Source organism: Bacillus halotolerans (genome assembly GCF_001517105.1).
In the GTDB taxonomy this organism is placed as follows: domain Bacteria; phylum Bacillota; class Bacilli; order Bacillales; family Bacillaceae; genus Bacillus; species Bacillus halotolerans.
In genome coordinates this window covers 403,700-519,042 of the sequence record NZ_LPVF01000010.1, presented here as the reverse complement: position 1 = coordinate 519,042, position 115,343 = coordinate 403,700, and the positions used below count along the sequence as shown (strand labels likewise).

The window sequence follows — 115,343 nt, the reverse complement described above, 5'->3', positions numbered from 1 at the left end:
TGGTGGGTTTACAATCAGGGAAAAGACCAGTATGTGCAAATCGGGATGCTGCACAATAAAGTGGTCACATTATTTGCGGCGGGAAATGATATTAACGCAAAGCCCTTCAAAATCGGTGAGTCAACGGGAGAAGTATTTAAGACAACCCAGGTGGCTCCGTTTGTAAATGTAGAGTATAAAGGAAATTCCTATCGGTTTGAGTTTTCTGAAGAGGACATCAACACCAGACCGACTGTAAAAGTAGGGAAGATGTACGTCCAGCTGTATATGGACAAATTTGAAGGGAAGCTATCCAGCATCAGGGCGTTTGATGCGCAAACCTTTGTCAAGCAAAGACCTTATGAGGTAGTGTACCGCGGTGAGTTAGTAGAACCGCAAACCGTTACGGAAGATAAGTGGAAAGAGATCCAATCAACGAGTGAAAAGCAAATACTCGATTTGACCAATGTCATTCGTGTCAAACATGGGTTAGCTAAGCTTGAGTGGGATCAGCCGACGGCCGAAGTGGCTTTTGGCCACAGTGAGGACATGAAAGAAAACAACTATTTCTCCCATGTATCGAAGAAATACGGCACGCTGAAGGACCGCTTAGAAAAAGGGGATGTCGACTTTGAGCAAGCGGGAGAAAATATCGCGTACAATTATGTGGACGGTCCGGCTGCTGTAGAAGGCTGGCTGAATAGTGAAGGCCATCGAAAAGCGCTTCTGCATTCAGACTACACGCACCTTGGCGTTGGTGTAGACCGGAAGTATTACACTCAAAACTTTATTAAACGCTGAAATCAGCCGCGGACGACAGGTCCTGCGGCTTTTTATTGTTTCTGCAAAGGCTTTAGAACAAGGCGATTGCAGCAGACGAAGCTTTCTCAATGGGTACTGCGAGTGACATTACCAAAAAAAATGAACTTTAAGAAGCTGAAGCTTGATCAGTCCAGCTCTTTTTTGATGAGGAGACTTTAAGACCGGCAGGGGTCCATTAAGGATCTTGTACTGCCGGGCTTTGGAATGCGGCATCCCAAACATTTGCAAAGGGCAGGAATCTTGATTTCAGGAACAATTAAGGCCCCGGCTTTATCGGGGGAGGAAGCTTCTGTTAATCTGCGCTTCTTGTTGTACGAGAAAATGATTTTTCGATGAATATTAGGCGAACACAATGGCTCACAAACCGATACATTGTAGTAGGTATATTTTTCGGAGGGGGTGAGGATTGTGGCGAATCAACATGCCAATCATTCAATTAATGACTTTAAACAATTCGTTAAAAAACATCCCAAGCTGATCAAAGAAGTGCGCAAAGAACAAAGAAGCTGGCAGGACGTGTACGAAAATTGGGTCCTTTTCGGAGAGAAAGACCCCATTTGGGACTCGTACAGAGAACCGGAGGAAGCCGCAGAAGCGGTACCCGAAACATCAGAAAAAAATGATTTTGTTTCTAAAATGGTTACAGCTGTGAAAAAGATGGATGTCAATCAAATGAATGAACAGATCAATAAAATGAGCCAGTCGATCTCATCGTTGCAAAGCCTTCTCAACACATTTTCCGGAAGCGGACAGAAGCAATCTCAGCCAGGGCCCGGACAGCATCCTTTTTCTTTTCGGAAGGATTAATAAAGGAGAGCTTATATGCGCAAAGACGTTCAGGAATTTATTTTAGCAGATAAAGAACGAAAACGATTCTTAAGAGAACAGCCGATATGGTACCGGAGGCTGGCGAGAAAGCCGGATGATCTGGCTTCATTTCAGCTTGAGATGATGAATTTTTACGAAAAAACCATTCCGCATCGGGTGAATCAATTTACGAACGGGATTCAAATGGCGCAAATGATGATGCAAATGTTCCAGGCAATGCGGACAAAAGATTAAAAGACCCGAAAAAGGGTCTTTTTCATTGTGTAAACTAGGGAGGCTTTTATAAGTCTATTTTTAAGGGCGGCTAAGCATTTTCCAATTGGCTGGTTTCATGGTAAACTAACAACTGGAGGTGCGTGCTATGTATGCGACGATGGAATCCGTGCGGCTTCAAAGTGAAGCTCAGCAGCTTGCCGAGATGATTCTGCAGTCGGAGACGGCTGAGAACTACCGCAATTGTTACAAGCGTCTCCAGGAAGATGAAGAGGCAGGGCGGATTATTCGTTCTTTTATCAAAATAAAAGAGCAATATGAGGATGTGCAGCGTTTTGGCAAATATCATCCTGACTATAGAGAAATATCCCGGAAAATGAGGGAGATCAAACGGGAGCTCGACCTGAACGATAAGGTGGCCGACTTCAAAAAAGCGGAGACGGAACTGCAGTCTATTCTTGATGAAATCAGCGTTGAAATTGGGACAGCTGTATCAGAGCATATTAAAGTTCCGACTGGGAATCCTTATTTTGACGGTTTGTCTTCATGCGGAGGCGGCTGCGGATCAGGCGGCGGCTGCGGATGCAAAGTGTCATGACGAGACTGGCCGTCTCGTCTTTTACATATAAGAGAAATCAGGCAGGTGAATGTATTGGAGAATAGACGCCAAGGCATGATTGTGTATCTTCATTCTTTAAAGCAAAGCAAAATGCTGAGAAAGTTCGGAAATGTGCATTATGTGTCAAAACGCTTAAAATATGTCGTGCTGTATTGTGATATGGGCCAAATTGAAAAAACAATGGACAAGATCTCATCTTATTCTTTTGTTAAGAAAGTTGAGCCTTCATATAAACCGTTTTTAAAATTGGAGTTTGAATCAAAGCTTGATAAAGCAAAAGAATATGATTATAAAATCGGAATATAGCTGTATAAAAAAATCCCCGCAGGTTTCTGCGGGGTCCTTCTATTCCTTAACAAGTTAAGGAGAAGGCAAAGGGAGAGGAGAAACCGGAGGAAGAACTTATGGGGAAACGTAAGTCTTCTCCGCGGTTGGCAACAACATCCTCTGGATGCTGTTGCTTATAGTATGGACAATGATCATTCCGCTTATACACTTGTATATGAAGATTAGCGCTCATTGTTTGAAAGAATGCTTTATGATAAGATAGGATTGGTTTTTTTCTTATACATAACGGCGTCCGGCCGAACAAGGAAACAAAATAGCTTTTAGAAAAAGTGGTGTGGAACATGAGAGTAATTTCTGGATCAAAAAAAGGCCGTTCACTTAAGGCAGTGCCGGGAACATCAACGAGACCGACAACCGATAAAGTGAAGGAATCCATTTTCAATATGATTGGCCCTTATTTTGATGGGGGCAGGGGGCTTGACTTATTCGCAGGAAGCGGAGGTCTTGGTATTGAAGCGCTTTCACGAGGGTTTGACCATTGTGTATTTGTTGACCGTGATTTTAAAGCGATTCAAACGGTGAAATCGAACTTGAAAACATTAGAGCTTACAGCATATGCAGATGTGTACCGTAATGATGCGGAACGTGCTTTGCACGCAGCTGCGAAAAGAGAAGCGGGCTTTCACGGGATTTTTCTTGATCCTCCGTATAAGGAACAAAAACTGAAGGCGCTCTTAAGTGTGATAGACGAACAACAAATGCTGGAGGATGGCGGCTTTATCGTCGCAGAGCATGACAAAGACGTCGAGCTTCCCGAAGCAGTAGGTGATCTAGTGATAACAAGAAAAGAAACCTACGGCCTGACAGGGGTGGCGATCTATAAAAAGAGGGGGTTGTGATGTGACGAGTATAGCTGTCTGTCCCGGCAGTTTTGATCCGGTGACCTACGGGCATCTGGATATCATTAAACGGGGGGCTAATATATTTGATCAAGTGTATGTGTGTGTGTTGAACAATTCTTCAAAAAAGCCGTTATTCAGTGTAGAAGAACGCTGTGAGCTTTTGAGAGAAGTGACAAAAGACATTCCGAACATAACAGTTGAAACGTCACAAGGGCTGTTAATTGATTATGCAAAAAGAAAAAATGCAAAAGCCATTTTAAGAGGCTTGAGAGCGGTGTCTGATTTTGAGTACGAGATGCAGGGAACATCCGTAAACCGCGTGCTTGATGAATCAATTGAAACCTTTTTTATGATGACAAATAACCAATATTCTTTCTTAAGCTCAAGCATAGTAAAAGAAGTGGCAAAGTATAAAGGTGCGGTGTCAGAATTTGTACCGCCGGAAGTCGAGAAGGCGCTTCAGAAAAAATTCAGGCAAGGATGAGTGTTTTTAAGCTCATCCTTTTTTTGTACCGTTTGTCAGTCTGTAAGAAAAAATGAAAATGTACGTAAACAGTGCACATAACGTGACAGCAGGGCCAATCTCCACAAGCAGATTCCATCCGCTGATAAGAGCTGTCGGCAGCTCACCTGTATCTAGAGATTTAAAAACGTACTGATCATGGTCATTCCACGCGGTGTAAAGAGGTTTCCATAACAGAATGACAAAAACGGCGGCATAAATGCCTTGCAGCACACGCGCAATAAAGAATGGTTTAAATCTGATGTCCGTCTCTGATAAAATGCCTGCCACCTGAGCCTGAACGGAAAAGCCGCTGAATCCGAGGATAAAGCTGACAACAACAGCTTTTTGCAAAAGGGAGACATCTGTCTCGCTGACAAGCTTGCTTCCTAATGTGATTTCAAACATTCCTGATAATAGAGGAATGTCCAATTGAGCGGGAAGCTGAAACAAGGTCAGTGCGCCTTTTGTAACAATAGAGAGAATATCGGTCAGCTGTACGACGGATAACAAACGATTAAAGACAGAAAACAAAATAATAAAGCCGCCTACCATTAGAAGCGTTTGAACGGATGAGGTTACAGCGTCGCCCAAAATTTTTCCTAAAGGCCGTTTTTCCGCAAGCCTTGCGGTGTGAAGCGCATGTAAAGCATCTTTGATAGAAGGCAAAGATATGGTTTTATTTCTCATGAGCTGGCGCTCTTCTTTACGCCCGTAGGAGCGCATCGTTAAACCGACAGCCAAATTACCCAAATAGTGTGCAGATGCTAATAAAATACCTAATGACGCATTCTGAAAAAAGCCGACGGCGACAGCTCCAAAAATAAAGAGCGGGTTGGATGAATTGGTGAAGGAAGCAAGCCGTTCTGCTTCTACTCTTGAAATCTGTTTTTCCTGCCGCAGCCTTGCCGTCAGTTTTGCGCCCGCGGGGTTCCCTGATGCCATGCCCATGGCCAGAACGAAGCCGCCGACACCCGGCACGCGGAAAATAGGGCGCATAAAAGGCTCAAGCAGAACACCGACAAACCTTACAATACCAAAGCCGATTAATAGCTCAGACAGTATGAAAAACGGCAGCAAAGACGGAAATACGACCTCCCACCACATGGACAGCCCGGTTTTAGAGGCTTCGAATGAGGCCTGCGGATGTGAGATGACAGTCGCTGTTAAAAAAATAAAAAACGCAGCAATCAAAAGTGTATGAATTTTCGACAAGTTCATTCTTACCTCCCCGACGCTAAAAATGCACAATGACATGTATATCATGATAAAATATGGTATGACTCGAAACGGCCAAGCAGTACCTGTCCTCTTGACCCTTTGTACTAATATACGAGCATAGGGGTTCAGTTTAGACCATAGAATTCCGTATACAGGGAATTCGGGCAGGAGGTTAATATGTTGGCCAAACCTAAAATCGGGTTAGCGTTAGGATCGGGAGGCGCCAGAGGACTTGCTCATCTCGGCGTGCTTTCCAGTTTACATAAGCACCAAATTGATGTGGATATGATTGCGGGGAGCAGTATGGGCGCTTTGGTCGGCAGCTTCTATGCCGCGGGGCATGACGTGGAAACGATGAAAAAAGTCGCCAAGGCTTTCAAACGGCGGATCTATGCTGATTATACGGTACCGAAACTCGGTTTTTTGAGAGGTGACCGTGTCAGGCAGCTCGTGCATGCTTATACATTCGGCAAACCGATTGAGGAACTCAAAATCCCTCTTGGAATTGTCGCGTGTGATCTGCAGACAGGAGAAAAGATTGTTTTCCGCAAAGGATCAGTGTCAGATGCGGTTCGGGCAAGCATCAGCATACCAGGCATTTTTATTCCGCAGAAGCTGGACGGACGGCTTCTCGTAGACGGCGCGGTGGTCGACCGTATTCCGGTTTCTGTTGTAAAAGATATGGGGGCTGACATTATCATCGCTTCAGATGTCTCCAGGGTTCGGAAAACCGAAAAGGCGGCGCATATTTTTGATGTAATCATGCAAAGTATGGATATACTGCAAAATGAATTGGTGCGACATCAAACGATTGCCGCTGATATCATGATTCGCCCTTCTCTTGAAACATACAGCTCCAGCTCGTTTGCCAATATTGATGAAATGATATCGGCAGGCGAGGAGGCAACAAACCGAATGATCAGCCAGATAAAAAAAGAAATAGAGAATTGGGAGGGCTAATAATTTGCTACGTAAAAAACATTTCAGCTGGATGCTTGTCATCCTCATACTGATTGCCGTTGTATCATTTATAAAACTGCCATACTATATTACAAAACCGGGAGAAGCGACAGAGCTCGGCTCACTGATAAAAGTGGAGGGGGGCTACTCGGAAACAGGGAGTCTGTCCTTAATGACTGTCAAAGTGGGACCGGCTAATCCATTTACATACGCATGGGCTAAAATGCACCCCTATTATGAAATTGTTCCTGATGAAAGCATCAAGGAAGAAGGCGAATCAGATAAGGAATATATGAAACGGCAGCTGCAAATGATGAAAAGCTCACAGGAAAATGCCGTCATCGCCGCATATCAAAAGGCAGGAAAAAAAGTAAGCTATTCCTTTAACGGCATCTACGCAAGCTCAGTTGTCGAAAACATGCCGGCGAAAGGGAAAATAGAAGTCGGCGATAAAATCATCAACGCGGACGGAAAAAACTATCAGTCTGCTGAAAAGCTGATCGATTATATCAGCAGCAAAAAAGCCGGGGATAAAGTAAAGTTAAAAATCGAAAGAGAAGAAAAAGAAAAGACGGTCACCCTTGCGTTAAAACAATTTCCTGATGAGCCTGGCCGTGCCGGAATAGGAGTTTCGCTGTATACGGACAGAAACGTCAAGGTAAAGCCTGATATTGATTTCGAAATCGAAAATATCGGCGGCCCGTCAGCGGGATTAATGATGTCGCTTGAAATCTATAATCAGCTGACAAAACCAGACGAAACAAAAGGCTACGATATTGCGGGAACCGGTACCATTGATGTTGACGGAAAAGTAGGCCCGATCGGCGGCATTGATCAAAAAGTCGTCGCCGCAGACAAAGCCGGCAAAGACATTTTCTTTGCTCCGAATCAAAACGGCGCAAGTAATTCAGATTACAAAAATGCAGTAAAAACAGCGAAAGACATTGATTCGGACATGAAGATCGTGCCTGTTGATACGATGCAGGATGCGATTGATTATTTGAATAAGCTGAAAGCGAAAAGCACCTAATATCCAGGTGCTTTTTTTATATGCTCAAAAAACGGTGTTCATCCTCGTCATATCGTATTGGGGCATGTCCGTATTCTTGTAAATCAAACTCGGTTCTAAGGGGCTCTTCAATCGCAAGGCTGTAGATTCTGCTTGCTTTAATATCCAGATCGAGAGCGGGGTGGGAAAAGGAGGCCAGCTTGCTGACAAGCGGAACGGACAGCTCCTTTTTCTTTTCTGATAAAAAGGCCTGTCCTTTTTTCGTCATCCCAAGTAGTCTGATATAAGGCACCTCCTCGACATTGAGCAGCCGGTGAATCTCCTGTTTTTTCGTTCTCGTTAAAATGTGTGTACTCATCCGCTGAAGCCTCGTCCACGTATATCGCTTTGTTTTCAGAAACTCCATAAATTCCTGATAGGAGCTGGCTTTTCTGATTGAACGGAGGATTCTGTTCTCCAGCCCTTCCTCAACCTCGTATATGTGCTGTAATTCTAAGGCTGTGAGAGTCGAAAGACTATATTTCAAGTAAGAAAAATAGCTTTCTGGTGTATGCCACAGCCCGAAAGACTTGCGGTAATTCGCTAATTCCCGTGCAGCTGCTGCGGGAAGAAACGTAACGCAGTCTTCAAAAGACTTTTCAATCAGGGCTTTTCTGATGCTGGTTGCGCTGGCGATATGGCTGTCTTCATCAGGAAGGTCGGCATCATGATAATCCGAGGAGATTCTCGATGTCGTATAGGGTTTCATTTCATATCCGCCGGAAAGAATCGATTTCACATAATGGTACCCCAAAATATTGTTCGGCTTCGACATATCAAGTCCGTTTTCTCTATGTAAAATGGATTTGAAGGCGATAGCAGCAGCTGATGGATAACTGGCACCCTTTTTAAGCTCTTCTTTGATACATTGATCAAACGAATCTTTATGCTCATCCATTACCTTTGCGGTTTCTAAAAACGGCTCAATTTGTCCGTTCTCACTCCCGAAAAACAGTGCCTCGCATCCCAGTTTGTTCAAAGTGGAGACGCTGCCGTGTGCAAAAATCTCCGCTTTTTGCACCGCGTAAAGATATGGCAGTTCGATTACGAGGTCGACCCCGCTTTGAAGTGCCATTTTTGTGCGGGCCCATTTGGATACAACAGCAGGCTCCCCGCGCTGCAGAAAATGTCCGCTCATCACCGCAACAGCCGTGTCACATCCGGTTTGCCGCTTGGCTGTTTGGGCATGATAAAGATGTCCGTTATGAAAGGGATTATACTCAACCACCAATCCGACAGCTTTCATATTTTTTCCGCCTTTCTTGCTATGTTTAAAAACGTATGGTACATTTGCAATTGAAAACTCTTACGTCTTTTTTGATTTAAGTGTATGCATAGTATATTCAGCTGTCAACGATGCTTGGCTGGCAGCATTATGCTGTAAAGAAAAAATATTGACAAAAACATTCTTAAAAGCTATAATCATGTTTGTTGCTTTCCTGAGGTGATACAAATGAAATGGACGATTTATCAGTTGCATCAAATGAAAAAACCGAGTTTTGAGTTTGATGAGACAGTTGAGTTACATGAGCTGACAAAGCTGAATTCTGACATTCGCCGCATTTCTCCTGTAAGGGTGAAAGGCAGAGCGGATATCAAATCTAAGCAGGTTTCGTTTGATTTTACGATCTCAGGCGAAATGATTTTGCCATGCTCAAGAACACTCGTTGATGTTCCGTATCCATTTACAATTTCGACAAAAGAACTGTTTATATTTCATCAGACGGATGATATAGAAGATGATGACGTTCACACTGTTGAGGACGATACTATCGACTTAACTCCGATCGTGAAAGAAGAAATTCTTTTAGAAATCCCTATGCAAATCTTTTGTGAATCTGAACAAGAAAAAGGAGCTGCTCCTCAAGAAGGAAAGGACTGGCAAGTCATTTCAGAGGAAGACAAGAAGAACAAAGTCGATCCGAGACTTGCAGCCCTTGAAAAGCTCTTAAAACAAGATGATGAATCTTAACTCTTTAAGGAGGTGGGAATAATGGCTGTACCTTTTAGAAGAACTTCTAAAATGAAAAAAAGATTGCGCCGTACACATTTCAAACTTAATGTACCTGGTATGACAGAATGTCCGTCATGCGGAGAGATGAAATTGTCTCACCGTGTATGCAAAGCATGCGGATCATACAACGGCAAAGACATAAATGTAAAAAGTAACTAATAAGAAAAGCGCAGGGTGAAAACCCTGCGCTTTTTCTTTTTTTCTTCCTGTCAGCTTGCAGAAAATTTGTGAGTGCAAATAGTCTATCTAATCTATTACCGGCATATGTATGAGATAAATAAGCTGACATGGAGGGAGATTGATTTGACCATTACAAGACAAGATGCTTGGACACAGGATGAGGATTTGCTGCTGGCAGAAGTTGTGCTTCGTCATATTCGCGAGGGCGGAACACAGCTTTCTGCCTTTGAGGAGGTCGGAAGGGCACTGACCAGAACAGCCGCTGCCTGCGGATTCAGGTGGAACTCTTATGTGAGAAAGCAATACCAATCAGGCATAGAACTGGCAAAAAAACAGCGGAAAGAACTAAGAAAACAAATTGGGGTTCATTCCGTCAATATGCCGCATTCCGTCAAGCAGGCTTCCCCGGCAGCTTCAGAGGGGAAAAGAGATTTGTCTATTCAGGATGTGATTGAGTTTCTCGAGCAGTTTAAAGAAGCGCCGTCCGCGCAAGAATTCCACGTTGAAAAGGAAAAAATGAAGGAGCAAATTCAGTCGCTGCAAAAAGAACTTGAGGATTTACGGAGTGAAAATCAAACATTGAGAAACCAGCTGGAGATGACAGAAGAGGACTATAAGGCACTGATCGATATTATGGATCGAGCCAGAAAAATGGTTGTTTCGAAGGAAGACGGGAGACTGAAAAAAACAGCTCAAGAAACGTAATGACCCTCAAATGAACCGGCCCTAGAGTCATCAAAGGCCGGTTGTTTCATTTCTATGCTGATTCACCCGGTGTCATTTCGCCATCCATATCCGGATGCCAGATGAGCGGGTTTTCCCCTTTGTCCCGCGCCATGTCATATTTGACTGGTTCAAAGTTCATTTTACTAAAAAACTCTGCTGATTTAATCCGAGAATTTGTTCGAATCGGCATTCTGAATGATTTGGCGAATTCAACCAATGCTGTACCGTAGCCCCTGTTTTGATAACCTGGAAGGACCTCAAGCTTCCAAAGCTCTAAGTAATCCTGGTGTTGGTCGAAGTAAGGATTTGATTTGCCATTGACTTGATACAGACTCATTCGCGCTACCAGTTTATCCCCGAAATAAATCCCATAAAAAGGCGAAGTGCTGTTATTTTCAATGATATTTTCTTGAAGATCTTCAAGCATTGAGAGTTCTTGTATACCGTATTCTTTGAATTTCTTGAATTCTTCAAGCGTTTTATAGTTGACGAGCAGACGTTCTACTTTAATCAAATTAATCTCCCCCTTTGTTGTTCTCTACATATATTGTAAACGCTTTATTTAAAAAATCCAAATATTTAAACTTTAATTTAAGGTTTTGAAATCTCTGTGAAGTATTTTTTTCATACTTCTGCTATGATAATACGTAAATGTTAAATTGGGTGTGACATCATGAAAATTGGAATTATCGGCGGGGGCTCCGTCGGTCTTTTATGTGCCTATTATTTATCTTTGGATCATGAGGTGACTGTTTTGACAAGGCGGGATGAACAGGCCGCAGCGATTCAATCGGAAGGGATTCAGCTTTATAAAGCCGGAAAAGCGTTCAATGCTCATTGCAGCGCGGGCACAGCTATTGATTCATGTTTTGACCTTCTTGTCGTGACAGTGAAACAGCATCAGCTTCGGACTGTTTTCCCGATGCTTGAACGAATCAAAAAAACAAATATTTTATTTTTGCAAAACGGTATGGGCCATATTCACGGCCTTAAAGACTGGGGGGCTGACCATTCCGTTTATGTTGGGATTGTTGAGCACGGAGCTGTAAGGAAATCGGATACAGCAGTTGAACATACAGGTATTGGTGCGATAAAATGGAGCGCATTCAAGCATGCTGAACCAGATCGGCTGAACGCGGTGCTCCAGCATAACCATTCCGAATTCCCAATTCGCTATGAGATGGATTGGTATCGACTGCTGACGGGCAAGCTGATCGTAAACGCCTGCATCAATCCGTTAACTGCGCTGCTGCGTGTGAAAAATGGAGAGCTGTTGACTGTGCCTGCTTATTTTTCTTATATGAAGCTCGTTTTTCAAGAGGCGTGCAGCATTTTGCGGCTGGAAGATGAAGAGGCGGCCTGGGAGCGTGTGCGTGCAGTTTGTGAGCAAACGAAAGACAATCGCTCTTCCATGCTGGTCGATGTGACCGCCGCACGGCAGACGGAGGCTGACGCCATCCTCGGATATTTGCTGAAAGAAGCACAGCTTCAAGGCTGCGACGCTGTTCACCTTGCGTTTTTACATGGCAGCATCAAAGCTTTGGAGCGAAACCCAAACAAAGTCTTTTGAGCTTTTCTGGTAACATGCTATACTCATTTCGGATAACTAACTATTTATTGGAGAAAGGAAGTTCTAGAAGATGCAGCTAACTGAACTTTCCATCAAAAATCAGAATGTGTTTGTACAGCACTATATAGATGGTAAAGAAGAAATGTCTTCTTTTTTTGATTACAGCATTCATCATAAGGATATGTGGCAAGAAAGACTGAAAGATTTATCCTCGCGGGTTTTCGCAAGAGAGGAATTGACAGCCTATTTATCCTCTTATCACAACAAATTCGGCTCAAGCGCCATGCAGCATTCTATTGAGAAGCTGAAGGATCCGTCAAGTGTTGCTGTTGTCGGCGGACAGCAGGCAGGGCTTTTAACAGGACCGCTTTACACTATACATAAAATCATCTCAATTATTGTTTTAGCAAAGGAAAAGGAAGAACAGCTGCAAGTGCCTGTTGTACCGATCTTTTGGGTTGCCGGAGAAGACCATGATTTGGATGAAATTAATTTTGTCCACACGTTAGAAGAAAGCGGTCCGGTGAAAAAAAAGCTTCCGCAGTCTTACTGGAAAAAGTCATCTGCCGCCAACACACCGCTTGACCAAGACAAATGCGCCGCATGGATAGACGATGTGTTTGCGGCTTTTGAAGAAACAGACCATACGAACACACTTCTAGAACATGTGAAACGATGTTTAAGGGAATCTGTTACGTTTACTGATTTCTTTGAACAGCTGATTGCGGATCTGTTTCAAGAGGAAGGCTTAGTATTGTTAAATTCCGGAGACCCGGGAATTAAAAAGCTGGAAACCGCCATGTTCCAAAAGATCCTCCGTGACAATGATGAACTTGCACACGCTGTTTCTAAACAGCAGGACTTCATGCGCGAAGCGGGCTACAAGCCGATTATCGAGTCTGGAAAAGAGCAGGCACATCTGTTTTATGAATATGAAGAGGAACGCTTTTTAATTGAGAAGGACAACGGCCGCTTTGTGATTAAGGAGCTTGATCTGGCATGGTCGATGGATGAACTTTATACGCATATAGAAGAACAACCTGAACGCTTCAGCAATAATGTTGTAACCAGACCGTTAATGCAGGAATTTTTGATTCCTACCTTGGCATTTATCGCGGGCCCCGGTGAAATCAACTATTGGGGTGAGCTTAAACAGGCTTTTGCAGTGATGGGCTTTAAAATGCCTCCTGTTATGCCGAGGCTGAACATCACGATAGTCGAGCGCCATATTGAGAAAAAACTGGCTGAACGAAAGATATCATTACAAGAGGCGATAGAAGGCGGGACGGAAAACCAAAAAGAAAAATACTTTGAACACCAGATTCCGGAAGAGTTTACCGCGGTGATTGAGCAAGCGAAAAACCAGATTGAAGCGATTCATAAAACCGTCCGGCAGGAGGCGCTTAAGGTTGATCAGAGCATGGAGCCTTTGCTCTTGAAGAACGCGGCGTTTATTCAGGATCAGCTTCAGTTTTTAGAGCGTACAGTGACAAAACGAATTGAAGAAAAAGAAGGCTATGTCTTAAGGGATTATGAGAGAATCCAAAATAGCATTAAACCATTGCTCGCACCGCAAGAGCGAATTTGGAATATCATGTATTATTTAAACAGGTACGGTCCAAAATTCTTCACATCATTCAAGAATCTGCCATTTTCTTTTCAAAATCAACATCAAGTTGTCAAACTTTGAAATAAAGTTTTAAAGAACCCTGAATAGTTCAGGGTTTTTTTTTATGTATAAACAGTGTAAAATGAAGTTGTGGAGAGAAGTGGTGGATAGTGGTGAGTTAAGGAGAGAAAGTGGGGCAAAAGATCATGTTTATGGGTGAATACCAGCATACAATCGATGCGAAAGGCCGCATGATCGTACCCGCTAAATTCAGAGAAGGCCTCGGTGAGCAGTTTGTGCTGACAAGAGGACTTGATCAATGTCTCTTCGGTTACCCTATGCACGAGTGGAAACAGATTGAAGAAAAATTAAAAGCTCTTCCTCTCACAAAAAAAGATGCCCGCGCATTTACCCGTTTTTTCTTTTCAGGTGCGACAGAATGCGAACTGGACAAGCAGGGCAGGGTGAATATCGCATCATCTCTATTGAATTACGCTAAACTGGAAAAAGAATGTGTTGTTATCGGGGTTTCGAATCGAATTGAATTGTGGAGTAAAGTAATTTGGGAACAATACACAGAAGAGCAAGAAGATTCATTCGCTGAAATTGCTGAAAACATGATTGGGTTTGATATATAATGAATCTTCGTGTATAACACTCTAAAAACAATTTCAATTCATCCTGATAAAAGGTGGGACCAACACAAATGTTTCAACACAAGACAGTACTTCTTCGTGAAACCGTTGACGGCCTAAATATTAAACCGGACGGTACATATGTAGACTGCACACTCGGCGGAGCTGGGCACAGTACATATTTATTACAGCAGTTATCAGAGAAAGGGCGTTTAATCGCTTTTGACCAAGATGACACGGCATTACAGCATGCGGAAAAAGCGTTGTCCGATTATCAAGGACAGCTTATTCTGATTAAAAGCAACTTTAGGTATTTAAAAGAATGTTTACATGAACACGGCATTACTGAAGTAGACGGTATTTTATTTGATTTAGGGGTGTCTTCCCCGCAGCTGGATACACCGGAAAGAGGATTCAGTTACCATCATGACGCACCTTTGGACATGAGGATGGACCAGTCGGCCACGCTTACGGCGAAAGAGGTCGTAAATGAGTGGCGCTATGAGGATCTTGTCCGTATTTTCTTTAAATACGGTGAAGAGAAGTTCAGCAAACAGATCGCCAGAAAAATTGAGGAGGCAAGAAGCAAATCTCCTATTCAAACTACGGGCCAACTGGTCGATCTAATAAAAGACGCGATTCCCGCTCCGGCCAGAAGGAGCGGAGGACATCCCGCAAAACGCGTGTTTCAGGCAATCAGAATTGCTGTGAACGATGAACTGAAGGTTTTTGAAGAGGCTTTGGAGCAAGCGATTGACGTGTTAAAGCCGGGGGGCAGGGTATCAGTGATTACCTTCCACTCACTTGAGGACAGAATTTGTAAATCTACGTTTAAAGAGAAGTCGTCACTTCCGGAACTTCCTCCGGGTCTTCCTGTTATACCGGAAGAGTTTGAACCGGAGCTCAAGCTTATCACAAGAAAACCGATCACGGCATCTGAAGAAGAGTTGGCAGAAAACAATCGTGCTCGTTCTGCGAAGCTTCGAATTGCTGAAAAAAGAAAATAACAATACGCGAACGCAAACTTAAAAGGAGGTCATCAGCCTATGAGCAATTTAGCTTATCAACCAGAGAAACAGCAACGGCATGCGATCAGTCCTGAGAAAAAAGTGATTGTCAAGAAAAGGGCTTCCATTACACTCGGAGAAAAGGTGCTTCTCGTCCTCTTCGCTGCGGCAGTGCTGAGCGTATCGCTTTTGATCGTATCGAAGGCATATGCGGCTTACCAAACAAATATAGAGGTGCAAAAGCTTGAGGAGCAAATTTCGTCCGAAAACAAGCAGATTGGTGACCTCGAAAAAAGCGTTGCTGATTTAAGCAAGCCGCAGCGCATTATGGATATTGCGAAAAAGAACGGCTTGAATTTAAAAGATAAAAAAGTGAAAAACATACAGGAATGATTCAAATGCCAAAAAAGAATAAATTTATGAACAGAGGAGCGGCGATTCTAAGTATTTGTTTCGCTCTCTTTTTCTTTGTCATCCTTGGGAGAATGGCATATATTCAAATAACCGGAAAAGCCGACGGTGAAGTGCTTGCGACAAAAGCGACAGAGCAGCATGAAAAGAAACGGACAATCGAAGCGAGCCGGGGCTCCATTTTAGACAGAAATGGAAAAGTGATTGCTGAGGATACAGCTACGTATAAGCTGATCGCTGTTCTTGATGAAAAAATGACAACTGACAAAAAGCATCCGCAGCATGTCAAGAACAAGGAAAAAACAGCGGAAGAACTGTCTAAAGTGATAGATTTGGACAAGGCTGAAATCCTTGATATCTTAAATAAGAAGGGTGCAAAACAAGTTGAGTTCGGATCCGCAGGCCGGGATATTACCTATTCCCAAAAACAGAAAATCGAAAAGCTGAAACTTCCGGGAATTTCATTTTTGCGTGATACAAAGCGGTACTATCCGAACGGCATATTTGCGTCCAACTTAATCGGCTATGCCGAGGTTGACCAAAAAACAAATGAAATTACGGGCGCGATGGGCTTAGAAAAAGTGCTGGATCAGTATTTGAAGGAGCGGGACGGATACGTAACATATGAAAGTGACAAATCCGGCTGGGAGCTCCCGAACAGCAAAAATAAAATTACAGCGCCAAAAAATGGTGACAATGTATATTTAACCATTGACCAGAAAATTCAAACCTTTTTAGAAGACAGTATGACAAAAGTGGCGGAAAAGTATAAACCGAAAAAAATCATGGCCGCAGTTGTTGATCCGAAGACGGGAAAAGTGCTAGCCATGGGGCAGCGTCCAAGCTTTGACCCGAATACGCGCGATGTGACGAATTATTATAACGATTTGATTTCATATGCGTATGAGCCCGGGTCGACAATGAAAATCTTTACACTTGCAGCTGCGATACAGGAGAATGTGTATAACGGCAATGAAAAGTACAAGTCCGGAACATATATAGTTGGGGGAGAACCTGTAAGGGACCACAATGATGGTGTAGGGTGGGGGCCAACAACATATCATGACGGTGTTGTAAGGTCTTCAAATGTTGCTTTTGCCAAACTGACTAATGAAAAATTGGGCTATTCCCGGTTTAATGAGTATCTTCATAAGTTCAATTTCTATCAAAAAACAGGTATTGACTTGCCAGGTGAAGTATCAAGTAAAATGAATTTTAAATATGAATTTGACAAAGCATCGACTGCATATGGCCAAGCCTCTGCTGTTACACCAATTCAACAGCTGCAGGCTGCAACTGCAATAGCAAATGACGGTAAAATGATGAAACCCTATGTCATAGACCATATTGTTGATCCTGACAAGAAAAAAACCATTTATCAAAATAAACCTCAGTCCGCCGGTACCCCAATTTCTGCGGATACCGCTAAAAAGGTTCGTAATATTTTAGGTGATGTCGTTACATCTGATATCGGTACTGGACAGCCATATAAAATTGAAGGTTTTGATGTGGCTGTTAAAACCGGAACAGCGCAAATTGCCGGACAAAACGGTTATCTGTCTGGACGCGATAATTACGTATTTTCTGTCATGGGAATGGCGCCTAAAGATGATCCTGAGCTGCTGATCTATGTTGCAGTGCAGCAGCCGCAATTAGAAAATGATGAAACAGGTTCTAATCCAGTATCAGAAATCTTCAACCCAACAATGAAAAACAGCCTGCACTACCTGAACATTGAACCGACTGAAACGTCTGATTCAAATAAGGAAGAAACGAAAGCGCAGGCGATGCCTGAATTAACAGATCAAACTGTAACAGGTGCTCAAAAGAAAGCGAAAGCCGAAAACCTCACACCGATTGTGATCGGAAGTGATATTGCGGTAAAAGAGCAATATCCAAAAGCGGGTGAGGAAGTTTTGACCAATCAGAAGGTCTTCCTGAAAACGGGGGGCAAAATCAAGATGCCTGATATGACAGGCTGGTCGAGAAGAGAGGTTCTTCAATACGGCGATTTGGCAGGAATTCATATTGAAGTGAGCGGACAAGGTTACGCTGTGAGCCAAAGCGTTAAGAAGGACAAAGAAATAAAAGACGGTACTGTGATCAAGGTGAAGTTTAAGAATCCTGATTAAATAGAAAGAAAGCTTACCCCGTCGGGTAAGCTTTCTTTTTTTATATCTCCAAAGAGGAGCGCCGTTCTACCTGTCTATACGCAGGCATAAAATGAAACAAGCCTAAATAAGGAGTGAACGGTGCCTTGCGCGTCTCGAATGTAACGGTTAGAAAACGTTTATTATTTGTTTTGCTTTTTGGAGTGATCGTATTTCTGATCATTGATACAAGGCTGGGGTATGTTCAGTTTGTCATGGGGGAGAAACTGACTTCTCTGGCGAAGGATTCCTGGAGCCGGAACCTGCCGTTTGAGCCGGAACGGGGAGAGATCCTTGATCGGAACGGCGTTAAGCTTGCCACAAATAAAAGTGCACCGACCGTATTTGTCGTGCCGCGCCAAGTCCAGAATCCGCTGAAAACGAGCAAACAGCTGGCTGCGGTGTTAAATATGTCTGAAGAAAAAGTATATAAGCACGTCACGAAAAAAGCATCGATAGAAAAGATTACGCCAGAAGGGAGGAAAATTTCAAATGAGAAGGCAAAAGAAATCAAAGCGCTCGATTTAAAAGGGGTGTATGTAGCGGAGGATAGTATCCGCCATTATCCGTTCGGCAGCTTTTTATCTCATGTGCTTGGGTTTGCCGGTATTGATAACCAAGGACTTCTTGGGCTTGAAGCCTATTATGATAATGATTTAAAAGGAGAAAAAGGCTCTGTTAAGTTTTATACAGATGCCAAAGGGAAGAAAATGCCCGATGAAGCGGATGACTACACGCCTCCTAAGGATGGACTCGATATGAAGCTGACTGTGGATTCGAAGGTGCAAACCATAATGGAACGAGAGCTTGATAATGCTGAAGCTAAATATCATCCAGACGGTATGATTGCAGTCGCAATGAATCCGAAAAACGGAGAAATACTTGGAATGGCAAGCAGACCTGACTTTGATCCGGCTGATTACCAATCTGTTGACCCGTCTGTTTACAATCGGAATCTCCCTGTATGGAGCACATACGAGCCGGGTTCTACCTTTAAGATTATTACACTTGCGGCGGCTCTGGAGGAGCAAAAAGTCAACTTAAAACGCGACCAATTTTATGATAAAGGGCATGCAGAAGTAGACGGAGCAAGACTGCGCTGTTGGAAAAGGGGCGGCCACGGGCTGCAAACGTACCTTGAAGTTGTGCAAAACTCCTGTAACCCCGGCTTCGTTGAATTGGGCGAGAGATTGGGCAAAGAAAAGCTATTCAAATATATAAAAGGCTTTGGATTTGGCCAAAAAACCGGGATTGACCTGCAGGGGGAAGGAACAGGGATTTTATTTCCGCTTGACAGAGTAGGCCCGGTTGAGCAAGCGACAACCGCCTTCGGACAGGGAGTATCCGTCACGCCGATTCAGCAGGTTGCAGCCGTTTCTGCCGCTGTTAACGGCGGCACGCTCTACACACCTTATATAGCAAAAGAGTGGCTTGATCCGGTCACCAAAAAAACTGTCAAAAAACAATCGCCAATCGCCAAGAAACAAGTCATTTCTAAGGAAACATCAAAACAAATCCGCTATGCTTTAGAAAGCGTCGTTGCAGAAGGCACCGGACGCAATGCGTTTGTCGAAGGCTATCGTGTCGGCGGAAAAACAGGAACAGCACAAAAGGTTAAAGATGGAAAATACCTCGAAAACAACCACATTGTATCATTTATCGGTTTCGCTCCGGCTGACGATCCGAGTCTTGTCGTCTATGTCGCGGTGGATAACCCGAAAGGCACGATTCAGTTTGGCGGAACCGTTGCAGCGCCTATTGTGGGAAGTATTATGAGAGACAGCCTGCCGGAGCTTGGTGTTAAGCCTAGGAAAAATCAAATCGAAAAAAAATACCAATGGAACGACACAAAAACAATAGAAGTTCCGAATGTTGTAGGGATGTCTGTCTCAGATCTTGAGTCACTCTTGGTGAATCTGAATATAGATGCTTCCGGAAAAGGAAGCAAAATCGTCAAACAATCACCAGCTGCAGGAACAAAAGTAAAAGAGGGCTCTAAGATACGTGTTTATTTGACTGAAGAAGATGAAAAGGAGGCAGCCGATTAATTCGGGCTGCCTATTATTTTATTGCAGAAAAATGCTGATATCTTTCAAGATTAGCTGGATGTATCCTTTTTTTACGCTAAAATATGAACTGTATGCTTAAAAGTCATTATCACATCATTTGATGTGACTTCAATGATAAAAAGAACGAATAGAATGTTGAGAGGTTTGATACGATGAAACTTACAAAGCTGCTTACATACTTAACAACCGAACCTTCTGTAAATGACTCACAAGACCCTGAAATAACTTCAATTGAGATGGACTCCAGGGAAGTAAAGAAAGGGAGTCTTTTTGTATGTGTAAAAGGGTATACGGTAGATGGCCATGATTTTGCGCAAAAAGCAGTTGAAAACGGCGCAGCGGCTATTGTGGCTGAAAAGGAGCTTGATGTGGATGTGCCTGTCATCATTGTCCGGCAGTCACTGCGGGCGCTCAGCGTTTTGTCTGATGCGTTTTACGGACAGCCGACAAAGAAACTGCAGCTGATCGGAATAACGGGCACAAACGGAAAAACTTCTACGACCCATATGGTTGATGAGATTCTCAAAAAAGCGGGGAAACGAACAGGCTTAATCGGCACGATGTACATTAAAATCGATGACGAAACACTTCCCGTTAAAAACACGACACCGGAAAGCGTCACGTTGCAGCAAACATTTAAAAAAATGAATGACAAGCACGTCGACACGGCCATCATGGAGGTTTCTTCTCACGCTTTGTCACTGGGACGGGTTCACGGCTGTGATTATGACATTGCCGTGTTTACGAACTTAACACAGGATCACCTTGACTATCACAAAACGATGGATGAGTACCGACAGGCAAAAAGCCTGCTGTTTTCTCAGCTTGGCGGGGCATTCAACCATGAAAATCCAAAACGGGCTGTTTTAAACGCGGATGATGAGGCAAGCGCTTATTTTGAAAAGGTCACTGCGGCACATATTTCTACATATGGAATTAAAAACAATGCTGATGTAATGGCGAAAGATATCAAAACCACTGCACAGGGCACGAGTTTTCAACTGGTGACGAACAAAGGCACTAAGCACATCACGATGTCGCTCGTTGGACAGTTTAACGTGTATAACGTGCTCGCTGCTGTTGCGACTTGTATTGCGGCAGGCATTCCGTTTGAAACCATTACAGAAGCCGTGGAAGAATTGCATGGCGTAAGAGGCCGTTTTGAACTGGTTAATCAGCAGCAGGAATTTCCGGTTATAGTTGATTACGCGCATACGCCGGACAGCCTTGAAAACGTGCTGAAGACATGCAGAGACATGGCGGAAGGAAAGCTTTTTGTCGTTGTCGGCTGCGGCGGAGACAGAGATAAGACGAAACGCCCGAAAATGGCGAAAATCGCTGTTGAGCTGGCTGACGAACCGATTTTCACTTCAGATAATCCAAGAAGCGAAGATCCGCGTGCCATTTTAAGAGATATGGAAGCAGGGGTAGAGAACGAATACTACCACAGCATCGCAAATCGCGAGCAGGCGATCTTCTTTGCCATTGCCAACGCCAAAAAAGGCGACGTTGTCCTCATTGCCGGGAAAGGCCATGAAACCTATCAGCAGATTGGGAACGAAACTTTTGACTTTGACGATGCCGAAGTGGCGGCAAGAGCGATTGTCGAACTGAATAAAAATAAGACGAATTCATAGGAAAGAGATGTTATTGAATGATGGAGCTTGAAAAGATTTTTCATATGGAAAAAAATCATGAATATGATAACTACGTATGTCGTTTGAAAGAAACAGGAGGAGAAAAGGACAATGCTTGAGCAAGTCATTCTGTTTACAATTTTAATGGGTTTTTTAATCAGTGTTCTGCTCTCTCCGATTCTTATTCCGTTTTTAAGAAGATTAAAATTCGGCCAGAGTATTAGAGAAGAAGGACCGAAATCACATCAGAAAAAATCAGGGACACCGACAATGGGCGGAGTCATGATCATACTGTCTATCATTGTGACAACAATTGTGATGACACAGAAGTTTTCAGAAATAAGCCCGGAAATGTTCCTGCTGCTGTTTGTTACGATCGGTTACGGTTTACTCGGCTTTTTGGATGATTACATCAAAGTCGTCATGAAACGAAATCTCGGTCTGACGTCAAAGCAAAAACTGATCGGACAAATTATCATCGCAATTGTGTTTTATGCGGTGTATCATTACTACAATTTTGCGACGGATATCCGCATTCCTGGGACTGATCTGTCATTTGATCTTGGATGGGCTTACTTTATCCTTGTGCTATTTATGCTTGTCGGCGGATCAAACGCCGTCAACCTGACTGACGGTCTTGACGGTTTATTATCAGGTACGGCAGCTATTGCTTTTGGCGCCTTTGCCATCCTGGCTTGGAATCAATCCCAATATGATGTTGCTATTTTCTCAGTCGCGGTTGTCGGAGCGGTGCTGGGCTTCCTGGTATTCAATGCGCATCCAGCCAAAGTGTTTATGGGAGATACAGGATCACTTGCATTGGGAGGAGCAATCGTCACCATTGCCATTTTAACGAAATTAGAAATCCTGCTGGTCATTATCGGCGGTGTATTCGTCATTGAGACATTATCCGTTATTTTGCAGGTCATCAGCTTTAAAACGACAGGTAAACGAATCTTTAAAATGAGTCCGCTTCACCACCATTATGAGCTTGTCGGGTGGTCTGAATGGAGAGTTGTTGTAACATTTTGGGCTGCGGGACTTTTGCTTGCCGTATTAGGAATTTACATCGAGGTGTGGTTATAAGTGGAAAACGATCTATTTTTGCAAAATCAGCATTTTTTAGTCCTTGGGCTCGCGAAAAGCGGGTTTGCGGCGGCGTCTATTCTTCATGAAAAAGGTGTTTATGTTACAGTCAACGACCAAAAGCCTTTTGATGAGAACGAACCAGCCCAGAAACTTTCTGAAAAAGGGGTCGAAGTTGTCTGCGGAGAGCACCCTGTTTCTCTGTTCGATCAGCACCAGATTACTGTACTGATCAAAAACCCGGGAATTCCATATGAAAATATTATGGTTCAGGAAGCAGAAAAAAGAGGCATACCGATTTGGACAGAAATTGAGCTTGCCTACCATCTGACTAATGCCAAATTTATCGGGATTACCGGATCGAATGGAAAAACGACAACGACGACGCTGATTTATGAAATGCTGAAGGCAGACTCTCAAAAGACGCTGATCGCCGGAAACATCGGTACAGTCGCAAGTGAGGTTGCCTATCACGCTGATGGAGATGAATGGATCGTAACGGAACTTTCGTCATTTCAGCTGATGGGGACGCACGACTTCAGGCCTGAAATCAGCCTGATTTTAAACGTGTTTGATGCCCATCTGGATTATCATCATACGAGAGAAAACTATGAAAAAGCGAAACAGAAAGTGTATCTGCATCAGAACGCTTCAGATAAAGCAATTGTCAACCAGGATGATGAAACAGTCGTCCGCCTGGCTGAAGCCGGAGAAGCCGGAATTGTTCCTTTTTCAGTACGCAAACAGCTTGAACACGGCGCTTATGTAAAAGACGGCATGATTATGTACAGCGGCGAAGCTATTCTTCCTCTGGAAGAGGTTGTGCTGCCGGGTGCGCATAATCTGGAGAACATTTTAGCTGCGATTGCGGCAGTGAAAACGGCTGGAGCGTCCAACGAGGCCATCAAAAAAGTGCTGACAAGCTTTACCGGCGTCAAGCACCGTCTCCAGTATGTCACAACGGTGAAGAACCGTAAGTTTTATAATGACAGCAAAGCAACAAACGTTTTGGCGACAAGCAAGGCGCTTTCGGCTTTTGAAAAACCTGTCATCCTGCTTGCAGGCGGACTGGATCGCGGAAACGGGTTTGACGACTTAAAGCCTTACATGAAGCACGTCAAAGCGGTGCTTACATTCGGACAGACAGCACCGAAACTCGAACAGCTCGGAAATGAGCTGGGAATACAACATGTCAAACGTGTCGATAATGTTGAACAAGCAGTATCTGCGGCGTTTGCGCTCTCAAATGAAGGAGATGTCATTCTGCTTTCACCTGCGTGTGCGAGCTGGGATCAATTCAAAACATTTGAAGAACGCGGTGACATGTTTATAGACGCCGTGCATATGCTTAAGTAAGGGCTTGTCTTGGAGAATCGGCAGCCCTAATGACTTTAAGCTTGGGGTGTCGATTGATTTGACTACTAAAAAAACATCGCCTGATTTGTTATTGGTCATCATTACGTTATTATTATTAACAATTGGATTAATTATGGTGTACAGTGCGAGTGCGGTATGGGCGGATTATAAATTTGACGACTCATTCTTTTTCGCGAAACGGCAGCTGCTGTTTGCGGGCATCGGAGTTATTGCTATGTTCTTTATTATGAATGTTGATTATTGGACATGGCGGACATGGTCTAAATTGCTGATGGTTATCTGTTTTTTCTTGCTGGTGCTTGTTTTAATACCAGGCGTAGGCATGGTGCGGAACGGTTCAAGAAGCTGGATCGGAGTCGGCGCATTCAGCATACAGCCTTCAGAGTTTATGAAGCTTGCGATGATAGCATTCCTTGCTAAATTTCTCTCTGAAAAGCAAAAAAACATTACATCGTTCAGACGTGGATTTGTCCCGGCGCTTGGCATCGTGTTTTCCGCATTTTTGATTATTATGTGCCAGCCTGACCTCGGAACGGGAACGGTAATGGTCGGTACTTGTATTGTCATGATTTTTGTAGCCGGTGCGCGAATCGCCCATTTCGTCTTTCTCGGGCTGATCGGCCTGAGCGGATTTGTCGGGCTGGTACTGTCGGCTCCATACCGGATTAAACGGATTACCTCTTACTTAAATCCGTGGGAAGATCCGCTCGGCAGCGGTTTTCAAATCATTCAATCGCTATATGCGGTAGGGCCTGGCGGATTGTTCGGAATGGGGCTTGGCCAAAGCAGACAGAAATTCTTTTATCTGCCTGAGCCGCAAACGGACTTTATTTTCGCCATCTTGTCAGAGGAGCTTGGGTTTATCGGCGGGTCGCTTATTTTGCTTCTGTTCAGCGTGCTGCTGTGGAGAGGAATCAGGATCGCGCTCGGTGCACCAGATCTATATGGCAGCTTTGTCGCTGTGGGGATTATTTCAATGATCGCGATCCAAGTTATGATCAATATCGGCGTTGTGACGGGCCTTATTCCGGTAACTGGCATCACGCTGCCGTTTCTGAGCTACGGAGGTTCATCGTTGACCCTGATGCTGATGGCTGTCGGCGTGCTGCTGAACGTGAGCCGGTACTCGAGGTATTAATGAATTTTATTAGTGAAGCGATCCTATGAAACAGGAAGCTGGGAAACAATTGATGCGATAACCCTGTCCATAAAAACAGGGTTATCGTTATGTTATAGAGAAACTGAGACTGGGGGAAGAGTTATGCGAATTGCAATAAGCGGAGGCGGCACAGGGGGACACATTTATCCTGCCCTTGCCTTTATCAAAGAGGTGCAGCGCCGCCATCCTGATACGGAATTTTTATATATCGGGACAGAAAACGGATTAGAGAAAAAAATTGTAGAACGGGAAAATATACCGTTTCAATCCATTGAAATTACAGGTTTTAAAAGAAAGCTTTCATTTGAAAACGTAAAAACGGTGATGCGTTTTCTAAAGGGCGTTAAAAAAAGCAAATCGTATTTAGCGGAATTTAAGCCGGATGCCGTGATTGGAACGGGCGGTTATGTGTGCGGGCCGGTTGTATACGCGGCTGCAAAAATGGGGATTCCGAGTATCGTTCATGAACAAAACAGCCTGCCGGGCATCACCAATAAGTTTCTTTCAAAATATGTTAATAAAGTAGCAATATGTTTTGAGGAAGCAAAATCACATTTTCCAAGTGAGAAAGTTGTATTTACGGGAAACCCGAGAGCCTCTGAGGTCGTCTCAATAAAGACGGGCCGCTCAATGGCTGAATTCGGACTCTCTGAAGAGAAAAAAACCGTATTAATCTTCGGCGGAAGCAGAGGCGCCGCACCGATTAACCGAGCGGTCATTGATATGCAGGATGCGCTGAAATCAAGAGCGTATCAAGTTCTGTATATTACGGGCGAGGTTCACTATGAGAAAGTAATGACTGAGCTGAAAAACAAGGGTGCAGCTGACAATATGGTCACAAAACCGTTTCTCCATCAGATGCCAGAATATTTAAAGGCAATTGATGTGATTGTAGCAAGAGCGGGTGCGACGACCATTGCGGAAATTACGGCACTAGGAATCCCGAGTGTGCTGATTCCAAGTCCGTATGTAACGGCGAATCACCAGGAGGTCAATGCGCGATCTCTCGGTCAGCATGATGCGGCGATTGTGTTAAAAGAAACCGAACTCAGCGGGGAAAAGCTGATTGAAGCGCTTGACCGGATTGTGCTTGATGAACAAACATTAAAGGATATGAGCGAACGGACAAAGTCACTCGGTGTTCCTGATGCGGCTGCCCGTTTATACAGCGTACTTGAAGATTTGAAAAAATAATAGAAAAGCAAATGGAATGCGGAGGTTTACGATGGAGAAAGTGATACAAGAATTAAAAGAACGCGAAGTCGGCAAGGTGCTTGCAAATGAACCGCTCGCAAATCATACAACAATGAAAATCGGCGGTCCTGCGGATGTATTGGTCATTCCAAGCAGTGTAGATGCTGTCAAGGACATCATGGATGTTGTAAAAAAATATGAAGTAAAGTGGACAGTCATCGGCCGCGGGTCAAACCTTCTTGTATTAGATGAAGGAATCAGAGGCGTGGTCATCAAGCTGGGTGCGGGTCTTGACCACTTGGAGCTTGACGGGGAACAAGTCACTGTCGGTGGCGGTTATTCAGTCGTGCGTCTTGCTACATCGCTGAGCAAAAAAGGCTTGTCGGGATTAGAATTCGCTGCCGGAATTCCGGGATCTGTCGGAGGGGCTGTCTATATGAATGCAGGCGCTCACGGGTCTGATATGAGTAAGATCCTTGTCAAAGCGCATATTTTATTTGAAGATGGCACGATCGAGTGGCTGACAAATGAGGAGATGGAATTCACCTACAGAACGTCCGTATTGCAAAAGAAACGCCCTGGTGTTTGTCTTGAAGCCGTTCTGCAGCTTGAACAAAAAGATAAAGAATCAATCGTTCAGCAAATGCAAAGCAATAAAGACTACAGAAAGAATACACAGCCGTATTCAAGCCCTTGTGCAGGAAGCATATTCAGAAACCCGCTTCCGAACCATGCCGGCAATCTAGTGGAAAAAGCAGGCTTAAAAGGATATCAAATCGGCGGTGCGAAAATATCGGAAATGCACGGGAACTTTATCGTCAATGCGGGCGGAGCATCAGCAAAAGATGTGCTTGATCTGATCGACCATGTGAAAAAGACGATCCGTGAAAAATACGAGATTGAGATGCACACAGAGGTTGAAATCATCGGTGAAAATCGCTGATTCAAGTTCTGAACTGAAGCTGTTCATATGATATACTGTAAGCAAACACAAACGGCATCATAGTATGCCGTTTGTTTTGGAATAGGCAGACTTTTAAGGCTGTTTCATTTGAATGAGGTGAACAGGCAATGAATCCGGGGCATGACCGAGAAAAAATCGTAAATATTGAAGAGCGGATCCCTAAAATTAAAGAGCAGAGAAAACAGAAGGCAAACCGCCGGCTTATTTCATTTATTATGCTCTTTTTTATGATGGTGCTGATCATCGTGTATCTGCAGACACCGATCAGTAAAATTTCATCAATCTCTGTTAGCGGCAATGAGAATGTTTCCAAAAAGGAGATTATTGATCTTTCCGATATCAAAAGCGGGGATACTGAATTTTGGAGTCTGGATAAGAAAAAAACAGCAAAAAAGATTCAGCAAAATAAATTAGTAAAAAAAGCAGAAATCAGCAAATCCCTTCCTAATAAAATCAACATTGCGATCGAAGAATATAAAGCGATTGCTTATTTAGAAAAAGACAATGTGTATTATGAAGTCCTTGAAAACGGTTCAGTTTTGCCAGACGAAGTAACGCCGGATGATGCGGGACCGATTTTGGTGAATTGGACAGACGCTAAAAAACGTGTTCAGATGGCCAAGCAGCTCGATGCTTTGTCAAATTCTATAAAACAATCGATTTCAGAAGTGTATTATACTCCTGTCAAAATGGATCAAAACCGAATTAAATTATATATGAACGACGGGTATGTCGTCACTGCATCCATCAAAACCTTTGCAGACCGAATGAAAACGTATCCTTCTATTATTTCACAGCTCAGCGGCAGTAAAAAAGGGATTATTCATTTAGAAGTTGCAACCTATTTTGAGGAGTTTGGAAAAAGCGATTCGTCTGCCAAAAAGGAAGATGGAAATTGAGGGGCAAATCAGCCGTCCTTCTTTCTTTGATTATGCTTATCGCCGGCTTTTTAATTTCTTTTTCTTTTCAGACGACAAGAGAAAACCACAAAAGCATGACAGAGACGGAAGAATGGAAAAAAGAATATGCCCTGCGGGATGAACTGCTGAAACAAGAGAAAGAAAACAAGGACCTTGAAAAAGAACTGTATCAAAAGCAGAACAAAGTCCGTCAGACTGAAAATAAGCTGAAAAACGAAAAAACCGAATACTATAACGTCCTGGAAGATGTAGAAAAGTACAGAATGTATATTGGGGAAGTCGGTGTACAAGGAGAGGGCGTTCAAGTGACTTTGGAAGATGCTTCTTACATACCGGAAGGAGAGAACGTGAACAGCTACATCGTTCACGAAAGCCATCTCTTTCAAGTCATAAATGAACTGTATATATCTGGTGCGGCAGCCGTCTCCGTCAACGGCCAGCGGCTGACCCATGATTCCTACATCAAGTGCAACGGGCCGGTCGTAACGGTAGACGGGGTGCAGCACCCCGCCCCGTTTGTCGTTTCTGCCATCGGAGATCCTGATGTCCTGCTTCCTTCGTTAAATATAGCAGGAGGCCTGATCGATCAGCTTTCTATGGATCATATTTCTGTTACCGCAGAAAAAAAGAAAAATGTACAAATGGAACCCATTCTGAAAACGAAGGAATGACTGGAAAAGCGGGTGAAGTGATTGAAAATAAAGCGTTCCTTCATTAGCATCAGCGTGCTTATGGTCATATTCGGCCTTATGATATCTGTTCAATTTAATTCTTTAAAGCATCCACAAGTCCGAGATACAAGAGATATGTGGGATATAAGAGAAGAGCTTACATCAGAGCAGAAGAAGCAGGAAGAGCTGCTGGCTGAAATTAAAAAGTATGATAAATTGCTGAATACCTATACACAAAACAAAGAATTGACAAAAGAAACAGCGCTCAATAATACATTACAAACCTTAAAAAAAACAGCCGGCATGACCGATATAACAGGTAGCGGAATTGTCATAACCCTTTCTCCGCTTTTTTCTGAAAGCGTAACTGGAGAGGCGGTCAAAAATCCACCGCCGGATTTACTAAAGAAGCTGATCAATGAACTCAACTCCTATGGTGCTGAGCATATCTCAATAAATGAGCGAAGAGTTGTGATTTCTTCAGTGATACGGGACATAAACGGCACAACAAAAATAGACGGATACAGCCTTGATGATTATCCTTTAACAGTAAAAGTGCTTGCTGAAGATCCGGACAAGCTGTACAGCAGGGTAAAGGGGTCCGATTTGGAGGATATCTTTGCTTCTGAAAATGTAGCGTTAAAAGCAGGTAAGTCTGACAGCAGCCTGACTTTAAAAGCTTATGACAGAGCAGTGGACGTACAACAGCTAAAACCGCTGAAAGACTAAAAGGGAGGAGAATTGTCATGTGGCTGCCCGTGCTTGGACTCGTGCTCGGAATAACGATCGGATTGATGACAAACTTAACGATACCGAGTGAATACTCAAATTATTTATCACTTGCGGTGCTTGCTGCACTTGATACTTTAATCGGCGGAATCAGGGCGCATTTACAAGGTACATATGATGAAATGGTATTTGTTTCCGGTTTCTTTTTTAATATTATATTGGCAATAAGTTTAGCTTTTCTGGGAGTCCATCTTGGTGTAGACTTGTATTTAGCAGGTATATTCGCATTTGGAGTCAGGTTATTTCAGAATATAGCCGTTATAAGGAGAAATCTACTAACAAAGTGGACTCTTTCTAAAAAAAATAAAAAAAATGTGATATAAAAGAGGATATACATAGGATATAACGAATATTTTCAATAAACATAAAATGTGAAAAGCACATAAGGAATATTCCGTTGTTATTTTTTGTTACACACTTGTAAAGCCACATTCATTGTATTGTTGTTCCGCAAATAATAGAATAGAAATGATCGAAATGTGAGGAGGTGCCATAGAATGAACAACAATGAACTTTACGTCAGTCTTGACATCGGTACGTCCAATACAAAAGTGATCGTCGGAGAAATGACAGATGATTCCCTAAATATTATCGGTGTGGGAAATGTACCGTCTGAAGGGTTGAAAAAAGGCTCAATCGTTGATATAGATGAGACCGTTCATTCTATAAGAAAAGCGTTTGACCAAGCTGAAAGAATGGTAGGTTTTCCGCTTAGAAAAGCTATTGTCGGCGTTAATGGAAATTATATCAATATTCAAGATACAAACGGTGTTGTAGCAGTTTCCAGTGAAAATAAAGAAATTCAAGTAGAAGATGTCCGCCGCGTCATGGAAGCGGCTCAGGTTGTTTCAATACCGCATGAACAGCTGATAGTCGACGTCATTCCTAAACAATTTATCGTAGATGGAAGAGATGAAATTACCGACCCGAAAAAAATGCTTGGTGTGCGTTTAGAAGTAGAGGGTACACTGATCACCGGTTCAAAAACAATATTACATAACTTGCTTCGCTGCGTTGAAAGAGCCGGTGTTGAAATAACTGATATTTGTCTACAGCCTCTGGCAGCCGGTTCTGCTGCTTTGTCAAAGGATGAGAAAAATCTCGGTGTGGCTCTCATTGATATAGGCGGAGGGTCAACCACCATTGCCGTGTTCCAGAACGGACACCTGACTTCTACCCGTGTCATTCCTCTCGGAGGCGAAAATATCACCAAAGATATCTCCATCGGATTGAGAACGTCCACAGAAGAAGCGGAACGTGTGAAAAAACAATTTGGACATGCCTACTATAACGAGGCTTCAGAAGATGAAGTATTTGAGGTAACCGTTATAGGCACCAATCAGAAACAAACATTTACACAGCAGGAAGCAGCGAATATCATAGAAGCAAGAGTCGAAGAAATTCTTGAGATTGCTTCAGAAGAACTTCGCAATATGGGAATTAGCGATCTGCCGGGAGGCTTCGTGCTGACAGGGGGGCAAGCAGCAATGCCTGGTATCATGTCACTAGCGCAGGATGTGCTGCAAAACAATGTCAGAGTGGCGAGCCCGAATTATATCGGTGTAAGAGATCCTCAGTATATGACGGCAGTTGGCATGATTCAATTCGCCTGCCGGAATGCAAGAATTCAAGGCAGAAAAATTGGCTTCAAGATGCCTGAAGAAGCGATACAGGAAATCGCCGTCTCATCAGCAGAGGAACAAGAGCAGCATCATCACCAAAATGAGATGCAGCAACGGCCAAAAGGAAAACAAAAAACACAAGCCGAACATAACAAACAGAGCAAAATGAAAAAACTATTAAGCATGTTTTGGGAATAGATAGATAGTCATTCGGCAGATTAGGAGGATTTAGCATGTTGGAGTTCGAAACAAACATAGACGGCTTAGCATCAATTAAAGTAATCGGAGTAGGAGGCGGCGGTAACAACGCGGTCAACCGAATGATTGAGAATGAAGTGCAAGGAGTAGAGTACATCGCGGTAAATACGGACGCTCAAGCTCTTAACCTGTCAAAAGCAGAAGTGAAAATGCAAATCGGCGCAAAGCTGACTAGAGGATTGGGAGCAGGTGCAAATCCGGAAGTCGGAAAAAAAGCCGCAGAGGAAAGCAAGGAGCAGATTGAAGAAGCGCTAAAAGGCGCTGACATGGTATTCGTAACAGCTGGTATGGGAGGCGGAACAGGAACAGGTGCCGCACCGGTTATTGCGCAAATCGCAAAAGATTTAGGAGCATTAACAGTCGGAGTCGTTACAAGACCGTTTACGTTCGAAGGTCGCAAAAGACAGCTGCAGGCGGCGGGCGGAATTTCTGCAATGAAAGAAGCGGTGGACACGCTGATTGTGATCCCGAACGACCGTATTCTTGAAATTGTTGATAAAAACACGCCGATGCTTGAAGCATTCCGTGAAGCTGATAACGTACTCCGTCAGGGGGTTCAAGGTATTTCTGACCTGATCGCTACTCCTGGTCTCATTAACCTAGACTTTGCTGATGTGAAAACGATCATGTCAAACAAAGGATCTGCTTTAATGGGTATTGGTATTGCGACTGGAGAAAACCGTGCTGCAGAAGCTGCGAAAAAAGCCATTTCCAGTCCGCTTCTTGAAGCAGCAATTGATGGCGCGCAAGGCGTCTTAATGAACATTACTGGCGGAACAAATCTGAGCCTTTATGAAGTTCAAGAAGCAGCAGACATTGTCGCTTCTGCATCTGATCAGGATGTAAACATGATTTTCGGTTCTGTTATTAACGAAAATCTTAAAGACGAGATTGTGGTTACTGTGATTGCCACTGGTTTTATCGAACAGGAGAAAGATGTTACGAAACCCCAGCGTCCATCATTAAACCAGAACATCAAATCACATAATCAGAGTGCTCCAAAACGTGAGCCGAAACGAGAGGAACAGCAGCATCAAAACACAGTCAGCCGTCAAACCTCACAGCCGGCTGACGATACGCTTGATATTCCGACATTCTTAAGAAACCGCAATAAACGCGGCTAATTGAAAGGGCAAAATCGTTTTCGATTTTGTCCTTTTTTTATTTTTTCCTCAACCATTTCCATTCATCTCTTATGCCTTTTGCACTATGTCTTCCTACACATAACAACAAACCAACCTATTATACCTACTGATATTTCGTGACCATATCATCATTTTCATTTATATGGAAATAAGATGACAGAAAACGACAATATCTGTAATTGAGATTGTCTACAGTTAACGTACAGCGAAGCTTTGACAAACAAATTGAATGTTAAAGGAGGGACGACATTTTTTTACAAAGTGGTTTAAAAAAGGGGGATGAAAAATGAGGAAACAAACGAAAAACAGACTGATCAGTTCTGTTTTGAGTACAGTTGTCGTCAGTTCACTGCTGTTTCCGGGTGCAGCCGGGGCAAGCAGCAAAGGCGCCGCTTCTTCTGTAAAACAGGAGCTTCAATCTTCTGAATCGATTCAAAACAAGATTTCCAGCTCATTAAAGAAAAGCTTTAAAAAAGAAGAAAAAACTACCTTTCTGATCAAATTTAAAGATCAAGCTGATACCCAAAAAGCAGCAAAATCAGCTGTCAAAAAAGCGAAATCTAAAAAGCTGACCGCTGCTAAAACGGAATATCAAAAGCGTTCTGCTGTTGTGTCATCTTTAAAAGTCACAGCCGATGAATCCCAGCAAGATGTCCTAAAATACTTGAACACCCAGAAAGATAAAGGAAATGCAGACCAAATTCATTCTTATTATGTGGTGAACGGAATTGCTGTACATGCTTCAAAAGAAGTCATGGAGAAAGTGGCGCAGTTCCCTGAAGTAGAAAAAGTGCTTCCGAATGAAAAACGGCAGCTTTTTAAGTCATCCGCTTCCCCATTCAATATGAAAAAAGCAGAAAAAGCGATAAAAGCAACTGACGGTGTAGAATGGAATGTAGACCAAATAGACGCACCGAAGGCTTGGGAGCTTGGCTATGACGGAACGGGTACGGTTGTCGCCTCCATTGATACCGGGGTTGAATGGGAACATCCTGCATTAAAAGAAAAATATCGCGGGTTTCATCCGGAAAGCCCCAATGAGCCTGAACATGACATGAACTGGTTTGATGCTGTAGCGAACGAGTCAAGTCCATATGATGATCTTGATCACGGTACTCATGTAACAGGTACAATGGTTGGTTCTGAGCCTGATGGCACGAATCAAATTGGTGTCGCACCTGGCGCAAAATGGATTGCTGTTAAGGCGTTTTCTGAAGATGGCGGGACAGACGCTGACATTTTGGAGGCTGGTGAATGGATTTTAGCTCCAAAGGACGCAGAGGGCAACCCTCATCCGGAAATGGCTCCGGATGTCGTCAATAATTCTTGGGGCGGGGGCTCCGGCCTTGATGAATGGTACAGAGATATGGTCAATGCGTGGCGGGCGGCCGACATTTTCCCGGAATTCTCTGCGGGAAATGCTGACCTCTTTAACCCGGGAGGACCTGGTTCTATTGCGAATCCTGCCAATTATCCGGAAGCGTTTGCGACCGGAGCGACTGATATTAACAAAAAGCTTGGCGATTTTTCACTCCAGGGACCGTCGCCATACGATGAAACAAAGCCGGAAATTTCTGCTCCAGGCGTAAACATCCGGTCTTCAGTTCCCGGCCAGACATATGAAGACGGTTGGGATGGCACGTCGATGGCAGGACCGCATGTTTCTGCTGTTGCTGCGCTATTGAAGCAGGCAGACGCCTCACTTTCTGTCGATGAGATGGAGGATATATTGACAAGCACGGCTGAGCCATTAACGGATTCTACATTCCCTGACTCTCCGAATAACGGATACGGTCATGGTTTGGTGAACGCTTTTGATGCCGTATCAGCGGTTACAGACGGTTTAGGAAAAGCTGAAGGGCAAGTTTCTGTCGATGGGGAAGATGACGAGCAGCCTGGCTTTCAGCATGAGAAAGTAAATGAAGCTTATGAAGGTGCCAGCCTTCCGCTTACCTTGACAGCTGAAGACAATGTGAGTGTGACATCCGTGAAATTGTCCTATAAGCTGGATCAAGGCGAATGGAACGAGGTCAAAGCTAAACGAATCAGCGGAGATCATCTGAAAGGAACGTACCAGGCGGAAATCCCAAATATAAAGGGGACCGCATTAAGCTATAAGTGGATCATTCAGGATTTTGGCGGCCATGTTGTCGAGTCTGACATATATGATGTATCCGTGAAACCTAGCATCACTGTTGGATACAGGCAGGATTTTGAAACAGAACCAGGTGGCTGGCTTACGAGCGGAACAAATAATAACTGGGAGTGGGGAGTTCCGGAATCAGGCCCTAATGCAGCTGCATCAGGAGAAAAAGTATATGGGACAAACCTGACTGGAAATTATGCCAATGGTGCGAATATGAATCTCACTATGCCTCCAATTGACGTGCCTGATTCAGGCAGCCTGTTTCTTCAATTTAAAAGTTGGCACAACCTGGAAAATGATTTTGATTATGGCTACGTTTTTGTTTTACCGGAAGGCGAAACGAATTGGGAGCAGGCAGGGGCCTATAACGGAAAGACTTCAAACTGGACCAGCGAAGAAATTAATTTATCCGCATACAGAGGCCAAAACATTCGAGTGATGTTTAACCTTCAGTCTGATGAAAGCATTGCAAAAGAGGGCTGGTACGTTGATGATGTTCAGCTTTCAGACAAATCTTCCGGGAAAACAGCCAAAAAGAATAAGCTGGGCGTACAAAAACCGGCAGAAAAGCAAAAGAAAAAAGCGGTTAATCCAAAAAAGGCTAAGCCGTCAACAAATACAGCTGCCAAAACAAAACATCGTGCTGATATGCAGCCGCAAGCATTGCCGCTCAGAGCACAGGTCAGTGTGGTTGAAACAGGAAAATCAACCTATTCAGATCAATCAACCGGACAGTACAAGCTGACGCATAAAGCAGGAGACTACACGCTTATGGCAGAAGCTTACGGCTATCAATCGAAAACGCAAAAAGTGTCTTTGCAGGCAGATCAGACAACCCAAGCTAATTTTACGTTAGAAGAAATAAAGAAAGGCACATTAAAAGGAACTGTCATCAATAAAACAACAGGAGAGCCGGTAAAAGGCGCTTCCGTCTATGTTATCGAGGATGCCGCTGTTGAACCGGCAACTACAAACGACAAAGGAGAATATACACTTGAGGCCTACGAGGGCTCTTACACCATTAAAGTGGCTGCACCGGGCTATTACAGTGATGAATTTTCCGTTGATTTAAAAGGTGATATCACAAAAGAAACTGTGCTGAAGCCTTTCGTCGGATATCCGGGCGAGATCGGATATGATGACGGAACAGCGGAGAATGCAAATTCCTATTTCGCGGCCGGAAACGGATGGGCGGTTAAAATGTCACTTGCTGACGGCAAGGAAAAAGGCATGCTGACAGGAGGGCTATTCAGATTCTGGGATACGGAGTTCCCTGATCCTGGCGGCACAGAGTTTAAGGTCGAGGTTTACGATGCTTCAGGGAAAGATGGAGCACCCGGCAAAAAAATTGCGGGACCATATAACGCGGAAGCTCTTCGTAATGGCGAATGGACGAAAGTCGATCTCAGCTCGAAGGGGATTATGGTTGATAAAGACTTTTATCTTGTCTATATCCAGTCAAAACCTGATCCATATTCACCAGGCTTGGCAATGGATGAAACCGGGCAGTACTCAGATCGCAACTGGCAGTATGTTAACGGAGCATGGCAAAAAGGAGATAAAGAAGACGGCAACTATATGATTCGCGCGTTAGTCGATTATGAAGCTGCCGTACCTGATATTACTTCTCCTGAAGATAAATCATACACCAATAAAGAGAACGTCACGGTAAAAGGAAAGGCATCTCCGGGGACGACTGTAACCCTTTATAATGGTGATAAAGAAGCAGGAGAAACGAAAACTGCCGCAGATGGCACGTTCGAGGCAGGAGTTTCACTCAGCAAAGGGGAAAACAAGCTGACAGCGGCTGCATCAACAGACTCCGGAACGACAGATGCTTCAAGTCCTGTCACGGTCACACTTGATCAAGACAAGCCTGAACTGACGCTTGACAATCCAAAGAATGGCGAGAAAATCAATAAAGAAACGCTGACTGTTAAAGGCACTGTTTCAGATGACAACTTGAAAGAAGTAAAGGTTAATGGCAAAAAAGCAACGGTCACAGACGGTTCCTACTCTGCCCGTATCCTTTTGGAAAACGGAAGCAACGAAGTAAAGGTGACAGCCACTGACTTAGCAGGTAACAAAACGACGAAAAAAGCTGTCATTGATGTGAATTTTGACCAGCCAGTCATTACTGGACTGATTCCTGGTGAGGACAAAACCTTAAAAGCCGGTGAATCGGTCAAAATCGCTTTTTCAAGCGCGAAAGGCGCAGATGCAACGTTTGTCATTCGCCTGCCGCTCACAAATGCAAGAGCGAATGTACAAAACGCTACCGAGCTGCCGTTAAGAGAAATTTCTCCGGGACGATATGAAGGCTACTGGACAGCAACATCTTCTATTAAAGCAAACGGAGCTAAGGTAGAGGTTATCGTTCGAGACGATTACGGCAATGAAACTACAAAAACAGCGAATGGAAAACTTTATATCAATACTGAAAAGTAAGTGTAAGAAAGCTGCCGCTCTTGGCAGCTTTTTTTCTATATCCTCTCATTTATTCCCTCGACAAATTAAGCAGTTATCCCTGAAAAATTGTATGGGCCTCTCAACATTAATTGACAGACTTTCCCACAGAGCTTGCTTTATACTTATGAAACAAGAAGGGGAACAGCGTGATGCAAGAAAGAAAGGGGTCAGGTGTGAAAATCTATTTAGATGTCATTTGGCTGTTAAACTTTTGTTTTGACGCACTGTTGCTTTTACTGACTGCTTTTATTTTAAAACGCCATGTGAAAAAAAGAAGATTGATAGGCGGCGCATTTATCGGTTCCAGTATTGTCCTTTTGATGTTTACTCCTTTCTCGCCGATCGTTGAGAACCCGGTCGGAAAGCTCGCTTTTTCGGTTGTCATTGTGCTCGTGACATTCGGTTTTAAGCGGTTTCGCTATTTCTTTCAAAATTTGTTTTCCTTTTATTTTGCTACTTTTCTAATGGGAGGGGGAATCATCGGAGCACATTCATTGCTGCAGTCAAACTCTATTGTCAGAAACGGTGTCATGATCACCAATCAAACCGGATTTGGCGACCCGATCAGCTGGATGTTTATCGTGGCTGGCTTTCCCGCATTATGGTTTTTTTCCAAGGGAAGAATCGAAGATATTGAAACAAAAAACATTCAATATGAGGAACGAGTCAGGGTACAGGCGGACCTGGGCGGCCAAACACTGCACGCAAGAGGCCTGGTGGATTCCGGCAACCAGCTGTATGATCCGCTCACAAAAACGCCGGTCATGATTCTTCACATTGATAAGCTTGAACCAATTTTCGGAGAGGCTGAAACGATGATTATCCGAAATGCAGACCCGATGGAAGCGATTGAACAGCTTGATGATTCGTTTCGTTTTTTAGATAAAATGAGGCTGATCCCATATCGGGGAGTAGGCCAGCAGCATCAATTTTTATTATGTATCAAACCGGATCATGTAACGATTATGACAAAAGATGAAATGATTTCCGCGGATAAATGCTTAATCGGCATCAGCACGTCAAAGCTGTCGGCAGATGGAGATTTTGACGCGATTATTCATCCGAAAATGCTGTCCGGAAAAGCCATTAAGCACGTATCCTAATGTTCGCAAATGTCCGTTACTTATCATACTCATAAGACGTGACATTTAGAAGGGAGAGGAAGATGAAAAAACTTAAATTGCGGTTGACGCACCTCTGGTATAAGCTGCTGATGAAACTGGGCTTAAAAAGCGATGAAGTGTATTACATAGGCGGGAGTGAAGCTTTGCCGCCGCCATTATCAAAAGACGAGGAGCAGGTTCTATTAATGAAGCTCCCAAGCGGCGACCAGGCGGCCCGCGCTATTTTGATCGAACGCAACCTGCGGCTTGTCGTCTATATCGCACGGAAATTTGAAAACACGGGAATTAATATTGAAGATTTAATCAGCATCGGCACCATCGGATTAATCAAAGCTGTGAATACCTTCAATCCGGAAAAGAAAATCAAGCTGGCTACATATGCCTCTCGCTGTATCGAGAATGAAATCCTGATGTATTTAAGGAGAAACAACAAAATCCGTTCAGAAGTTTCTTTTGATGAACCGCTTAATATTGATTGGGACGGCAATGAGCTGCTGCTTTCTGATGTGCTGGGCACGGATGACGACATCATCACAAAGGACATTGAAGCAAACGTGGATAAAAAGCTTCTGAAAAAAGCGCTCGAACAGTTAAATGAGAGGGAGAAACAAATCATGGAACTGCGTTTTGGGCTCGTCGGCGAAGAGGAAAAGACCCAAAAGGATGTTGCGGATATGATGGGGATTTCCCAATCCTATATTTCCCGTCTGGAAAAAAGAATCATTAAGAGATTGCGAAAAGAATTCAACAAAATGGTGTAAAAAAATTTTGCGGGTTAATCCCTTGATTCTACAAGGATTTCCCAATTATGACTATTTTTCGGTTTGAGTGCAGTGCATATTTTTCCCACCCGAGGAGATACTTAACGTTGTACAGCAGCTCCTGTAGGGAGGGAAAAAAGTGTCGAGAAATAAAGTCGAAATCTGCGGGGTGGATACCTCCAAATTACCCGTACTCAAGAATGAAGAGATGAGAAAGCTGTTTAGGCAATTGCAGGACGAAGGTGATGATTCAGCCAGAGAAAAGCTTGTAAACGGGAACTTGCGTCTTGTCTTAAGTGTCATTCAAAGATTTAATAACAGAGGGGAGTATGTTGATGACTTATTTCAAGTCGGCTGTATCGGACTAATGAAATCCATTGATAATTTTGATCTAAGCCACAATGTTAAGTTTTCAACATACGCTGTACCTATGATTATCGGAGAAATCCGCAGGTATTTGCGCGATAATAACCCGATACGTGTCTCGAGATCACTCAGGGATATCGCATATAAGGCACTTCAGGTAAGAGAGCGGTTAATCAGTGAGACAAGCAAGGAGCCGACGGCAGAGGATATCGCCAAAGTTCTTGAAGTACCGCACGAAGAAATCGTGTTCGCACTCGACGCCATTCAAGATCCGGTATCTCTTTTTGAACCGATCTACAATGACGGCGGAGATCCGATTTATGTCATGGATCAAATCAGTGATGAACGCAACAAAGATACACAATGGATTGAAGAGCTGGCTTTGAAAGAGGGCATGAGAAGACTGAACGAGAGGGAAAAAATGATTTTAAGAAAACGGTTCTTCCAAGGAAAAACGCAAATGGAAGTAGCTGAAGAAATCGGCATTTCCCAGGCACAGGTGTCCAGACTGGAAAAGGCAGCAATCAAACAAATGAATAAGAATATTCATCAATAGCATGCACGCCGAAAGCCTTTAAAACAATTTCTGTTTTAAAGGCTTTTCTATTTGGAAACGAGCGGTTTACGTTTTCGAAAAAGTAAGGTATCCTAGTCCGTACACAGTTTTGTGAAAATTAAAATAATTATTTGGCTTGGAAAGAGGAGGACCACAATGATTTTGAAGCTTGACAATGTCTCACTAAAACGGAATGGAAAATGGATACTAAAGGATATTCATTGGAAAGTAGAAGAAAAGGAGAATTGGGTGCTTTACGGATTAAACGGAGCTGGGAAGACCGCGCTGTTAAATATGTTATGCTCTTACTATTTTCCGACAGCAGGCGAGATGCAGGTGCTTGGTCATGTATTCGGAAAAACGGAGCTGGGAGATAAACTCAGACGAAAAATCGGCCTTGTCTCAGCGGGTCTTCAGCAAAAATTGTATCCGGCAGATTCAGCTTTTGAAATTGCTCTGAGCGGGGCATATGCTTCGATTGGCTTGTATGAAACACCAAGTGCGGAAATCAGAGAAAAAGCGATTGCCCTGCTCGAGGACTTAGGAGCCATTGATTATGCCGACCGCCGCTACGAAACTCTTTCTCAAGGAGAGAAACAAAGAGCTTTAATCGCAAGAGCGCTAATGGCTGATCCGGAGCTGCTTATACTGGACGAACCAGTTACAGGACTTGATTTTATTGCCCGGGAAAAACTGTTAGATACGATTACGCACATTGCAAGCAGGGAAAATGCGCCGTCTATTCTTTATGTTACGCATCATGCAGAAGAAATTTTGCCGATATTTGATAAAGCCCTCTTGTTAAAAAAGGGAGGAGTCTTTAGGTCAGGACAAATGAAAGACATGCTGACAGACGAATCACTTTCTTCTTTTTTTGATACGCCGATCCATGTATTATGGAATCAGGATCGTCCGTTTTTAACAAGAGCTGAGCCGGTAACAAATGCATAACAACATACGATTCATCCTGGGGGTGCTTTCGAAGCTGAGAGAGACGCTTGTCTCAACCCTTATTGACCTGATCTGGATCATACCAGCGGAGGGAAGCGGTGAAAAAAGCGGAGAATGCAGCAGCTTGCACTCTGCTTTCTTTATTAAGCCGTTTCATGAATATGAAACGGCTTTTTTCTATTAAAAATAGGAGCGGATAACATGATTGATCAAGTAGAATCTTTACTGAAAAAAGCGGAAGAACAAAAGGACGAGCTCATTGAGCTTGCGAAAACGCTGATTTCTTTTAAAACACCGGCGCCGCCTTCGAGAAATACAGACAGCATCCAAACATGGATTGCGCAGTTTTTGCTTGAACGGGGATTTTCCATCGACAAATGGGACGTTTATCCAGGAGATCCCAATGTTGTGGGTGTTTTAAAGGGAACAAATTCAGCAGCCTATCAAAGTTTAATCATCAATGGGCATGTCGATGTGGCAGAGGTAAAAGAGGGCGAGGACTGGGTGCATGACCCGTTTTGTCCCAGTGAGAAAAACGGTTTCTTAATCGGCCGGGGCGCTTCAGATATGAAAGGCGGAATGGCCTGTGTGCTGTTTGCTTTAAAGCTGATTCGTGAAGCGGGCGTTGAGCTCCCGGGCGATTTGATTCTGCAATCGGTCATCGGGGAGGAAGTCGGAGAGGCCGGCACGCTTGAATGCTGCAAAAAGGGCTATCACGCAGACTTTGCAGTTGTGGCGGATACGAGCGATATGCATATTCAAGGCCAAGGCGGAGTGATTACAGGCTGGATCGAAATGAAAAGCAGTCAAACGTTTCACGATGGAACAAGACGGAATATGATCCACGCTGGCGGAGGAACATTCGGGGCGAGCGCAATCGAAAAAATGGCAAAAATCATTTCTGGACTCGGTGAGCTGGAGCGCCATTGGGCCATTATGAAAAGCTATCCCGGCTTTACCCCCGGCACAAACACAATTAATCCCGCTGTTATAGAAGGAGGCAGACATGCGGCCTTTATAGCGGATGAGTGCCGATTATGGATTACCGTCCATTTTTATCCCAATGAAACGCATGAAGAAGTGGCTGCTGAAATAGAAGATTATATCAACAGGCTGAGTGACAGTGATATTTGGCTGAGGGAAAACCGTCCTGTCTTCAAATGGGGAGGCTCTTCAATGATTGAAGAAAGAGGAGAAATTTTTCCGGCCTTGGAAGTTGATCCGGCTCATCCCGGCGTTTTAGCCCTTACGGCGTCACACGAGGAGATCAAACAGGAACGCCCGATCATTGACGTTTCTCAAACCGTAACCGATGGGGGATGGCTTTATAATGCCGGTATTCCAAGCGTGATATACGGACCGGGCGATTTATATAATGCTCATGCCGTTAATGAAGAGGTATCGATTAAGCAGCTCGTAGATTATACGAAAATCATGCTCACGTTCATCATAAGATGGTGCAGCCGCAAAAAAGAACAATGATATGAAAATTTCTCCTTGCTGACAAGGTTCAGCCCGCCCGTTCATATACTAGAAAAAAAGGACCGAAAAAGGACGTGATGGGATGATCAGCATTTCAGAATTTCAAGTAAAGGATGTCGTCAATGTCTCTAACGGAAAAAAATTAGGGAGCATCGGTGATATTGATATCAATGTCACCACAGGAAAAATTCAGGCGATTATACTAGGGGGAAATGGAAAAGTTCTCGGTTTTTTTGGAAAGGAAGAGGAAATGGTCATTCCTTGGCGAAATATAGTTAAAATCGGAGAAGATGTCATTTTAGTCCGATTAAGTGAATCCAATGTTTAACCTGCTTTTTTGCCGCTGATTGTCAAATGCCAGAAGTCTGAACTCTTCCGGCACATTTCATTTATGAAATATGTAAATCGGCGCTAAACGAATGCAGAAAGATGTGGTAAAATAAGTGGGAAATTACGCCTTATAAATGTTTGTCGAAAGGTTGGATCATCATGAATACATATCACCCATTCAGTCTCACCACCCCCTCGACACTCATGATACAAGACTGGAAACAAACGAATCAAAACGATGCGGAAGTCATTGCCGGGTTTACTACGAAAAACGGCGGTGTCAGCCAAAAACCTTTTGAGTCGTTAAATACAGGATTGCACGTTCATGACAAAGATGCAGATGTGGTTAAAAATCGTAAATATATAGCCGATATGTTTAATATTGATTTGCAGTCTTGGGTATTTGCTGACCAGACACACGACAATCGCGTCCAAAAAGTGACGCAGAGGGACAGGGGAAAAGGCGCCCGTGAGTATCACTCAGCTTTTAAAGCAACAGACGGGCTCTATACAAATGATAAAAATGTATTTTTGGCATTATGCTTTGCTGATTGTGTGCCTCTATTCTTTTTCGATCCGGTGAAATCGCTTGTCGGGATTGCTCATGCCGGATGGAAAGGCACGGTCAAACAGATTGGCAGAGAAATGGTGAAGCAATGGACCGAACAGGAGGGCTCGAAGCTTTCTGATATATACGCTGTTGTCGGACCGTCTATCTGCGGTGCGTGCTATACGGTAGATGACCGTGTGATGAATGCTGTCCGCGCATTGCCGTTTTCAGCAGATCGCGCCGTGAATCAGACGGGGCAGGGGCAGTATCAGCTTGACCTGAAAGAGCTGAACCGACTCATACTGATCGACAGCGGCTTGGCAAATGAGCAGATTTCTGTCAGCGGTTTATGTACGGAAAGTGAGCCGTCACTTTTCTTTTCCCATCGGCGAGATCAGGGGAAAACAGGACGGATGATGTCCTTTATCGGAATGAAGGAGGCATAAAAGATCTTGCGTGTTGTTGAAAATTTACGACATATAAACGAACGAATAAACGAAGCATGTAACAGATCGGGCCGCAGATCCGATGAAGTTACGGTTATTGCAGTCACAAAATATGTGTCGCCTGAAAGAGCACAGGAGGCGGTCGATGCAGGCATCACGTGCCTCGGAGAGAACCGAGACGCCGAACTGCTTCGCAAACAGGAAATCATTACAGGAAATCCGGAATGGCATTTTATCGGCAGCCTTCAATCAAGAAAAGTAAAAGCTGTCGTCAATTCTGTTTCCTATATTCATTCTCTGGACCGGCTTTCATTAGCGAAAGAAATTGAAAAACGGGCTGAAGGTGCTGTCCAATGTTTTGTGCAGGTCAATACCTCGCTTGAGCCCTCTAAACACGGCATGAATAAAGAAGAAGTGATACCATTCATACAGGAGCTTTCCGGCTTTGACAACATTGTTGTGGCCGGACTGATGACAATGGCTCCACTGACTGATGATCAAGATGAGATTAGAAGCTGTTTCCGAACGCTTAAAGAACTTCGTGATCAAGTTCAAGAGCTGAAACAGCCGAACGCTCCATGTACAGAACTGTCGATGGGCATGTCAAATGATTTTGAAATCGCGATTGAAGAAGGGGCTACTTATATTAGAATCGGCTCATCGTTAGTCGGAAATGAAACAGGGGGTGTACAGCAATGAGTATGAAAAATAAACTGAAAAACTTTTTCTCAATGGATGAAGAAGAATACGAATACGAATATATTGAAACTGAGCGGGATTCTCATGAGGAACAGGAACAAAAAGAAAAACCTGCTTATAATGCTGGTAAACCAGCAGCCAAACAGAATGTAGTAAGCTTGCAAAGTGTTCAGAAATCCTCTAAAGTGGTGTTGAGTGAGCCGCGCGTTTATGCGGAGGCGCAGGAAATAGCCGACCATCTGAAGAACAGGCGGGCAGTTGTCGTCAATCTTCAGCGGATACAGCATGACCAGGCGAAACGGATTGTTGACTTTTTAAGCGGCACCGTTTATGCCATTGGCGGCGATATCCAAAGAATCGGTTCAGATATTTTCCTATGCACGCCTGACAACGTAGATGTTTCAGGCACAATTTCTGAGCTCATATCTGAAGACGATCAGAGGTGGTAAAGCGAGATGATCCTTTATCAAGTTTTTTCGGTTTTAAGCTTATTAATTACAATATACTCATTTGCCCTGATCATATATATTTTTATGTCATGGGTGCCGAGTACGAGGGAAACAGCAGTCGGACGGTTTTTAGCGTCGATCTGTGAACCATATCTCGAGCCATTCAGAAAAATCATCCCTCCAATTGCAATGCTGGATATCTCGCCAATCGTAGCCATTCTTGTGCTGCGGTTTGCAACAACCGGCTTGTGGGGGCTTTATCGCATGATTGTGTTTTAAGGTGACAGTTTGATAGGGGGCTTGGCAGCAGCCAAGCCTCTTTACATAGAAGGGAAAGACGATGAGCGATATTTATCAGCACTTCAGAAAAGAGGAGCGTGCCTTTATCGATCAGGCGCTCGAATGGAAAAGAATTGTCCAGGAGCAGTACCGGATGAAGCTGACAGACTTTTTAGATCCCCGGGAACAGGTCATTCTCGCTGCGGTCACGGGACAGGCAGATGTAGGACTGGCTTTTTCCGGCGGCTATGACAGAGCGGAGCGAAAACGGGCCATTTTATATCCTGAGTACATCACGCCGGAAGAATCGGATTTTGAGCTTCAAGCGTTTGACGTTCGCTATGCTGAAAAATTTGTGACGGTTGATCACCGGTCTCTCCTTGGTTCATTAATGGGAATCGGTCTGAAGCGGCAAAAGTTTGGCGATTTCGTGTTTTCAGAGACGGCGGTGCAAATCATTGTCTCAGCTGATACAGCCGATTTTGTTGCGGCTCAGCTTACCCATGCCGGAAAAGCTGCAGTCAAGCTTGAGAAAATTGACTTGTCAGACCTTGAAATTCCTGCACTAGATGTCGAAATAAGAGATGACACCGTTTCTTCTTTAAGGCTTGACGCGGTCTGCGCCTCTATGAGCAGGCAATCACGCCAGAAATCACAAACGCTGGTGAAAAACGGTCTCGTAAAAGTGAACTGGAAGGTTGTTGAAGACCCTTCTTACCAGGTTGCTGAAGGGGATATGCTCTCTATCAGGGGCTTTGGCCGCTGCAGCCTGACAAAAATCGAAGGGAAAACCAAAAAAGACAAGTGGAGAGTCACGTTTGAACGACAAAAATAGTCGGTTTTTCAGTTTTTTTCTCCATCTGTGCGAAATTTGTTTTATAATGTGAACTAGATAACCGTACTGAAATGTAAAAAATGGAGGTGGCATCATGCCATTAACGCCGAATGATATTCACAACAAGACGTTTACAAAAAGTTTTCGCGGATATGATGAAGACGAGGTAAATGAATTCTTAAGTCAAGTCAGAAAAGATTACGAAATTGTTCTCCGTAAAAAAACAGAGCTTGAAGCGAAAGTCAATGAGCTCGATGAAAGAATCGGACACTTTGCCAACATTGAAGAAACGCTGAATAAATCGATTCTGGTTGCCCAAGAAGCAGCTGAGGACGTAAAGCGCAATTCTCAAAAGGAAGCAAAGCTGATTGTTCGGGAAGCGGAGAAAAACGCTGATCGCATCATCAACGAATCTTTATCGAAATCAAGAAAAATCGCAATGGAAATCGAAGAGCTGAAAAAACAGTCTAAAGTGTTCAGAACACGTTTCCAAATGCTGATTGAAGCGCAGCTTGATCTTCTGAAAAATGATGATTGGGATCATTTGCTTGAGTATGAAGTCGACGCTGTGTTTGAGGAAAAGGAATAAATTCTCTGATTACCTTGACATTTTCTTAGCTTGTCGAATATAATACGTTCATAAATTCAGATGAAAAGACGGTTGAAAGGGACAGTCATGTTTCCATCATGCCTTCATAGCGACCCGGAGATGGTGAAAGTCCGGGATGGCCGGAATCATGTAGATCAGCCCTTAAGTTTCCTTTCTGAACTCACAGTAGGTTAGGACGTTCATCACGTTACGATGCTCGAGAGGAAAAAGCGTAAGCCTGGCTTTTTCTAAAAGGGTGGTACCGCGAGATAAGCTTTCTCGTCCCTTATGGGATGAGAGGGCTTTTTTTATTTTCTGAAAAAATTGGTGGAGGAATGAAAATGGATTACAAAGACACGCTCTTAATGCCGAAAACAGATTTTCCGATGCGAGGCAACTTGCCAAACCGTGAGCCTGACATGCAAAAGAAATGGGAGGAGCAGGATATCTACAGTCTAGTACAGGAACGGACGAAAGACCGCCCTAAATTTGTTTTACATGACGGGCCTCCGTACGCAAACGGCGATATCCACATGGGCCACGCGCTTAACAAAATTTTAAAGGACTTCATCGTCCGCTACAAATCAATGAGCGGGTACAACGCACCGTATGTACCGGGCTGGGATACACACGGGTTGCCGATTGAAACAGCTCTTACAAAAAATAAAAAAGTGAACCGCAAAGAAATGTCAGTAGCTGAATTCCGCAAGCTATGCGAAGAATATGCATGGAAGCAAATTGAGGGTCAGCGTGAGCAATTCAAGCGTCTTGGAGTCCGCGGCGACTGGGAAAATCCATATGTGACACTGAAACCGGAATATGAAGCGCAGCAAATCCGCGTTTTCGGTGAAATGGCAAAACGAGGCTATATTTATAAAGGCCTTAAACCGGTTAACTGGTCACCTTCAAGTGAGTCTGCTTTAGCTGAAGCGGAAATCGAATATCAAGACAAACGCTCAGCATCTATTTACGTTGCGTTTGGCGTGAAAGACGGAAAAGGCGTGCTTGAAAACGGCGAGCGCATCATCATTTGGACAACAACGCCTTGGACGATTCCTGCAAACCTCGGCATTTCAGTTCATCCTGATCTGGAATACAGCGTGATTGCAGTCGGTGATGACCGCTTTGTTGTAGCAAGTGCACTGGTTGAAGCTGTAGCTTCTGCATGCGGCTTTGAGCAGTATGAAGTGACAAGAACGATCAAAGGAAAAGATCTCGAAAATATTATCGCTGAACATCCGCTATACGGCAGAGATTCACTCGTTATGCTTGGCGATCACGTGACAACTGACGCCGGAACAGGCTGTGTTCATACAGCACCTGGACATGGGGAAGATGACTTTATCATTGGCCAAAAATACGGCTTAGACGTCCTTTGTCCGGTTGATGAAAAAGGTGTGATGACAAGCGAAGCTCCTGGCTTTGAAGGTATGTTCTATGATGATGCAAACAAAGTGATCACACAGCAGCTCGAAGAAAAAGGCGCGCTCGTGAAGCTTGAATTCATTACACACTCCTATCCGCACGATTGGAGAACAAAGAAACCAACCATTTTCAGAGCAACTGCGCAATGGTTTGCGTCTATTAAAGATTTCAGATCAGACCTGCTGGATGCCATTAAAGAAACCAAATGGGTTCCTGAATGGGGCGAGCAGCGTTTGCACAACATGGTTCGTGACCGCGGAGACTGGTGTATTTCCAGACAGCGTGCATGGGGTGTGCCGATTCCGGTATTTTATGCTGAAAACGGTGAGCCAATCATCACAGATGAAACGATTGAGTACGTTTCAGAATTGTTTAGACAACATGGCTCAAACATTTGGTTTGAAAAAGAAGCGAAGGATCTTCTTCCGGAAGGCTTTACGCATCCTGGAAGCCCGAACGGCACTTTTACAAAAGAACAGGACATCATGGATGTTTGGTTTGATTCTGGTTCTTCCCACCAAGCGGTGCTTGAAGAACGCGAGGATCTCGTTCGGCCGGCTGATTTATACCTTGAAGGCTCTGACCAATACCGGGGCTGGTTTAACTCATCTCTATCAACAGCAGTAGCCGTAACAGGAAAAGCGCCATATAAAGGTGTGCTCAGCCATGGGTTTGCACTGGATGGAGAAGGACGCAAAATGAGTAAATCCATCGGTAACGTCGTCGTTCCAGCAAAAGTCATGAAACAGCTTGGCGCCGACATTTTGAGATTATGGGTGTCTTCTGTTGACTACCAGGCGGATGTTCGCGTGTCTGATGCGATTCTGAAGCAGGTTGCTGAAGTATACCGTAAAATCCGCAACACGTTCCGTTTCCTTCACGGCAACCTGTTCGATTTTGCTCCAAAAACAAACGCGGTGGCTGTTGAAGATCTTCGTGAAGTTGATCAGTACATGCTGATTAAGCTAAACAAACTGATTGATAAAGTGAAAAAAGCGTATGACGAATACGAATTTGCGGTTGTGTATCACAGCATCCATAATTTCTGTACAATTGAATTAAGCTCATTCTATCTGGATTTCGCTAAGGATATTGTATACATTGAGCATGCGGATCATCCGGATAGACGCAGCATGCAGACTGTATTCTATGAAACGCTGCTTGCGTTAGTGAAGCTTACAGCACCGATTCTGCCTCATACCGCTGACGAATTATGGTCTCACTTAACATTTGTTGACGAGCAGAGCGTTCAGCTGACAGACATGCCGGAAACGATTGCGGTTCCAAACAGCGAAGCGACAGAAGATAAGTTTGACCGTTTTATGTCTCTTCGTGATGATGTGCTAAAAGCGTTAGAAACAGCACGAAATGAAAAAATCATCGGTAAATCATTGGAAGCAAGCCTGAAATTGTATCCGAATAAAGAAAACAAAGAGCTATTAGCTTCTATTAAAGAAAATCTTTCTCAGCTGTTTATTGTTTCTGAATTAACCATCAGCGAAGAAAATGAAGCGCCAAACGATGCGCAAAGCTTTGAGACAGGGAAAATCACTGTCGAGAAAGCTGAAGGCGAAATGTGTGAGAGATCCCGTGTGATTTCTAAAGATGTAGGTGCGAACCCGAAATATCCTACATTGTCACTGCGCAACGCTGAAATCGTTGAAAAGTATTATCAGAACTAATGAAAAGAGCCCGGCGCAAAAGCCGGGCCTTTTTTGTGCCAAGAGTGACATCGTTTAGAATGGCAGGAAAAATCTTATGGGCTTTAGATCATCATTCACAGGTAACAATATAGGTATTACGTTAAGAGCAGGAGTTGTGATGAATGAATGATCAACTGACCGCAATTTATACGGAACTTCTTCTGATGAAAGAAGAATTACAGTCGAGATTATTTGAGTATTCTTGCTTTCAGGTTTCAACAAGCCCGCAAGCAGCAATCAATCATAAACAAAAAGCAACTCTGATCTATCATATTAAAGAAGAGCTTCAAGACGTTCTTCTCGCATTGTCGAAAATTGAGGACGGCACATTCGGATACTGTGAAGAAACTGGAGCTCCCATTCCTCTTTCAAAGCTGGCTGTGCTGCCGACAGCGCGAACAGCAAATGATTTTCTGTATTCAGTCCAATTTGAAAAAAAACACTTCCTCTGTGGAAATCAACTGATATCGAATATGATCAGGCGCTGTATGAATAACAGCGCCTCTCCGATTAAGTCTGTATAGAGCTGATATTTCTTTACTCCAGTGCTTTTTATTGATAAAATGCATAATGGACTAAAGTAACCGTATAATGGAGGAACGTTTGTGCTGTATTACGTTATCGCACTACTTATTATCGCAGCTGATCAACTGACAAAATGGCTTGTCGTCAAGAACATGGAACTTGGACAAAGCATACCGATCATTGATCAGGTATTCTATATCACCTCCCATCGCAATACGGGTGCGGCGTGGGGGATATTAGCCGGTCAGATGTGGTTTTTCTACCTCATCACAACTGCAGTCATTATTGGTATTGTTTATTACATACAGCGTTATACGAAAGGGCAAAAGCTTCTTGGTGTTTCCCTTGGACTCATGCTTGGCGGCGCCATCGGCAATTTTATCGATCGGGCTGTCAGACAGGAAGTGGTGGATTTTATCCATGTCATTATCGTCAATTACAATTATCCGATTTTTAATATCGCGGACTCTTCATTATGTGTCGGCGTAATGCTTTTATTTATACAAATGCTGTTGGACAGCGGGAAAAAGAAGAAGGAGCAATAGCATGAATCAATTTGACATAACCGCTTCAGAAGAACAAAAAAGTGAGCGGATTGATAAATTTCTGGCATCGACTGAAAATGGTTGGTCGAGAACCCAGGTGCAGCTATGGGTGAAGGACGGACAAGTTGTCGTGAACGGAAGCCCTGTAAAATCGAATTATAAAATTCAGCCGGGGGATCAGGTGACCGTCACTGTGCCTGAGCCTGAAGCGCTCGACGTGCTGGCAGAACCTATGGATCTGGATATTTACTATGAAGATCAGGATGTGCTGGTCGTCAATAAACCTCGCGGAATGGTTGTGCACCCAGCTCCCGGGCATCTTACGGGTACACTTGTAAACGGCCTTATGGCTCATTGTACGGACCTATCCGGAATAAATGGCGTGATGCGCCCGGGGATTGTCCATAGAATCGATAAAGACACGTCTGGCTTACTAATGGTGGCGAAGAATGATATGGCGCACGAGTCACTTGTAAACCAATTGGTCAACAAAACGGTTACGCGGAAATATACAGCAGTTGTCCATGGGCTTATTTCTCACGATGACGGTACAATTGATGCGCCGATCGGGCGGGATAAGAAAGATCGGCAAAGCATGACTGTAACACGTGATGGAAAAAACGCCGTCACTCATTTTCATGTTCTTGACCGCTTTCAGGAGTTTACGCTTGTGGAATGCCAGCTTGAAACAGGAAGAACGCACCAAATCCGTGTGCATATGAAGTATATCGGATTCCCGTTAGCGGGAGATCCGAAATATGGGCCGAGAAAAACGATCGATTTTAACGGACAGGCGCTTCATGCCGGAATTTTAGGTTTTCAGCATCCGCGCACTGACGAATATATCGAATTTGAGGCACCGCTTCCTGATGATATGACTGCTTTAATCGAAAATCTGAGAAAAACCCGTTGACAGGGCATCTCTTTTTTGAAATAATAAACGAAGCTGAATAGATTCTTTAAAACAGTCCAGAGAGGCTGAGAAGGATAACGGATTGACGGGATACGTGTATATGCACGCACCTTGTCCTAAAACCCCTCTCTGCCAATGGCAAGAGGGGTTTTTTCTTCTAAATGAACTGTGAGGTGTCACATAATGAATCAAAAAGCTGTCATTCTCGACGAACAGGCAATCAGACGTGCGCTGACCAGAATTGCTCACGAAATGATTGAACGCAATAAAGGGATGAATAACTGCATCCTTGTCGGTATTAAGACAAGAGGCATTTACTTGGCAAAACGCCTCGCCGAACGGATTGAACAGATTGAAGGGAATCCTGTAACGGTTGGAGAAATTGATATCACCCTTTACAGAGACGATCTATCCAAAAAAACGAGCAATGAAGAACCGCTTGTGAAAGGTGCAGATATACCGGTAGACATCACAGATCAAAAAGTAATTGTCGTAGATGATGTTCTTTACACAGGAAGAACGGTCAGAGCCGCAATGGACGCCCTTGTCGATGTAGGCAGACCTTCCTCGATTCAACTGGCTGTGCTTGTTGACAGAGGACACAGAGAACTGCCGATCCGAGCAGATTACATCGGGAAAAACATCCCGACTTCAAAAGCTGAAAAGGTTATGGTTCAGCTTGATGAGGTTGACAAAAACGATCTCGTCGCCATTTATGAAAATGAATAATGTATCACCTTTTTAAACGCAATCCAGAGAGGTTGCAAAGAGGTGCACAGCGAAGCCCCGAAAGTATGCGGCCGGTCTTTGTATGCCTCTTTGCGTAAAAACAGCAAAGAGGTTTTTTTATACAGTTATTAAGTCATCCTAATATGAAAAGTCATCAATCAGGGGGAAATCATCATGAGTAAGAAAAAAGTTAATTTAGGAGTCAGGGAAATCCCGAAACCTTTCTCTTGGGTTTCGTTCAGCCTGCAGCATTTATTCGCGATGTTTGGCTCAACGATTTTGGTTCCGAAGCTGGTCGGAATGAGTCCTGCTGTTGCATTGGTGACGAGCGGTATCGGAACACTTGCTTACCTTCTGATCACGAAAGGACAAATACCAGCGTATCTCGGTTCATCCTTTGCCTTTATTTCTCCGATCATCTTGGTAAAAGCGACCGGCGGACCCGGAGCGGCAATGATTGGTGCGTTTCTGGCAGGGCTTGTGTACGGGCTGATTGCCTTGCTGATCAGACAGCTCGGAACAGGCTGGCTGATGAAGCTTCTCCCGCCTGTCGTCGTAGGTCCGGTTATTATCGTCATTGGACTGGGTCTGGCCGGCACAGCAGTAAATATGGCCATGTATGCTGATCCGAATGCCAGTGAGCTGGTTTACAGCTTAAAACATTTCAGTGTTGCAGGTGTCACTTTAGCGATCACGATCATTTGCGCGATTTTCTTGCGGGGCTTCTTAAGCTTAATCCCGGTTTTGATCGGAATCATCGGCGGATACTTGTTTGCCTTGACTCAAGGAATTGTCAACTTCCAGCCGGTGCTTGACGCGAAATGGTTTGCAGTTCCTGAATTTATCATCCCGTTTAAAGATTATACACCGTCAGTGACGCTTGGCATCGCCGCAGCAATGGTCCCTGTCGCATTTGTTACCATGTCAGAGCATATCGGCCACCAGATGGTGCTGAGCAAAGTTGTAGGACAAGACTTCATTAAAAAACCGGGTCTCCATCGCTCAATAATGGGCGACAGCGCGGCCACAATCCTTGCTTCCTTGATTGGCGGCCCGCCTACAACAACTTATGGAGAAAACATTGGCGTACTGGCCATTACGAGAGTGTTCAGCGTCTTTGTTATCGGAGGCGCGGCAGTGATTGCCCTTTGTTTCGGCTTCATCGGCAAAATATCTGCGCTTATCAGTTCAGTCCCGTCATCGGTTATGGGAGGCGTTTCCTTTCTGCTGTTCGGCATCATCGCTTCCAGCGGTTTGAGAATGCTGATTGACAACAAAATTGATTATGAAAATAACAGAAACCTCATCATCACATCAGTCATCCTTGTAATCGGCGTAGGCGGCGCATTTATTCAGGTGTCTGAAGGAGGATTCCAAGTGTCAGGCATGGCGCTTGCGGCAATTGTAGGTGTCATCTTAAACCTGATTCTTCCGCAAGCGAAGGAAGAGCAGGCAGACACATCCGAACAACATCATATTTAAACCTTTTAATGAAAGTCCAGAGAGGCTTGGAAGGGTTATAAAGAGAAGAAAGCTTCACGCTGCTCCTCTATTTAACCGTACCCCGAGTCTATCCAAGACCGGGGTTTTTTCAGCCTTAAACAAGTTGAAATGAGAGGGGAAAGAAAATGAAGCATTTAACGACGATGAGTGAACTCAGCACTGGGGAAATCAAAGACTTGCTTCAGACTGCTCAAAACCTTAAAAACGGAAAAACAGACCATCAGCTGACAGGTAAATTTGCAGCGAATCTGTTTTTTGAACCAAGCACCAGAACACGATTCAGCTTTGAGGTAGCTGAAAAGAAACTGGGCATGAATGTCCTCAATCTTGACGGAACAAGCACCAGCGTACAAAAAGGCGAAACCTTATATGACACAATTCGAACGCTCGAATCAATCGGTGTTGACGCGTGTGTCATCAGACACAGTGAGGATGAGTACTACAAAGAGCTTGTCGGACATGTAAATATCCCGGTTCTGAATGCGGGAGACGGGTGCGGCCAGCATCCGACACAATCATTGCTTGATTTAATGACAATCAATGAAGAATTCAATACGTTCAAAGGTCTTACCGTCTCCATTCACGGCGACATTAAGCACAGCAGAGTCGCGAGGTCTAATGCTGAAGTGTTGACAAGACTCGGTGCCCGCGTTCTGTTTTCCGGTCCGCCGGAATGGCAGGATGAAGAAAATACGTTTGGCGCGTATGTCCCAATGGATGAAGCAGTAGAGACTTCGGATGTTGTCATGCTGCTGCGTATCCAAAATGAAAGACATCAGTCAGCTGTCAGCCAGGAAGGCTATTTAAATGAATTCGGCTTGACTGTAGAACGGGCTGAACGTATGAAGCAGCATGCGATTATTATGCACCCGGCGCCTGTGAACAGAGGAGTGGAGATTGATCACAGCTTAGTAGAAAGTGAAAAATCAAGAATCTTCAAACAAATGCAAAATGGCGTATTTATCAGAATGGCAGTGTTACAGCGAGCCTTACAAACCAATGCGAAAAGAGGAGAAGCAGCGTATGTCATATCTCATTAAAAACGGCTGGATACTTAACGAAAATGGTGAAAAAACAGAACAGGATATTCGAGTGACAGGAGAGGTCATCTCAGAAATCGGCAAGCTTGATGCAACAGATGGAGAAACGGTTATTGACGCGAAAGGATTGCTCGTTTCACCGGGCTTTGTTGACCTCCATGTACACTTTAGAGAGCCTGGCGGAGAGAAAAAAGAAACCATTGAAACCGGCGCAAAAGCAGCGGCGCGCGGCGGTTATACAACAGTAGCAGCTATGCCGAATACACGGCCGGTTCCTGATACGAAGGAGCAGATGGAATGGGTGCAAAATCGCATTAAAGAAACATCATGCGTCAGAGTCCTTCCTTATGCATCTATTACGATCAGACAAATTGGCGATGAGATGACAAACTTTGAAGCATTAAAAGAAGCTGGGGCATTTGCATTTACAGATGACGGCGTCGGTATACAGACAGCAGGAATGATGTATGAAGCAATGAAACGCGCAGCCGCGATTGACAAAGCGATTGTCGCACATTGCGAGGATAACTCCTTAATTTACGGAGGCAGCGTCCATGAGGGGACGTTTTCAAAAGCGAACGGGCTTAACGGCATTCCTTCTGTGTGTGAATCGGTTCATATTGCTCGTGACGTGTTACTGGCTGAGTCGGCAAACTGCCATTACCATGTATGCCATATCAGCACGAAAGAATCTGTGAGAGTCGTGCGTGATGCGAAAAAAGCGGGAATTCGGGTCACAGCAGAAGTTTCACCTCACCATTTACTGCTTTGTGATGAAGACATTCCCGGGCTGGATACAAACTATAAAATGAACCCGCCGCTCCGCGGTGCGGAAGATAGAGAAGCACTGATTGAAGGACTTTTGGACGGAACGATCGACTTTATAGCAACCGACCATGCGCCGCATACAGAAGAAGAGAAAAACACAGAAATGAAGCTGGCGCCGTTCGGAATTGTCGGTTTGGAAACAGCGTTCCCGCTTCTTTACACACATTTTGTTAAAAACGGCAGCTGGACGCTGAAACAGCTGATTGATTATATGACAATCAAGCCTTGCGAAGCGTTTGGTCTCCCATATGGAACACTGAAAACGGGACAAGCAGCTGACATCACATTAATCGATTTGGAAAGAGAAGCAGTTATAGACAAAGAAACATTCTTATCTAAAGGTAAAAACACACCATTTAACGGCCTTAACTGCAGCGGCTGGCCAGTCGCTACAATTGCAGCAGGAACGCTTGCTTATGAAGAAGGGAGACTTGTGAAATGAAAAGACGATTAGTACTGGAAAACGGAGCGGTATTTGAGGGGAAAGCCTTCGGGAGCTTGGAGCACAGCATGGGAGAAGTCGTTTTCAATACCGGTATGACTGGTTATCAGGAAATTTTGTCAGACCCTTCTTATTGCGGGCAGATCGTTACGTTCACATATCCGCTTATCGGAAATTACGGCATTAACCGTGATGACTTTGAATCTATTACGCCTTTTGTTAAAGGATTGATTGTGAAAGAATTATGTGAACTGCCTTCCAACTGGCGTTCAGCTTACACATTGGATGAGTATTTAAAAATGAAAAACATTCCGGGACTGCAAGGAATTGATACAAGAAAGCTAACGAGAATGATCCGCACGGCCGGCGCGCTAAAAGGAACGTTTGCCTCACCTGATGAAGATATCGAAGCAGTACTGAAAAGACTGAACGAAACTGAACTGCCGAGAAATCAAGTATCCCAAGTGTCAGCCAAAACAGCATACCCTAGTCCGGGAAGAGGCAAACGCATTGTCTTGGTGGACTTTGGCATGAAGCACGGCATTTTAAGAGAGCTGAACAAACGGAAATGTGACGTCATTGTTGTGCCTTACAATGTAACAGCAGAAGAAGTCCTTCAGCTGAAGCCAGACGGTATCATGCTTTCTAACGGACCTGGTGACCCGAAAGATGTGCCTGAAGCAATTGAAATGATAAAAGGTGTTCTTGGAAAAGTGCCATTATTCGGAATTTGTCTCGGCCACCAATTATTTGCGCTGGCGTGCGGAGCCGATACTGAAAAAATGAAATTCGGTCACAGGGGCTCTAACCATCCGGTAAAAGAGCTTGCAACCGGAAAAGTTGCCTTAACATCCCAAAACCATGGCTATACAGTTTCATCTATTAATGAAACAGAGCTAGAAGTCACACACATCGCGATAAACGACGATACGATTGAAGGGCTGAAACACAAAACACTGCCGGCATTTACGGTTCAATATCATCCGGAAGCATCACCTGGTCCTGAGGACGCTAATCATCTATTTGACAGATTTATCGAAATGATCGAAACAACAGAGAAAGAAGGGGAAGCGGTATGCCAAAACGCGTAGACATTAACAAAATTTTAGTAATTGGGTCAGGACCAATTATCATCGGTCAGGCAGCTGAATTTGATTATGCGGGAACTCAAGCCTGCCTTGCATTAAAAGAAGAAGGCTATGAGGTTATTCTTGTCAACTCAAACCCGGCGACGATCATGACCGATACAGAAATGGCTGACCGGGTTTACATCGAACCGCTGACATCTGAATTTCTGACACGGATCATCAGAAAAGAGCGTCCTGACGCCATTCTTCCTACACTCGGCGGGCAAACAGGCTTGAATCTTGCGGTTGAGCTTTCTGAGCAAGGCGTGCTGGAGGAGTGCGGCGTTGAGGTGCTCGGCACAAAGCTTTCTGCAATCCAGCAAGCTGAGGACCGTGACTTGTTCAGAACATTAATGAATGAGCTGAATGAACCCGTCCCTGAAAGTGAGATCATTCACTCGCTAGAAGAAGCGGAGAATTTCGTCAGCCAAATCGGATTTCCTGTCATTGTCCGCCCTGCATATACATTAGGCGGCACAGGCGGAGGGATTTGCTCCACCGAAGCTGAGCTGAAAGAAATTGTAGAAAACGGCTTAAAATTAAGCCCGGTTCACCAATGTTTGCTTGAAAAAAGCATTGCCGGCTACAAAGAAATCGAATACGAAGTCATGAGAGACAGCCAAGATCATGCGATTGTCGTTTGTAATATGGAGAACATTGATCCGGTCGGAATCCATACAGGAGACAGTATTGTCGTCGCACCGAGCCAAACGCTCAGCGACCGGGAATATCAGCTTCTGCGGAATGTATCTTTAAAACTGATCCGTGCGCTTGGAATTGAAGGCGGATGTAACGTACAGCTCGCTTTAGATCCAGACAGCTTCCAATACTACATCATTGAAGTGAACCCGCGTGTCAGCCGTTCATCTGCCCTTGCATCAAAAGCGACAGGCTATCCGATCGCAAAGCTCGCAGCTAAAATCGCCGTCGGCCTTTCATTAGACGAGATGATGAATCCGGTGACAGGTAAGACATATGCAGCGTTTGAACCAGCGCTGGACTATGTCGTATCTAAAATACCGCGCTGGCCATTTGATAAGTTTGAATCAGCAAACAGAAGGCTCGGCACTCAGATGAAAGCGACGGGAGAGGTAATGGCGATTGGCCGCACGCTTGAAGAATCGCTGCTGAAAGCTGTGCGTTCACTGGAAGCTGATGTGTATCATCTTGAATTAAAAGATGCCGCTGATATTTCAGACGAGCTTCTTGAGAAGCGGATTAAAAAAGCCGGAGACGAGCGTTTATTCTACCTGGCTGAAGCGTACAGAAGGGGCTACACAGTTGAGCAGCTTCATGAATTCTCTGCCATCGACCTCTTTTTCCTGCATAAGCTGTTCGGAATCGTTCAGTTTGAAAAAGAGCTGAAAGCAAATGCGGGCGATACAGATGTGCTGAGACAGGCAAAAGAACTCGGATTCTCTGATAAGTACATCAGCCGCGAATGGAAAATGAAAGAATCTGAGCTTTACAGCATGAGAAAACAAGCGGGAATCGCACCGGTATTTAAAATGGTGGATACGTGCGCGGCGGAATTCGAATCAGAAACGCCATACTTCTACAGCACATATGAAGAAGAAAATGAATCTGTTGTTACAGATAAGAAAAGCGTGATCGTACTTGGCTCCGGCCCAATTCGAATCGGCCAGGGGGTTGAATTTGACTACGCCACGGTTCACTCTGTGTGGGCAATTAAACAAGCAGGTTATGAGGCAATTATCGTCAATAATAACCCGGAAACCGTGTCGACCGATTTCAGTATCTCAGACAAGCTGTACTTTGAACCGCTTACGATCGAAGATGTCATGCATATCATTGACCTCGAACAGCCGATGGGCGTTGTCGTGCAATTTGGCGGACAAACTGCAATCAACCTTGCTGACGAACTTTCTGCACGCGGAGTCAAAATCCTTGGAACGTCATTAGAAGATTTAGACCGTGCGGAAGACCGGGATAAGTTTGAACAGGCGCTGGAAGAACTTCAAGTGCCGCAGCCGCTTGGCAAAACTGCGACATCGGTTGATCAGGCGGTAAACATCGCAAGCACCATCGGCTATCCGGTACTGGTGCGCCCTTCATATGTGCTTGGCGGACGGGCGATGGAAATTGTCTATCATGAGGAAGAGCTGCTTCATTACATGAAAAACGCAGTCAAAATCAATCCGCAGCATCCAGTCTTAATTGACAGATATCTGACTGGGAAAGAAATCGAAGTGGATGCGGTGTCTGACGGCCAAACCGTTGTCATTCCGGGAATCATGGAGCACATTGAGCGTGCGGGCGTGCACTCCGGAGACTCCATCGCGGTCTATCCGCCGCAGTCTCTGACGGAAGACATTAAGAAAAAAATTGAACAATATACGATCGCACTCGCGAAAGGGCTGAACATTGTCGGCTTGCTCAACATTCAATTCGTCCTGTCACAAGGTGAAGTATACGTGCTTGAAGTCAATCCGAGATCAAGCAGAACGGTGCCGTTTTTAAGCAAGATCACGGGCATTCCGATGGCGAACCTCGCGACAAAAGTCATTCTCGGGCAAAAGCTGGCTGAGTTTGGCTACAATGAAGGCCTGCAGCCTGAACAGCAGGGCGTATTTGTAAAAGCGCCGGTCTTCTCCTTCGCGAAGCTGAGAAGAGTGGACATTACGTTAGGGCCTGAAATGAAATCAACAGGAGAGGTCATGGGCAAAGATTCCACTCTTGAAAAGGCCCTCTATAAAGCGCTGATAGCTTCAGGAATTCAAATTCCTAACTACGGTTCCGTGCTTTTAACAGTGGCTGATAAGGACAAAGAAGAAGGGCTTGCCATCGCTAAACGATTCCATGCGATCGGGTATAACATTTTAGCGACCGAAGGAACGGCGGGGTATCTCAAGGAAGCGTCAATTCCAGCGAAGGTCGTCGGAAAAATCGGTCAGGACGGCCCGAACTTGCTTGATGTGATCAGAAACGGAGAAGCCCAGTTTGTCATCAATACGCTGACAAAAGGAAAGCAGCCGGCAAGAGACGGATTTAGAATCAGACGTGAATCAGTAGAAAACGGTGTTGCCTGCTTAACATCTTTAGATACGGCAGAAGCCATTTTGCGGGTGCTGGAAAGCATGACGTTCCGTGCCGATCAAATGCCGGCAATCAACACAAATCAGGAGGCGGCAATCACTATATGAAAAAGCGTATTTGACGGTGTGTGCTAACCAGCAAATTGCAGACCGGGTGTATCAAATGGTTCTAAAAGGGGAGCTTGTCCAAGGGTTTACTGTCCCGGGACAGTTCCTTCATCTGAAAGTGAGCGAAGCGGTTACGCCTCTTTTGCGAAGACCAATCAGCATTGCTGATGTTAACTTTGAAAAAAATGAAGTCACCATGATTTATCGAGTAGATGGGGAAGGAACAAGACTCTTGTCGCTGAAGCAGAAGGGAGATCTCGTGGATGTCCTCGGGCCTTTGGGCAATGGCTTTCCAGTAGATGAAGTCCAACCCGGAAAGACGGCTTTGCTGGTAGGAGGCGGTGTAGGAGTCCCGCCTCTCCAAGAACTGTCGAAACGTTTAAAGGAAAAAGGCGTAAAGGTCATACACGTTTTAGGATTCCAATCGGCAAAGGATGTTTTTTACGAAAAAGAATGCCGACAGTACGGCGACACATATGTAGCAACAGCTGACGGAAGCTACGGGGAAACCGGGTTTGTCACAGATGTCATCAAACAAAAAAATCTTGAATTTGACATTCTCCTCAGCTGCGGGCCGACACCGATGCTAAAGGCGCTCAAGCAAGAATACGCCCACAAAGAGGTTTACATTTCCATGGAAGAACGAATGGGCTGCGGTATCGGTGCATGCTTCGCCTGTGTGTGCCATACAAACGAAAGTGAGACATCCTATGTAAAGGTATGTCTTGACGGACCTGTATTTAAAGCTCAGGAGGTGGCGCTGTAATGCTAAAGGTGAAATTGCCGGGTCTGGATTTGAAAAATCCGATCATTCCCGCATCAGGCTGCTTCGGTTTTGGAAAAGAGTTTGCGCGTTTTTATGATTTGTCTTGTCTCGGAGCAATCATGATCAAAGCTACGACAAAGGAGCCCCGCTTCGGGAATCCGACACCTAGGGTAGCTGAGACTGGCGCTGGAATGCTCAATGCGATCGGTCTGCAAAATCCAGGACTGGAAAGCGTCTTAGAAAATGAGCTGCCATGGCTTGAGCAATTTGATACGCCTATTATTGCCAATGTCGCCGGCTCACAGGTCGAGGATTATGTTGAAGTCGCACAACATATCAGCAAAGCGCCTAATGTCCATGCGCTTGAATTGAACATTTCCTGTCCGAACGTCAAAACAGGCGGAATTGCTTTTGGCACAAATCCTGCCATGGCTGCTGATTTGACGAAGGCTGTTAAAAAAGTGTCAGATGTGCCTGTATATGTGAAGCTTTCTCCGAATGTGGCAAACATCACAGAAATTGCGGTAGCGATCGAAGAGGCGGGTGCGGATGGTCTAACGATGATCAACACATTAATCGGCATGAGGCTCGATTTAAAATCAGGCAAGCCAATATTAGCCAATAAAACTGGAGGGCTTTCGGGTCCTGCTGTAAAGCCTGTTGCCATCCGCATGGTGTATGAGGTCAGTCAGGCTGTCAGCATTCCGATTATCGGGATGGGAGGCGTTCAGACGGCCGAAGACGCATTGGAATTTCTTCTGGCTGGAGCAAGTGCGGTCGCTGTCGGAACAGCAAATTTCGTGAATCCTTTCGCATGCCCTGACATCATTGAACAGCTCCCAGCTGTTTTACGCCGATACGGCTATGAATCTGTTGAAGAATGCATCGGAAGGAGCTGGAAGCATGAAAAACAACCTGCCCATCATCGCGCTTGATTTTGCATCAGCTGAAGAAACACTGTCATTTTTAGCGCTTTTTCACAAAGAACCGTTATTTGTGAAGGTTGGAATGGAGCTTTTTTATCAAGAAGGCCCGGCTATCATTGCACAATTAAAAGAAAGAAACTGTGAGATCTTTTTAGATTTAAAGCTCCATGACATTCCGACCACGGTGAATAAAGCAATGAAGCGTCTTGCCTGCCTTGGAGTCGATCTCGTCAATGTTCACGCAGCCGGAGGCAAAAAAATGATGGAAGCAGCCCTGGAAGGCTTAGAGGAAGGCACGCCGGCAGGAAAACAACGTCCGTCACTTATTGCGGTAACCCAGCTGACAAGCACATCTGAACAAATGGTAAAGGATGAGCTGCTCATCAGAAAGCCTCTCATCGACACGGTTGTGCACTACAGCAAACTGGCGGAGAATAGCGGACTTGATGGAGTAGTGTGCTCTGTGCATGAAACAAAAGCCATTTACGAAGCAGTGTCGCCGTCGTTTTTGACGGTGACCCCGGGTATCCGTATGTCAGCAGACACTGCGAATGATCAAGTTCGCGTTGCAACGCCTTCTATAGCAAGAGAAAAAGGGTCATCAGCAATTGTTGTGGGACGCTCTATTACAAAAGCTCTAAATCCGCTAAAAGCCTATGAAGCTGTCAAACTCGAATGGGAGGGAATCAAACAATGAAACAAATCATCGCAAAACATCTATTAGACATTCAAGCTGTATTTTTACGCCCGAATGAGCCGTTTACATGGGCGAGCGGCATTTTATCGCCAATTTACTGTGACAATCGCCTTACCCTTTCTTTCCCAGAGGTAAGAAATGATGTTGCTGCAGGCATCAGCAAGCTTATCCAGGAGCATTTCCCGGAAGCTGAGATGATCGCAGGAACAGCGACAGCAGGTATCCCTCATGCGGCATTGGCGGCTGACCGTTTGAACCTGCCGATGTGTTATGTGAGAAGCAAACCGAAAGCACATGGAAAAGGCAATCAAATTGAGGGTGCAGTTCAAAAAGGCCAAAAAACAGTTGTCATAGAAGATTTAATTTCCACAGGGGGCAGCGTACTCGAAGCTGCAGCAGCTCTGAAAACCGCTGGCTGTGAAGTGCTTGGTGTGGTATCAATCTTTACGTATGGACTTCCTAAAGCGCAGGAAGCGTTTGCTGAGGCTGATCTTCCATACTACTCGTTAACTGATTATGACACACTGACAGAGGTTGCACTTGAGAATGGAAATATTCATTCAGATGACCTGAAGAAGCTGCAAACATGGAAAATGAATCCCGAGTCAAAAGATTGGTTTAAAAATTAAAAAATAAATTTCAGTATTGTGAAGGGCTTTAATGCCTTGCCGCGATTGAAAACAGGCCCTTGGGTCTGTTTTTTTATTAATCCTATAAAAAAACTCGGGTTGACTTATGTTAGAATTGTGCTAAAATTTACTACAAATCTGAAAAACTTATCAAGAGCGGCTGAGGGACTGGTCCTATGAAGCCCGGCAACCTGCACAATGTGTAAGGTGCTACTTCCAGCAAAATGTATTCCATTTTGAAAGATAAGGGCTACATGCAGTTCCTGTCTTTCTTTCCGCCGGATTGAAAGTTTTTTATTTTAAGAGGGGCTGTTTACGGAGATAACAGCAGCCGCATCACATTACAATTGGGAAAGACAACCGGCAGAAAGCTACTGTTTGTTTGTCTCCGAAAGGAGGAAGAAGAAATGTTAACGTACGATAATTGGGAAGAACCAACGATTACATTTCCGGAGGACGATCCTTATAAAGGGGCGCTGTCAGTTTTAAAATGGGCTTACGGCCATTACGGCAATCAGCTTGTTTATGCCTGCAGTTTCGGAATTGAAGGAATTGTTCTGATTGACTTAATCTATAAAGTGAAAAAAGACGCAGGGATTGTATTTCTCGATACAGGGCTTCATTTTAAAGAAACCTATGAAACGATAGAACGCGTGAAAGAGCGCTATCCCGGCCTCAATATCATCCTGAAGAAACCGAACCTTACTCTTGAGGAACAGGCGGAAGAACATGGTGATAAACTGTGGGAAAGAGAGCCGAATCAATGCTGCTATCTCAGAAAGATCGTTCCTTTAAGAGAGGCGCTTTCCGGCCACCCGGCATGGCTTTCCGGCCTGCGCCGCGATCAAGGGCCAAGCCGTGCCAATACGAATTTCTTAAACAAAGATGAGAAATTCAAATCAGTAAAAGTTTGCCCGCTTATCCATTGGACTTGGAAAGACATCTGGAGATACACCTCTCGGAATGAGCTGGACTACAATCCGCTCCACGATCAAGGGTATCCAAGTATCGGCTGCGCGCCTTGTACGTCACCTGCATTTACCGCAGAGGACCTGCGCTCAGGCAGATGGAACGGTATGGCGAAAACAGAATGCGGACTGCATGAATAAGGAGCTGCAAAATGGAATTAGCCGCTATTTTATTTAGCTTGTTTTTCGCAGTAAATATTGGCGCAAGCGGCGCTGCAGCTTCAATGGGAGTTGCTTACGGCTCTGGGGCCATCAAAAAGAAAACCTACGCTTTGATCTTATGTGCTGTTGGTGTTCTGGCCGGGGCTGTCATTGGCGGGGGCGAAGTTGTGAAAACCATCAGCTCTGGGATTATCCCGGAACAGACGATCACGCTGACGATTGTTTGCATCATTATCGGGGCTGCTGCACTGTCGCTTTTTACAGCTAATCTGCTCGGCATTCCTTTATCGACAAGTGAAGTCACAGTCGGGGCGGTTGTCGGTGTGGGCGTTGCGTACAAAGTATTGTTTGTAAACAATCTTCTGATTATTGTTTCATTTTGGATTTTCGTTCCGCTGTTCGCTTTTGGTTTTACATTTTTTGTAGCAAAGCTGTTTCGTTATTTTAAGATCGAAATTACGTCTTCCCGTAAACAAAACATCCTTGGCATCCTTTTGCTATGCGCTGGTTTTTTTGAAGCTTTCTCTGCGGGCATGAACAATGTAGCGAATGCTGTTGGACCGTTAGTAGCTGCCGGCGTACTGGATGTAGCGAAAGGAACCCTGTATGGGGGAGTTTTTGTAGCCCTGGGCGCACTGATCTTAGGCCGCAGGGTGTTAGAAACAAACGGGAAGAAAATCACGCGGTTTTCAAAAGGGGAAGGCATTCTCCTATCCGGAACAGGAGCAGGGCTGGTGATCATCAGTTCTATATTTGGAATGCCGGTGCCCTTGGCGCAAGTAACGTCATCGTCTATTATCGGAATAGGCATGGCGAAAAACGGACCAAACGTATTTCATAAACAGGTCGTTCAAACGATGCTGAAAGTATGGATCGTGTCGCCGTTTTTATCTTTATCCATCTCCTATCTGCTTGTATCTATGTTTTTAAAGGCGGATTATTATTCAATCTTTATCATGGTTAGTGTGCTTTTAGCGGCAGGCGGTGCCGTCAGCCTGACAAAAGCCATTCGTAAAGAGAGACGCTCTGTCCACGATCAAGGCGGGGGAATCTAACTATTAATCTGAGTTATTTTATCTGTTAACTAGGAGGAAATGAATATTATGAGCTTAGCACCACATGGAGGAAAACTGGTAAACCGAGTAAATGAGTCGTATGAGGTAAGCGGCATTCAGAAAGAAATTGAACTTGATTTGATTTCTTTTGCTGACCTGGAATTGATCGGAATCGGCGGATACAGCCCGATCGAAGGCTTCTTAAATGAGAAAGATTACGTATCTGTTGTTGAAAACATGCGTCTTGCTTCCGGTGTTGTATGGTCTATTCCGATCACGCTGCCGGTAGATGCACAAAAAGCAGCCGAACTGTCAGTCGGCGAAACAGTAAAATTAACGTATGACGGAGAAACATACGGCGTTATCCAAATCGAAGACTTATACGTGCCTGACAAACAAAAAGAAGCTGTTAACGTGTATAAAACGGATGATCAGGCTCATCCGGGTGTGAAAAAGCTTTTCAGCCGCGGTGATACATATGTCGGCGGTCCGATCACGCTGATTAAAAAAGCTGCCAAACAATTCCCTGAGTTTACATTTGAACCGACGGAAACAAGACGCCAGTTTGCAGAAAAAGGCTGGGAAACAATTGTCGGTTTCCAAACGAGAAATCCTGTTCACAGAGCGCATGAATATATTCAAAAAACGGCTCTTGAGACAGTGGACGGTTTGTTTTTAAACCCGCTTGTCGGCGAAACAAAATCTGATGACATCCCCGCTGATGTCCGTATGGAAAGCTATCAAGTGCTTCTTGACAACTATTACCCGAAAGAGCGAGTTTTCCTTGGCGTTTTCTTGGCTGCAATGCGTTATGCCGGTCCGAGAGAAGCGATTTTCCATGCGCTTGTCAGAAAAAACTACGGCTGCACGCATTTCATTGTCGGCCGCGATCACGCCGGTGTCGGTGATTATTACGGCACGTACGAAGCCCAGGAGCTGTTTGACACATTTAAACCTGAAGAACTCGGCATTACACCGCTGAAATTTGAGCACAGCTTCTTCTGCGAAAAATGCGGAAATATGGGAACAGCAAAAACGTGCCCTCACGGCCGAGAGCATCACGTGATTTTATCAGGCACCAAGGTGAGAGGGATGCTGAGAGACGGTGTACTGCCGCCTGCAGAATTCAGCCGCGCAGAAGTTGTAGAGGTGTTAATCAAAGGCATGAAGAAAAAAGAAGAAGCAGGCGTTTCTTAAGGGGGACTGGCAGTGACAAATCGCGATATCGTATGGCATGAAGCCTCTATTACAAAAGAAGAGTATCAGAAAAAAAACAAGCATAAAAGCTCCATTCTCTGGCTGACGGGCTTAAGCGGATCAGGCAAATCAACCATTGCCAATGCTGCTGCGAGAGAACTTTTTGAGCAAGGCTACCAAGTTATTGTGCTGGATGGTGACAACATTCGCCACGGTTTAAATAAAGATCTCGGTTTTTCTGATAAAGACCGAAAAGAAAACATCCGCCGAATCGGAGAGGTAGCGAAACTTTTTGTGCAGCAGGGCACCATTGTCATTACTGCTTTTATCTCTCCTTTCCGTGAGGACAGAGAACAGGTCCGCCAGCTTGTGGAAGCAGGCGAATTTAATGAAGTTTATATTAAATGCGACCTCGATATTTGTGAACAAAGAGATCCAAAAGGACTCTACAAAAAAGCAAGAAACGGAGAAATTCCGTTCTTCACAGGCATTGATTCTCCTTATGAAGAACCGGAAGCTCCTGAGCTCGTCCTTGACTCAGGACAATATGATCGTGAAGAGTGCAAAAATCAGCTGATCGAGTTTGTAAAGCAGCAACTGAGCTAAACGCCGCTCAGCTGTGTTCTTCTCAGATGCCGAAAATGCAAACAAGAATAACATCACAGCGAACGTTCTGGAAGAACTCGAATAGATCGGGGGAAAGACGATGGGGAAAGTATATATTGTAGGAGCGGGTCCCGGAGATCCTGATCTGCTGACAATTAAAGCGCTGAAAGCCATTGAAAAAGCTGATGTAATCCTATATGACAGATTAGTAAATAAAGAGATTTTGCAATATGCCAAGGAGCAGGCGGACCTGATCTACTGCGGGAAGCTTCCAGATTTTCATACAATGAAGCAGGAAACCATCAATCGGTTTCTTGTGAAGTATGCGCAAAAAGGGAAAACCGTAGTCAGATTGAAAGGCGGAGACCCATTTGTGTTCGGCAGAGGAGGGGAAGAAGCGGAATGCCTTTCTGAAAATGGCATTCCGTTTGAAATTGTCCCCGGTATCACATCGGGAATCGCGGCGGCTGCTTATGCCGGGATTCCTGTCACTCATCGGGACGCGGGCTCTAACGTGGCTTTTGTAACGGGGCATTATAAAAAAGAAGAGGATTTTGAGGAAAAGTGGAAAGCGCTGGCCACAGGGATTGATACACTTGTCATCTATATGGGCATTAAAAATGTGCAGCAGATCGAAAAAAAACTCCTGGAAAACGGCCGGGACGGTCATACTCCGGCAGCGTTTATTCATTGGGGAACAACGGACAAGCAAAAATCTGTTTTTTGTACAGTTGACACCCTTTCAGAAACGGTGAAAAAAGAAGACATTAAAAATCCGAGTTTAATTGTTGTTGGAAATGTTGTAAATTATCACTATAAGCTGGAATGGTTTGAATCTGAGCTGAAAAAACAAGATTTAAGCGAGGCGTTGTAAATGAAACAAGCGATTTTATATGTCGGCCACGGCAGCCGGGTAAAAAAGGCTCAGCAAGAGGCCGCTGCATTTTTGGAAGGATGCAAAGCGCACATCTCTGCGCCTGTTCAGGAAATCAGTTTTTTAGAGCTGCAGGAGCCGGCAATTGAGACAGGGTTTGAAGCATGTGTGAAGCAAGGCGCCACTCATATCGCAGTGGTGCCTCTGCTTCTTTTAACGGCTGCTCATGCAAAACATGATATTCCGCAAGAAATTGCCCGTGCCGCGTCCCGGTATCCTTCAGTCCATATCTCATACGGAAGTCCGATTGGGATTGACGAAGAAGTTGTCAAAGCTGTCTATCATCGTGTTAAAGACATATGCGTTCCGTACGAAAACGCGAGGGTTGTGCTCATCGGCAGGGGAAGCTCAGACCCAGATGTAAAAAGAGACGTAACCGGCATTGCCGGATTGCTCCAAAACATCATGCCCGTCAAGGAAGTGATTCCATGTTTTATGACAGCATGCGGTCCCAATTACAAAGATGTTTTTTCTGAGCTGAAAAAAGATGACGGCGTGACGACCTTTATTGTTCCGTATTTGCTGTTTACCGGGATGCTGATGAATGAGATTGAACGTGAGGTCCAGAAATTAAAGGTCAAAAATCCAAATGTCTACCTCTCTTCCTATATCGGTTTCCACCCGCATGTGAAAAAGGCATTTTTAAATCGTGTAAAAGAAACTGCTGACAACCATGAGGGGCAATTTAATTTTGACGGAGGCTCATATGCTCCCGCTTCACATTAGTTTGCAGAAGAAAAAGGTTGTGATCGCAGGGGGCGGCAGTATTGCGCTCAGAAGGTTAAAAACAGTGCTTTCTGATGGAGCGGATATTACGCTTGTCAGTCCGGTTGCGGAACCGGAAATCAGGCAGATGGCAGACAATCGCCAAATCAAGTGGCTGAGCCGGAAGATTGAGAAAGAGGATTATCTCGACGCTTTTTTGATTATTGCCGCGACGGATGACGCCGCTGTGAATAAAGAGATCGCTCAAAATGCATCGCCTTCCCAGCTTGTCAACTGTGCCAGTGACGCTGAGCTGGGCAATGTGTACATGCCGAAAATCGTAAAAAGAGGGCATGTTACGGTTTCTGTTTCGACAAACGGAGCCAGTCCAAAGCATACGAAGGAACTTGCTGAAAAAGTGGACATGCTCATTGACGGCGACTTTGTCAGCGAAGTAGACAGGCTTTATCAGATCAGAAGAAATAAATAAGCCAGAGCAGTTGCTGCTCTGGCTTTTCTTTATTTGAATCAGCTTTTTTTCAGCCTGATGACAGTATCCGCATCAGGCGTGACAAAGACGGTATGCTGGCTGTCATAAGTCACGAATCCGGGCTTTGCGCCGTTCGGCTTTTTGACGTGCCTGATTTTTGTATAATCAACAGGCACAGAACTTGAATCTTTTGCTTTTGAAAAATAAGCTGCAATTGTGGCGGCTTCAATAATTGTTTGTTCATCCGGCTCGCTGCTCCTGATGACAACATGGGAGCCCGGGATATCCTTCGTATGAAGCCATATGTCGTCTCTGGCAGCTGCTTTGGTCGTTAAATACTCGTTTTGACGGTTGTTTTTGCCGACTAAAATAGTGTGGCCGGAAGAGGATTCGTATGTTTCTAAAACAGGGTTGTTCTGTTTTTGTTTTTTCTGCCCTTTTTGCTGCTTAGGACGTAAATATTTCCCCTCCACAAGCTCTTCTCTGATTTCACTGATATCGCGCGGAGAAGCGGAAGACAGCTGCTGGATCAATTGGCGCGGATGTGAAAAATCACATCGTGCTTATAAGGCTGATGGACTTTCGTGATCCGTCCGCCCATTATTCGCTCGTTCAGTTCGTGTGTCATTCCGTATGTAAACATGCCATCAAACGACATATATAATACACCCTCTCATTCTTCCTGCATTCGATAATTATAGCATGAAATGGGACGAGTCAGAATAAGCATGCTTATAGAGTGATATCTCTATAAGAGAGCAGGGGAGTGGACGAGCGGAATGAAGTTTCATGAAATGGGACAAACAGACTTATTAGAGGCAACAAATACGTCCATGAAACAAGGATTAACTGAAAAAGAGGTGAAAAAACGCCTCGACAAGCATGGGCCAAACGAGCTGCAAGAAGGGAAAAAAACATCAGCGCTTCTCTTGTTTTTCGCGCAGTTTAAAGATTTCATGGTGCTTGTGCTGCTTGCGGCAACATTAATTTCAGGGTTTCTTGGTGAATATGTGGACGCGGTTGCGATTATTGCGATTGTGTTTGTGAATGGCATACTTGGGTTCTTTCAAGAAAGGCGTGCAGAGCAATCTCTCCAGGCATTAAAAGAGCTGTCAACTCCTCATGTGATGGCACTCAGGGAAGGAAGCTGGACAAAGATCCCTTCGAAAGAACTGGTGCCGGGCGACATTGTGAAGTTTACAAGCGGCGACCGGATTGGAGCAGATGTCCGCATTGTCGAAGCGAAAAGCCTGGAAATTGAAGAATCAGCGTTAACCGGAGAGTCAATCCCGGTTGTGAAACATGCGGATAAATTGAAAAAACCCGATGTGTCGCTGGGGGATATTACGAATATGGCCTTTATGGGAACCATCGTCACCCGCGGCAGCGGTGTCGGTGTTGTCGTCGGTACAGGAATGAACACGGCTATGGGGAAAATCGCTGACATGCTTGAATCGGCGGGAACTCTGTCAACCCCGCTGCAAAGAAGGCTCGAGCAGCTCGGGAAAATTTTAATTGTTGTCGCTTTACTGCTCACTGTACTTGTTGTTGCTGTCGGCGTGATCCAGGGACACGATCTGTACAGTATGTTTTTAGCCGGTGTTTCGCTAGCGGTAGCCGCCATTCCAGAAGGGCTGCCAGCCATTGTGACAGTAGCGCTGTCATTGGGTGTACAGCGTATGATCAAGCAAAAATCAATCGTGAGAAAGCTTCCGGCGGTTGAGACGCTTGGGTGTGCCTCTATTATTTGTTCAGACAAAACAGGAACAATGACGCAAAACAAAATGACGGTCACACATGTATGGTCCGGAGGAAAAACGTGGAGAGTGTCGGGCACGGGCTACGATCCGAAAGGAGGCTTCACACTGAACGATAAAGAGGTCAGTGTGAATGAGCATAAGCCTCTGGAGCAAATGCTGTTGTTCGGAGCGCTTTGTAACAACTCGAATATTGAGAATAGAAACGGTGACTATGTGCTTGACGGAGATCCGACAGAGGGAGCGCTGCTCACCGCGGCAAGAAAAGGCGGCTTTTCAAAGGAGTTTGTGGAATCCCATTACCGGGTGGTTGAGGAGTTTCCATTTGATTCAGCCCGAAAAATGATGACTGTCATTGTAGAGGATCAGGACAGAAAGCGCTATATCATTACGAAAGGCGCGCCGGATGTACTGATGCAGCGGTCCGCCCGTATTTATTATGACGGCTCTGCCGCTCCTTTCTCAAATGAGAGAAAAGCAGAAACAGAGGCAGTATTACGGCAATTGGCTTCCCAGGCGCTCCGAACGATTGCGGTTGCCTATAGACCGGTAAAAGCAGGGGAAACACCGTCAATGGAGCAGGCGGAAAAAGATCTGACAATGCTTGGCCTTTCAGGCATCATAGATCCGCCGCGCCCTGAAGTCAGACAGGCGATTAAAGAATGCCGTGAAGCGGGAATTAAGACGGTCATGATTACAGGGGATCATGTTGAGACAGCAAAAGCTATAGCGAAAGATTTGCGCCTCCTCCCGAAAAGCGGAAAAATCATGGACGGCCAGATGCTGAATGAGCTTTCGCAAGAAGAGCTTTCTGACGTAGTGGAGGATGTGTATGTGTTTGCCCGCGTTTCTCCTGAGCATAAATTGAAAATTGTTAAAGCGTATCAGGAAAACGGACATATCGTTGCAATGACAGGAGACGGCGTCAATGACGCGCCGGCTATCAAACAGGCTGATATCGGCGTTGCCATGGGTATTACAGGAACGGATGTGGCGAAGGAAGCATCATCCCTCATTCTCGTAGATGATAATTTTGCAACCATTAAATCAGCGATTAAAGAAGGCAGAAATATCTATGAAAATATTAGAAAATTTATCCGATACCTGCTGGCTTCTAACGTAGGAGAAATTCTGGTCATGCTTTTCGCCATGCTGCTTGCCCTTCCTTTGCCGCTCGTGCCGATTCAGATTTTGTGGGTCAACTTGGTGACAGACGGATTGCCGGCGATGGCGCTCGGCATGGATCAGCCGGAAGGAGACGTGATGAAGCGGAAGCCGCGTCACCCGAAAGAAGGGGTGTTTGCCCGCAAGCTTGGATGGAAGGTGGTCTCCAGAGGGTTTTTAATCGGTGCTGCCACGATTTTGGCTTTTATCATCGTGTATCACCGCAATCCTGAGAATTTGTCTTATGCGCAGACAATTGCGTTTGCGACGTTGGTGCTGGCTCAGCTCATTCACGTATTTGACTGCCGGAGCGAAACGTCCGTTTTTTCCAGAAATCCGTTTGAAAACTTGTATCTGATCGGCGCTGTATTGTCATCGATTTTACTGATGCTGGTGGTCATTTACTATCCGCCGCTTCAGCCGATTTTCCATACGGTTGCCATCACGCCGGGAGACTGGATGCTGGTCATCGGCATGTCGGCCATCCCTACTTTTTTGCTGGCGGGGTCACTTTTGACAAGAAAAAAATAAATTCATATGATATAATCTTAGGGGTAATAGCATGTCTATTGCCCTTTTATTTTGAGAACAGGGAAGAAATTGGGTGTTTTATTTATGATACGAAGTATGACAGGCTTCGGCAGTGCAAGCAAAACACAAGATGATCTCTCTGTAAGCGTTGAACTTAAATCTGTGAATTACAGGTTTAAAGAAGTGAACGCTCGTTTGCCAAGGCCTTTGCTATATTTAGAAGATAAGCTGAAACAGACGATTCTGCAGTACATACAGCGCGGAAGAATTGAGCTTTTCGTCTCCGTTGACAGTGATATGCTTGTAGAGAGAAGGCTTTACATTGATTGGCCGCTTCTCGATGAGTTTGTCGCAGCTGCAGAGGATATGAAAAAGCGATATCAATTGTCCGCAGAGCCTGATGTCATGGACTTCTTCAAGCTTGATCATGTCGTCCAGATTCATGAGGAACAGACTCAAAATGAAAAGCTTGAGGAGTTAATAACAGCTGCTGCAGAGGAAGCCGTAAAAGGACTCTGTGAGATGCGCGAAAAAGAGGGGCTGCTTCTAGCCAAAGACTGTCTGATGCATATTGACCAGCTTGAAGAGCTGGCCGAAAAGACCGAAGCTTTGGCAGCCGATGCGGTGTCTCGTTACAGGGAACGGCTGTACGCCAGAATAAAAGAATGGACCGAAGACGTGTTGGATGAGAGCCGGCTTGTTACAGAATGCGCTATTTTTGCAGATCGCTCTGATATTACAGAAGAGATTACAAGGCTGAAGAGCCACTTCGCTCAGTTTCGTGATATATTAGCTGAAGGCGGAGCTGTCGGGCGCAAACTCGACTTTCTTGTCCAGGAGCTGAATCGGGAAGCAAATACAATCGGCTCAAAAGCAAATGATCACCAGATCACAAAGCTTGTCGTCGAAATGAAAAGTTCTATTGAAAAAATAAAAGAACAAGTGCAAAATATAGAATAGTGACTGTGCGTATTGTTTACAGACGGACTTGCTAGGCTAAACTAGAGACGTCTATTTTACAGGGGGAACGTAGAAGATGACGATTAAACTGATTAATATCGGATTTGGCAATATTATCTCCGCCAATCGGATGATTTCGATTGTCAGCCCGGAGTCTGCGCCAATCAAACGGATGATCCAGGATGCAAGAGACCGCGGAATGCTAATTGACGCTACATACGGACGAAGAACCCGTGCAGTTGTCGTCATGGATAGTGATCACATTATCTTATCTGCCGTCCAGCCTGAGACAGTTGCACACAGACTTTCTGTTAAAGAAGAAATTATGGATGAAGGGCAGGGATAATTGCCGCATGAAAGAAAGAGGTTTATTAATCGTTCTCTCAGGTCCCTCAGGAGTTGGTAAAGGAACGGTTCGGCAAGCGATTTTTTCGCAAGAAGATACAAAATTCGAGTATTCGATTTCAGTAACAACGAGAAACCCGCGAGAGGGCGAAGTGAACGGAGTCGATTATTTTTTCAAAACGAGAGAAGAATTTGAGCAAATGATTGCAAACAATAAACTGCTTGAATGGGCAGAATATGTCGGCAATTATTACGGCACTCCTGTCGATTATGTTGAACAGACGCTCCAAGAAGGAAAAGACGTCTTTTTAGAAATCGAAGTTCAAGGCGCTCTTCAAGTGAGAAATGCTTTCCCGGAAGGTCTGTTTATTTTCCTTGCGCCTCCGAGTCTTTCTGAACTGAAGAACAGAATTGTGACAAGAGGAACGGAAACAGATGCTCTGATTGAAAATCGCATGAAAGCCGCAAAAGCTGAGATCGAAATGATGGACGCATATGATTACGTCGTAGAAAATGATAATGTCGAAACGGCTTGCGACAAAATCAAAGCAATCGTTCTCGCTGAACATTTGAAGCGTGAGCGCGTTGCACCAAGATATAAGAAAATGCTGGAGGTTGAATAACTGATGTTAGATCCGTCAATTGACTCATTAATGAATAAATTGGATTCGAAATACACGCTCGTAACCGTTTCTGCAAGACGTGCGCGTGAAATGCAAATCAAAAAAGACCAGATGATTGAACATACGATTTCACACAAATATGTAGGCAAAGCTTTAGAAGAAATTGATGCAGGCCTGCTTTCGTTTGAAAAGGAAGACCGCGAATAGTAGCACAAGTAGCAACCTATATCATGTAGGTTGTTATTTTTTTCCGTGCTGTTTTAAATTGCAGAGGGGGAGAAGTCATTGCTGAACAATCGAAATGTGTTGCTTTGCGTGAGCGGAGGCATCGCTGTTTATAAAGCCTGTGCGCTGACAAGCAAGCTGGTGCAGGCGGGGGCAAATGTTAAAGTCATTATGACTGAATCTGCGTGCCAGTTCGTTTCACCGCTGACATTTCAGGCATTGAGCCGCTATGAAGTATATACAGATACATTTAAAGAACAAAATCCAAGCGTCATCTCTCATGTAGACGCAGCTGACTGGGCCGACCTGATTATTGTTGCGCCGGCTACGGCCAATGTGATTGGAAAACTGGCCAACGGCATTGCTGATGATATGCTGACAACAACCTTATTAGCGGCAACAGCGCCGGTATGGATTGCGCCCGCCATGAATGTGCATATGTATGACCATCCGGCAGTCAAACGCAATATTTCTGTCCTTTATCAGGATGGTTTTCGTTTTATTGAACCGAGCGAGGGCTATTTAGCATGCGGTTACGTTGGAAAAGGAAGATTGGAAGAACCCGAAAACATCGTGAAGCTTGCGGAAAAGCATTTTGCAGAAGAAAAAGACGCGCCTTTAGAAGGCAAACAAGTGGTGATCACAGCAGGCCCGACACGGGAGGCAGTTGATCCTGTGCGTTTTTTCACGAATAAATCGACGGGTAAAATGGGATACGCATTAGCTGAGGCTGCGGTGCGGCTTGGTGCAAACGTGACCTTGATCTCAGGGCCGGTTTCGCTTGATGTCCCTAAAGGGCTTTCTCAGTTTATCTCTGTCCAATCGGCTGCGGACATGCGCGATGCGGTGCTCTCTGTGTATGAGAGAAGCGACGTCGTCATAAAAACAGCTGCTGTTGCCGATTTTACGCCAAAAACAGTATTTGACCAAAAAATGAAAAAGCAAGACGGCGGAATGACCCTTGAATTAAAAAGAACGGTCGACATCTTAAAAGAACTGGGCGAGAAAAAACAGCATCAGCTGTTAGTCGGTTTTGCTGCTGAGACACAAGATGTGGAACATTACGCCCGCAAAAAGCTTTCTGCCAAAAATCTTGACATGATTGTGGCGAATGATGTGAAAGCGGCAGGGGCCGGTTTTGGTGCTGATACGAATATTGTGACGCTCTTTTTCAAAGACGGGCGCAAACGCGAGCTGCCGAAGATGTCTAAGCTCGATGTTTCGTTTGACATTCTTGGAGAAGTCGCAGCCCTCTTAAAACAAACCGGAGAGCACTCATGAATTTTGCCGAAGTCATCGTTGATGTCAGCACCAAAAATATAGACAGGCCGTTTGATTACAAAATCCCAGACCATCTTAAAGGTATGATCAAAACGGGAATGAGGGTCATTGTTCCGTTTGGCCCTCGTAAAATTCAAGGGTTTGTGACAGCTGTCAAAGATACGTCTGATCTCTCAGGTAAATCTGTCAAAGAAGTGGAGAATTTATTAGATCTTACGCCTGTTTTGACAGAAGAGCTGATGCATTTGTCTTCATGGCTGTCAGACAAAACGCTGTCTTTTAAGATTACGGCGCTTCAAGCGATGCTGCCTGCCGCATTAAAGGCAAAATATGAAAAAGAGCTAAGGATTGCGGAAGGTGCGGATATCCCGCCGCAGGTAGAACGGCTGTTTTCTGAAACAAAGAGCTTGCTGTATTCCGATATACCTGATCACGATACGCTGAAAATCATCCAGAAGCAGGTTCAAAAAGGCCATATCGATGTAACTTATAAAGTGGCGCAAAAAGCGAACAAAAAAATGGTCAGGTATATTCAGGCCAATGCCGGTAAAGAAGAGCTCTCCAAGCAGGCTGAGGGTTTATCCCGACAAGCGGCCAAACAACAGGCGATCCTGCACTTTTTCATGACGGAACCGGAAGGCACGAAAATACCTGCTGCGGATCTGTGCAAAAAAACAGACGCAAGCTCGGCCACCATCAAGACCCTGATCCAAAAGGGGCTTCTGAAAGAAACCTATGAAGAGGTTTACAGAGACCCCTATCAGGACAAAATGTTCAAAAAAACAGAACCGCTGCCGCTGACAGACGAGCAGAGCGCGGCCTTTCAGCCGATACGCCGGACGTTAGACAACAATGAACATCAGGTGTTTCTCCTGCACGGAGTGACGGGAAGCGGCAAAACTGAAATTTATCTCCAGTCGATTGAAAAAGTGCTTGCGAAAGGAAAAGAAGCCATCGTACTTGTACCGGAAATATCGTTAACGCCGCAAATGGTTCATCGATTTAAAGGGCGTTTCGGCTCTCAGGTAGCCGTGATGCACAGCGGGTTATCCACTGGTGAAAAGTATGACGAGTGGCGCAAAATCCACCGCAAGGAAGTACGGCTTGTCGTGGGTGCGAGGTCCGCTATTTTTGCCCCGTTTGAAAATCTCGGGATGATTATCATCGATGAGGAGCATGAATCGTCCTATAAACAAGAGGAAATGCCGCGCTACCATGCGAAAGAGGTAGCGATCAAGCGGGCGGAGCACCACCGCTGTCCGGTTGTGTTAGGCAGTGCTACACCGACGTTAGAGTCATATGCACGGGCGCAAAAAGGAGTGTACGAGCTGCTTTCGCTGAAACACCGCGTCAATCACCAAGTGATGCCTGAGGTTTCGCTTGTGGATATGAGAGAGGAGCTCAGAAACGGCAATCGCTCTATGTTTTCAATAGAATTGATGGAAAAGCTTGAAGAAACCATTGCCAAGGGTGAACAGGCTGTGCTGTTTTTAAATAAAAGGGGCTATTCCTCCTTTGTGATGTGCAGGGACTGCGGATATGTCCCGCAATGCCCTCACTGCGACATTTCCATGACGTATCACCGTTCCGGCCAGAGGATGAAATGCCATTATTGCGGACATGAAGAGCCTGTTCCGCATACTTGTCCTGAATGCGGGAGCGATCATATCCGTTTTTTCGGAACGGGAACACAAAGAGTGGAAGAAGAATTAACAAAGGTGCTGCCACATGCAAGAGTCATACGGATGGATGTTGATACGACCTCTCGGAAAGGTGCCCATGAAAAATTATTGTCTGCTTTCGGAGAAGGCAAAGCAGATATTCTTCTTGGAACGCAAATGATTGCGAAAGGGCTTGATTTTCCGAATGTGACACTTGTCGGAGTCTTAAGCGCTGACACAACACTGCACATTCCTGATTTCAGATCTGCCGAAAAAACGTTTCAGTTGCTAACACAAGTCAGCGGCCGCGCGGGAAGACATGAAAAACCCGGCAATGTCATCATTCAAACGTACACACCGTCCCATTACAGCATCCAGCTGACGAAAACACATGATTATGAAACGTTTTATCAGCATGAAATGGCGCACAGGAGGGAGCAATCCTACCCGCCGTATTACTATTTGGCTCTAGTGACGGTTTCTCACGAGGAAGTGGCGAAAGCGGCTGTAACGGCTGAGAAAATCGCACACTTTCTGAAAGCAAACTGCGGGGCGGATACGAAAATACTTGGTCCAAGCGCATCGCCGATCGCCAGGATCAAAGATAGATATCGCTATCAATGCGTGATAAAATACAAACAGGAAACCCAGATATCAGCTTTATTGAAGAAGATACTGGAACATTATAAACGCGAAATTGAACAAAAACATGTAATGATTTCAATTGATATGAATCCTTATATGATGATGTAAGATCTCACGTCTTGGAGGGTAATGAATTGGCAGTAAAAAAGGTCGTCACACATCCCGCGGAGGTTTTGGAAACGCCCGCGGAAACCGTGACTGTTTTTGATAAAAAGCTAAAAAAACTGCTTGATGATATGTACGATACCATGCTCGAAATGGATGGAGTCGGACTGGCAGCGCCGCAGATCGGTATTTTAAAAAGAGCGGCTGTTGTTGATATCGGAGAAGAAAGCGGCAGAATTGACCTTGTGAATCCGGAAATTCTTGAACAAAGCGGCGAGCAAATCGGAGTTGAAGGATGCTTGAGTTTTCCCGGCGTCTACGGAGATGTCACACGTGCCGATTATGTGAAAGTGCGGGCGTATAACCGTCAGGGAAAACCGTTTATTCTTGAAGCAAGAGGCTTTTTCGCGAGAGCCGTGCAGCATGAAATGGACCACTTGGACGGCGTGCTGTTCACATCAAAAATAAGCAAATATTATACAGAAGATGAACTAGCGGATATGGAAGGATGATTTGATGACGAGAATCGTGTTTATGGGAACACCCGATTTTTCAGTTCCTGTGTTAAAAACCCTGATAGATGACGGATATGAAGTAGTGGGGGTCGTCACGCAGCCGGACCGTCCGAAGGGCAGAAAAAAAGTGCTCACGCCTCCGCCTGTGAAGGAAGAAGCTTTGCGTCACGGTATCCCGGTTCTTCAGCCTGAAAAAGTCAGACTGAAAGAAGAAATTGAAAAGGTGCTGGCATTAAAACCGGATCTTATTGTGACGGCAGCGTTTGGGCAAATTCTGCCTAAAGAGCTTCTCGACAGCCCTAAGTACGGATGCATTAATGTCCATGCGTCTCTTTTGCCTGAACTGAGAGGTGGGGCTCCTATCCATTATTCCATTCTCCAAGGAAAGAAAAAAACCGGAGTTACCATTATGTACATGGTCGAAAAATTAGATGCAGGCGATATGATTTCAAAAGTGGAAGTAGACATTGAAGAAACCGACAATGTCGGAACCCTGCACGATAAATTAAGCGTTGCTGGCGCGAAGCTTTTGTCTGAAACAGTTCCTCAAGTTATAGCCGGCGACATATCACCTGAAAAGCAGGATGACGAGAAAGCGACGTATGCGCCAAACATTAAAAGAGAACAAGAGCTGATTGACTGGTCCAGAGCGGGAGAAGAGCTTTATAATCAAGTTCGAGGTTTAAACCCATGGCCTGTTGCCTATACGACTTTAAATGGACAAAACCTGAAAGTGTGGGCGGCCAAGAAAACAGCGGCGCCGGCAAAAGCCGAGCCCGGCACAGTCATTGCTATTGAAAAAGAAGGAATTATCGTCGCCACAGGAAACGATACGGCACTGTTATTAACAGAGTTGCAGCCTGCCGGCAAAAAACGTATGCGAGGCGAAGACTTTGTCCGTGGCGCCCATGTTGAGACAGGTGATATGTTAGGAGTACACAATGAAAACAAATAGCGTTCGCGATATTGCGCTGGAGGCGCTGGTCAAATTAGAACAAAATCAGTCATACAGTAACCTGCTCCTGAAATCGGTTATTAAATCCAATAAATTGAGCGATCAGGACCGGGGGCTTTTGACTGAACTCGTGTACGGTACATTGCAAAACAAAATTGCGCTGGATTATATGCTCAAGCCGTTTATCAACAAGCCGCAAAAGGTGAAGCCGTGGGTTATCCAGCTTCTCCGCCTGTCCTTATATCAAATGGAATATTTAGAAAAAATTCCGGACCGGGCAGTCATCCATGAAGCAGTAGAGATTGCTAAAAACCGAGGGCATAAAGGCATTGCCTCATTTGTCAACGGCGTGCTTCGCTCTATTCAGCGTGAAGGAGTCCCTTCCTTTGACGCTGTCGAAGATCCTGTTCTCAGGCTTGCGACAGAAACCAGCCACCCTGAATGGCTCGTGAAAGAGTGGGCAAACGCATACGGATTTGATGCGGCTGAAAAGATTTGCCGCATTCATCTCATTCCGCCTAAGCAAACGCTGCGTATCAATCAAATGAAAACAGACAGAGCGGAGATACTTGATCAAATGGAAGCTGAAGGAATCGAAGCAGAAAAAGGGGATCTCGCCGAGGATGCTGTGAAGCTTGTAAAGGGAACAATCGCCGGAACTCACTTCTTCCAGACCGGTGAAGTGTCCATCCAGGATGAAAGTTCCATGCTGGTTGCCCGGGCCCTTGACCCTAAGCCAGGTGAAACGGTGCTTGATGCGTGCGCGGCGCCGGGCGGAAAGTCAGCCCATATCGCTGAATTAATGGAGAACAAGGGAAGTGTGACATCGCTTGACCTTCACAAACATAAGGTGAAGCTGATCAAAGAAGCGGCAGAACGGCTTGGCCTTTCCATTATTGATGCGAAAACAATGGACGCGAGAAAAGCGGGAGAAACGTTTAAAAGTGAACAGTTTGACCGTATTTTGGTTGACGCTCCATGCTCAGGCTTTGGCGTGATCAGAAGAAAGCCGGATATGAAATACACCAAAACCCCAAATGACAGCTCCCGGCTTGCTGAAATCCAGCTGTCTATCTTAAGGGAAATTGCGCCATTAGTAAAAAAAGGTGGCACTCTTGTCTACAGTACGTGTACAATGGATCGGACAGAAAATGAAGAAGTTATCCATGCGTTTATACAAGAACATCCTGATTTTGAACCCGATTTGTCTCTAGAAAAGCGGCTGCCCGAAAAGGCGAGACCCTTTGTTCGGGATGGGAGGCTTCAAATCCTTCCGCATTATTTCGGAACAGATGGTTTCTTTATTTGCAGCATGAGAAAGAAGGGATAAGCAATGACAGAACTTAAAAAAACAAAGATCAGAAAAGAATTGCGGACAGAGCGTCCTTCAATTTATTCTTTTGAATTAGACGAAATCAAACAATGGCTGACAGACAACGGAGAGAAACCGTTCCGCGCGGCACAGATTTTTGAATGGCTTTACGAAAAACGAGTATCTTCTTTTGACGAAATGACAAACCTGTCAAAGGATCTGCGTGAGAAATTAAACACTCATTTCGTATTAACGACGCTGAAAACAGCTGTTAAACAAACTTCTCAAGATGGTACGATGAAGTTTTTATTCGAGCTTCACGACGGTTATACAATCGAAACCGTTTTAATGAGACACGAGTATGGTAATTCTGTATGTGTAACGACACAAGTCGGCTGCCGCATTGGCTGCACATTCTGCGCATCAACGCTCGGCGGCTTAAAACGAAATCTTGAAGCGGGCGAAATTGTCGCTCAAGTGGTGAAAGTTCAAAAAGCGCTGGATGAAACGGATGAACGCGTCAGCTCTGTCGTCATCATGGGAATTGGCGAACCATTTGATAACTTTAACGAAATGCTTGCGTTCTTAAAGATCATTAACCATGATAAGGGACTGAACATCGGTGCCCGCCATATTACTGTTTCTACAAGCGGAATCATCCCGAAAATCTACGAATTCGCTGATCAGCAAATGCAGATTAACTTTGCGATTTCTCTGCACGCGCCAAATACTGAAATCAGAAGCCGTTTGATGCCGATTAACAGAGCGTACAAGCTACCTGATTTAATGGAAGCCGTTAAATATTACATTAATAAAACAGGACGCCGGATCAGCTTTGAATACGGTCTGTTCGGCGGCGTAAATGACCAGGTCGAGCACGCTGAAGAGCTTGCAGACTTGCTGGAAGGCGTAAAATGCCACGTGAATTTGATTCCGGTAAACTATGTGCCTGAACGGGATTACGTCCGCACACCGCGCGAGCAGATTTTTGCTTTTGAGAAAACGCTGAAATCCCGCGGAGTAAATGTCACGATCCGAAGAGAGCAAGGCCATGACATTGACGCAGCCTGCGGTCAGCTTCGCGCGAAGGAGCGTCAAGACGAGACGAGGTGATGAGGGTTGTTAACAGCCTTAAAAACAGATACAGGGAAAATCCGCCAGCATAATGAAGATGATGCGGGTATTTTTAAGGGGAAAGACGATTTTGTATTAGCGGTTGTCGCTGATGGCATGGGCGGCCATCTTGCTGGAGATGTTGCAAGCAAGATGGCTGTGAAAGCCATGGGAGAGAAATGGAATGAGGCAGATACGATTCCTGCAGCGCCGTCAGAGTGTGAAGAGTGGCTCATTGAACAGATTCTCGCGGTAAACAGCAAGATTTACGATCATGCCCAAGCGCACGAAGAATGCCAAGGCATGGGAACAACCATTGTATGCGCTCTTTTTACAGGCAAAACGGTTTCCGTTGCTCATATAGGCGACAGCAGATGCTATTTGCTTCAGGACGATCTTTTCGTTCAGGTGACAGAGGATCATTCTCTTGTGAATGAACTGGTTCGCACCGGTGAAATCTCCAGAGAAGATGCTGAGCATCATCCGCGTAAAAATGTGCTGACGAAGGCGCTCGGAACAGATCAATCTGTCAGTATTGACGCACGTTCTTTCGAAATTGAACCCGGAGATAAACTCCTTTTATGTTCTGATGGACTGACGAATAAAGTGGAAGTCACTGAATTAAAAGACATCCTGCAAAGCGATTCAGCTCCTCAGGAAAAAGTAAACCTGCTTGTGGACAAAGCCAATGAGAATGGCGGGGAAGACAATATTACAGCAGTGTTGCTTGAGCTTGCTTTACATGTTGAAGAGGGTGAAGATCAGTGCTAATCGGCAAGCGAATCAGCGGGCGTTACCAGATTCTCCGTGCCATAGGCGGCGGGGGAATGGCCAACGTTTATTTAGCTGAGGACATTATTCTTGATCGTGAAGTCGCAATCAAAATCCTGCGGTTTGACTATGTGAATGACAATGAGTTTATCAGGCGTTTCCGAAGAGAAGCCCAATCGGCATCAAGTCTTGATCACCCGAATATTGTCAGCATTTATGATTTGGGCGAGGAAGATGATATTTACTATATTGTCATGGAATACGTAGAGGGCATGACGCTAAAAGAATACATAACAGCAAATGGGCCGCTTCATCCCAAAGAAGCGCTCAGCATCATGGAGCAAATTGTCTCAGCCATTGCCCATGCCCACCAAAATCATATTGTCCACAGGGATATTAAACCGCATAACATTTTGATCGACCATATGGGCAATATCAAAGTAACGGATTTTGGAATTGCGACTGCACTGACTTCGACAACAATCACCCACACCAATTCTGTGCTGGGCTCAGTCCATTATTTATCCCCCGAACAGGCGCGGGGCGGTCTGGCCACAAAAAAATCAGATATTTATGCGCTTGGGATTGTCTTATTTGAGCTGTTAACCGGCCGAATCCCGTTTGATGGAGAATCGGCTGTCAGCATCGCCTTAAAGCATCTTCAGGCTGAAACCCCTTCAGCGAAAAGGTGGAATCCCTCAGTACCCCAAAGCGTTGAAAACATCATATTAAAGGCAACCGCCAAAGATCCTTTTCATCGCTATGAAACTGCTGAAGATATGGAAGAAGATATTCGAACAGCTTTTGACGCGGACAGGCTCAACGAAAAGAAATTTACGATTCAAGATGATGAAGAAATGACGAAAGCGATTCCGATTATTAAGGATGAAGAGCTTGCGAAAGCTTCTAATGAAACCGAAGCTGACATGACATTTCCTCAAGAAAACCAAACGAAGAAAAAAGCAAAGAGAAAAAAATGGCCGTGGATTTTGCTCACCATATGCCTGATTTTTATCACGGCAGGAGTTCTCGCCGTCACTGTTTTTCCTTCTCTTTTTATGCCTAAGGATGTCAAAATACCCGATGTAGCAGGGATGGAATATGAGAAAGCGGCAGATCTTCTAGAAAAAGAAGGCTTGCAGGTAGATTCAGACGTATTGGAAATCTCAGATGAGAAGATCGAAGAAGGCCTGATGGTCAAAACCGATCCTAAAGCCGAGTCCACTGTTAAAGAAGGGGCAACGGTTACGCTTTATAAGAGCACAGGTAAAGCAAAAAAGCAGATCGGTGATGTGACGGACCAATCAGTCGACAAGGCAAAAAAAGTGTTAAAGGAACAGGGCTTTAAAAATGTAACGGTGGATGAAGTAAATAATGATGAGAAAGACGCCGGCACTGTCATAGATCAGAATCCGTCAGCAGGGACCGAACTTGTGCCGGACGAAGATCAAGTTAAGCTCACAGTCAGCATCGGGCCGGAAGATATTACGCTCAGAGATTTAAAAACATACAGTAAAGAAGCAGCCTCAGGATATCTGGAAGATAACGGGCTCAAGCTGGTGGAAAAAGAAGCGTACTCAGATGACGTTCCGGAAGGACAGGTTGTCAAACAAAAGCCGGCAGCGGGAACGGCCCTAAAGCCGGGAAATGAGGTCGAAGTGATATTTTCTCTCGGACCTGAGAAAAAACCGGCGAAAACAGTGAAAGAAAAAGTCAAGATTCCATATGAGCCTGAAAACGAAGGGGACGAGCTGGAGGTGCAAATCGCGATTGACGACGCGGACCACAGCATTTCTGACACTTACGAACATTTTAAGATTAAAGAGCCCGCAGAACGGACGATCGAACTGAAGATTGAACCTGGCCAAAAAGGGTACTATCAAGTGATGGTAAATAATAAAGTCGTCAGCTACAAAACAATTGGGTATCCGAAAGATGAATAACAAGGAGGGAAAATATGCCTGAGGGCAAAATTATTAAAGCGCTTAGCGGCTTTTATTACGTACTGGATGAATCAGAGGATTCAAATAACGGAAAAGTTATACAATGCAGAGGAAGAGGCATTTTCAGAAAAAATAAAATCACCCCTTTGGTCGGTGATTATGTTGTTTATCAAGCTGAAAATAATAAAGAAGGATATCTTCTGGAGATTAAAGAAAGAACCAATGAACTTATCAGGCCGCCGATCTGCAACGTTGATCAAGCGGTGCTTGTTTTCTCGGCGATGCAGCCATCTTTCAGTACAGCATTGCTCGACCGTTTCTTGGTTCTCGTAGAAGCGAATGACATCCAGCCGATTATTTGTATTACAAAAATGGATTTAATTGAAGATCAACATACACAAAAGCTCATTCAAGCGTATGCTGAAGACTACCGTAACATTGGCTATGACGTATTTCTTACCTCTTCTAAGGACCAAGAAAGTTTAACGGAGATCATCCCGCATTTCCGCGGCAAAACAACGGTCTTTGCCGGCCAGTCGGGGGTTGGAAAATCCTCGCTTCTCAACGCGATCAGTCCCGAGCTGGGTTTGAGAACAAACGAGATTTCCGAGCATTTAGGCCGCGGGAAGCACACAACCCGCCATGTGGAGCTCATTCACACGTCCGGAGGTCTGGTTGCGGATACGCCGGGTTTCAGCTCTCTTGAGTTTACAGACATTGAAGAAGGAGAGCTGGGCTACACCTTCCCTGACATCAGAGAAAAAAGCGCATCATGCAAATTCAGAGGATGTTTGCATTTGAAAGAGCCGAAATGTGCAGTCAAACAAGCTGTTGAAGAAGGGGAATTAAAGCAGTACCGCTACGACCATTATGTTGAATTTATCACAGAGATCAAAGACAGAAAGCCGAGGTATTAGATCATGGTAAAGATTGCACCCTCTATTCTTTCCGCTGATTTTGCCGCTTTAGGCAAGGAGATTCAAGATGTAGAAAAAGGCGGAGCCGATTACATTCATGTTGATGTCATGGACGGCCATTTTGTCCCGAATATTACGATTGGGCCGCTGATTGTAGAAGCCATTCGTCCGGTGACAAAACTGCCCCTGGATGTACATTTAATGATTGAAGAGCCAGACCGTTATATCCCGGCTTTCGCAAAAGCTGGAGCAGATATCCTGTCTGTACATGCCGAAGCCTGTCCGCACCTTCACCGGACAATCCAGCTTATGAAAGAGCAGGGTGTAAAAGCTGGCGTTGTCCTGAATCCGCATACACCTGTTCAAGTAATTGAGCATATTTTTGAAGAACTTGATCTCGTACTCTTAATGACGGTGAACCCTGGATTTGGCGGACAGAAATTTATTCATTCTGTTCTTCCGAAAATAAAAGAAGTGAAACGAATGGCAGAGGAAAAAGGGAAACATGATCTGCTAATTGAAGTAGACGGCGGCGTCAACAAAGAAACAGCCCCGCTAGTCATCGAAGCGGGCGCAAATTTACTTGTTGCCGGTTCTGCTGTTTATGGCCAAACTGACCGCGAAAAAGCTATTTCTGAGATAAGAGGAAACAAATAAGCAGCAGGAGAAAGAGCCGGGAATATTTAGCCCGAGCTCTTTTTCCTGTACCCAGAAGCAGAAAGGAAAAAGAGATGAGAAAAATCAATATCGTTGCGGGAGGCCCAAAAGATTTGATCCCCGACCTGACTGGTTATACGGCTGATCACACGATCTGGGTCGGGGTTGACAAGGGCACAGTCACGCTTTTAGATGCCGGCATCATTCCTGATGAAGCTTTCGGAGATTTTGACAGCATTACGGAGCAGGAACGCCGGCAAATCGAAAAAGCCGCGCCCGCTCTCCATGTGTACCAGGCAGAAAAAGATCAAACTGATTTAGACCTCGCTCTTGATTGGGCCCTCGAAAAGCAGCCGGATGTCATTCAAATCTTCGGAATTACGGGAGGCAGAGCAGATCACTTTTTAGGAAATATTCAGCTGCTGTACAGGGGAGTAAAAACAAATTCGAAAATGAAGCTTATAGACAAACAGAATGATATTCAGATGTTCTCTCCAGGCGAATATTCTCTTCTTATCGATCAAAACAAACGGTATATCTCCTTCATCCCATTTACAGAAGAAGTAAATGAGCTGACTCTCACCGGTTTTAAATATCCGCTAAATAAGTGTCATATTACGCTTGGTTCAACACTATGTATTAGTAACGAACTCATTCATTCACGAGGTACTTTTTCGTTTGCGAAAGGCATATTAATAATGATAAGAAGCACGGATTAGCTTCTGCTTTCACTCATTTGTTGAAATTAATGAACCTTAAAGCGATGAACAGGCGGTTACGGGACTTATAGGAGGGGACAAAAATGAAATTTTACACCATTAAATTGCCGAAGTTTTTAGGAGGAATTGTCCGGGCGATGCTGGGCTCATTTAGAAAAGATTAAAGCCCAGGGGTTCAAGCCCCCTTTCACCACATAAAAACGCCTGCCACATATCAGGGCAGGCGTTCATTTTGTTATACACGCTCAACTTTACCGGATTTCAAAGCTCGAGCAGATACATATACTTTTTTAGGTTTTCCGTTCACAAGGATACGAACCTTTTGAAGATTCGCGCCCCAAGTGCGCTTAGAAGCGTTCATTGCGTGAGAACGGTTATTCCCAGCTGTTGTTTTTTTACCTGTGATAACGCATTTACGTGCCATTTGTTTCCCTCCTCACTTGCACAAAACATCTACTTTTTCACTTTCATATGTTCTTAGATGCTTTCGATATGGATACTTTAAATAATTTACCACAGCTAAAAAACGTTTGCAACTATTGTTTCATCATCTTTCAAGAAAATTCACTTGACATCTTGCACAAACAGCGGCGCTATAGTATATGTAAAGAGACGTGCAGCGTTTGTCGCGTCTTTTCTTTTCATAATGGAATTCATATAGTAGAATAGCTGTAACTCTATGCATTCGAAGGAGGAACTAGTGTGTCCATTGAATTAAGAACGAAATACGGGCAGATTGATATATCGAATGAAGTCATTGCAATGGTTGCCGGCGGCGCTGCGATTGACTGTTACGGCATTGTTGGAATGGCCTCTAAAAACCAAATTAAAGACGGACTGACTGAAATCCTTCGGAAAGAGAATTTCAGCAGAGGTGTTCAAGTTCGCCAAGAAGCAGAACAGATACATATTGACATGTATATCATTGTCAGCTACGGCACAAAAATTTCTGAAGTGGCACATAACGTCCAAACAAAAGTAAAGTACACAGTAAATCAAACAGTCGGACTTGCAGTGGACTCTGTCAATATTTATGTCCAAGGCGTACGAGTGACGAACCCGTAGTTAGGAGGAGTAGGATTGTCTATCAGAACATTAGACGGCAGAACCTTTGCCGAGATGATTCTTGCAGGTGCACAGAATCTGTCGCAAAACGCGAGTGCGGTTGACGCGCTCAACGTGTTTCCGGTGCCGGACGGTGATACGGGAACAAACATGAACCTGTCAATGACTTCCGGGGCAAGAGAAGTGGAGCATTTGGAGACAAGTGATATCGGTAAAGTGGGCTCCGCGTTATCTAAAGGATTGCTCATGGGGGCAAGAGGGAATTCAGGAGTCATCCTGTCCCAATTGTTCCGAGGATTCAGTAAAAGCATTGAAACAAAAAAAGAAATTAATGCAAAAGAGTTTGCCGCCGCGCTGCAAGCCGGTGTCGATATGGCTTACAAAGCAGTCATGAAGCCTGTGGAGGGCACCATCTTAACAGTTGCAAAAGATGCTGCGAAACAAGCGGTGGCCCTGGCGGAAAAAGAAACCGATATCATTGCGCTGATGACATCGGTGACAAAGGAAGCTGAGGCATCCTTAAATCGGACACCAGAATTGCTGCCTGTCCTGAAGGAAGTAGGAGTCGTTGACAGCGGAGGCAAAGGCCTGCTTTGTGTGTATGAAGGTTTCCTCGCTTCATTAAAAGGAGAGACCGTTCCTGAGAAAACCGTTCTTCCGTCACTTGATGACATGGTCAGCGCAGAGCATCATAAGAGCGCGCAGAGCATGATGAATACAGATGATATTGAATTCGGTTTCTGTACAGAAGTGATGGTAAGGCTCGATCAGAATAAAAGAGAATTTGATGAAGGCACATTCAGAAATGACCTCAGCCAATTTGGTGATTCTCTTTTGGTTATTGCAGACGAGTCTCTGGCGAAGGTTCATATTCATGCTGAAGAGCCGGGAAACGTGTTAAACTACGCTCAAAATTACGGTGAATTAATAAAAATCAAAATTGAAAACATGAGAGAGCAGCACACTTCCATCATCAGCCAGGACAGCGAGCATGCTCACAGCGAGAAAGCGGCAAAGCAGCCGTACGGCATTGTGACTGTTGCGATGGGAGAAGGCATTTCTGATTTATTCAAAAGCATTGGCGCTTCCGTTGTAATTGAAGGCGGCCAGACGATGAATCCGAGCACTGAGGATATTGTCGATGCTGTAAGATCTGTAAATGCAGACACTGTGTTTATCTTACCGAATAACTCCAACATTATCATGGCGGCCAATCAAGCCGCAAGTGTGATAGGCGATAAGGTTTTTGTCATTCCTGCCAAAACGGTTCCGCAAGGCATGTCAGCGTTGCTGGCATTTAATCCGGATCAAGAGCCTGAAGCAAATGAAGCCAATATGCTAAGTGCCATTCAGCAAGTAAAAAGCGGACAGGTGACATACTCAGTCAGGGATACTCATATTGACGGACAAGACATAAAAAAAGGCGACTTTATGGGAATTCTGAATGGAACGATTATCGGCAGTGCTGAAGATCAGCTGGGTGCTGCAAAAATGCTCTTGTCAGAAATGATCGGAGAAGAGGACGAAATTGTCACCATTCTTTATGGAGAAGATGCGTCTCAAGAAGAAGCTGAAGAGCTTGAAGCGTTTCTCAACGACAAGTACGAAGAGATTGAGGTTGAAATCCACAACGGAAAACAGCCGCTGTATTCGTATATAATTTCTGCAGAATAGAAGGGCAAATTGCCCTTCTATTCTTATGTCTGCTTTTAAGTGCGGCAGCGCTGTAACGCGCCCGCTTGCCATTTTATATCCGATCAATTAGTCTAGAAGCAAAGCCGCTTATAAGCTCTGTTTCATAAGGAGGAATAGCATGAAATACAGAAGCGTTTTTGATATTATCGGCCCGGTTATGATCGGTCCGTCCAGTTCGCATACAGCAGGCGCGGCGAGAATCGGGAGAGTGGCCAGAAGTTTATTTGGCAGAGAGCCTGAGCGCATCGTTGTGTCCTTTTACGGCTCTTTTGCTGAAACATATAAGGGTCACGGCACAGATGTGGCAATTATCGGCGGTCTGCTTGATTTTGATACATTTGACGAACGGATTAAAACCGCTATACAAATTGCAGAAGATAAAGGAATTGATATAGAGTTTCGAGTTGAAGACGCTGTTCCGGTTCACCCGAACACAGCTCGAATTAGTATTTCTGATGAAAAGGGAGAACTTGAACTGACGGGAATTTCGATAGGCGGAGGAAAAATTGAAATCACAGAATTAAACGGCTTTGAGCTCCGTCTGTCTGGAAACCACCCTGCCATTCTAGTTGTCCATAATGACAAGTTTGGCACCATTGCAGGAGTTGCCAATGTCCTTGCGAAATTCTCAATCAACGTCGGCCATATGGAAGTCGCCCGCAAGGATATTGGTCAGCTTGCGCTGATGACAATAGAAGTGGATCAAAATATTGACGATGATGTTCTCGATGAGCTGTCGAAGCTGCCGAACATTATTCAAGTGACAAAGATTGCTGACTAGCGAAGGGTCAGGAGGAGCCAGTTATGTTTCGTAATGTAAAAGAATTAATTGAGATAACGAAAGAAAAGCAAATATCCATCTCTGACATCATGATCGCTCAAGAGATGGAAGTAACAGAAAAAACAAAAGAAGAAATTTTTCAGCAGATGGATCACAATCTGACTGTTATGGAAGCGGCGGTTCAGAAAGGGCTTGAAGGAGTTACGAGTCAAACGGGCTTAACAGGCGGGGATGCCGTTAAATTACAGGCCTACATTCGATCTGGAAAAAGCCTGTCGGGAGCGCTGATTTTAGACGCAGTATCGAAAGCTGTCGCAACAAATGAAGTGAATGCCGCCATGGGAACAATCTGTGCGACACCGACTGCCGGATCTGCAGGTGTAGTGCCGGGTACGTTATTTGCCGTGAAAGAAAAACTGAACCCGACAAGAGAACAAATGATCCGCTTTTTATTTACGGCGGGAGCTTTCGGATTTGTCGTAGCAAATAATGCAAGTATTTCCGGTGCTGCCGGCGGGTGTCAGGCAGAGGTAGGATCTGCCTCGGGTATGGCAGCTGCGGCAATTGTTGAAATGGCAGGCGGAACACCTGAGCAAAGTGCGGAGGCCATGGCCATTACATTAAAAAATATGCTCGGCCTTGTGTGTGATCCTGTTGCGGGCCTTGTTGAAGTGCCTTGTGTGAAGCGGAATGCAATGGGCGCATCAAACGCGATGATTGCTGCTGATATGGCATTAGCAGGCATTACAAGCCGGATTCCATGTGACGAGGTCATCGATGCGATGTATAAAATCGGCCAAACGATGCCCACTGCCCTTAGAGAAACAGGCCAGGGCGGTTTAGCGGCAACACCGACGGGAAGAGAATTAGAGAAAAAAATATTCGGAGGAGCGCTGGGTTCAAGTGAAACAACATCAGCAAACTAGTATAGCCAACATTAAGGGCATTGGGCCGGAAACAGAAAAAACATTAAATGAACTCGGTATTTATGACATTTCTGATCTTCTGAATTATTTCCCTTATCGCTATGATGACTACGAGCTGAGGGATTTAGAAGAAGTACAGCATGATGAAAGAGTCACAGTTGAAGGGAAGGTTCATTCAGAGCCTTCTCTTACCTATTATGGAAAAAAACGAAACAGGCTGACATTTCGCCTTCTTGTCGGCCATTATTTAATCACTGCCATTTGTTTTAACCGTCCTTATTTAAAGAAAAAGCTTTCGCTGGGCTCTGTTGTGACGATTTCCGGAAAATGGGACAAGCATCGTCAGACCATTTCTGTTCAGGAATTAAAAAATGGGCCGCATCAAGAGGATAAAAGCATTGAACCAGTCTATTCCGTCAAAGAAAATGTCACCGTCAAAATGATGAGACGTTTTATTCAGCACGGGCTGACCCAATATGCGGACTCAATACCTGATCCTCTCCCGGAAAATCTTAAAGTTCGCTATAAGCTGCCGGACTATCATCAAGCGTTAAAAGCGATGCACCAGCCAGAAACAAGAGAAGCATTAAAGCTGGCCAGACGCCGATTCGTTTACGAAGAATTTTTATTATTTCAGTTGAAAATGCAGGCGTTCCGAAAGGCGGAAAGAGAGCAGTCACAAGGGATACGGCAGCGTTTTTCAAACGAAGAACTCATGACATTTGTCAAAAGCCTCCCGTTTCCTCTCACCAACGCCCAGTCCCGCGTGCTTCGCGAAATAACAGCAGACATGTCTTCCCCATATAGAATGAACCGTCTTCTTCAAGGAGACGTCGGATCAGGAAAAACGGCAGTCGCTGCCATCGCGCTTTATGCGGCCATTTTATCCGGATATCAGGGAGCGCTTATGGTTCCGACAGAAATTCTTGCTGAACAGCATGCTGATTCCCTTGTTTCACTGTTTGAAAAGTGGGATGTCAATGTCGCCCTTCTGACAAGCTCTGTAAAAGGGAAGCGCCGAAGGGAATTGCTTGAGCGGCTTGCTGCGGGAGAGATTGATATTCTTGTAGGAACCCATGCTTTAATCCAGGATGAGGTCGAGTTTAAAGCGCTAAGTCTTGTCATTACGGATGAGCAGCACCGATTTGGAGTTGAACAGCGGAAGAAGCTTCGGAACAAAGGGCAGGATCCCGATGTGCTCTTTATGACAGCCACTCCGATTCCGAGAACCCTGGCGATTACTGTTTTCGGTGAAATGGATGTCTCCGTCATTGATGAGATGCCGGCGGGGCGGAAACAAATCGAGACCTATTGGGTGAAACATGACATGCTGGACCGCATTCTGGCATTCGTCGAAAAAGAATTAAAGCAAGGCAGACAGGCGTATATTATCTGTCCGCTGATCGAAGAATCAGACAAGCTTGATGTGCAAAACGCTATAGATGTATACAATATGCTTTCTGAGGTTTTCCGTGGAAAATGGAACGTCGGTCTTATGCACGGAAAACTGCATTCCGATGAAAAAGATCAGGTGATGAGGGAATTCAGCGCGAATACGTGTCAAATTCTCGTATCAACCACTGTTGTTGAAGTCGGAGTGAATGTCCCGAATGCAACGATTATGGTCATTTACGACGCCGATCGCTTTGGTTTGTCCCAGCTTCACCAGCTGCGCGGCCGTGTAGGCCGCGGCGAGCACCAATCCTACTGCATTCTTATGGCTGATCCGAAATCAGAAACAGGAAAAGAACGGATGAGAATCATGTCGGAAACCAATGACGGCTTTGAACTGTCTGAAAAGGATTTGGAACTGAGAGGCCCGGGAGATTTCTTTGGAAAAAAACAAAGCGGAATGCCTGATTTTAAGGTGGCGGACATGGTTCATGATTACAGAGCGCTTGAAACGGCAAGGCAGGACGCTGCAAATCTGGTGGCTTCGGAAGCATTCTGGAACGACCCTGAATATGGGGCGCTAAGAGAGCATTTGCTGAAAAGCGGAGTCATGGACGGGGAAAAATTGAGCTGAGGCAAGAAGTTTTTGGTGTTTAGCCAGAAACAATCATTGCATTCCAATCTATGAAATTATATACTACTATTAGTACCTAGTCTTAATTTGCCGGATGGTGTTTAGATATGAGAAGAAATAAGAAAGAACGCCAGGAATTACTTCAGCAGACGATCAAAGCAACCCCATTTATTACAGATGAAGAATTAGCGGGAAAATTCGGAGTTAGCATACAGACGATTCGTTTGGACCGCTTGGAGCTTTCCATACCGGAGCTGAGAGAAAGAATTAAGAACGTGGCAGAGAAAACGCTTGAAGATGAAGTGAAGTCCCTGTCACTAGACGAAGTCATCGGAGAAATTATTGACCTTGAGCTGGATGATCAGGCGATTTCTATTTTAGAAATAAAACAGGAGCATGTATTCAGCCGGAATCAAATTGCGAGAGGACACCATTTATTTGCTCAGGCGAATTCTTTGGCCGTTGCAATTATAGATGACGAATTGGCGCTGACTGCAAGTGCAGACATCCGCTTTACCAGGCAGGTAAAGCAGGGTGAGCGCGTCGTTGCGAAAGCGAAAGTGACGGCGGTTGAGAAAGATAAAGGAAGAACGGTTGTCGAAGTGAACAGCTTTGTTGCAGAGGAAATTGTTTTTTCTGGACGCTTTGACATGTACCGTTCAAAACATTCATAAAGGTGGAGCATGCATGAGAATAGCTGTAGATGCAATGGGAGGAGACCACGCTCCCAAAGCTGTTATTGACGGAGTTATGAAGGGTATAGAGTCATTTGATGATCTTCATATTACACTTGTCGGTGACAAGACAACAATAGAATCGTATTTAACAACATCATCAGATCGCATCACGGTGCTGCACGCAGATGAAGTGATTGAGCCTACGGACGAACCGGTCCGCGCCGTGCGGAGAAAAAAGAACTCTTCTATGGTTCTGATGGCGCAGGAAGTTGCAGAAGGCAGAGCTGACGCCTGCATTTCAGCAGGAAATACCGGCGCGTTAATGACAGCCGGCCTGTTTATTGTGGGAAGAATTAAAGGAATTGACCGCCCTGCGCTTGCACCGACACTGCCAACTGTATCAGGCGGCGGATTTCTGCTCCTTGATGTCGGCGCCAATGTAGATGCCAAGCCTGAGCATCTCGTTCAATACGCCATTATGGGTTCTGTTTATTCCCAGCAAGTCCGAGGCGTGACTTCACCGAGAATCGGTCTTTTGAATGTCGGAACAGAAGATAAAAAAGGAAACGAATTGACGAAGCAGACGTTCCAATTATTAAAAGAGGCAAACATCAACTTTATCGGAAACGTGGAAGCACGGGACCTTTTAGACGATGTAGCAGATGTCGTAGTAACGGACGGATTTACCGGGAATGTTACACTCAAAACGCTTGAAGGCTCTGCGATGTCCATTTTTAAAATGATGAGAGAAGCGCTCACGTCAAACTTTACATCTAAGCTTGCGGCCGCTGTGCTGAAGCCGAAGATGAAGGAAATGAAAATGAAAATGGATTATTCCGAATACGGCGGAGCAAGTCTTTTCGGTTTGAAAGCGCCGGTAATCAAGGCACACGGCTCTTCTGATGCCCGTGCGGTTTACCATGCGATTCGCCAAGCCAGAGAGATGGTCAGCCAAAACATGGCTGCGCTCATTCAGGAAGAAGTAAAAGAAGAAAAAACAGATGAATAGTCTGGAGGTTTTTACATCATGAGTAAGATTGCATTTTTATTCCCTGGTCAGGGATCTCAATTTATCGGCATGGGGAAAGAGCTTTATGATCAGGTTCCAGCTGCAAAACGTCTGTTCGATGAAGCGGACGAAACATTGGAAACAAAGCTTAGCTCACTGATTTTTGAAGGTGATGCCAAAGAATTAACCCTTACATACAATGCGCAGCCTGCTTTGCTGACGACTAGCATTGCTGTGCTTGAAAAATTTAAAGAATCAGGCATTACACCTGATTTCACAGCCGGACACAGCCTTGGAGAATATTCTGCACTGGTGGCGGCTGGCGCAATGAGCTTTAAAGACGCTGTTTATACTGTCAGAAAACGCGGTGAGTTCATGAACGAAGCGGTGCCGGCCGGAGAAGGAGCGATGGCTGCCATTCTCGGCATGGATGCCGACGCATTGAAACAAGTAACCGATAAAGTCACTGAGGATGGCCACCTTGTGCAGCTTGCCAACCTCAACTGTCCCGGACAAATTGTTATTTCCGGAACGGCAAAAGGAGTAGAGCTTGCCTCTGAACAGGCAAAAGAGAACGGCGCTAAACGTGCGATTCCGCTTGACGTAAGCGGTCCGTTCCATTCTGAACTGATGAAGCCTGCCGCTGATAAGCTGAAGGAAGTCTTGGACTCCTGTGAACTGAAAGACGCAGAAGTGCCGGTGATCTCAAATGTTTCTGCAGATGTGATGACAGATAAGGCAGACATTAAAGAGAAACTCATTGAGCAGCTGTACTCCCCGGTTCGTTTTGAGGAAACTGTTAACAAGCTGATCGCAGAGGGTGTTACGACGTTTATTGAAATCGGTCCCGGCAAAGTGCTTTCAGGCCTTGTGAAAAAAGTAAACAGACGCTTAAAAACCATTGCCGTATCAGACCCGGAAACGATTGAACTGGCAATTCAAACGCTTAAGGAGGAGAATGAGAATGCTTAATGAAAAAACAGCTGTTGTCACTGGCGCATCCCGCGGAATCGGCCGTTCAATCGCCCTTGACTTGGCCAAAAACGGTGCAAACGTTGTCGTTAACTACTCAGGCAGCGAAGCGAAAGCAAATGAAGTCGTAGATGAAATCAAATCAATGGGCAGAAAAGCAATTGCTGTCAAAGCCGATGTATCAAATCCTGAAGATGTACAAAACATGATAAAAGAAACGATTTCTGTTTTCTCTACGATTGACATTCTAGTGAACAACGCCGGAATTACAAAAGACAATCTCATCATGAGAATGAAAGAAGATGAGTGGGATGATGTTATTAACATTAACCTGAAGGGTGTTTTCAACTGCACGAAAGCTGTGACAAGACAAATGATGAAGCAGCGTTCAGGCCGGATTATTAACGTATCGTCTATTGTCGGCGTTAGCGGAAATCCTGGACAAGCCAACTACGTGGCTGCAAAAGCGGGTGTGATCGGCTTAACAAAGTCTTCAGCTAAAGAGCTCGCGAGCCGCAACATCACAGTCAATGCGATTGCGCCTGGATTTATCTCAACCGATATGACAGATAAGCTTGCCAAAGACGTTCAAGATGAAATGCTGAAACAAATTCCGCTCGCTCGCTTTGGCGATCCCGGAGATGTCAGCAGCGTCGTCACGTTTCTTGCTTCAGAGGGAGCGCGTTACATGACAGGCCAGACGCTTCATATTGACGGCGGAATGGTAATGTAAGTTTTTTCTCTAAAATTTCATCATAGTTACTCTAGTTTTTTAAAAACGAATCCACTATAATACTTGAGGGGAGGTGAATTGCTATGGCAGATACATTAGAGCGTGTAACGAAAATCATCGTAGATCGCCTTGGCGTTGATGAAGCAGACGTCAAACTTGAAGCTTCTTTCAAGGAAGACTTAGGTGCTGATTCCCTGGATGTAGTTGAGCTTGTTATGGAACTTGAAGACGAGTTTGATATGGAAATTTCTGACGAAGATGCTGAAAAGATTGCAACAGTCGGCGACGCTGTGAACTACATACAAAACCAGCAATAAGCTGATGCTAAAAGTCCCGCCGAAACGCGGGGCTTTAGCCCTTTATTCGTGCAGTTATTACAGCATGCCGCTTTTACGCGCGCTGTATCCGGTTTAGTCAGAGAAGCGCGGTGAACCTGATGTGCCTATGGAGGTTACTATGTCAAAACACTCACATTATAAAGATAAGAAAAAGTTCTATAAAAAAATAGAACAATTTAAAGAGTTTCAAGAACGGATCTCGGTTCACTTTCAAAATGAAAAGCTTTTGTATCAAGCATTTACACATTCATCTTATGTGAATGAGCATCGGAAAAAGCCGTATGAAGATAATGAAAGGCTTGAATTTTTAGGTGACGCTGTTTTGGAACTGACGATCTCCAGATTCTTATTTGCCAAGTATCCGGCTATGAGTGAAGGAGATTTGACGAAATTGAGAGCCGCGATTGTATGCGAACCGTCTCTCGTTTCATTGGCTCACGAACTGTCATTCGGCGATCTTGTCCTATTAGGGAAAGGCGAGGAAATGACGGGCGGCAGAAAACGTCCTGCACTTTTGGCGGATGTCTTCGAAGCATTTATCGGAGCCTTGTATCTTGACCAGGGATTAGAGCCGGTCGAAAGTTTCTTAAAAGTCTATGTGTTCCCTAAAATAAACGATGGTGCTTTTTCTCATGTGATGGATTTTAAAAGCCAGCTGCAGGAATACGTGCAGCGGGACGGCAAGGGCTCGCTGGAGTATAAAATATCCAACGAAAAAGGACCTGCCCATAACCGTGAATTCGAAGCCATCGTATCTCTAAAAGGTGAACCACTCGGAGTCGGAAACGGCCGTTCAAAGAAAGAAGCCGAACAGCACGCTGCTCAGGAAGCTCTAGCTAAATTGCAAAAACACCATACGAAACAATAAAATCCCCCTGAGTTATAAGGGGGATTTCAGTATGTTTGCCGTCTTATTTCATCCATGTTTATGATAAAATTGAAATACTTATTACATAAGGAGGATCGCTATGTTCCTCAAACGTTTAGACGTTATAGGATTTAAATCATTTGCAGAACGGATTTCCGTTGATTTTGTAAAAGGCGTCACTGCGGTTGTCGGCCCGAACGGAAGCGGAAAAAGCAATATCACAGACGCTATTCGCTGGGTTCTTGGAGAACAATCAGCACGTTCCCTTCGCGGCGGGAAAATGGAAGATATTATTTTTGCCGGCAGTGATTCGAGAAAACGGTTAAATCTTGCCGAAGTTACACTTACGCTTGATAATGACGATCATTTTTTGCCGATTGACTTCCATGAGGTCAGTGTCACAAGACGTGTGTACAGATCTGGCGAGAGTGAATTTTTAATTAACAATCAGCCGTGCCGCTTAAAAGATATTATTGATTTATTTATGGACTCAGGACTTGGAAAAGAAGCATTTTCGATTATCAGCCAAGGGAAAGTGGAAGAAATCCTGAGCAGCAAAGCGGAGGATCGCCGCAGTATCTTTGAAGAAGCAGCAGGGGTGCTCAAATACAAAACGAGAAAGAAAAAAGCAGAAAACAAGCTGTTTGAAACCCAGGATAATTTAAACCGGGTAGAAGATATATTACATGAGCTGGAAGGCCAGGTTGAACCTCTTAAAATACAGGCCTCAATCGCGAAAGACTACCTGGAGAAAAAGAAAGAGCTTGAGCATGTTGAAATTGCGCTGACCGCTTACGATATTGAAGAGCTGCACGCCAAATGGTCAAGCCTTCAGGAGAAAGTGCAAGCCGCTAAAGAAGAAGAGCTCGCTGAATCGTCTGCTATCTCAGCAAAAGAAGCGAAAATTGAAGATGCGCGAGACAAAATTCAAGCGCTCGATGAATCAGTGGACGAGCTCCAGCGAGTCTTGCTTGTGACAAGTGAGGAGCTTGAAAAGCTGGAAGGGCGCAAAGAAGTACTGAAAGAACGCAAAAAAAACGCTGTGCAAAACCGAGAGCAGCTTGAAGAAGCCATCGTACAGTTTCAGCAAAAAGAAGCTGTGCTGAAAGAAGATCTTGCGAAGCAGGAAGCTGTTTTCGAAGCGCTTCAGACAGAAGTGAAAGATTTAAAAGCACAGGTGAAGGAAAAGCAGCAGGCTCTCAGTCTTCATAATGAAAATGTCGAAGAGAAAATTGAACAGCTGAAAAGCGATTACTTTGAGCTGTTAAACAGCCAGGCGTCGATTCGCAATGAGCTCCAGCTGCTTGATGACCAGATGTCCCAATCAGCCGTTACCCAGCAGAGGCTAGCTGATAATAATGAAAAGCATCTGCAGGAACGGCGCGATATTTCCGCCCAAAAAGCTGCATGTGAAACCGAGTTTGCCCGCATAGAGCAGGAGATTCACAGCCAAGTCGGCGCGTATCGTGAAATGCAGGTCAAATACGAGCAGAAAAAGCGTCAATATGAGAAAAATGAATCTGCTCTTTACCAAGCATACCAATACGTCCAGCAGGCGAGATCGAAAAAAGACATGCTTGAGACGATGCAGGGAGATTTCTCCGGCTTTTATCAAGGTGTTAAAGAGGTGCTGAAAGCGAAAGAGCGGCTTGGCGGTATTCGCGGGGCAGTCCTTGAGCTGATTTCAACAGAACAAAAGTATGAAACGGCCATTGAAATAGCACTCGGAGCTTCAGCACAGCATGTCGTAACCGATGATGAACAGTCCGCCCGTAAAGCGATTCAATATCTGAAACAGAATTCGTTCGGCCGGGCGACATTTCTGCCGCTTTCTGTCATCAAAGACCGTCAGCTTCAAAGCAGGGACGCGGCAACTGCGGAGCAGCACCCGTCATTTCTCGGGGTTGCCAGTGATCTTGTCACATTTGATCCTGCGTATCGCCGTATCATTCAAAACCTGCTTGGCACCGTTCTGATTACAGAGCATTTAAAAGGCGCAAATGAGCTTGCGAAGCTGCTTGGACACCGTTACCGCATTGTTACTCTCGAGGGCGATGTCGTGAATCCTGGAGGTTCAATGACGGGGGGCGCCGTTAAAAAGAAAAACAATTCCCTGCTAGGAAGAAGCCGGGAACTAGAGGATGTCACCCAGCGGCTCGTTGAGATGGAAGAAAAAACAGCGCAGCTTGAACAAGAGGTCAAAACCCTTAAGCAATCCATTCAGGAGATGGAGAAAAAACTGGCTGAATTAAGAGAGGCCGGGGAAGGCTTAAGAGTAAAGCAGCAGGATGTGAAAGGCCAGCTGTATGAGCTTCAAGTCGCTGAGAAGAATATCAATACTCACTTAGAGCTCTATGATCAAGAGAAATCAGCTCTGTCAGAAAGCGATCAAGAGAAGAAAGCGCGCAAACGCGAGCTGGAAGAAAAGCTTTCTTCCGTATCCGAAAAGATGAAACAGCTTGAAGAGGATATTGATAGACTGACAAAACAAAAACAGACACAGTCCTCTACAAAAGAGTCTCTCTCCAATGAGCTGACTGAGCTGAAGATCGCAGCAGCGAAAAAAGAGCAAGCATGTAAGAGCGAAGAGGACAACCTCGCTAGATTAAAGAAAGAGCTCCAAGAAACAGAGCTTGCTTTAAAAGAGACGAAAGAGGACCTAAGCTTCTTAACGTCAGAAATGTCATCAAGCACAAGCGGCGAAGAAAAACTGGAAGAGGCCGCGAAACATAAATTGAATGACAAAACAAAAACAATTGAATTGATTGCGTTAAGGCGTGACCAGAGGATCAAACTTCAGCAGGGGCTTGATACGTATGAGCGCGAGCTGAAAGAAATGAAGCGCCTGTATAAACAAAAAACAACGCTCTTAAAAGACGAAGAAGTAAAACTAGGCCGAATGGAAGTCGAGCTTGATAATTTGCTGCAATACTTGCGGGAAGAATACAGCTTGTCCTTTGAGGGAGCTAAAGAGAAATACCAGCTTGAAACAGATCCCGAGGAAGCACGAAAGCGCGTGAAGCTGATTAAACTCGCAATAGAAGAGCTTGGATCGGTAAACCTCGGAAGCATAGATGAGTTTGAGAGGGTTAACGAACGCTATCAATTCTTGTCAGAACAAAAAGAAGATTTAACAGAAGCAAAAAATACCCTGTTCCAAGTGATTGAGGAAATGGACGAAGAGATGACGAAACGCTTTAACGACACATTCGTCCAAATCCGCTCTCACTTTGATCAAGTCTTCCGCTCCTTATTCGGAGGAGGACGAGCGGAATTAAGGCTTACCGATCCGAATGATCTGCTGCATTCCGGAGTGGAAATTATCGCGCAGCCGCCGGGGAAAAAACTGCAAAACTTAAACCTTTTGTCTGGCGGAGAGCGTGCGCTTACTGCTATTGCGCTCTTATTCTCAATTTTAAAGGTGCGCCCTGTGCCGTTTTGTGTACTAGACGAGGTAGAAGCCGCGCTTGACGAAGCAAATGTGTTCCGGTTTGCGCAGTATTTGAAAAAATACAGTGCCGATACTCAGTTTATTGTGATTACCCACAGAAAAGGCACAATGGAGGAAGCTGATGTGCTTTACGGAGTGACGATGCAGGAATCCGGTGTTTCTAAGGTCATCTCAGTGAAGCTGGAAGAGACAAAAGAATTCGTTCAGTAACGAGGAAAGAGGTTATAAGATGAGCTTTTTTAAAAAATTAAAAGAGAAAATCACAAAACAGACAGATTCCGTATCTGAAAAGTTTAAGGACGGCCTTGAAAAAACGAGAAACTCCTTTCAAAACAAAGTGAATGATCTCGTGTCCCGTTACCGTAAAATTGATGAGGACTTCTTCGAAGAGCTTGAAGAGGTCCTGATCAGTGCTGATGTCGGTTTTACAACGGTTATGGAGCTGATAGACGAGCTCAAAAAAGAAGTGAAACGCAGAAATATTCAAGATCCGCAGGAAGTGCAGTCTGTTATTTCTGAGAAGTTGGTGGAGATTTATAACAGTGGAGACGAACAAATTTCTGAGCTGAACATTCAGGAAGGGCGTTTAAATGTCATTCTCCTAGTCGGCGTAAATGGAGTCGGCAAAACGACAACGATCGGAAAGCTTGCTCATAAACTAAAGCAAGAAGGAAAGTCTGTTGTACTCGCTGCCGGAGACACTTTCAGAGCAGGAGCGATTGAACAGCTTGAAGTATGGGGAGAACGTACGGGTGTGCCTGTCATTAAGCAGGCGGCCGGCAGCGATCCTGCGGCTGTCATCTATGATGCTGTTCACGCTGCCAAAGCGAGAGAAGCCGATGTATTGATTTGTGATACGGCAGGGCGTCTTCAAAATAAGGTAAACCTGATGAAGGAGCTCGAAAAGGTGAAGCGCGTTATCGAAAGAGAAGTGCCTGAAGCGCCTCATGAGGTGCTGCTCGCCCTTGATGCCACCACTGGACAAAACGCAATGGCACAGGCGAAGGAGTTCTCTAAAGCAACAAACGTTACAGGAATTGCTTTAACAAAGCTTGACGGCACTGCAAAAGGCGGCATTGTCCTTGCAATTCGCAACGAGCTTCATATTCCGGTTAAATTAGTCGGTTTAGGAGAAAAAGTTGATGATCTTCAGGAGTTTGACGCTGAATCTTACGTATACGGGCTCTTTTCAGATTTAGTGGAAAAAGCGGAGGATTAAAAAGACAGACAGCCCCCAAAAGCCTTGGGGGCTGTTTTGTTATCGTCTCACTTGATAGGCGAAATGATAAAGGCTGTTATCAGTGGATAGCAATCTCGCATCACCTGAATAAACCCTGAATGGAATAATGTCATAGTAATGAACGGAAACAGATGTGTAATACGTGTAGTATCCAGCAGCAGGTCCTAAATACATCGGAACGTTAAACTTTCCGTTTTCATCAGTTGTTCCCGCAGCTGTCTGTGTTGTATTCCCGACTTTTGTATCTGCTTCGAAGCTGACTGGTGTGTTTGGCACTGGCGCTCCTTTTTCGTCGAGCAATGTACCGCTTATCGTAATATTGTACTTGACTCGCCAAAATTGGCCCTGTCCGTAATTGATTTTACCGTACACGCCTCCGTCCGTGCTAATATTTGAGATGGAGGCCTTATAAGGGGCTCCGGCCGCAGCTGCTTGCTGGGCGGGAAAAATAAATGGTAACACGGCAGCCAAGCATAACATAATCAATAAACCGATTTTTTTCATGAGAATCCTCCTTTAAAATAGGGATCATATACAATATCGGAATAAATTAGATGATGTTTAGATAATATTGGAAAAAGTGATCGTTGCTTTGACAAGATAAAAACTTGACACTCACATTAAAACCATGTAAACTAAGTTATCGTAAAGGGATTTGACTTAACAAAGGGGAGAGCTCATATGTCGCTCGAAAAGACAACGAGAATGAATTATCTGTTTGATTTTTATCAGTCGTTGTTGACGTCTAAACAGAAGAGCTATATGTCTCTTTATTATTTGGACGATTTCTCCCTTGGCGAAATAGCCGAAGAGTATGAGGTTTCAAGACAAGCTGTTTATGATAACATCAAACGAACAGAAGCGATGCTTGAACAATATGAAGAAAAGCTGCTCCTTTTGAAAAAGTTTCAGGAGCGTAAAGAGATGTTTAATAAGCTGAAGGAGCTTGCTTCCGGTACTGAAGAAAAGGAAGAAATTACAGCTCTGATTGAAGCGCTTGAGAAATTAGATTAGGAGGCGGCAAACTATGGCATTTGAAGGATTAGCCGACCGACTGCAGCAGACGATTTCTAAAATCCGCGGAAAAGGGAAAGTCAGCGAACAAGATGTAAAAGATATGATGCGTGAGGTTCGTCTTGCGCTGCTTGAGGCTGACGTTAACTTTAAAGTAGTCAAGGATTTTGTCAAAAAAGTAAGTGAACGCGCTGTAGGCCAAGACGTCATGAAAAGTCTGACGCCCGGCCAGCAGGTCATTAAAGTCGTTAAAGAGGAACTGACTGAGCTGATGGGCGGCGAAGAGAGCAAAATCGCCGTTGCGAAGCGGCCGCCGACTGTTATTATGATGGTCGGTCTCCAGGGTGCCGGTAAAACGACAACGAGCGGTAAGCTTGCAAATCTGCTGCGCAAAAAGCATAATCGCAAACCGATGCTGGTTGCTGCCGATATTTACCGTCCTGCTGCAATCAAGCAGCTGGAAACGCTAGGCAAGCAGCTCGACATGCCTGTTTTTTCCCTTGGTGATCAGGTCAGCCCTGTAGAAATAGCCAAGCAGGCTATCGAAAAAGCCAAGGAAGAACACTATGATTATGTCATTTTGGATACAGCAGGCCGTTTGCATATCGACCATGAGCTTATGGATGAACTCACCCAAGTGAAAGAAATCGCGAATCCGGAAGAAATCTTTCTGGTTGTCGATTCAATGACCGGGCAGGATGCCGTGAATGTAGCCAAAAGCTTTAACGAACAGCTCGGTTTAACCGGTGTTGTGTTAACGAAGCTTGATGGAGACACGCGCGGGGGTGCTGCACTTTCCATTCGTGCGGTGACAAACACGCCGATTAAATTCGCCGGTTTAGGCGAAAAGCTTGATGCATTAGAAGCATTCCATCCTGAACGCATGGCATCAAGGATTCTCGGCATGGGTGACGTGTTAACATTGATTGAAAAAGCTCAGGCAACCGTCGATGAAGACAAGGCCAAAGAGCTGGAACAAAAAATGAGAACAATGAGCTTCACATTGGATGATTTTCTGGAGCAGCTCGGACAGGTCAGAAACATGGGGCCTTTGGATGAGCTTCTGCAAATGATGCCGGGTGCAGGTAAGATGAAAGGCTTGAAAAATATTCAAGTTGATGAAAAGCAGCTGAATCATGTGGAAGCGATCATTAAATCGATGACCGTTCTTGAAAAAGAACAGCCGGATATCATTAATGCCAGCCGGCGCAAGCGGATTGCGAAAGGAAGCGGGACGTCCGTGCAGGAAGTCAACCGTCTGCTTAAGCAGTTTGACGAAATGAAAAAAATGATGAAGCAGATGACAAACATGTCAAAAGGAAAGAAAAAAGGATTTAAGTTACCTTTTATGTAATCGGTTATACATGATAAAACCGTTGTTAAGAAAAAACACTTTACAAACACTTTTATCATTGTTAATATACTATCTTGTTGAAATATTTTCGGAGGTGCTAGTAAAATGGCAGTAAAAATTCGTTTAAAACGTATGGGAGCAAAAAAATCTCCTTTCTATCGTATTGTTGTAGCAGATTCTCGTTCACCGCGTGACGGCCGTTTCATCGAAACAGTCGGCACTTACAACCCGGTTGCAAAACCAGCGGAAGTAAAAATCGATGAAGAGCTTGCTCTTAAATGGCTTCAAACTGGAGCGAAACCATCTGATACAGTTCGCAACTTGTTCTCTAGCCAAGGAATCATGGAAAAATTCCACAACGCTAAACAAGGCAAGTAATGACTGATCAACACTTGGAAGATTTGATTGTCACGATTGTGACGCCGCTTGTTGATCATCCAGATGACATTCGGGTCATAAGAGAAGAAACCGATCAAAAGATTGCGCTGCGCTTATCTGTTCATAAGTCAGATACCGGTAAAGTTATCGGGAAGCAAGGCCGGACTGCAAAAGCGATTCGAACAGCTGTATTTGCAGCTGGCGCACAGTCTTCTAAGAAAGTTCAATTTGAAATATTTGACTAAAAGGGAGAGGGCCGGCACCTCCCCTTTTTTTACACGCAAAAAACGGGTAAACTGATAGAAGATAAGACAAGATAGAAAAGTCTGGTCTTGAAAAAGTTTTAAAAGCAGGGAGCTTGGTGCGATGCAAATTATTCACCGTGTAGTCGTTATGCAAGTCTTAACCGAGCGCAGCAAAGAAAAGCTTTTATCTACTTTCACAGAAAAGAAGCAAATGCTTGAACGAGAATGCAGCCAGCTCTATTTTCAGCTTAGAAAACATGAAAAAGAACAGCAGAACCCAGATGTAATTGAACAATTTAAAAAGGCAATAGAAAAACGAAAAGATAATATGAAAATGATCGATTTTCAAATTACCCAAGTACATACATTACCGCTTGGCAGTGAAATGAAAGAAAAGGAAATCGATGCGCTGCTGACCATTGAAGTCGGAGATGACTGGCATGAGAAAACAGCAGCAAACACCATCGTCATAAAAGACGGAACAGTAATTGAAATTCGCCAGAGGTGATCATATGACAAAGCGATGGTTTAATGTCGGTAAAATTGTAAATACCCACGGAATTAAAGGTGAGGTGCGGGTCATTTCAAAAACGGATTTTGCCGAAGAACGGTACAAGCCGGGCAACACGCTGTATTTGTTTATGGACGGACGCCAAGAACCGATAGAGGTAACGGTAAACACGTACAGGCTGCATAAGCAATTTCATCTGCTGCAGTTTAAAGAAAGACAAAGCCTGAATGAAGTAGAGGAACTGAAAAACGCCATCATCAAAGTTCCTGAAGAGGATTTGGGTGAGCTGAATGAAGGAGAATTTTATTTCCACGAAATTATCGGCTGTGAAGTTTTTACCGAAGAAGGCGAACTGATCGGAAAGGTGAAAGAAATTTTAACACCGGGAGCCAATGATGTATGGGTAATCGGTCGTAAAGGTAAAAAAGACGCGCTGATCCCTTACATTGAATCAGTCGTCAAACAGATTGATGTCAGCGAAAAGAAAATTGAGATTCAACTCATGGAAGGATTAATAGACGAATGAAAATCGATTTTTTGACGCTGTTTCCTGAAATGTTTGAAGGGGTGCTCGGTTCATCCATTCTTCAAAAAGCCCAAGAAAAAGAAGCAGTGCAGTTCCAGATCGTCAATTTCCGGGAGTATTCTGATAACAAGCATAATACAGTGGATGATTATCCTTACGGCGGCGGAGCAGGTATGGTGCTGAAGCCTCAGCCTGTTTTTGACGCGGTTGAGGATCTGGCCTCAAAAGCCGACAGTCCGCCGCGCGTTATCCTCGTCTGCCCGCAAGGTGAGCGTTTCACCCAAAAAAAAGCCGAGGAATTGGCAAAGGAAGAGCATTTGCTGTTTATCTGCGGCCATTATGAAGGCTATGATGAGCGAATCCGCGAGCATTTGGTGACAGATGAAATATCAATTGGCGACTTCGTTCTGACAGGCGGTGAGCTGCCTGCAATGATGATTGCTGACAGTGTCGTCAGGCTGCTTCCGGGTGTGCTTGGCAAAGAGGCTTCCCACATAGAGGATTCGTTCAGTACGGGGCTCTTGGAGCATCCGCATTATACAAGACCGGCAGATTATAAAGGTTTAAAAGTGCCTGAAACACTTCTATCAGGAAACCATGCTAAAATCAAAGAATGGCGGAATAAAGAATCGATCAGAAGAACCTATTTAAGACGCCCGGATCTTCTGAAAGACTATCCGCTTACAGAGCAAGAAAGAAAATGGATTTCTGAATGGGAAAAAGAATAGATTTTATTGCATAGGCTATGAAATTGTGATAAGATACTACTTGTGGCTTGAACGGGCTTATCCGTTGAAGCTTGAAAACGATGTTCCGCTGTGCCGGGTTTTGAGGCCAAGAGCATCTGTTGGAAGGAGTTGAAAACGATGCAAAAACTAATTGAAGATATCACAAAAGAACAGCTTCGTACTGATCTTCCTACGTTCCGTCCTGGTGACACTTTACGTGTACACGTAAAAGTTGTTGAGGGTAACCGTGAGCGTATCCAGATCTTTGAAGGTGTTGTGATTAAGCGTCGTGGTGGTGGAATCAGCGAAACGTTCACAGTTCGTAAGATTTCTTACGGTGTTGGCGTTGAACGTACTTTCCCTGTACACACACCAAAAATCGCGAAAATCGAAGTTGTACGTTACGGTAAAGTACGCCGTGCTAAGCTTTACTACCTGCGTGAACTTCGCGGAAAAGCGGCTCGTATTAAAGAAATCAGACGATAATGATAACGAACGAAAAGAGCTTGTTACCAGTAACAAGCTCTTTTTTTATACAGAATTTGAAAATGCCGGTCAGGCATCGTAAAATACATAAAGAACAACTAAGAATCTTGCACACTCAGAAGATAAAGGCGGTGTTCGTGTCACATGACAATCCAATGGTTCCCTGGCCATATGGCAAAGGCAAGACGGGAAGTAACCGAAAAATTAAAATTAATCGATATTGTATATGAATTGGTAGATGCCAGAATCCCGATGTCATCAAGAAACCCAATGATTGAAGACATCTTAAAAAATAAGCCGAGAATTATGCTGTTAAATAAAGCTGACAAAGCAGATGCGGCAGTTACACAGCAGTGGAAAGAGCACTTTGAGAACCAAGGAATCCGCTCTCTGTCCATTAATTCTGTAAACGGCCAAGGATTAAATCAAATTGTTCCGGCTTCAAAAGATATCCTGCAGGAGAAATTTGACCGGATGAGAGCAAAAGGTGTAAAGCCTAGAGCGATCCGGGCGCTGATCATCGGCATTCCGAACGTCGGAAAATCAACGCTTATCAACCGGCTGGCAAAGAAAAACATTGCGAAAACCGGAGACAGACCCGGTATCACAACATCTCAGCAATGGGTCAAAGTCGGGAAAGAATTAGAGCTTTTAGACACTCCGGGGATTTTATGGCCTAAATTTGAGGACGAGCTTGTCGGGTTGAGGCTGGCAGTCACGGGGGCTATTAAAGACTCGATTATCAATCTTCAGGATGTTGCCGTGTTTGGCCTCCGTTTTCTCGAAGAACATTATCCTGAACGGCTTAAAGAACGCTACGGGCTCGATGAGATACCTGAAGACATCGCGGAGCTGTTTGATGCAATAGGTGAAAAACGCGGCTGCCTCATGAGCGGTGGGCTTATTAACTACGATAAAACGACTGAAGTGATCATTCGTGATATCCGCACAGAAAAGTTCGGGAGGCTGTCATTCGAACAGCCGACGATGTAAAGACGCGCAGAAATGCGGGTCTTTATTTTTTCCTGACAGGACCGATACATACAGTAAGGGAGAAGAGAAAGTGAATACATTAACCGTAAAAGACATTAGAGACCGTCTGCAAGAGGTAAGAGATGACCAGGACCCATTTCTTGCCCAGTGTGAAAATGATCCGAGAAAAAGCGTACAAGCGCTTGTAGAGCAATGGCTGAAAAAGCACGCAAAGGAAAAAGCGCTAAAAGAACAGTGGGTGAATATGACCTCCTATGAAAGGCTTGCGAGAAACAAGGGGTTTCGTTTTATTGCAGGAGTAGACGAAGTAGGCCGGGGCCCATTGGCAGGACCGGTTGTCGCCAGCGCAGTCATCCTGCCTGAGGAATGCGAAATACTTGGGCTCACAGACTCAAAAAAGCTTACAGAAAAAAAGCGTGAGGAATATTACGATCTCATTATGAAAGAAGCTGTGGCAGTCGGCATAGGAATTGTAGAAGCAGCTGTTATTGATGAGATCAATATTTATGAAGCCTCAAAATTGGCAATGGTCGAAGCAATCCGCGATTTGTCCGATACACCCGATTATTTGCTCGTTGACGCGATGACACTGCCGCTCGATACGTCTCAGTCTTCAATTATAAAAGGTGATGCCAAGAGCGTGTCTATCGCAGCAGGTGCGTGTATTGCGAAAGTAACGAGAGACCGGATGATGAGCGCATACGCCGAAAAGTATCCGCAGTACGGCTTTGATAAAAATAAAGGCTATGGGACAAAAGAGCATCTTGAAGCGCTCGCAGCTTATGGACCGACCGACTTGCACCGGAAAACTTTCGCTCCTGTTCAATCTTACAGATAATCTAATGGACAAGGAGGCACCTTTTGAAAATGAACATACGAAATGATGTACAGCAGGCGCTCAAAAACCTTTTTGGAAACACTGCAGCTCCGCAGGAAACATCACATACAACCGACGAATCAAATGCCGTAAAGCGTCTCCTTTTAGGGAAAGTGCTTCGTTTATTAGGGGACCAGCATGCACTGATCCAAGTAGGGAATCAAACGATTCAAGGCAAACTTGAAACCCAGCTTCGTCCTCAGGCGTATTACTGGTTTTCCTACGAAAAAAAACCAGCGGAACAGACAGGCCGTCTCCAGGTTGTGCAAAGCTTTGACCAAAATCCCAAAACCATTCAGGATGCAGCGGGCAAGCTTCTAAACGCTATTTCAGTGAAGCCGTCAAACGCATCCCTTATGATGGCTGGCGCAATGCTGAAAAGCAAAACACCCATCACAGAAAATGATATCAAAACAGCCGTCCGCTGGATGGACACGCTGCCTGCGACAGACACAAAAAAAGCCATCGAAACAGTTTTATTTGCCTTAAAGCGGGATCTCCCCGTTCACCCCGATGTTTTGAGCGGAGTTCATGCTGTCAAATCGCCTGTACCGCTCCATCAGCACTTATCTCAGCTGATTCAGGCTATTCATCAAAATCCTCAGCCGAGCCAGGCGCTGACAAAGCTAAAAGAAGCCGTTACGGCACTTTTTAATAGCGAAACAGATGTCCATGCAGAACGTCTTATCGAGAAGCTTATCTCGTTAACGGATCATAACAGAGCTGCCTCTTCAGTCAGCACAGCTGGAAACCGGGAGCTTAGCGCAGCAGACGGCTCCGCAGGAAAGGCAAACTGGGCGCCTGCAAACCCGCAGGAGCAGCAGCGAAACACACGAGACGGTGCCGCTAAAACTGTCTCAGACATTTCAATGAAAGAAGCAGGAAGGCTGCTGGCCACACTGACGGAAGCTGCGGATAAAAACGGCAATCCAATCGTAAAAGAAGCAGCGAATTGGATAAAGGCTGTTGTTTCCTCTAGTCAAAATAAGCCTGAGGCAGCAGCATCTGCTTTGCAGGCCGCGCAAGTCACGGATCAAGAAGCAGAAGTGTTTTTAAAGGCTGTTCAGCAAACAGCTCCTAATTTGGCGGATAAGGCAGATGTTCTTTCTTTCTTATCCAAAGTGAAAATGGCAATAGGCGCTCGAGATGAGCTTGCATTTATTAAAGCGTTAGAACAAGGTGCCGCAGTGCTGCCTGATGATATTCAATCAGTTAAGGTGGCTCTTCATGCTGCCAGAGCGTCACGTGAGTTAGCGGAACCTGTCAAACAGGAAGCGGATCAGCTCTTCCATAAATTAAACGGTCAGCTTCTCATGCAGCAGGATCATCCTTCCTACAGCCAAATTGTGATGTCATTTCCGATGTTTTCGAAATCGGGTATTCAGGACATGACTGTTCTGTTTAAAGGACAAAAAGAAGCGGATGGAAAGCTCGATCCTTCCCATTGCCGGCTCTTGTTTTTACTGCAATTGGATACGTTAAAAGAAACAGTTGTCGACTGCCTGATACAGCAGCAAGTCATGACGATTACAATTGAGACGGACTTTGAACTTCAGCCGGCAATCGATCCGATGGTGCCCGCCCTCAAGCAATCGCTCAAAGAAATGGGCTACAGTCTTTCAGGAGTTAACGCTAAAAAACGCCTTCAATCTGATGAAAAGGCTACAATTGATCAATACATAACAAGCATCAGTGATCAGGGAGTGGATGTGAAAATATGAACGAGCAAACGCCTTTAAGAAAAGCTATAGCTCTCCATTATGACGAAAAAAAAGACAAGGCGCCAAGAGTAATTGCAACCGGGAAGGGCCATGTTGCTGACAACATTATCAAAGAAGCTAAAAAGGCGGGGGTTCCGATCCAAGAAGATCGGACCCTTGTCGAATTAATGCGCCATTTGACTGTGGATGACCAGATCCCGGAAGCACTTTATGAAACGGTAGCCGAGATTTTTTCTTTCATTTACAGATTGGACGAAAGTGTAAAAAATAAAAAATAGCTAAAATATTCCCCATTCTCCGCTTGAAATTTATGTTTTTAATAAAATAAAAGTTTGAATGTTTAGAAGGATTTTAAGATTTTGCATCGAACTCTAGACAATTCTTCCAGTATTATATAGAATGAAAGCGCAGTCTATTTTTAGTTTTGTTACATAAGTTAGGAGGATGGGAAATGAATATCCATGAGTACCAGGGAAAAGAAGTCCTCAGAAAATATGGGGTGTCTGTTCCTGAAGGTAAAGTGGCTTTTACAGCAGAAGAAGCAGTTGAAAAAGCAAAGAGCTTATCCAGCTCGGTTTATGTCGTAAAGGCTCAAATTCATGCTGGCGGTCGAGGCAAAGCTGGTGGGGTAAAAATAGCAAAATCATTAGACGAAGTAAAAGCGTATGCCGAAGAACTTTTAGGTAAGACCCTCGTTACGCATCAGACGGGTCCGGACGGGCAAGTAATAAAACGCTTACTTATTGAAGAAGGCTGCGATATTAAAAAGGAATACTATGTGGGATTAGTGCTTGACCGTGCCACTTCAAGAATTGTTCTGATGGCCTCTGAAGAAGGCGGAACAGAAATTGAAGAAGTAGCAGAGAAAACACCGGAAAAAATCAAAAAGGCTGTCATTGATCCGGCTGTTGGCCTCCAAGGCTATCAAGCTAGAGAAATTGCATTCGCTATCAATATTCCAAAAGAGCTTGTGGGAAAAGCTGCTAAATTTATGCTTGGACTATACAAAGCGTTTGTTGAGAAAGACTGCTCAATCGCCGAAATCAATCCTCTCGTTGTAACTGGAGACGGGAATGTGATGGCGCTTGATGCGAAACTAAATTTTGACAGCAACGCATTATACAGACAAAAAGATATTATGGAATACAGAGATTTGGACGAAGAAGATCCAAAAGAAATTGAAGCGTCTAAATACGATCTGAGCTACATTTCCCTTGATGGAAATATCGGATGCATGGTAAACGGCGCTGGACTAGCAATGTCCACGATGGATATCATTAAACATTATGGAGGAGAACCGGCCAACTTCCTTGATGTCGGGGGCGGCGCAACCGCAGAAAAAGTCACGGAAGCATTTAAAATCATTCTTTCTGATCAAAATGTTAAAGGGATTTTCGTCAACATTTTCGGAGGCATTATGAAATGTGATGTCATCGCAGAAGGGGTTGTTGAAGCGACAAGACAAGTCGGTTTAACATTGCCGCTTGTCGTCCGTCTTGAAGGAACAAACGTGGATCTAGGGAAGAAAATCCTTAGTGAATCAGGATTAAATATTACATCTGCGGAATCCATGGCTGACGGCGCGCAGAAAATCGTATCTTTAGTATAGGAAAGAATGAAAGGCAGGGGACCAAATAATGAGTGTTTTTATCAATAAAGATACAAGAGTTATTGTACAAGGGATTACAGGTTCTACCGCTTTATTCCATACGAAGCAGATGCTTGAATACGGCACAAATATCGTGGGCGGTGTGACACCTGGAAAAGGCGGAACAGAAGTGGAAGGGGTACCTGTATTTAATACAGTGGCTGATGCAGTTCATACGACTGGCGCAAATGCGTCTGTTATCTATGTTCCGGCACCGTTTGCAGCTGATGCAATTATGGAAGCGGTAGATGCGGAGCTTGATCTGGTCATTTGCATCACAGAGCATATCCCGGTTTTAGATATGGTAAAAGTGAAACGCTTCATGGAAGGCAAGAAAACGAGATTAATAGGACCGAACTGTCCTGGCGTCATTACGCCTGATGAATGTAAAATCGGCATTATGCCCGGATATATCCATAAAAAGGGTCATGTAGGCGTTGTATCGCGTTCAGGAACATTAACATACGAAGCAGTGCATCAGCTGTCAGAAGCGGGTGTAGGACAGTCTACAGCCGTTGGAATCGGCGGCGATCCTGTAAATGGAACCAACTTCATTGACGTTTTAAAAGCGTTTAACGAAGATCCTGAAACACACGCTGTCATCATGATCGGCGAAATCGGCGGTACAGCTGAAGAGGAAGCTGCTGAGTGGGTAAAAGCCAACATGACAAAACCGGTAGTCGGATTCATTGGCGGTAAAACAGCACCTCCAGGGAAACGAATGGGACATGCAGGCGCCATCATTTCCGGCGGAAAAGGCACGGCTGATGAAAAAATCAAAACACTTAATGAATGCGGAATCGAAGTTGCAGAGACACCTTCTGTCATGGGAGAAACATTAATTAAAGTGTTGAAAGAAAAGAATTTATTTGAAACGTGCAAAACTCATTAATAGAGAAGGGACAGCCATCTTGGCTGTTCCTGCTTTTGCTGTTAAAAGGAGGTTCTCATATTGGATCAGGCCGCTGCCTGTTTAATCACTTGCAGAATCAACCAATTACTACCCCCGTCTCTTCTATTAAAATGGTGGAAAGCTGATCCGTCAATGTCACTGACAAATCCTTCATGTGCATTAGAAACAGCTTCACGCGGCAAAGTAAGGGCTGCGGCTCTAAAAAATAAAATAGAAGAACAATATCCAAAACTTCAGCATTTACTCTCTGTATATCATCAGCAAGGCATTAATGTCATCCCAA

The 115,343-nt window shown here is 44.7% G+C and carries 115 protein-coding genes, 3 pseudogenes, 2 riboswitches and 1 other annotated feature (2 of these 121 running past the window's edge); of the genes and pseudogenes, 110 read left to right on the top strand and 8 right to left on the bottom strand.

Annotation, left to right across the window (positions count from 1 at the left end; all coding sequences use genetic code 11):
* The 7 genes from AU387_RS12980 to coaD all read left to right on the top strand — a co-directional run.
* Positions 1 to 780: the 3' portion of a CAP domain-containing protein gene (locus AU387_RS12980; RefSeq protein ID WP_024121290.1), read on the top strand. 258 nt of this gene lie to the left of the window's left edge; 780 of the gene's 1,038 nt are visible here — the last part of the coding sequence; its start codon lies beyond the left edge, outside the window; its stop codon occupies positions 778 to 780.
* A gap of 429 nt (positions 781 to 1,209) precedes the next feature.
* Entirely contained in the window at positions 1,210 to 1,608 is a 399-nt protein-coding gene (ylbD, locus tag AU387_RS12975; protein ID WP_059335844.1) for a YlbD family protein, read from the top strand.
* Between the two features lie 15 nt (positions 1,609 to 1,623).
* Positions 1,624 to 1,863 carry a YlbE-like family protein gene (locus AU387_RS12970; RefSeq protein WP_024121292.1) on the top strand — a complete coding sequence of 80 codons (240 nt, stop codon included), beginning with the start codon at positions 1,624 to 1,626 and terminating at the stop codon, positions 1,861 to 1,863.
* Between the two features lie 127 nt (positions 1,864 to 1,990).
* On the top strand, positions 1,991 to 2,440 hold the full coding sequence (gene ricF / locus AU387_RS12965) for a regulatory iron-sulfur-containing complex subunit RicF (protein ID WP_010334140.1): 450 nt from the start codon (positions 1,991 to 1,993) through the stop codon (positions 2,438 to 2,440).
* A 54-nt stretch (positions 2,441 to 2,494) separates the two neighbouring features.
* The gene (locus AU387_RS12960) at positions 2,495 to 2,767 is read left to right on the top strand and encodes a YlbG family protein (protein WP_024121293.1); all 273 of its coding nucleotides are present in this window, start codon (positions 2,495 to 2,497) and stop codon (positions 2,765 to 2,767) included.
* A 323-nt stretch (positions 2,768 to 3,090) separates the two neighbouring features.
* A complete protein-coding gene (gene rsmD, locus AU387_RS12955; protein ID WP_024121294.1) occupies positions 3,091 to 3,648 on the top strand; it encodes a 16S rRNA (guanine(966)-N(2))-methyltransferase RsmD in 558 nt (185 codons plus the stop codon).
* A gap of 1 nt (position 3,649) precedes the next feature.
* Positions 3,650 to 4,135, top strand: coding sequence for a pantetheine-phosphate adenylyltransferase (gene coaD, locus AU387_RS12950; protein WP_044155995.1), 486 nt, complete (start codon positions 3,650 to 3,652; stop codon positions 4,133 to 4,135).
* 12 nt (positions 4,136 to 4,147) lie between these two features.
* Here coaD and ylbJ read toward each other — a convergent pair whose 3' ends face one another.
* Positions 4,148 to 5,374, bottom strand: a complete 1,227-nt coding sequence (gene ylbJ / locus AU387_RS12945) for a sporulation integral membrane protein YlbJ (RefSeq protein ID WP_044155993.1) — start codon at positions 5,372 to 5,374, stop codon at positions 4,148 to 4,150.
* A gap of 180 nt (positions 5,375 to 5,554) precedes the next feature.
* Here ylbJ and AU387_RS12940 point away from each other — a divergent pair, with 180 nt between their 5' ends.
* Positions 5,555 to 6,334: a patatin-like phospholipase family protein gene (locus AU387_RS12940; protein ID WP_044156759.1), complete on the top strand. Its 780-nt coding sequence runs from the start codon at positions 5,555 to 5,557 to the stop codon at positions 6,332 to 6,334.
* 4 nt (positions 6,335 to 6,338) lie between these two features.
* Positions 6,339 to 7,364, top strand: a complete 1,026-nt coding sequence (ddcP, locus tag AU387_RS12935; RefSeq protein ID WP_059335843.1) for a protease DdcP — start codon at positions 6,339 to 6,341, stop codon at positions 7,362 to 7,364.
* Between the two features lie 16 nt (positions 7,365 to 7,380).
* Here the strand turns inward: ddcP and AU387_RS12930 are convergent, their stop codons facing one another.
* Together AU387_RS12930 and AU387_RS21825 are read right to left on the bottom strand one after the other, a co-directional pair.
* Positions 7,381 to 8,628 carry a nucleotidyltransferase gene (locus AU387_RS12930; RefSeq protein ID WP_059335842.1) on the bottom strand — a complete coding sequence of 416 codons (1,248 nt, stop codon included), beginning with the start codon at positions 8,626 to 8,628 and terminating at the stop codon, positions 7,381 to 7,383.
* Positions 8,625 to 8,808: pseudogene (locus AU387_RS21825) on the bottom strand (hypothetical protein). Before AU387_RS21825 ends, AU387_RS12930 begins: the two are co-directional and overlap by 4 nt.
* Positions 8,809 to 8,835: 27 nt before the next feature.
* Between AU387_RS21825 and AU387_RS12925 the strand changes: the two are divergent.
* The 3 genes from AU387_RS12925 (at position 8,836) to gerR (ending at position 10,281) form a co-directional block, all read left to right on the top strand.
* Positions 8,836 to 9,354, top strand: a complete 519-nt coding sequence (locus tag AU387_RS12925; protein ID WP_024121301.1) for a YceD family protein — start codon at positions 8,836 to 8,838, stop codon at positions 9,352 to 9,354.
* A 21-nt stretch (positions 9,355 to 9,375) separates the two neighbouring features.
* Positions 9,376 to 9,555, top strand: a complete 180-nt coding sequence (gene rpmF, locus AU387_RS12920) for a 50S ribosomal protein L32 (protein WP_003154457.1) — start codon at positions 9,376 to 9,378, stop codon at positions 9,553 to 9,555.
* Positions 9,556 to 9,699: 144 nt separating this feature from the next.
* Positions 9,700 to 10,281 (top strand): sporulation-specific transcriptional regulator GerR, encoded by a 582-nt coding sequence (gerR, locus tag AU387_RS12915; RefSeq protein WP_044155989.1) that lies wholly within the window; start codon positions 9,700 to 9,702, stop codon positions 10,279 to 10,281.
* Positions 10,282 to 10,333: 52 nt separating this feature from the next.
* Here the strand turns inward: gerR and AU387_RS12910 are convergent, their stop codons facing one another.
* Positions 10,334 to 10,816, bottom strand: coding sequence for an N-acetyltransferase (locus AU387_RS12910; protein WP_044155988.1), 483 nt, complete (start codon positions 10,814 to 10,816; stop codon positions 10,334 to 10,336).
* 159 nt (positions 10,817 to 10,975) lie between these two features.
* Here AU387_RS12910 and AU387_RS12905 point away from each other — a divergent pair, with 159 nt between their 5' ends.
* From AU387_RS12905 to sirC, 53 genes and pseudogenes are all read left to right on the top strand, one after another.
* Positions 10,976 to 11,872: a 2-dehydropantoate 2-reductase gene (locus AU387_RS12905; protein WP_059335841.1), complete on the top strand. Its 897-nt coding sequence runs from the start codon at positions 10,976 to 10,978 to the stop codon at positions 11,870 to 11,872.
* A 70-nt stretch (positions 11,873 to 11,942) separates the two neighbouring features.
* Positions 11,943 to 13,562: a bacillithiol biosynthesis cysteine-adding enzyme BshC gene (bshC, locus tag AU387_RS12900; RefSeq protein ID WP_059335840.1), complete on the top strand. Its 1,620-nt coding sequence runs from the start codon at positions 11,943 to 11,945 to the stop codon at positions 13,560 to 13,562.
* A gap of 125 nt (positions 13,563 to 13,687) precedes the next feature.
* A complete protein-coding gene (gene mraZ, locus AU387_RS12895) occupies positions 13,688 to 14,119 on the top strand; it encodes a division/cell wall cluster transcriptional repressor MraZ (protein WP_003221402.1) in 432 nt (143 codons plus the stop codon).
* 68 nt (positions 14,120 to 14,187) lie between these two features.
* A complete protein-coding gene (gene rsmH, locus AU387_RS12890; protein ID WP_059335839.1) occupies positions 14,188 to 15,123 on the top strand; it encodes a 16S rRNA (cytosine(1402)-N(4))-methyltransferase RsmH in 936 nt (311 codons plus the stop codon).
* A gap of 39 nt (positions 15,124 to 15,162) precedes the next feature.
* Positions 15,163 to 15,516, top strand: a complete 354-nt coding sequence (gene ftsL / locus AU387_RS12885; RefSeq protein WP_003232200.1) for a cell division protein FtsL — start codon at positions 15,163 to 15,165, stop codon at positions 15,514 to 15,516.
* 5 nt (positions 15,517 to 15,521) lie between these two features.
* Positions 15,522 to 17,666 (top strand): penicillin-binding protein 2B, encoded by a 2,145-nt coding sequence (pbpB, locus tag AU387_RS12880; RefSeq protein WP_059335838.1) that lies wholly within the window; start codon positions 15,522 to 15,524, stop codon positions 17,664 to 17,666.
* Positions 17,667 to 17,791: 125 nt separating this feature from the next.
* A complete protein-coding gene (locus tag AU387_RS12875) occupies positions 17,792 to 19,732 on the top strand; it encodes a stage V sporulation protein D (RefSeq protein ID WP_044155982.1) in 1,941 nt (646 codons plus the stop codon).
* A gap of 173 nt (positions 19,733 to 19,905) precedes the next feature.
* Positions 19,906 to 21,390, top strand: a complete 1,485-nt coding sequence (locus AU387_RS12870; RefSeq protein WP_059335837.1) for a UDP-N-acetylmuramoyl-L-alanyl-D-glutamate--2,6-diaminopimelate ligase — start codon at positions 19,906 to 19,908, stop codon at positions 21,388 to 21,390.
* A gap of 111 nt (positions 21,391 to 21,501) precedes the next feature.
* Entirely contained in the window at positions 21,502 to 22,476 is a 975-nt protein-coding gene (gene mraY / locus AU387_RS12865) for a phospho-N-acetylmuramoyl-pentapeptide-transferase (protein WP_024121314.1), read from the top strand.
* Positions 22,477 to 23,832 carry a UDP-N-acetylmuramoyl-L-alanine--D-glutamate ligase gene (gene murD, locus AU387_RS12860; RefSeq protein WP_059335836.1) on the top strand — a complete coding sequence of 452 codons (1,356 nt, stop codon included), beginning with the start codon at positions 22,477 to 22,479 and terminating at the stop codon, positions 23,830 to 23,832. It abuts the gene before it with no gap.
* A gap of 58 nt (positions 23,833 to 23,890) precedes the next feature.
* Positions 23,891 to 24,991: a stage V sporulation protein E gene (gene spoVE / locus AU387_RS12855; protein WP_003221421.1), complete on the top strand. Its 1,101-nt coding sequence runs from the start codon at positions 23,891 to 23,893 to the stop codon at positions 24,989 to 24,991.
* Positions 24,992 to 25,114: 123 nt separating this feature from the next.
* Complete coding sequence (murG, locus tag AU387_RS12850; RefSeq protein ID WP_059335835.1) at positions 25,115 to 26,206, top strand: undecaprenyldiphospho-muramoylpentapeptide beta-N-acetylglucosaminyltransferase; 1,092 nt, start codon at positions 25,115 to 25,117, stop codon at positions 26,204 to 26,206.
* Between the two features lie 31 nt (positions 26,207 to 26,237).
* Positions 26,238 to 27,149 carry a UDP-N-acetylmuramate dehydrogenase gene (murB, locus tag AU387_RS12845; protein WP_024121317.1) on the top strand — a complete coding sequence of 304 codons (912 nt, stop codon included), beginning with the start codon at positions 26,238 to 26,240 and terminating at the stop codon, positions 27,147 to 27,149.
* Positions 27,150 to 27,277: 128 nt separating this feature from the next.
* Entirely contained in the window at positions 27,278 to 28,069 is a 792-nt protein-coding gene (locus tag AU387_RS12840) for a cell division protein FtsQ/DivIB (protein WP_059335834.1), read from the top strand.
* On the top strand, positions 28,066 to 28,761 hold the full coding sequence (locus AU387_RS12835) for a DUF881 domain-containing protein (protein WP_059292825.1): 696 nt from the start codon (positions 28,066 to 28,068) through the stop codon (positions 28,759 to 28,761). The genes AU387_RS12840 and AU387_RS12835 overlap by 4 nt, the downstream gene beginning before the upstream one ends.
* A gap of 21 nt (positions 28,762 to 28,782) precedes the next feature.
* Positions 28,783 to 29,490: a DUF881 domain-containing protein gene (locus AU387_RS12830; RefSeq protein WP_044155972.1), complete on the top strand. Its 708-nt coding sequence runs from the start codon at positions 28,783 to 28,785 to the stop codon at positions 29,488 to 29,490.
* A 17-nt stretch (positions 29,491 to 29,507) separates the two neighbouring features.
* Complete coding sequence (locus AU387_RS12825; RefSeq protein ID WP_010334164.1) at positions 29,508 to 29,873, top strand: small basic family protein; 366 nt, start codon at positions 29,508 to 29,510, stop codon at positions 29,871 to 29,873.
* Between the two features lie 174 nt (positions 29,874 to 30,047).
* Positions 30,048 to 31,370, top strand: coding sequence for a cell division protein FtsA (gene ftsA / locus AU387_RS12820; protein ID WP_024121323.1), 1,323 nt, complete (start codon positions 30,048 to 30,050; stop codon positions 31,368 to 31,370).
* Positions 31,371 to 31,405: 35 nt separating this feature from the next.
* Entirely contained in the window at positions 31,406 to 32,554 is a 1,149-nt protein-coding gene (gene ftsZ, locus AU387_RS12815) for a cell division protein FtsZ (protein ID WP_059335833.1), read from the top strand.
* 307 nt (positions 32,555 to 32,861) lie between these two features.
* Positions 32,862 to 37,169: a S8 family peptidase gene (locus tag AU387_RS12810; RefSeq protein ID WP_059335832.1), complete on the top strand. Its 4,308-nt coding sequence runs from the start codon at positions 32,862 to 32,864 to the stop codon at positions 37,167 to 37,169.
* 194 nt (positions 37,170 to 37,363) lie between these two features.
* On the top strand, positions 37,364 to 38,293 hold the full coding sequence (gene spoIIGA, locus AU387_RS12805; protein WP_059335919.1) for a sigma-E processing peptidase SpoIIGA: 930 nt from the start codon (positions 37,364 to 37,366) through the stop codon (positions 38,291 to 38,293).
* 62 nt (positions 38,294 to 38,355) lie between these two features.
* Positions 38,356 to 39,075: an RNA polymerase sporulation sigma factor SigE gene (gene sigE / locus AU387_RS12800; protein ID WP_024121327.1), complete on the top strand. Its 720-nt coding sequence runs from the start codon at positions 38,356 to 38,358 to the stop codon at positions 39,073 to 39,075.
* A gap of 139 nt (positions 39,076 to 39,214) precedes the next feature.
* Positions 39,215 to 39,997, top strand: coding sequence for an RNA polymerase sporulation sigma factor SigG (gene sigG / locus AU387_RS12795; protein WP_010334169.1), 783 nt, complete (start codon positions 39,215 to 39,217; stop codon positions 39,995 to 39,997).
* Between the two features lie 156 nt (positions 39,998 to 40,153).
* On the top strand, positions 40,154 to 40,948 hold the full coding sequence (locus AU387_RS12790) for an ABC transporter ATP-binding protein (protein WP_059335831.1): 795 nt from the start codon (positions 40,154 to 40,156) through the stop codon (positions 40,946 to 40,948).
* Positions 40,949 to 40,956: 8 nt separating this feature from the next.
* Positions 40,957 to 41,059: riboswitch (TPP riboswitch) on the top strand.
* Positions 41,060 to 41,149: 90 nt separating this feature from the next.
* A complete protein-coding gene (locus tag AU387_RS12785; protein WP_059335830.1) occupies positions 41,150 to 42,430 on the top strand; it encodes an acetylornithine deacetylase in 1,281 nt (426 codons plus the stop codon).
* A gap of 82 nt (positions 42,431 to 42,512) precedes the next feature.
* Entirely contained in the window at positions 42,513 to 42,758 is a 246-nt protein-coding gene (locus AU387_RS12780; protein WP_044155967.1) for a YlmC/YmxH family sporulation protein, read from the top strand.
* Positions 42,759 to 42,919: 161 nt separating this feature from the next.
* Entirely contained in the window at positions 42,920 to 43,756 is an 837-nt protein-coding gene (pgeF, locus tag AU387_RS12775; protein ID WP_059335829.1) for a peptidoglycan editing factor PgeF, read from the top strand.
* Positions 43,757 to 43,762: 6 nt separating this feature from the next.
* Entirely contained in the window at positions 43,763 to 44,455 is a 693-nt protein-coding gene (locus AU387_RS12770) for a YggS family pyridoxal phosphate-dependent enzyme (protein ID WP_059335828.1), read from the top strand.
* Positions 44,452 to 44,904 carry a cell division protein SepF gene (gene sepF / locus AU387_RS12765; protein WP_024121333.1) on the top strand — a complete coding sequence of 151 codons (453 nt, stop codon included), beginning with the start codon at positions 44,452 to 44,454 and terminating at the stop codon, positions 44,902 to 44,904. The genes AU387_RS12770 and sepF overlap by 4 nt, the downstream gene beginning before the upstream one ends.
* Positions 44,905 to 44,910: 6 nt before the next feature.
* On the top strand, positions 44,911 to 45,183 hold the full coding sequence (locus AU387_RS12760; protein WP_059335827.1) for a YggT family protein: 273 nt from the start codon (positions 44,911 to 44,913) through the stop codon (positions 45,181 to 45,183).
* 61 nt (positions 45,184 to 45,244) lie between these two features.
* A complete protein-coding gene (locus AU387_RS12755; RefSeq protein WP_059335826.1) occupies positions 45,245 to 46,018 on the top strand; it encodes a YlmH family RNA-binding protein in 774 nt (257 codons plus the stop codon).
* 94 nt (positions 46,019 to 46,112) lie between these two features.
* Positions 46,113 to 46,607: a septum site-determining protein DivIVA gene (gene divIVA, locus AU387_RS12750; protein ID WP_010334179.1), complete on the top strand. Its 495-nt coding sequence runs from the start codon at positions 46,113 to 46,115 to the stop codon at positions 46,605 to 46,607.
* A gap of 62 nt (positions 46,608 to 46,669) precedes the next feature.
* Positions 46,670 to 46,897, top strand: a binding site (T-box leader).
* A gap of 51 nt (positions 46,898 to 46,948) precedes the next feature.
* The gene (gene ileS / locus AU387_RS12745; protein WP_059335825.1) at positions 46,949 to 49,714 is read left to right on the top strand and encodes an isoleucine--tRNA ligase; all 2,766 of its coding nucleotides are present in this window, start codon (positions 46,949 to 46,951) and stop codon (positions 49,712 to 49,714) included.
* Positions 49,715 to 49,857: 143 nt separating this feature from the next.
* Positions 49,858 to 50,231 (top strand): annotated as a pseudogene (gene ylyA, locus AU387_RS12740) (sporulation-related RNA polymerase-binding protein YlyA).
* Between the two features lie 109 nt (positions 50,232 to 50,340).
* Positions 50,341 to 50,805, top strand: a complete 465-nt coding sequence (gene lspA, locus AU387_RS12735) for a signal peptidase II (protein WP_010334181.1) — start codon at positions 50,341 to 50,343, stop codon at positions 50,803 to 50,805.
* Between the two features lies 1 nt (position 50,806).
* Entirely contained in the window at positions 50,807 to 51,718 is a 912-nt protein-coding gene (locus AU387_RS12730; RefSeq protein WP_059335824.1) for an RluA family pseudouridine synthase, read from the top strand.
* Positions 51,719 to 51,901: 183 nt separating this feature from the next.
* Complete coding sequence (gene pyrR, locus AU387_RS12725) at positions 51,902 to 52,447, top strand: bifunctional pyrimidine operon transcriptional regulator/uracil phosphoribosyltransferase (protein ID WP_024121338.1); 546 nt, start codon at positions 51,902 to 51,904, stop codon at positions 52,445 to 52,447.
* Positions 52,448 to 52,621: 174 nt separating this feature from the next.
* Entirely contained in the window at positions 52,622 to 53,929 is a 1,308-nt protein-coding gene (pyrP, locus tag AU387_RS12720; protein ID WP_059335823.1) for a uracil permease PyrP, read from the top strand.
* Between the two features lie 146 nt (positions 53,930 to 54,075).
* Positions 54,076 to 54,990, top strand: a complete 915-nt coding sequence (locus AU387_RS12715; RefSeq protein WP_059335822.1) for an aspartate carbamoyltransferase catalytic subunit — start codon at positions 54,076 to 54,078, stop codon at positions 54,988 to 54,990.
* Positions 54,974 to 56,260: a dihydroorotase gene (locus AU387_RS12710; RefSeq protein WP_059335821.1), complete on the top strand. Its 1,287-nt coding sequence runs from the start codon at positions 54,974 to 54,976 to the stop codon at positions 56,258 to 56,260. The genes AU387_RS12715 and AU387_RS12710 overlap by 17 nt, the downstream gene beginning before the upstream one ends.
* Positions 56,257 to 57,351 (top strand): carbamoyl phosphate synthase small subunit, encoded by a 1,095-nt coding sequence (locus tag AU387_RS12705; RefSeq protein WP_044155956.1) that lies wholly within the window; start codon positions 56,257 to 56,259, stop codon positions 57,349 to 57,351. Before AU387_RS12710 ends, AU387_RS12705 begins: the two co-directional genes overlap by 4 nt.
* Positions 57,336 to 60,551, top strand: coding sequence for a carbamoyl-phosphate synthase (glutamine-hydrolyzing) large subunit (carB, locus tag AU387_RS12700; RefSeq protein ID WP_059335820.1), 3,216 nt, complete (start codon positions 57,336 to 57,338; stop codon positions 60,549 to 60,551). Before AU387_RS12705 ends, carB begins: the two co-directional genes overlap by 16 nt.
* The gene (pyrK, locus tag AU387_RS12695; RefSeq protein WP_082687907.1) at positions 60,526 to 61,317 is read left to right on the top strand and encodes a dihydroorotate oxidase B electron transfer subunit; all 792 of its coding nucleotides are present in this window, start codon (positions 60,526 to 60,528) and stop codon (positions 61,315 to 61,317) included. The genes carB and pyrK overlap by 26 nt, the downstream gene beginning before the upstream one ends.
* The gene (locus tag AU387_RS12690) at positions 61,317 to 62,252 is read left to right on the top strand and encodes a dihydroorotate dehydrogenase (RefSeq protein ID WP_059335819.1); all 936 of its coding nucleotides are present in this window, start codon (positions 61,317 to 61,319) and stop codon (positions 62,250 to 62,252) included. The genes pyrK and AU387_RS12690 overlap by 1 nt, the downstream gene beginning before the upstream one ends.
* Positions 62,221 to 62,940: an orotidine-5'-phosphate decarboxylase gene (gene pyrF / locus AU387_RS12685; RefSeq protein WP_059335818.1), complete on the top strand. Its 720-nt coding sequence runs from the start codon at positions 62,221 to 62,223 to the stop codon at positions 62,938 to 62,940. Before AU387_RS12690 ends, pyrF begins: the two co-directional genes overlap by 32 nt.
* Positions 62,937 to 63,569, top strand: a complete 633-nt coding sequence (pyrE, locus tag AU387_RS12680; RefSeq protein WP_059292811.1) for an orotate phosphoribosyltransferase — start codon at positions 62,937 to 62,939, stop codon at positions 63,567 to 63,569. The genes pyrF and pyrE overlap by 4 nt, the downstream gene beginning before the upstream one ends.
* Before the next feature lie 144 nt (positions 63,570 to 63,713).
* Positions 63,714 to 63,819, top strand: a riboswitch (SAM riboswitch).
* A 157-nt stretch (positions 63,820 to 63,976) separates the two neighbouring features.
* On the top strand, positions 63,977 to 64,678 hold the full coding sequence (locus tag AU387_RS12675) for a phosphoadenylyl-sulfate reductase (RefSeq protein WP_059335817.1): 702 nt from the start codon (positions 63,977 to 63,979) through the stop codon (positions 64,676 to 64,678).
* Between the two features lie 11 nt (positions 64,679 to 64,689).
* A complete protein-coding gene (gene cysP, locus AU387_RS12670) occupies positions 64,690 to 65,754 on the top strand; it encodes a sulfate permease (protein WP_059335816.1) in 1,065 nt (354 codons plus the stop codon).
* Between the two features lie 48 nt (positions 65,755 to 65,802).
* Positions 65,803 to 66,951 (top strand): sulfate adenylyltransferase, encoded by a 1,149-nt coding sequence (sat, locus tag AU387_RS12665; protein ID WP_059335815.1) that lies wholly within the window; start codon positions 65,803 to 65,805, stop codon positions 66,949 to 66,951.
* A 12-nt stretch (positions 66,952 to 66,963) separates the two neighbouring features.
* Positions 66,964 to 67,557, top strand: a complete 594-nt coding sequence (gene cysC, locus AU387_RS12660; protein WP_059335814.1) for an adenylyl-sulfate kinase — start codon at positions 66,964 to 66,966, stop codon at positions 67,555 to 67,557.
* Positions 67,558 to 67,657: 100 nt separating this feature from the next.
* Complete coding sequence (gene cobA / locus AU387_RS12655) at positions 67,658 to 68,431, top strand: uroporphyrinogen-III C-methyltransferase (RefSeq protein ID WP_059292807.1); 774 nt, start codon at positions 67,658 to 67,660, stop codon at positions 68,429 to 68,431.
* Positions 68,432 to 69,217, top strand: a complete 786-nt coding sequence (gene sirB, locus AU387_RS12650; RefSeq protein ID WP_059335813.1) for a sirohydrochlorin chelatase — start codon at positions 68,432 to 68,434, stop codon at positions 69,215 to 69,217.
* Entirely contained in the window at positions 69,198 to 69,686 is a 489-nt protein-coding gene (sirC, locus tag AU387_RS12645) for a precorrin-2 dehydrogenase (protein WP_059335812.1), read from the top strand. The genes sirB and sirC overlap by 20 nt, the downstream gene beginning before the upstream one ends.
* 38 nt (positions 69,687 to 69,724) lie before the next feature.
* Here the strand turns inward: sirC and AU387_RS12640 are convergent.
* Positions 69,725 to 70,222: pseudogene (locus AU387_RS12640) on the bottom strand (NFACT RNA binding domain-containing protein); the annotation flags it as partial.
* The gene (locus tag AU387_RS22085) at positions 70,216 to 70,287 is read right to left on the bottom strand and encodes an NFACT family protein (RefSeq protein WP_232460816.1); all 72 of its coding nucleotides are present in this window, start codon (positions 70,285 to 70,287) and stop codon (positions 70,216 to 70,218) included. The gene AU387_RS22085 and the pseudogene AU387_RS12640, both read right to left, overlap by 7 nt.
* A 178-nt stretch (positions 70,288 to 70,465) precedes the next feature.
* On the opposite strand from AU387_RS22085, the gene AU387_RS12635 reads away from it, so the two are divergent.
* From AU387_RS12635 to spoVM, 17 genes are all read left to right on the top strand, one after another.
* Positions 70,466 to 73,138, top strand: a complete 2,673-nt coding sequence (locus tag AU387_RS12635) for a calcium-translocating P-type ATPase, SERCA-type (protein ID WP_044155940.1) — start codon at positions 70,466 to 70,468, stop codon at positions 73,136 to 73,138.
* Between the two features lie 84 nt (positions 73,139 to 73,222).
* The gene (locus AU387_RS12630) at positions 73,223 to 74,098 is read left to right on the top strand and encodes a YicC/YloC family endoribonuclease (RefSeq protein ID WP_059335811.1); all 876 of its coding nucleotides are present in this window, start codon (positions 73,223 to 73,225) and stop codon (positions 74,096 to 74,098) included.
* A gap of 76 nt (positions 74,099 to 74,174) precedes the next feature.
* Positions 74,175 to 74,444, top strand: a complete 270-nt coding sequence (gene remA, locus AU387_RS12625; protein ID WP_003154355.1) for an extracellular matrix/biofilm regulator RemA — start codon at positions 74,175 to 74,177, stop codon at positions 74,442 to 74,444.
* Between the two features lie 7 nt (positions 74,445 to 74,451).
* A complete protein-coding gene (gene gmk / locus AU387_RS12620) occupies positions 74,452 to 75,066 on the top strand; it encodes a guanylate kinase (protein WP_024121355.1) in 615 nt (204 codons plus the stop codon).
* Positions 75,067 to 75,069: 3 nt separating this feature from the next.
* Entirely contained in the window at positions 75,070 to 75,273 is a 204-nt protein-coding gene (gene rpoZ / locus AU387_RS12615; RefSeq protein WP_003221520.1) for a DNA-directed RNA polymerase subunit omega, read from the top strand.
* Between the two features lie 78 nt (positions 75,274 to 75,351).
* A complete protein-coding gene (gene coaBC / locus AU387_RS12610) occupies positions 75,352 to 76,572 on the top strand; it encodes a bifunctional phosphopantothenoylcysteine decarboxylase/phosphopantothenate--cysteine ligase CoaBC (RefSeq protein WP_059335810.1) in 1,221 nt (406 codons plus the stop codon).
* Positions 76,569 to 78,986 (top strand): primosomal protein N', encoded by a 2,418-nt coding sequence (gene priA, locus AU387_RS12605; protein ID WP_059335809.1) that lies wholly within the window; start codon positions 76,569 to 76,571, stop codon positions 78,984 to 78,986. Before coaBC ends, priA begins: the two co-directional genes overlap by 4 nt.
* A 26-nt stretch (positions 78,987 to 79,012) precedes the next feature.
* On the top strand, positions 79,013 to 79,495 hold the full coding sequence (def, locus tag AU387_RS12600) for a peptide deformylase (protein WP_059335808.1): 483 nt from the start codon (positions 79,013 to 79,015) through the stop codon (positions 79,493 to 79,495).
* A 4-nt stretch (positions 79,496 to 79,499) separates the two neighbouring features.
* The gene (fmt, locus tag AU387_RS12595; protein ID WP_059292801.1) at positions 79,500 to 80,453 is read left to right on the top strand and encodes a methionyl-tRNA formyltransferase; all 954 of its coding nucleotides are present in this window, start codon (positions 79,500 to 79,502) and stop codon (positions 80,451 to 80,453) included.
* Positions 80,440 to 81,783, top strand: a complete 1,344-nt coding sequence (gene rsmB, locus AU387_RS12590; RefSeq protein WP_059335807.1) for a 16S rRNA (cytosine(967)-C(5))-methyltransferase RsmB — start codon at positions 80,440 to 80,442, stop codon at positions 81,781 to 81,783. The genes fmt and rsmB overlap by 14 nt, the downstream gene beginning before the upstream one ends.
* A 3-nt stretch (positions 81,784 to 81,786) precedes the next feature.
* Positions 81,787 to 82,878, top strand: a complete 1,092-nt coding sequence (gene rlmN, locus AU387_RS12585; protein WP_024121361.1) for a dual-specificity RNA methyltransferase RlmN — start codon at positions 81,787 to 81,789, stop codon at positions 82,876 to 82,878.
* Between the two features lie 6 nt (positions 82,879 to 82,884).
* Positions 82,885 to 83,649: a protein-serine/threonine phosphatase PrpC gene (gene prpC / locus AU387_RS12580; RefSeq protein ID WP_044155932.1), complete on the top strand. Its 765-nt coding sequence runs from the start codon at positions 82,885 to 82,887 to the stop codon at positions 83,647 to 83,649.
* Entirely contained in the window at positions 83,643 to 85,592 is a 1,950-nt protein-coding gene (gene pknB, locus AU387_RS12575; RefSeq protein ID WP_059335806.1) for a Stk1 family PASTA domain-containing Ser/Thr kinase, read from the top strand. Before prpC ends, pknB begins: the two co-directional genes overlap by 7 nt.
* 14 nt (positions 85,593 to 85,606) lie before the next feature.
* Complete coding sequence (gene rsgA, locus AU387_RS12570; RefSeq protein ID WP_044155930.1) at positions 85,607 to 86,509, top strand: ribosome small subunit-dependent GTPase A; 903 nt, start codon at positions 85,607 to 85,609, stop codon at positions 86,507 to 86,509.
* A 3-nt stretch (positions 86,510 to 86,512) separates the two neighbouring features.
* Entirely contained in the window at positions 86,513 to 87,166 is a 654-nt protein-coding gene (gene rpe, locus AU387_RS12565) for a ribulose-phosphate 3-epimerase (protein WP_044155928.1), read from the top strand.
* Between the two features lie 74 nt (positions 87,167 to 87,240).
* Complete coding sequence (locus AU387_RS12560) at positions 87,241 to 87,885, top strand: thiamine diphosphokinase (protein ID WP_044155927.1); 645 nt, start codon at positions 87,241 to 87,243, stop codon at positions 87,883 to 87,885.
* A gap of 83 nt (positions 87,886 to 87,968) precedes the next feature.
* Entirely contained in the window at positions 87,969 to 88,049 is an 81-nt protein-coding gene (spoVM, locus tag AU387_RS12555) for a stage V sporulation protein SpoVM (RefSeq protein ID WP_003221545.1), read from the top strand.
* Positions 88,050 to 88,120: 71 nt separating this feature from the next.
* Here the strand turns inward: spoVM and rpmB are convergent, their stop codons facing one another.
* Positions 88,121 to 88,309, bottom strand: a complete 189-nt coding sequence (rpmB, locus tag AU387_RS12550) for a 50S ribosomal protein L28 (protein ID WP_003221548.1) — start codon at positions 88,307 to 88,309, stop codon at positions 88,121 to 88,123.
* 278 nt (positions 88,310 to 88,587) lie between these two features.
* On the opposite strand from rpmB, the gene AU387_RS12545 reads away from it, so the two are divergent.
* The 13 genes from AU387_RS12545 to ftsY all read left to right on the top strand — a co-directional run bounded on the left by AU387_RS12545 (position 88,588) and on the right by ftsY (position 103,645).
* Entirely contained in the window at positions 88,588 to 88,950 is a 363-nt protein-coding gene (locus AU387_RS12545) for an Asp23/Gls24 family envelope stress response protein (RefSeq protein WP_024121367.1), read from the top strand.
* A 15-nt stretch (positions 88,951 to 88,965) separates the two neighbouring features.
* Positions 88,966 to 90,624: a DAK2 domain-containing protein gene (locus tag AU387_RS12540; protein WP_059335805.1), complete on the top strand. Its 1,659-nt coding sequence runs from the start codon at positions 88,966 to 88,968 to the stop codon at positions 90,622 to 90,624.
* A 139-nt stretch (positions 90,625 to 90,763) separates the two neighbouring features.
* Positions 90,764 to 91,426, top strand: coding sequence for an L-serine ammonia-lyase, iron-sulfur-dependent subunit beta (gene sdaAB / locus AU387_RS12535; protein ID WP_024121369.1), 663 nt, complete (start codon positions 90,764 to 90,766; stop codon positions 91,424 to 91,426).
* A gap of 23 nt (positions 91,427 to 91,449) precedes the next feature.
* The gene (sdaAA, locus tag AU387_RS12530) at positions 91,450 to 92,352 is read left to right on the top strand and encodes an L-serine ammonia-lyase, iron-sulfur-dependent, subunit alpha (RefSeq protein WP_044155925.1); all 903 of its coding nucleotides are present in this window, start codon (positions 91,450 to 91,452) and stop codon (positions 92,350 to 92,352) included.
* On the top strand, positions 92,330 to 94,378 hold the full coding sequence (recG, locus tag AU387_RS12525) for an ATP-dependent DNA helicase RecG (protein WP_044155924.1): 2,049 nt from the start codon (positions 92,330 to 92,332) through the stop codon (positions 94,376 to 94,378). Before sdaAA ends, recG begins: the two co-directional genes overlap by 23 nt.
* A 107-nt stretch (positions 94,379 to 94,485) precedes the next feature.
* Positions 94,486 to 95,052, top strand: a complete 567-nt coding sequence (gene fapR, locus AU387_RS12520; RefSeq protein ID WP_059335804.1) for a transcription factor FapR — start codon at positions 94,486 to 94,488, stop codon at positions 95,050 to 95,052.
* Positions 95,053 to 95,065: 13 nt separating this feature from the next.
* Positions 95,066 to 96,064, top strand: coding sequence for a phosphate acyltransferase PlsX (gene plsX / locus AU387_RS12515; RefSeq protein WP_059335803.1), 999 nt, complete (start codon positions 95,066 to 95,068; stop codon positions 96,062 to 96,064).
* Between the two features lie 18 nt (positions 96,065 to 96,082).
* Entirely contained in the window at positions 96,083 to 97,036 is a 954-nt protein-coding gene (gene fabD / locus AU387_RS12510) for an ACP S-malonyltransferase (RefSeq protein ID WP_044155921.1), read from the top strand.
* On the top strand, positions 97,029 to 97,769 hold the full coding sequence (gene fabG, locus AU387_RS12505; protein ID WP_044155920.1) for a 3-oxoacyl-[acyl-carrier-protein] reductase: 741 nt from the start codon (positions 97,029 to 97,031) through the stop codon (positions 97,767 to 97,769). The genes fabD and fabG overlap by 8 nt, the downstream gene beginning before the upstream one ends.
* Positions 97,770 to 97,852: 83 nt before the next feature.
* On the top strand, positions 97,853 to 98,086 hold the full coding sequence (gene acpP, locus AU387_RS12500) for an acyl carrier protein (RefSeq protein WP_003154310.1): 234 nt from the start codon (positions 97,853 to 97,855) through the stop codon (positions 98,084 to 98,086).
* Between the two features lie 139 nt (positions 98,087 to 98,225).
* On the top strand, positions 98,226 to 98,975 hold the full coding sequence (rncS, locus tag AU387_RS12495; protein ID WP_010334220.1) for a ribonuclease III: 750 nt from the start codon (positions 98,226 to 98,228) through the stop codon (positions 98,973 to 98,975).
* Between the two features lie 100 nt (positions 98,976 to 99,075).
* A complete protein-coding gene (smc, locus tag AU387_RS12490) occupies positions 99,076 to 102,636 on the top strand; it encodes a chromosome segregation protein SMC (protein WP_059335802.1) in 3,561 nt (1,186 codons plus the stop codon).
* Positions 102,637 to 102,655: 19 nt separating this feature from the next.
* Entirely contained in the window at positions 102,656 to 103,645 is a 990-nt protein-coding gene (ftsY, locus tag AU387_RS12485; protein ID WP_044155917.1) for a signal recognition particle-docking protein FtsY, read from the top strand.
* A 39-nt stretch (positions 103,646 to 103,684) separates the two neighbouring features.
* Here the strand turns inward: ftsY and AU387_RS12480 are convergent, their stop codons facing one another.
* Positions 103,685 to 104,170: an Ig-like domain-containing protein gene (locus AU387_RS12480; RefSeq protein WP_059335801.1), complete on the bottom strand. Its 486-nt coding sequence runs from the start codon at positions 104,168 to 104,170 to the stop codon at positions 103,685 to 103,687.
* Between the two features lie 177 nt (positions 104,171 to 104,347).
* Here AU387_RS12480 and AU387_RS12475 point away from each other — a divergent pair, with 177 nt between their 5' ends.
* The 15 genes from AU387_RS12475 to dprA form a co-directional block, all read left to right on the top strand.
* Positions 104,348 to 104,680 (top strand): putative DNA-binding protein, encoded by a 333-nt coding sequence (locus tag AU387_RS12475; RefSeq protein ID WP_044155914.1) that lies wholly within the window; start codon positions 104,348 to 104,350, stop codon positions 104,678 to 104,680.
* Positions 104,681 to 104,693: 13 nt separating this feature from the next.
* A complete protein-coding gene (ffh, locus tag AU387_RS12470) occupies positions 104,694 to 106,034 on the top strand; it encodes a signal recognition particle protein (protein WP_044155913.1) in 1,341 nt (446 codons plus the stop codon).
* Positions 106,035 to 106,139: 105 nt separating this feature from the next.
* On the top strand, positions 106,140 to 106,412 hold the full coding sequence (gene rpsP / locus AU387_RS12465) for a 30S ribosomal protein S16 (RefSeq protein WP_003220815.1): 273 nt from the start codon (positions 106,140 to 106,142) through the stop codon (positions 106,410 to 106,412).
* Positions 106,412 to 106,657, top strand: a complete 246-nt coding sequence (locus AU387_RS12460; RefSeq protein WP_024121381.1) for a KH domain-containing protein — start codon at positions 106,412 to 106,414, stop codon at positions 106,655 to 106,657. Before rpsP ends, AU387_RS12460 begins: the two co-directional genes overlap by 1 nt.
* 121 nt (positions 106,658 to 106,778) lie before the next feature.
* Positions 106,779 to 107,165: a YlqD family protein gene (locus tag AU387_RS12455; protein ID WP_044155912.1), complete on the top strand. Its 387-nt coding sequence runs from the start codon at positions 106,779 to 106,781 to the stop codon at positions 107,163 to 107,165.
* 4 nt (positions 107,166 to 107,169) lie between these two features.
* Positions 107,170 to 107,694: a ribosome maturation factor RimM gene (gene rimM / locus AU387_RS12450; protein ID WP_044155911.1), complete on the top strand. Its 525-nt coding sequence runs from the start codon at positions 107,170 to 107,172 to the stop codon at positions 107,692 to 107,694.
* On the top strand, positions 107,691 to 108,422 hold the full coding sequence (gene trmD / locus AU387_RS12445; protein ID WP_024121384.1) for a tRNA (guanosine(37)-N1)-methyltransferase TrmD: 732 nt from the start codon (positions 107,691 to 107,693) through the stop codon (positions 108,420 to 108,422). The genes rimM and trmD overlap by 4 nt, the downstream gene beginning before the upstream one ends.
* A 138-nt stretch (positions 108,423 to 108,560) precedes the next feature.
* Positions 108,561 to 108,908: a 50S ribosomal protein L19 gene (gene rplS, locus AU387_RS12440; protein ID WP_010334229.1), complete on the top strand. Its 348-nt coding sequence runs from the start codon at positions 108,561 to 108,563 to the stop codon at positions 108,906 to 108,908.
* A gap of 144 nt (positions 108,909 to 109,052) precedes the next feature.
* Positions 109,053 to 109,901: a ribosome biogenesis GTPase YlqF gene (gene ylqF, locus AU387_RS12435; RefSeq protein WP_010334231.1), complete on the top strand. Its 849-nt coding sequence runs from the start codon at positions 109,053 to 109,055 to the stop codon at positions 109,899 to 109,901.
* Between the two features lie 70 nt (positions 109,902 to 109,971).
* Positions 109,972 to 110,739, top strand: a complete 768-nt coding sequence (locus AU387_RS12430) for a ribonuclease HII (RefSeq protein ID WP_059335800.1) — start codon at positions 109,972 to 109,974, stop codon at positions 110,737 to 110,739.
* 29 nt (positions 110,740 to 110,768) lie between these two features.
* A complete protein-coding gene (locus AU387_RS12425; RefSeq protein WP_059335917.1) occupies positions 110,769 to 112,499 on the top strand; it encodes a hypothetical protein in 1,731 nt (576 codons plus the stop codon).
* Positions 112,496 to 112,777 carry a FlhB-like flagellar biosynthesis protein gene (locus AU387_RS12420; RefSeq protein WP_059292791.1) on the top strand — a complete coding sequence of 94 codons (282 nt, stop codon included), beginning with the start codon at positions 112,496 to 112,498 and terminating at the stop codon, positions 112,775 to 112,777. The genes AU387_RS12425 and AU387_RS12420 overlap by 4 nt, the downstream gene beginning before the upstream one ends.
* Positions 112,778 to 112,950: 173 nt before the next feature.
* Positions 112,951 to 114,108, top strand: coding sequence for an ADP-forming succinate--CoA ligase subunit beta (gene sucC / locus AU387_RS12415; protein ID WP_003238568.1), 1,158 nt, complete (start codon positions 112,951 to 112,953; stop codon positions 114,106 to 114,108).
* A gap of 28 nt (positions 114,109 to 114,136) precedes the next feature.
* Complete coding sequence (gene sucD, locus AU387_RS12410) at positions 114,137 to 115,039, top strand: succinate--CoA ligase subunit alpha (protein ID WP_024121388.1); 903 nt, start codon at positions 114,137 to 114,139, stop codon at positions 115,037 to 115,039.
* 60 nt (positions 115,040 to 115,099) lie between these two features.
* Positions 115,100 to 115,343, top strand: the beginning of a protein-coding gene (gene dprA, locus AU387_RS12405) for a DNA-processing protein DprA (protein WP_059335799.1). The gene runs 656 nt beyond the window's last position; only the first 244 of its 900 coding nucleotides appear in the window; the start codon lies at positions 115,100 to 115,102; the stop codon falls past the right edge of the window.

Excerpts from the sequence above, each read along its gene's own strand:
- rsmH (WP_059335839.1), top strand. The coding sequence starts at position 14,188 with ATGTTTCAACACAAGACAGTACTTCTTCGTGAAACCGTTGACGGCCTA.
- AU387_RS12825 (WP_010334164.1), top strand. The coding sequence starts at position 29,508 with ATGTGGCTGCCCGTGCTTGGACTCGTGCTCGGAATAACGATCGGATTG.
- sucC (WP_003238568.1), top strand. The coding sequence starts at position 112,951 with ATGAATATCCATGAGTACCAGGGAAAAGAAGTCCTCAGAAAATATGGG.
- mraY (WP_024121314.1), top strand. The coding sequence starts at position 21,502 with ATGCTTGAGCAAGTCATTCTGTTTACAATTTTAATGGGTTTTTTAATC.
- sdaAA (WP_044155925.1), top strand. The coding sequence starts at position 91,450 with ATGTTTCGTAATGTAAAAGAATTAATTGAGATAACGAAAGAAAAGCAA.
- rimM (WP_044155911.1), top strand. The coding sequence starts at position 107,170 with ATGACAAAGCGATGGTTTAATGTCGGTAAAATTGTAAATACCCACGGA.
- smc (WP_059335802.1), top strand. The coding sequence starts at position 99,076 with ATGTTCCTCAAACGTTTAGACGTTATAGGATTTAAATCATTTGCAGAA.
- murG (WP_059335835.1), top strand. The coding sequence starts at position 25,115 with ATGCGAATTGCAATAAGCGGAGGCGGCACAGGGGGACACATTTATCCT.
- rpmF (WP_003154457.1), top strand. The coding sequence starts at position 9,376 with ATGGCTGTACCTTTTAGAAGAACTTCTAAAATGAAAAAAAGATTGCGC.
- AU387_RS12705 (WP_044155956.1), top strand. The coding sequence starts at position 56,257 with ATGAAAAGACGATTAGTACTGGAAAACGGAGCGGTATTTGAGGGGAAA.
- AU387_RS12560 (WP_044155927.1), top strand. The coding sequence starts at position 87,241 with ATGAGAAAAATCAATATCGTTGCGGGAGGCCCAAAAGATTTGATCCCC.
- AU387_RS12730 (WP_059335824.1), top strand. The coding sequence starts at position 50,807 with ATGAATCAATTTGACATAACCGCTTCAGAAGAACAAAAAAGTGAGCGG.
- mraZ (WP_003221402.1), top strand. The coding sequence starts at position 13,688 with ATGTTTATGGGTGAATACCAGCATACAATCGATGCGAAAGGCCGCATG.
- sirB (WP_059335813.1), top strand. The coding sequence starts at position 68,432 with ATGAAACAAGCGATTTTATATGTCGGCCACGGCAGCCGGGTAAAAAAG.
- rncS (WP_010334220.1), top strand. The coding sequence starts at position 98,226 with ATGTCAAAACACTCACATTATAAAGATAAGAAAAAGTTCTATAAAAAA.
- sdaAB (WP_024121369.1), top strand. The coding sequence starts at position 90,764 with ATGAAATACAGAAGCGTTTTTGATATTATCGGCCCGGTTATGATCGGT.
- sepF (WP_024121333.1), top strand. The coding sequence starts at position 44,452 with ATGAGTATGAAAAATAAACTGAAAAACTTTTTCTCAATGGATGAAGAA.
- AU387_RS12925 (WP_024121301.1), top strand. The coding sequence starts at position 8,836 with ATGAAATGGACGATTTATCAGTTGCATCAAATGAAAAAACCGAGTTTT.
- pyrF (WP_059335818.1), top strand. The coding sequence starts at position 62,221 with ATGAAAAACAACCTGCCCATCATCGCGCTTGATTTTGCATCAGCTGAA.
- fabD (WP_044155921.1), top strand. The coding sequence starts at position 96,083 with ATGAGTAAGATTGCATTTTTATTCCCTGGTCAGGGATCTCAATTTATC.
- fmt (WP_059292801.1), top strand. The coding sequence starts at position 79,500 with ATGACGAGAATCGTGTTTATGGGAACACCCGATTTTTCAGTTCCTGTG.
- AU387_RS12425 (WP_059335917.1), top strand. The coding sequence starts at position 110,769 with ATGAACATACGAAATGATGTACAGCAGGCGCTCAAAAACCTTTTTGGA.
- rsmB (WP_059335807.1), top strand. The coding sequence starts at position 80,440 with ATGAAAACAAATAGCGTTCGCGATATTGCGCTGGAGGCGCTGGTCAAA.
- AU387_RS12905 (WP_059335841.1), top strand. The coding sequence starts at position 10,976 with ATGAAAATTGGAATTATCGGCGGGGGCTCCGTCGGTCTTTTATGTGCC.
- rsgA (WP_044155930.1), top strand. The coding sequence starts at position 85,607 with ATGCCTGAGGGCAAAATTATTAAAGCGCTTAGCGGCTTTTATTACGTA.
- ftsZ (WP_059335833.1), top strand. The coding sequence starts at position 31,406 with ATGTTGGAGTTCGAAACAAACATAGACGGCTTAGCATCAATTAAAGTA.
- remA (WP_003154355.1), top strand. The coding sequence starts at position 74,175 with ATGACGATTAAACTGATTAATATCGGATTTGGCAATATTATCTCCGCC.
- rpmB (WP_003221548.1), bottom strand. The coding sequence starts at position 88,309 with ATGGCACGTAAATGCGTTATCACAGGTAAAAAAACAACAGCTGGGAAT.
- AU387_RS12840 (WP_059335834.1), top strand. The coding sequence starts at position 27,278 with ATGAATCCGGGGCATGACCGAGAAAAAATCGTAAATATTGAAGAGCGG.
- AU387_RS12715 (WP_059335822.1), top strand. The coding sequence starts at position 54,076 with ATGAAGCATTTAACGACGATGAGTGAACTCAGCACTGGGGAAATCAAA.
- AU387_RS12690 (WP_059335819.1), top strand. The coding sequence starts at position 61,317 with ATGCTAAAGGTGAAATTGCCGGGTCTGGATTTGAAAAATCCGATCATT.
- AU387_RS12810 (WP_059335832.1), top strand. The coding sequence starts at position 32,862 with ATGAGGAAACAAACGAAAAACAGACTGATCAGTTCTGTTTTGAGTACA.
- AU387_RS12635 (WP_044155940.1), top strand. The coding sequence starts at position 70,466 with ATGAAGTTTCATGAAATGGGACAAACAGACTTATTAGAGGCAACAAAT.
- priA (WP_059335809.1), top strand. The coding sequence starts at position 76,569 with ATGAATTTTGCCGAAGTCATCGTTGATGTCAGCACCAAAAATATAGAC.
- AU387_RS12755 (WP_059335826.1), top strand. The coding sequence starts at position 45,245 with ATGAGCGATATTTATCAGCACTTCAGAAAAGAGGAGCGTGCCTTTATC.
- AU387_RS12970 (WP_024121292.1), top strand. The coding sequence starts at position 1,624 with ATGCGCAAAGACGTTCAGGAATTTATTTTAGCAGATAAAGAACGAAAA.
- plsX (WP_059335803.1), top strand. The coding sequence starts at position 95,066 with ATGAGAATAGCTGTAGATGCAATGGGAGGAGACCACGCTCCCAAAGCT.
- rpsP (WP_003220815.1), top strand. The coding sequence starts at position 106,140 with ATGGCAGTAAAAATTCGTTTAAAACGTATGGGAGCAAAAAAATCTCCT.
- rplS (WP_010334229.1), top strand. The coding sequence starts at position 108,561 with ATGCAAAAACTAATTGAAGATATCACAAAAGAACAGCTTCGTACTGAT.
- pyrE (WP_059292811.1), top strand. The coding sequence starts at position 62,937 with ATGAAACAAATCATCGCAAAACATCTATTAGACATTCAAGCTGTATTT.
- AU387_RS12420 (WP_059292791.1), top strand. The coding sequence starts at position 112,496 with ATGAACGAGCAAACGCCTTTAAGAAAAGCTATAGCTCTCCATTATGAC.
- ylqF (WP_010334231.1), top strand. The coding sequence starts at position 109,053 with ATGACAATCCAATGGTTCCCTGGCCATATGGCAAAGGCAAGACGGGAA.
- rlmN (WP_024121361.1), top strand. The coding sequence starts at position 81,787 with ATGACAGAACTTAAAAAAACAAAGATCAGAAAAGAATTGCGGACAGAG.
- divIVA (WP_010334179.1), top strand. The coding sequence starts at position 46,113 with ATGCCATTAACGCCGAATGATATTCACAACAAGACGTTTACAAAAAGT.
- fabG (WP_044155920.1), top strand. The coding sequence starts at position 97,029 with ATGCTTAATGAAAAAACAGCTGTTGTCACTGGCGCATCCCGCGGAATC.
- gmk (WP_024121355.1), top strand. The coding sequence starts at position 74,452 with ATGAAAGAAAGAGGTTTATTAATCGTTCTCTCAGGTCCCTCAGGAGTT.
- ftsY (WP_044155917.1), top strand. The coding sequence starts at position 102,656 with ATGAGCTTTTTTAAAAAATTAAAAGAGAAAATCACAAAACAGACAGAT.
- sat (WP_059335815.1), top strand. The coding sequence starts at position 65,803 with ATGAGCTTAGCACCACATGGAGGAAAACTGGTAAACCGAGTAAATGAG.
- spoVM (WP_003221545.1), top strand. The coding sequence starts at position 87,969 with ATGAAATTTTACACCATTAAATTGCCGAAGTTTTTAGGAGGAATTGTC.
- ftsA (WP_024121323.1), top strand. The coding sequence starts at position 30,048 with ATGAACAACAATGAACTTTACGTCAGTCTTGACATCGGTACGTCCAAT.
- ylbJ (WP_044155993.1), bottom strand. The coding sequence starts at position 5,374 with ATGAACTTGTCGAAAATTCATACACTTTTGATTGCTGCGTTTTTTATT.
- ffh (WP_044155913.1), top strand. The coding sequence starts at position 104,694 with ATGGCATTTGAAGGATTAGCCGACCGACTGCAGCAGACGATTTCTAAA.
- AU387_RS12790 (WP_059335831.1), top strand. The coding sequence starts at position 40,154 with ATGATTTTGAAGCTTGACAATGTCTCACTAAAACGGAATGGAAAATGG.
- AU387_RS12475 (WP_044155914.1), top strand. The coding sequence starts at position 104,348 with ATGTCGCTCGAAAAGACAACGAGAATGAATTATCTGTTTGATTTTTAT.
- sirC (WP_059335812.1), top strand. The coding sequence starts at position 69,198 with ATGCTCCCGCTTCACATTAGTTTGCAGAAGAAAAAGGTTGTGATCGCA.
- AU387_RS12460 (WP_024121381.1), top strand. The coding sequence starts at position 106,412 with ATGACTGATCAACACTTGGAAGATTTGATTGTCACGATTGTGACGCCG.
- pgeF (WP_059335829.1), top strand. The coding sequence starts at position 42,920 with ATGAATACATATCACCCATTCAGTCTCACCACCCCCTCGACACTCATG.
- AU387_RS12480 (WP_059335801.1), bottom strand. The coding sequence starts at position 104,170 with ATGAAAAAAATCGGTTTATTGATTATGTTATGCTTGGCTGCCGTGTTA.
- fapR (WP_059335804.1), top strand. The coding sequence starts at position 94,486 with ATGAGAAGAAATAAGAAAGAACGCCAGGAATTACTTCAGCAGACGATC.
- pyrP (WP_059335823.1), top strand. The coding sequence starts at position 52,622 with ATGAGTAAGAAAAAAGTTAATTTAGGAGTCAGGGAAATCCCGAAACCT.
- acpP (WP_003154310.1), top strand. The coding sequence starts at position 97,853 with ATGGCAGATACATTAGAGCGTGTAACGAAAATCATCGTAGATCGCCTT.
- cysP (WP_059335816.1), top strand. The coding sequence starts at position 64,690 with ATGGAATTAGCCGCTATTTTATTTAGCTTGTTTTTCGCAGTAAATATT.
- AU387_RS12675 (WP_059335817.1), top strand. The coding sequence starts at position 63,977 with ATGTTAACGTACGATAATTGGGAAGAACCAACGATTACATTTCCGGAG.
- sigE (WP_024121327.1), top strand. The coding sequence starts at position 38,356 with ATGAAAAAACTTAAATTGCGGTTGACGCACCTCTGGTATAAGCTGCTG.
- ricF (WP_010334140.1), top strand. The coding sequence starts at position 1,991 with ATGTATGCGACGATGGAATCCGTGCGGCTTCAAAGTGAAGCTCAGCAG.
- AU387_RS12780 (WP_044155967.1), top strand. The coding sequence starts at position 42,513 with ATGATCAGCATTTCAGAATTTCAAGTAAAGGATGTCGTCAATGTCTCT.
- AU387_RS12930 (WP_059335842.1), bottom strand. The coding sequence starts at position 8,628 with ATGAAAGCTGTCGGATTGGTGGTTGAGTATAATCCCTTTCATAACGGA.
- rpe (WP_044155928.1), top strand. The coding sequence starts at position 86,513 with ATGGTAAAGATTGCACCCTCTATTCTTTCCGCTGATTTTGCCGCTTTA.
- AU387_RS12630 (WP_059335811.1), top strand. The coding sequence starts at position 73,223 with ATGATACGAAGTATGACAGGCTTCGGCAGTGCAAGCAAAACACAAGAT.
- sucD (WP_024121388.1), top strand. The coding sequence starts at position 114,137 with ATGAGTGTTTTTATCAATAAAGATACAAGAGTTATTGTACAAGGGATT.
- murB (WP_024121317.1), top strand. The coding sequence starts at position 26,238 with ATGGAGAAAGTGATACAAGAATTAAAAGAACGCGAAGTCGGCAAGGTG.
- pbpB (WP_059335838.1), top strand. The coding sequence starts at position 15,522 with ATGCCAAAAAAGAATAAATTTATGAACAGAGGAGCGGCGATTCTAAGT.
- ileS (WP_059335825.1), top strand. The coding sequence starts at position 46,949 with ATGGATTACAAAGACACGCTCTTAATGCCGAAAACAGATTTTCCGATG.
- bshC (WP_059335840.1), top strand. The coding sequence starts at position 11,943 with ATGCAGCTAACTGAACTTTCCATCAAAAATCAGAATGTGTTTGTACAG.
- rpoZ (WP_003221520.1), top strand. The coding sequence starts at position 75,070 with ATGTTAGATCCGTCAATTGACTCATTAATGAATAAATTGGATTCGAAA.
- AU387_RS12710 (WP_059335821.1), top strand. The coding sequence starts at position 54,974 with ATGTCATATCTCATTAAAAACGGCTGGATACTTAACGAAAATGGTGAA.
- AU387_RS12870 (WP_059335837.1), top strand. The coding sequence starts at position 19,906 with ATGAAACTTACAAAGCTGCTTACATACTTAACAACCGAACCTTCTGTA.
- ftsL (WP_003232200.1), top strand. The coding sequence starts at position 15,163 with ATGAGCAATTTAGCTTATCAACCAGAGAAACAGCAACGGCATGCGATC.
- AU387_RS12760 (WP_059335827.1), top strand. The coding sequence starts at position 44,911 with ATGATCCTTTATCAAGTTTTTTCGGTTTTAAGCTTATTAATTACAATA.
- rsmD (WP_024121294.1), top strand. The coding sequence starts at position 3,091 with ATGAGAGTAATTTCTGGATCAAAAAAAGGCCGTTCACTTAAGGCAGTG.
- AU387_RS12785 (WP_059335830.1), top strand. The coding sequence starts at position 41,150 with ATGATTGATCAAGTAGAATCTTTACTGAAAAAAGCGGAAGAACAAAAG.
- carB (WP_059335820.1), top strand. The coding sequence starts at position 57,336 with ATGCCAAAACGCGTAGACATTAACAAAATTTTAGTAATTGGGTCAGGA.
- pyrR (WP_024121338.1), top strand. The coding sequence starts at position 51,902 with ATGAATCAAAAAGCTGTCATTCTCGACGAACAGGCAATCAGACGTGCG.
- trmD (WP_024121384.1), top strand. The coding sequence starts at position 107,691 with ATGAAAATCGATTTTTTGACGCTGTTTCCTGAAATGTTTGAAGGGGTG.
- AU387_RS12455 (WP_044155912.1), top strand. The coding sequence starts at position 106,779 with ATGCAAATTATTCACCGTGTAGTCGTTATGCAAGTCTTAACCGAGCGC.
- cobA (WP_059292807.1), top strand. The coding sequence starts at position 67,658 with ATGGGGAAAGTATATATTGTAGGAGCGGGTCCCGGAGATCCTGATCTG.